Annotated in this window: 102 protein-coding genes (2 of these 102 cut by a window edge); 41 read left to right on the top strand and 61 right to left on the bottom strand. The window is 69.6% G+C overall.

Annotated features, from left to right (window positions below):
• Positions 1 to 625: the 3' portion of a serine hydrolase domain-containing protein gene (locus HPO96_RS29420; RefSeq protein ID WP_171677615.1), read on the top strand. 422 nt of this gene lie to the left of the window's left edge; 625 of the gene's 1047 nt are visible here — the last part of the coding sequence; its start codon lies beyond the left edge, outside the window; its stop codon occupies positions 623 to 625.
• A 3-nt stretch (positions 626 to 628) separates the two neighbouring features.
• Here HPO96_RS29420 and HPO96_RS29425 read toward each other — a convergent pair whose 3' ends face one another.
• Positions 629 to 1429 carry a tetratricopeptide repeat protein gene (locus tag HPO96_RS29425; RefSeq protein WP_171677616.1) on the bottom strand — a complete coding sequence of 267 codons (801 nt, stop codon included), beginning with the start codon at positions 1427 to 1429 and terminating at the stop codon, positions 629 to 631.
• Between the two features lie 367 nt (positions 1430 to 1796).
• Here HPO96_RS29425 and HPO96_RS29430 point away from each other — a divergent pair, with 367 nt between their 5' ends.
• Positions 1797 to 5297, top strand: coding sequence for a S8 family serine peptidase (locus HPO96_RS29430; protein WP_171677617.1), 3501 nt, complete (start codon positions 1797 to 1799; stop codon positions 5295 to 5297).
• A 34-nt stretch (positions 5298 to 5331) separates the two neighbouring features.
• On the opposite strand, the gene HPO96_RS29435 is transcribed toward HPO96_RS29430, so the two are convergent.
• Positions 5332 to 6369, bottom strand: coding sequence for a hypothetical protein (locus HPO96_RS29435; RefSeq protein ID WP_171677618.1), 1038 nt, complete (start codon positions 6367 to 6369; stop codon positions 5332 to 5334).
• Positions 6370 to 6525: 156 nt separating this feature from the next.
• Here HPO96_RS29435 and HPO96_RS29440 point away from each other — a divergent pair, with 156 nt between their 5' ends.
• From HPO96_RS29440 to HPO96_RS29455, 4 genes are all read left to right on the top strand, one after another.
• Positions 6526 to 7248, top strand: coding sequence for an LmeA family phospholipid-binding protein (locus HPO96_RS29440; RefSeq protein ID WP_171677619.1), 723 nt, complete (start codon positions 6526 to 6528; stop codon positions 7246 to 7248).
• Between the two features lie 127 nt (positions 7249 to 7375).
• The gene (locus tag HPO96_RS29445) at positions 7376 to 8044 is read left to right on the top strand and encodes a PadR family transcriptional regulator (RefSeq protein WP_171677620.1); all 669 of its coding nucleotides are present in this window, start codon (positions 7376 to 7378) and stop codon (positions 8042 to 8044) included.
• Positions 8041 to 8496: a DUF1707 SHOCT-like domain-containing protein gene (locus tag HPO96_RS39295; protein ID WP_171677621.1), complete on the top strand. Its 456-nt coding sequence runs from the start codon at positions 8041 to 8043 to the stop codon at positions 8494 to 8496. Before HPO96_RS29445 ends, HPO96_RS39295 begins: the two co-directional genes overlap by 4 nt.
• 63 nt (positions 8497 to 8559) lie before the next feature.
• On the top strand, positions 8560 to 9180 hold the full coding sequence (locus tag HPO96_RS29455) for a dihydrofolate reductase family protein (protein WP_171677622.1): 621 nt from the start codon (positions 8560 to 8562) through the stop codon (positions 9178 to 9180).
• Positions 9181 to 9265: 85 nt separating this feature from the next.
• On the opposite strand, the gene HPO96_RS29460 is transcribed toward HPO96_RS29455, so the two are convergent.
• From HPO96_RS29460 to HPO96_RS29480, 5 genes are all read right to left on the bottom strand, one after another.
• Positions 9266 to 10315, bottom strand: a complete 1050-nt coding sequence (locus tag HPO96_RS29460) for a lipoate-protein ligase LplAB (protein ID WP_171677761.1) — start codon at positions 10313 to 10315, stop codon at positions 9266 to 9268.
• 42 nt (positions 10316 to 10357) lie between these two features.
• Positions 10358 to 10939: an adenylate kinase gene (locus HPO96_RS29465; RefSeq protein WP_337796860.1), complete on the bottom strand. Its 582-nt coding sequence runs from the start codon at positions 10937 to 10939 to the stop codon at positions 10358 to 10360.
• Between the two features lie 111 nt (positions 10940 to 11050).
• On the bottom strand, positions 11051 to 11422 hold the full coding sequence (locus HPO96_RS29470; protein WP_171677623.1) for a YciI family protein: 372 nt from the start codon (positions 11420 to 11422) through the stop codon (positions 11051 to 11053).
• A 24-nt stretch (positions 11423 to 11446) separates the two neighbouring features.
• A complete protein-coding gene (locus HPO96_RS29475; protein WP_171677624.1) occupies positions 11447 to 12274 on the bottom strand; it encodes a hypothetical protein in 828 nt (275 codons plus the stop codon).
• 59 nt (positions 12275 to 12333) lie between these two features.
• Positions 12334 to 13161: an SAM-dependent methyltransferase gene (locus tag HPO96_RS29480; protein WP_171677625.1), complete on the bottom strand. Its 828-nt coding sequence runs from the start codon at positions 13159 to 13161 to the stop codon at positions 12334 to 12336.
• A 231-nt stretch (positions 13162 to 13392) separates the two neighbouring features.
• On the opposite strand from HPO96_RS29480, the gene HPO96_RS29485 reads away from it, so the two are divergent.
• The 3 genes from HPO96_RS29485 (at position 13393) to HPO96_RS29495 (ending at position 16032) form a co-directional block, all read left to right on the top strand.
• Complete coding sequence (locus HPO96_RS29485) at positions 13393 to 14814, top strand: polysaccharide lyase 6 family protein (protein ID WP_171677626.1); 1422 nt, start codon at positions 13393 to 13395, stop codon at positions 14812 to 14814.
• Between the two features lie 144 nt (positions 14815 to 14958).
• A complete protein-coding gene (locus HPO96_RS29490; protein ID WP_171677627.1) occupies positions 14959 to 15492 on the top strand; it encodes a dihydrofolate reductase family protein in 534 nt (177 codons plus the stop codon).
• A gap of 12 nt (positions 15493 to 15504) precedes the next feature.
• Positions 15505 to 16032, top strand: coding sequence for a GNAT family N-acetyltransferase (locus tag HPO96_RS29495; RefSeq protein WP_171677628.1), 528 nt, complete (start codon positions 15505 to 15507; stop codon positions 16030 to 16032).
• Here the strand turns inward: HPO96_RS29495 and HPO96_RS29500 are convergent.
• Positions 16025 to 16954: an SDR family oxidoreductase gene (locus HPO96_RS29500; protein WP_171677629.1), complete on the bottom strand. Its 930-nt coding sequence runs from the start codon at positions 16952 to 16954 to the stop codon at positions 16025 to 16027. The two genes, HPO96_RS29495 and HPO96_RS29500, sit on opposite strands and share 8 nt — an antisense overlap.
• 96 nt (positions 16955 to 17050) lie before the next feature.
• On the opposite strand from HPO96_RS29500, the gene HPO96_RS29505 reads away from it, so the two are divergent.
• The gene (locus HPO96_RS29505) at positions 17051 to 17713 is read left to right on the top strand and encodes a TetR family transcriptional regulator (RefSeq protein WP_171677630.1); all 663 of its coding nucleotides are present in this window, start codon (positions 17051 to 17053) and stop codon (positions 17711 to 17713) included.
• Here HPO96_RS29505 and HPO96_RS29510 read toward each other — a convergent pair.
• Entirely contained in the window at positions 17710 to 18066 is a 357-nt protein-coding gene (locus HPO96_RS29510; RefSeq protein WP_171677631.1) for a nuclear transport factor 2 family protein, read from the bottom strand. The genes HPO96_RS29505 and HPO96_RS29510 overlap by 4 nt on opposite strands.
• An 86-nt stretch (positions 18067 to 18152) precedes the next feature.
• Between HPO96_RS29510 and HPO96_RS39755 the strand changes: the two genes are divergently transcribed.
• Positions 18153 to 19190: a LuxR C-terminal-related transcriptional regulator gene (locus HPO96_RS39755; RefSeq protein ID WP_171677632.1), complete on the top strand. Its 1038-nt coding sequence runs from the start codon at positions 18153 to 18155 to the stop codon at positions 19188 to 19190.
• On the opposite strand, the gene HPO96_RS29520 is transcribed toward HPO96_RS39755, so the two are convergent.
• The 6 genes from HPO96_RS29520 to HPO96_RS29545 form a co-directional block, all read right to left on the bottom strand.
• Positions 19178 to 20005, bottom strand: coding sequence for an HAD family acid phosphatase (locus HPO96_RS29520; protein ID WP_171677633.1), 828 nt, complete (start codon positions 20003 to 20005; stop codon positions 19178 to 19180). The two genes, HPO96_RS39755 and HPO96_RS29520, sit on opposite strands and share 13 nt — an antisense overlap.
• Positions 20006 to 20109: 104 nt before the next feature.
• A complete protein-coding gene (metH, locus tag HPO96_RS29525; RefSeq protein ID WP_171677634.1) occupies positions 20110 to 23712 on the bottom strand; it encodes a methionine synthase in 3603 nt (1200 codons plus the stop codon).
• Positions 23713 to 23925: 213 nt separating this feature from the next.
• Complete coding sequence (locus HPO96_RS29530; protein ID WP_171677635.1) at positions 23926 to 24459, bottom strand: TetR/AcrR family transcriptional regulator; 534 nt, start codon at positions 24457 to 24459, stop codon at positions 23926 to 23928.
• Positions 24456 to 25829 carry an MFS transporter gene (locus HPO96_RS29535; protein WP_171677636.1) on the bottom strand — a complete coding sequence of 458 codons (1374 nt, stop codon included), beginning with the start codon at positions 25827 to 25829 and terminating at the stop codon, positions 24456 to 24458. The genes HPO96_RS29530 and HPO96_RS29535 overlap by 4 nt, the downstream gene beginning before the upstream one ends.
• A gap of 278 nt (positions 25830 to 26107) precedes the next feature.
• Positions 26108 to 28012, bottom strand: coding sequence for a S1C family serine protease (locus HPO96_RS29540; protein ID WP_171677637.1), 1905 nt, complete (start codon positions 28010 to 28012; stop codon positions 26108 to 26110).
• Positions 28013 to 28095: 83 nt separating this feature from the next.
• The gene (locus tag HPO96_RS29545) at positions 28096 to 28653 is read right to left on the bottom strand and encodes a TetR/AcrR family transcriptional regulator (protein WP_171677638.1); all 558 of its coding nucleotides are present in this window, start codon (positions 28651 to 28653) and stop codon (positions 28096 to 28098) included.
• A 92-nt stretch (positions 28654 to 28745) separates the two neighbouring features.
• On the opposite strand from HPO96_RS29545, the gene HPO96_RS29550 reads away from it, so the two are divergent.
• Positions 28746 to 29576: an oxidoreductase gene (locus HPO96_RS29550; RefSeq protein ID WP_171677639.1), complete on the top strand. Its 831-nt coding sequence runs from the start codon at positions 28746 to 28748 to the stop codon at positions 29574 to 29576.
• Here the strand turns inward: HPO96_RS29550 and HPO96_RS29555 are convergent.
• On the bottom strand, positions 29573 to 30724 hold the full coding sequence (locus HPO96_RS29555; RefSeq protein ID WP_171677640.1) for an epoxide hydrolase family protein: 1152 nt from the start codon (positions 30722 to 30724) through the stop codon (positions 29573 to 29575). The two genes, HPO96_RS29550 and HPO96_RS29555, sit on opposite strands and share 4 nt — an antisense overlap.
• Before the next feature lie 63 nt (positions 30725 to 30787).
• Between HPO96_RS29555 and HPO96_RS29560 the strand changes: the two genes are divergently transcribed.
• Together HPO96_RS29560 and HPO96_RS29565 are read left to right on the top strand one after the other, a co-directional pair.
• Positions 30788 to 31726, top strand: coding sequence for a helix-turn-helix transcriptional regulator (locus tag HPO96_RS29560; RefSeq protein ID WP_171677641.1), 939 nt, complete (start codon positions 30788 to 30790; stop codon positions 31724 to 31726).
• A 47-nt stretch (positions 31727 to 31773) separates the two neighbouring features.
• Positions 31774 to 32604 carry an alpha/beta fold hydrolase gene (locus tag HPO96_RS29565; RefSeq protein ID WP_171677642.1) on the top strand — a complete coding sequence of 277 codons (831 nt, stop codon included), beginning with the start codon at positions 31774 to 31776 and terminating at the stop codon, positions 32602 to 32604.
• Here the strand turns inward: HPO96_RS29565 and HPO96_RS29570 are convergent.
• Positions 32601 to 33515 carry a ribonuclease Z gene (locus HPO96_RS29570; RefSeq protein ID WP_171677643.1) on the bottom strand — a complete coding sequence of 305 codons (915 nt, stop codon included), beginning with the start codon at positions 33513 to 33515 and terminating at the stop codon, positions 32601 to 32603. The genes HPO96_RS29565 and HPO96_RS29570 overlap by 4 nt on opposite strands.
• A gap of 1 nt (position 33516) precedes the next feature.
• Positions 33517 to 34473 carry a threonine/serine dehydratase gene (locus HPO96_RS29575; RefSeq protein WP_337796861.1) on the bottom strand — a complete coding sequence of 319 codons (957 nt, stop codon included), beginning with the start codon at positions 34471 to 34473 and terminating at the stop codon, positions 33517 to 33519.
• Between the two features lie 56 nt (positions 34474 to 34529).
• Between HPO96_RS29575 and HPO96_RS29580 the strand changes: the two genes are divergently transcribed.
• A complete protein-coding gene (locus HPO96_RS29580; protein ID WP_171677644.1) occupies positions 34530 to 35507 on the top strand; it encodes a GDSL-type esterase/lipase family protein in 978 nt (325 codons plus the stop codon).
• On the opposite strand, the gene HPO96_RS29585 is transcribed toward HPO96_RS29580, so the two are convergent.
• Positions 35491 to 38478 carry a glycine--tRNA ligase gene (locus tag HPO96_RS29585; RefSeq protein WP_171677764.1) on the bottom strand — a complete coding sequence of 996 codons (2988 nt, stop codon included), beginning with the start codon at positions 38476 to 38478 and terminating at the stop codon, positions 35491 to 35493. The two genes, HPO96_RS29580 and HPO96_RS29585, sit on opposite strands and share 17 nt — an antisense overlap.
• Positions 38479 to 38570: 92 nt before the next feature.
• A complete protein-coding gene (locus HPO96_RS29590) occupies positions 38571 to 38930 on the bottom strand; it encodes a winged helix-turn-helix transcriptional regulator (protein ID WP_171677645.1) in 360 nt (119 codons plus the stop codon).
• A gap of 63 nt (positions 38931 to 38993) precedes the next feature.
• Between HPO96_RS29590 and HPO96_RS29595 the strand changes: the two genes are divergently transcribed.
• A complete protein-coding gene (locus HPO96_RS29595; protein ID WP_171677646.1) occupies positions 38994 to 39941 on the top strand; it encodes an NADP-dependent oxidoreductase in 948 nt (315 codons plus the stop codon).
• Here HPO96_RS29595 and HPO96_RS29600 read toward each other — a convergent pair.
• Entirely contained in the window at positions 39930 to 40844 is a 915-nt protein-coding gene (locus HPO96_RS29600; protein ID WP_171677647.1) for a LysR family transcriptional regulator, read from the bottom strand. The two genes, HPO96_RS29595 and HPO96_RS29600, sit on opposite strands and share 12 nt — an antisense overlap.
• 84 nt (positions 40845 to 40928) lie before the next feature.
• On the opposite strand from HPO96_RS29600, the gene HPO96_RS29605 reads away from it, so the two are divergent.
• Both HPO96_RS29605 and HPO96_RS29610 read left to right on the top strand, forming a co-directional pair.
• The gene (locus HPO96_RS29605) at positions 40929 to 41735 is read left to right on the top strand and encodes an alpha/beta fold hydrolase (RefSeq protein ID WP_171677648.1); all 807 of its coding nucleotides are present in this window, start codon (positions 40929 to 40931) and stop codon (positions 41733 to 41735) included.
• Between the two features lie 219 nt (positions 41736 to 41954).
• Entirely contained in the window at positions 41955 to 42578 is a 624-nt protein-coding gene (locus HPO96_RS29610; protein ID WP_171677649.1) for a superoxide dismutase, read from the top strand.
• A 78-nt stretch (positions 42579 to 42656) separates the two neighbouring features.
• Here the strand turns inward: HPO96_RS29610 and HPO96_RS29615 are convergent, their stop codons facing one another.
• On the bottom strand, positions 42657 to 43463 hold the full coding sequence (locus HPO96_RS29615) for an alpha/beta fold hydrolase (RefSeq protein WP_171677650.1): 807 nt from the start codon (positions 43461 to 43463) through the stop codon (positions 42657 to 42659).
• Between the two features lie 289 nt (positions 43464 to 43752).
• Between HPO96_RS29615 and HPO96_RS29620 the strand changes: the two genes are divergently transcribed.
• The 4 genes from HPO96_RS29620 to snpA all read left to right on the top strand — a co-directional run bounded on the left by HPO96_RS29620 (position 43753) and on the right by snpA (position 47822).
• Positions 43753 to 46059: a M4 family metallopeptidase gene (locus tag HPO96_RS29620; protein ID WP_171677651.1), complete on the top strand. Its 2307-nt coding sequence runs from the start codon at positions 43753 to 43755 to the stop codon at positions 46057 to 46059.
• Between the two features lie 109 nt (positions 46060 to 46168).
• Complete coding sequence (locus tag HPO96_RS29625; RefSeq protein WP_171677652.1) at positions 46169 to 46591, top strand: phage holin family protein; 423 nt, start codon at positions 46169 to 46171, stop codon at positions 46589 to 46591.
• Positions 46588 to 46974: a DUF3618 domain-containing protein gene (locus HPO96_RS29630; RefSeq protein WP_171677653.1), complete on the top strand. Its 387-nt coding sequence runs from the start codon at positions 46588 to 46590 to the stop codon at positions 46972 to 46974. Before HPO96_RS29625 ends, HPO96_RS29630 begins: the two co-directional genes overlap by 4 nt.
• Before the next feature lie 230 nt (positions 46975 to 47204).
• Entirely contained in the window at positions 47205 to 47822 is a 618-nt protein-coding gene (gene snpA, locus HPO96_RS29635; RefSeq protein ID WP_171677654.1) for a snapalysin, read from the top strand.
• A gap of 59 nt (positions 47823 to 47881) precedes the next feature.
• Here the strand turns inward: snpA and HPO96_RS29640 are convergent, their stop codons facing one another.
• From HPO96_RS29640 to HPO96_RS29650, 3 genes are all read right to left on the bottom strand, one after another.
• Positions 47882 to 49132, bottom strand: a complete 1251-nt coding sequence (locus tag HPO96_RS29640; protein ID WP_171677655.1) for an RNA polymerase sigma factor — start codon at positions 49130 to 49132, stop codon at positions 47882 to 47884.
• A gap of 121 nt (positions 49133 to 49253) precedes the next feature.
• Entirely contained in the window at positions 49254 to 49643 is a 390-nt protein-coding gene (locus tag HPO96_RS29645) for a YciI family protein (protein ID WP_171677656.1), read from the bottom strand.
• Between the two features lie 69 nt (positions 49644 to 49712).
• Positions 49713 to 50540, bottom strand: coding sequence for an SDR family NAD(P)-dependent oxidoreductase (locus tag HPO96_RS29650; RefSeq protein WP_171677657.1), 828 nt, complete (start codon positions 50538 to 50540; stop codon positions 49713 to 49715).
• 98 nt (positions 50541 to 50638) lie between these two features.
• Here HPO96_RS29650 and HPO96_RS29655 point away from each other — a divergent pair, with 98 nt between their 5' ends.
• Positions 50639 to 51271: a TetR/AcrR family transcriptional regulator gene (locus tag HPO96_RS29655; protein WP_171677658.1), complete on the top strand. Its 633-nt coding sequence runs from the start codon at positions 50639 to 50641 to the stop codon at positions 51269 to 51271.
• A 52-nt stretch (positions 51272 to 51323) separates the two neighbouring features.
• Here HPO96_RS29655 and HPO96_RS29660 read toward each other — a convergent pair whose 3' ends face one another.
• Positions 51324 to 52823: an LCP family glycopolymer transferase gene (locus tag HPO96_RS29660; protein ID WP_238355631.1), complete on the bottom strand. Its 1500-nt coding sequence runs from the start codon at positions 52821 to 52823 to the stop codon at positions 51324 to 51326.
• A 106-nt stretch (positions 52824 to 52929) separates the two neighbouring features.
• Positions 52930 to 53604, bottom strand: a complete 675-nt coding sequence (locus HPO96_RS29665) for an SDR family NAD(P)-dependent oxidoreductase (RefSeq protein ID WP_171677659.1) — start codon at positions 53602 to 53604, stop codon at positions 52930 to 52932.
• A 53-nt stretch (positions 53605 to 53657) separates the two neighbouring features.
• Between HPO96_RS29665 and HPO96_RS29670 the strand changes: the two genes are divergently transcribed.
• The gene (locus HPO96_RS29670; RefSeq protein ID WP_202886558.1) at positions 53658 to 54554 is read left to right on the top strand and encodes an NAD-dependent epimerase/dehydratase family protein; all 897 of its coding nucleotides are present in this window, start codon (positions 53658 to 53660) and stop codon (positions 54552 to 54554) included.
• A gap of 235 nt (positions 54555 to 54789) precedes the next feature.
• On the opposite strand, the gene HPO96_RS29675 is transcribed toward HPO96_RS29670, so the two are convergent.
• Positions 54790 to 55686 (bottom strand): hypothetical protein, encoded by an 897-nt coding sequence (locus HPO96_RS29675; protein ID WP_202886559.1) that lies wholly within the window; start codon positions 55684 to 55686, stop codon positions 54790 to 54792.
• 93 nt (positions 55687 to 55779) lie between these two features.
• Here HPO96_RS29675 and HPO96_RS29680 point away from each other — a divergent pair, with 93 nt between their 5' ends.
• From HPO96_RS29680 to HPO96_RS29695, 4 genes are read left to right on the top strand one after another with little or no spacing between them, the layout of a single operon-like run.
• On the top strand, positions 55780 to 56595 hold the full coding sequence (locus HPO96_RS29680; RefSeq protein ID WP_171677660.1) for an ABC transporter ATP-binding protein: 816 nt from the start codon (positions 55780 to 55782) through the stop codon (positions 56593 to 56595).
• A gap of 10 nt (positions 56596 to 56605) precedes the next feature.
• Positions 56606 to 57586: an ABC transporter substrate-binding protein gene (locus tag HPO96_RS29685; protein ID WP_171677661.1), complete on the top strand. Its 981-nt coding sequence runs from the start codon at positions 56606 to 56608 to the stop codon at positions 57584 to 57586.
• On the top strand, positions 57583 to 59685 hold the full coding sequence (locus HPO96_RS29690; protein ID WP_171677662.1) for an iron ABC transporter permease: 2103 nt from the start codon (positions 57583 to 57585) through the stop codon (positions 59683 to 59685). Before HPO96_RS29685 ends, HPO96_RS29690 begins: the two co-directional genes overlap by 4 nt.
• Before the next feature lie 4 nt (positions 59686 to 59689).
• Entirely contained in the window at positions 59690 to 60277 is a 588-nt protein-coding gene (locus HPO96_RS29695) for an HhH-GPD-type base excision DNA repair protein (RefSeq protein ID WP_171677663.1), read from the top strand.
• Here HPO96_RS29695 and HPO96_RS29700 read toward each other — a convergent pair.
• From HPO96_RS29700 to HPO96_RS29720, 5 genes are all read right to left on the bottom strand, one after another.
• A complete protein-coding gene (locus HPO96_RS29700) occupies positions 60267 to 61184 on the bottom strand; it encodes a GntR family transcriptional regulator (protein ID WP_171677664.1) in 918 nt (305 codons plus the stop codon). The genes HPO96_RS29695 and HPO96_RS29700 overlap by 11 nt on opposite strands.
• Positions 61185 to 61209: 25 nt before the next feature.
• Positions 61210 to 61359, bottom strand: a complete 150-nt coding sequence (locus HPO96_RS29705; RefSeq protein WP_171677665.1) for a hypothetical protein — start codon at positions 61357 to 61359, stop codon at positions 61210 to 61212.
• Positions 61360 to 61383: 24 nt separating this feature from the next.
• Complete coding sequence (locus HPO96_RS29710; protein ID WP_171677666.1) at positions 61384 to 62589, bottom strand: FAD-dependent monooxygenase; 1206 nt, start codon at positions 62587 to 62589, stop codon at positions 61384 to 61386.
• 99 nt (positions 62590 to 62688) lie between these two features.
• Positions 62689 to 64704, bottom strand: a complete 2016-nt coding sequence (locus HPO96_RS29715) for an NADPH-dependent 2,4-dienoyl-CoA reductase (RefSeq protein WP_171677667.1) — start codon at positions 64702 to 64704, stop codon at positions 62689 to 62691.
• The gene (locus tag HPO96_RS29720) at positions 64701 to 65243 is read right to left on the bottom strand and encodes a PadR family transcriptional regulator (protein WP_171677668.1); all 543 of its coding nucleotides are present in this window, start codon (positions 65241 to 65243) and stop codon (positions 64701 to 64703) included. The genes HPO96_RS29715 and HPO96_RS29720 overlap by 4 nt, the downstream gene beginning before the upstream one ends.
• 141 nt (positions 65244 to 65384) lie before the next feature.
• Here HPO96_RS29720 and HPO96_RS29725 point away from each other — a divergent pair, with 141 nt between their 5' ends.
• From HPO96_RS29725 to HPO96_RS29735, 3 genes are all read left to right on the top strand, one after another.
• Complete coding sequence (locus tag HPO96_RS29725; protein ID WP_171677669.1) at positions 65385 to 65870, top strand: cation:proton antiporter regulatory subunit; 486 nt, start codon at positions 65385 to 65387, stop codon at positions 65868 to 65870.
• A 1-nt stretch (position 65871) separates the two neighbouring features.
• Positions 65872 to 67092: a cation:proton antiporter gene (locus HPO96_RS29730; protein WP_171677670.1), complete on the top strand. Its 1221-nt coding sequence runs from the start codon at positions 65872 to 65874 to the stop codon at positions 67090 to 67092.
• 99 nt (positions 67093 to 67191) lie between these two features.
• Complete coding sequence (locus HPO96_RS29735; RefSeq protein WP_171677671.1) at positions 67192 to 68349, top strand: acyltransferase family protein; 1158 nt, start codon at positions 67192 to 67194, stop codon at positions 68347 to 68349.
• Here the strand turns inward: HPO96_RS29735 and HPO96_RS29740 are convergent.
• From HPO96_RS29740 to HPO96_RS29755, 4 genes are all read right to left on the bottom strand, one after another.
• Entirely contained in the window at positions 68346 to 68831 is a 486-nt protein-coding gene (locus HPO96_RS29740; RefSeq protein ID WP_171677672.1) for a methylated-DNA--[protein]-cysteine S-methyltransferase, read from the bottom strand. The two genes, HPO96_RS29735 and HPO96_RS29740, sit on opposite strands and share 4 nt — an antisense overlap.
• Entirely contained in the window at positions 68828 to 69361 is a 534-nt protein-coding gene (locus tag HPO96_RS29745; protein ID WP_171677673.1) for a GNAT family N-acetyltransferase, read from the bottom strand. The genes HPO96_RS29740 and HPO96_RS29745 overlap by 4 nt, the downstream gene beginning before the upstream one ends.
• A 2-nt stretch (positions 69362 to 69363) precedes the next feature.
• Positions 69364 to 70824 (bottom strand): AlkA N-terminal domain-containing protein, encoded by a 1461-nt coding sequence (locus HPO96_RS29750; protein ID WP_171677674.1) that lies wholly within the window; start codon positions 70822 to 70824, stop codon positions 69364 to 69366.
• 99 nt (positions 70825 to 70923) lie between these two features.
• Entirely contained in the window at positions 70924 to 76917 is a 5994-nt protein-coding gene (locus tag HPO96_RS29755; RefSeq protein ID WP_171677675.1) for a DNRLRE domain-containing protein, read from the bottom strand.
• A 208-nt stretch (positions 76918 to 77125) separates the two neighbouring features.
• Between HPO96_RS29755 and HPO96_RS29760 the strand changes: the two genes are divergently transcribed.
• From HPO96_RS29760 to HPO96_RS29770, 3 genes are all read left to right on the top strand, one after another.
• Positions 77126 to 77902 carry an LLM class flavin-dependent oxidoreductase gene (locus HPO96_RS29760; protein ID WP_171677676.1) on the top strand — a complete coding sequence of 259 codons (777 nt, stop codon included), beginning with the start codon at positions 77126 to 77128 and terminating at the stop codon, positions 77900 to 77902.
• Between the two features lie 68 nt (positions 77903 to 77970).
• Entirely contained in the window at positions 77971 to 78972 is a 1002-nt protein-coding gene (locus HPO96_RS29765) for a LacI family DNA-binding transcriptional regulator (RefSeq protein ID WP_171677677.1), read from the top strand.
• Between the two features lie 19 nt (positions 78973 to 78991).
• Positions 78992 to 81823 (top strand): glucosidase family protein, encoded by a 2832-nt coding sequence (locus tag HPO96_RS29770; protein ID WP_272954723.1) that lies wholly within the window; start codon positions 78992 to 78994, stop codon positions 81821 to 81823.
• A gap of 378 nt (positions 81824 to 82201) precedes the next feature.
• On the opposite strand, the gene HPO96_RS29775 is transcribed toward HPO96_RS29770, so the two are convergent.
• From HPO96_RS29775 to HPO96_RS29800, 6 genes are all read right to left on the bottom strand, one after another.
• Positions 82202 to 82957, bottom strand: coding sequence for a hypothetical protein (locus HPO96_RS29775; RefSeq protein ID WP_171677678.1), 756 nt, complete (start codon positions 82955 to 82957; stop codon positions 82202 to 82204).
• Complete coding sequence (locus HPO96_RS29780) at positions 82954 to 83883, bottom strand: ATP-binding cassette domain-containing protein (RefSeq protein WP_171677679.1); 930 nt, start codon at positions 83881 to 83883, stop codon at positions 82954 to 82956. The genes HPO96_RS29775 and HPO96_RS29780 overlap by 4 nt, the downstream gene beginning before the upstream one ends.
• Positions 83883 to 84242: a GntR family transcriptional regulator gene (locus HPO96_RS29785; RefSeq protein ID WP_171677680.1), complete on the bottom strand. Its 360-nt coding sequence runs from the start codon at positions 84240 to 84242 to the stop codon at positions 83883 to 83885. The genes HPO96_RS29780 and HPO96_RS29785 overlap by 1 nt, the downstream gene beginning before the upstream one ends.
• Before the next feature lie 98 nt (positions 84243 to 84340).
• Positions 84341 to 85039 (bottom strand): GOLPH3/VPS74 family protein, encoded by a 699-nt coding sequence (locus tag HPO96_RS29790; RefSeq protein ID WP_171677681.1) that lies wholly within the window; start codon positions 85037 to 85039, stop codon positions 84341 to 84343.
• Positions 85032 to 85241: a type II toxin-antitoxin system antitoxin gene (locus HPO96_RS29795; protein ID WP_171677682.1), complete on the bottom strand. Its 210-nt coding sequence runs from the start codon at positions 85239 to 85241 to the stop codon at positions 85032 to 85034. Before HPO96_RS29795 ends, HPO96_RS29790 begins: the two co-directional genes overlap by 8 nt.
• A gap of 9 nt (positions 85242 to 85250) precedes the next feature.
• Positions 85251 to 86159, bottom strand: a complete 909-nt coding sequence (locus tag HPO96_RS29800; RefSeq protein WP_171677683.1) for an SPFH domain-containing protein — start codon at positions 86157 to 86159, stop codon at positions 85251 to 85253.
• A gap of 162 nt (positions 86160 to 86321) precedes the next feature.
• Between HPO96_RS29800 and HPO96_RS29805 the strand changes: the two genes are divergently transcribed.
• On the top strand, positions 86322 to 90311 hold the full coding sequence (locus HPO96_RS29805; protein WP_337796862.1) for a family 78 glycoside hydrolase catalytic domain: 3990 nt from the start codon (positions 86322 to 86324) through the stop codon (positions 90309 to 90311).
• A 109-nt stretch (positions 90312 to 90420) separates the two neighbouring features.
• On the opposite strand, the gene HPO96_RS29810 is transcribed toward HPO96_RS29805, so the two are convergent.
• The 4 genes from HPO96_RS29810 to HPO96_RS29825 all read right to left on the bottom strand — a co-directional run bounded on the left by HPO96_RS29810 (position 90421) and on the right by HPO96_RS29825 (position 94065).
• Positions 90421 to 91113 (bottom strand): aminotransferase class IV, encoded by a 693-nt coding sequence (locus HPO96_RS29810; protein WP_171677685.1) that lies wholly within the window; start codon positions 91111 to 91113, stop codon positions 90421 to 90423.
• Entirely contained in the window at positions 91110 to 92441 is a 1332-nt protein-coding gene (gene pabB / locus HPO96_RS29815) for an aminodeoxychorismate synthase component I (RefSeq protein ID WP_171677686.1), read from the bottom strand. The genes HPO96_RS29810 and pabB overlap by 4 nt, the downstream gene beginning before the upstream one ends.
• A gap of 58 nt (positions 92442 to 92499) precedes the next feature.
• Positions 92500 to 93276, bottom strand: a complete 777-nt coding sequence (locus HPO96_RS29820) for a class I SAM-dependent methyltransferase (RefSeq protein ID WP_171677687.1) — start codon at positions 93274 to 93276, stop codon at positions 92500 to 92502.
• A gap of 75 nt (positions 93277 to 93351) precedes the next feature.
• Positions 93352 to 94065 (bottom strand): iron-dependent transcriptional repressor DtxR, encoded by a 714-nt coding sequence (locus HPO96_RS29825; RefSeq protein ID WP_171677688.1) that lies wholly within the window; start codon positions 94063 to 94065, stop codon positions 93352 to 93354.
• 52 nt (positions 94066 to 94117) lie between these two features.
• On the opposite strand from HPO96_RS29825, the gene HPO96_RS29830 reads away from it, so the two are divergent.
• On the top strand, positions 94118 to 95434 hold the full coding sequence (locus HPO96_RS29830; protein WP_171677689.1) for a cryptochrome/photolyase family protein: 1317 nt from the start codon (positions 94118 to 94120) through the stop codon (positions 95432 to 95434).
• Between the two features lie 109 nt (positions 95435 to 95543).
• Here HPO96_RS29830 and HPO96_RS29835 read toward each other — a convergent pair whose 3' ends face one another.
• Genes HPO96_RS29835 through HPO96_RS29855 form a run of 5 tightly spaced genes read right to left on the bottom strand, consistent with a single transcriptional unit; the run spans position 95544 to position 100063 of the window.
• Positions 95544 to 96377, bottom strand: a complete 834-nt coding sequence (locus tag HPO96_RS29835) for a class II fructose-bisphosphate aldolase (protein ID WP_171677690.1) — start codon at positions 96375 to 96377, stop codon at positions 95544 to 95546.
• A gap of 10 nt (positions 96378 to 96387) precedes the next feature.
• Positions 96388 to 97299 (bottom strand): 1-phosphofructokinase family hexose kinase, encoded by a 912-nt coding sequence (locus tag HPO96_RS29840; RefSeq protein WP_238355632.1) that lies wholly within the window; start codon positions 97297 to 97299, stop codon positions 96388 to 96390.
• The gene (nagA, locus tag HPO96_RS29845; RefSeq protein WP_171677691.1) at positions 97290 to 98417 is read right to left on the bottom strand and encodes an N-acetylglucosamine-6-phosphate deacetylase; all 1128 of its coding nucleotides are present in this window, start codon (positions 98415 to 98417) and stop codon (positions 97290 to 97292) included. Before nagA ends, HPO96_RS29840 begins: the two co-directional genes overlap by 10 nt.
• Positions 98414 to 99370 carry an ROK family protein gene (locus HPO96_RS29850; protein WP_337796864.1) on the bottom strand — a complete coding sequence of 319 codons (957 nt, stop codon included), beginning with the start codon at positions 99368 to 99370 and terminating at the stop codon, positions 98414 to 98416. The genes nagA and HPO96_RS29850 overlap by 4 nt, the downstream gene beginning before the upstream one ends.
• 60 nt (positions 99371 to 99430) lie before the next feature.
• Positions 99431 to 100063 carry a TetR family transcriptional regulator gene (locus HPO96_RS29855; protein WP_171677692.1) on the bottom strand — a complete coding sequence of 211 codons (633 nt, stop codon included), beginning with the start codon at positions 100061 to 100063 and terminating at the stop codon, positions 99431 to 99433.
• 276 nt (positions 100064 to 100339) lie between these two features.
• Here HPO96_RS29855 and HPO96_RS29860 point away from each other — a divergent pair, with 276 nt between their 5' ends.
• Positions 100340 to 101059: a hotdog family protein gene (locus HPO96_RS29860; RefSeq protein WP_171677693.1), complete on the top strand. Its 720-nt coding sequence runs from the start codon at positions 100340 to 100342 to the stop codon at positions 101057 to 101059.
• Here HPO96_RS29860 and HPO96_RS29865 read toward each other — a convergent pair.
• The 4 genes from HPO96_RS29865 to HPO96_RS29880 form a co-directional block, all read right to left on the bottom strand.
• The gene (locus HPO96_RS29865; protein WP_171677694.1) at positions 101056 to 101664 is read right to left on the bottom strand and encodes a CGNR zinc finger domain-containing protein; all 609 of its coding nucleotides are present in this window, start codon (positions 101662 to 101664) and stop codon (positions 101056 to 101058) included. The two genes, HPO96_RS29860 and HPO96_RS29865, sit on opposite strands and share 4 nt — an antisense overlap.
• Positions 101665 to 101668: 4 nt before the next feature.
• Positions 101669 to 102619: an SPFH domain-containing protein gene (locus HPO96_RS29870; RefSeq protein ID WP_171677695.1), complete on the bottom strand. Its 951-nt coding sequence runs from the start codon at positions 102617 to 102619 to the stop codon at positions 101669 to 101671.
• Complete coding sequence (locus HPO96_RS29875; RefSeq protein WP_202886561.1) at positions 102619 to 102912, bottom strand: hypothetical protein; 294 nt, start codon at positions 102910 to 102912, stop codon at positions 102619 to 102621. Before HPO96_RS29875 ends, HPO96_RS29870 begins: the two co-directional genes overlap by 1 nt.
• A gap of 291 nt (positions 102913 to 103203) precedes the next feature.
• Complete coding sequence (locus HPO96_RS29880) at positions 103204 to 103908, bottom strand: TetR/AcrR family transcriptional regulator (RefSeq protein WP_171677696.1); 705 nt, start codon at positions 103906 to 103908, stop codon at positions 103204 to 103206.
• A gap of 103 nt (positions 103909 to 104011) precedes the next feature.
• On the opposite strand from HPO96_RS29880, the gene HPO96_RS29885 reads away from it, so the two are divergent.
• Complete coding sequence (locus HPO96_RS29885; RefSeq protein ID WP_171677697.1) at positions 104012 to 106216, top strand: MMPL family transporter; 2205 nt, start codon at positions 104012 to 104014, stop codon at positions 106214 to 106216.
• Here the strand turns inward: HPO96_RS29885 and pdxH are convergent.
• Together pdxH and HPO96_RS29895 are read right to left on the bottom strand one after the other, a co-directional pair.
• Positions 106162 to 106806, bottom strand: coding sequence for a pyridoxamine 5'-phosphate oxidase (gene pdxH / locus HPO96_RS29890; RefSeq protein WP_337796865.1), 645 nt, complete (start codon positions 106804 to 106806; stop codon positions 106162 to 106164). The genes HPO96_RS29885 and pdxH overlap by 55 nt on opposite strands.
• Positions 106807 to 106816: 10 nt before the next feature.
• Positions 106817 to 107701 carry a hypothetical protein gene (locus HPO96_RS29895; protein ID WP_171677349.1) on the bottom strand — a complete coding sequence of 295 codons (885 nt, stop codon included), beginning with the start codon at positions 107699 to 107701 and terminating at the stop codon, positions 106817 to 106819.
• A gap of 96 nt (positions 107702 to 107797) precedes the next feature.
• On the opposite strand from HPO96_RS29895, the gene HPO96_RS29900 reads away from it, so the two are divergent.
• Entirely contained in the window at positions 107798 to 108910 is a 1113-nt protein-coding gene (locus HPO96_RS29900) for a citrate synthase 2 (RefSeq protein WP_171677698.1), read from the top strand.
• A 161-nt stretch (positions 108911 to 109071) separates the two neighbouring features.
• On the opposite strand, the gene HPO96_RS29905 is transcribed toward HPO96_RS29900, so the two are convergent.
• Positions 109072 to 109830 (bottom strand): AraC family transcriptional regulator, encoded by a 759-nt coding sequence (locus HPO96_RS29905; RefSeq protein ID WP_171677699.1) that lies wholly within the window; start codon positions 109828 to 109830, stop codon positions 109072 to 109074.
• 90 nt (positions 109831 to 109920) lie between these two features.
• Between HPO96_RS29905 and HPO96_RS29910 the strand changes: the two genes are divergently transcribed.
• Together HPO96_RS29910 and serC are read left to right on the top strand one after the other, a co-directional pair.
• The gene (locus tag HPO96_RS29910) at positions 109921 to 110763 is read left to right on the top strand and encodes a phytanoyl-CoA dioxygenase family protein (RefSeq protein WP_171677700.1); all 843 of its coding nucleotides are present in this window, start codon (positions 109921 to 109923) and stop codon (positions 110761 to 110763) included.
• Between the two features lie 122 nt (positions 110764 to 110885).
• The gene (serC, locus tag HPO96_RS29915) at positions 110886 to 112010 is read left to right on the top strand and encodes a phosphoserine transaminase (protein ID WP_171677701.1); all 1125 of its coding nucleotides are present in this window, start codon (positions 110886 to 110888) and stop codon (positions 112008 to 112010) included.
• Between the two features lie 248 nt (positions 112011 to 112258).
• Here the strand turns inward: serC and HPO96_RS29920 are convergent, their stop codons facing one another.
• Both HPO96_RS29920 and HPO96_RS29925 read right to left on the bottom strand, forming a co-directional pair.
• Positions 112259 to 113386 (bottom strand): hypothetical protein, encoded by a 1128-nt coding sequence (locus HPO96_RS29920; protein ID WP_171677702.1) that lies wholly within the window; start codon positions 113384 to 113386, stop codon positions 112259 to 112261.
• Positions 113383 to 113539, bottom strand: the final stretch of a protein-coding gene (locus tag HPO96_RS29925) for a class I SAM-dependent methyltransferase (protein ID WP_171677703.1). The gene runs 1109 nt beyond the window's last position; 157 of the gene's 1266 nt are visible here — the last part of the coding sequence; its start codon lies beyond the right edge, outside the window — the gene reads right to left on this strand; its stop codon occupies positions 113383 to 113385. The genes HPO96_RS29920 and HPO96_RS29925 overlap by 4 nt, the downstream gene beginning before the upstream one ends.

Genomic DNA, 113539 nt, shown 5'->3' on the forward strand with positions numbered 1-113539 from the left:
GCAGCTGATCAAGCAGGCGCTCGCCTCCAAGCTCACCCAGGGACCGGACTTCCAGTACTCGAACCTGGGCTACGGCCTGCTCGCCGCCATCATCGAGAAGGTCTCCGGCCTGGGCTACGAGGAGTTCCTCGCCAAACACCTCTTCGAGCCGGCCGGCATGACCGACACCGGCTACCTCCTCCCCCGCTGGCCGACCGACCGCGTTGCCGTCGAGTACGACGCCGCCGGCCGCTCGCAAGGCCGCCCGATGGACCACCCCTGGGCCGACGACGGCCCGCACTGGAACCTTCGCGGCAGCGGTGGCCTCCTCTCCACCGCCCGCGACCTGTTCCGCTGGCACCGGGCCCTCCTCGACGACACCGTCCTCCCAGCCAGCACCCGCACCAAGCTCTTCACCCCGCACACCGCTGAGTCCTACGCCTACGGCTGGAACGTCCGCACCGCCCCCGACGGCGACCGCCTCGCCTGGCACGACGGCGGCAACGACTGGTCCCTGGCCAACTACGCCCGCTCCCTCACCGACCAAACCATGTCCTTCTGGGTCACCAACCAGGTAACCGGCCCCACCTGGAACTTCGAAGCGCTGGAACCCGACCTGACCCTCGGCGTCCTCGACCGAGTCTGAGATTCAGCAGGCGTGCTGGGCGGAGAGCTTCGTCAGCAGGGTGCGGGCGGTGGCGGCGTGGTGGGTGAAGCCGGCGGTGGTGGCGGTGTGGAGGGCAGTCGTGCAGAGGTTGGCGGCTTGGTCGGCGTGGTTGGTGGCGGCGTGGGTGGCGGCCAGGCCGAGGAGGGCGGCGACCTCCAGGTAGGTGATGCGGTGGGTGCGGGCGGACTGGAGGCCCAGCTCGTAGTAGTGCTCCGCTTGGGGGTGGTCGCCGGTACGGAGGTGGACGGTGGCGAGCATGGTGAGAGTGGCGGTTTCGGCGCGTGGGTTGGCGATGTCCTGGGCGATGGCGAGGGCGGCCTGGGCTTCGGTCAGAGCGGTGATGAGGTCGCCGCGGTCCAGGTCGGCGGCAGCCAGGTTCTCCAGGGCGAAGGCTTCCCCAGCGCGGTTGCCGGTGGCGCGGTGCAGCTCCAGGCCCTCGGCTGCGCAGGTGCGAGCCTGGCTGAGGCGGCCAGCATGGCGGTGCACTGCGCTCAGTGAGGTGAGGCAGAAGGCCTTCTCGGGCGCAGTGACGTCAGCGAACTCGAGAACCGACGTGTACTCGTGGCCGGCCGTTTCGAAGCAGCCCATCTCTTCGTAAATGGCGCCGAGGTTGCCACGGATCGCAGTGGTGGGGAAGTCGTTGCTCTGGGCAATGTGCAGCGCGGACTGCAGGCAGCTGCGCGCCTGAGCCAGGTTTCCGAGCTCTCGATGGACGGCGCCGAGGTTGATCGACACACCGACCTGTCGGCGAGCCAGACCGACCTGATCGCAGGCTGCGACCACCTGCTCGTACTGCGCGATTGCAGGCTCTTACTGGCCACCACCTTCTCCTCCTGCAGCGGCGGCTGTTTCGAAACCGCCGCCGCCTCCGGAGTCCCCGCACCGACCAACAGACCGGCAGCAAGCGCCACCGCCGTACCAATTGCCACCACGCGCATGAAAACCCCCAGGCTGAGCGCATCGGACCGACCGCCAACGCCCCGCCCGCCAGCTGGCGGTAAACGTCCCCCAGCCGTTCATACGCGGGATACACGACCTCGTATGGCCACGCTCAGCGGGCTGGGAGGGCTTCGAGCGGGGTCGAAAGGTCATCGGTTCGGTGGGGGTGTTCGTCCTGGGGCCACGAGTTTCCGAGGTGAGGAGTGGGTTCGTGGGTCTGGGACGAAGAGCGTCGGCTGTGGTGGTGGCCGGGCTGCTGGTGGTGGCGGGTGCCGGGCCTGGGGGTGCTGAGGCCAAGAAGCCCCCTGCGCCGGGGGCTGAGCAGGTGGTCACGTTGGTGACCGGGGACAAGGTGCGGGTGCGGCCGGTCGGGAAGAGTTGGGATGTCACGGTCGAGGCGCGGGCTGGGCGTCGGGTCGGGTTTCTGCAGAGCGTCGGTCCGAAGGGGGTGACGGTGATTCCGGCTGATGTGGCCGGGTTGGTTAAGGCCGGGAAGCTCGACAGGGCGCTGTTCGACGTCACTGGTCTGATCAGACAGGGCTATGCAGATGCCAAGACCAGCACCATGCCGCTGTTGGTCCAGACAGATGGACGCCGGTCGGTCAGCACGCTCGGCAAGGTGATCCGGCAGCTGCCCAAGGGGAATCTGACCGCGGTCGCCACCGCCAAGGCGACCGCTGCGCTCACCGAGCTGCCGGCTGGAGTCAAGAAGGTCTGGCTGAACGCGAAGGCGAAGCCCACGCTGGACGCGAGCGTCGCCCAGGTCGGTGCCCCGGCCGCGTGGCAAGCGGGTCACACCGGCCAGGGCGCGAAGCTCGCCGTCCTGGACACCGGGTACGACACCGGGCATCCCGATCTGGCCGGGGTCGTCACCGGCAGCAAGGACTTCACCGGGGAAGGTATCCAGGACCAGGTCGGGCACGGTACCCATGTCGCGTCGACCGCGGCCGGTCGCGGGACGGCGTCCGGCGGCAAGTACACCGGGGTCGCGAAAGGCGCGGATCTGCTGATCGGCAAGGTCTGCGTCTGGGACGGCTGCTCGTACGACGCGATCATCGCGGGCATGCAGTGGGCCGCGGACAGCGGCGCCAAGGTGGTCAATCTGAGTCTCGGCGGTGAGCCGTCGGACGGCACCGACCCACTGTCCCAGGAGCTGAACCGGATCTCGGCCGCCTCCGGCACGCTGTTCGTCGTTGCGGCCGGCAACAACGGCGGCGATCGAACCGTCACCAGCCCGGCCGCGGCCGATCGCGCACTGGCCGTCGGCAGTGTGACCAAGCAGGACGAGCTGAGCGACTTCTCCTCCCGCGGCCCGCGGTACGGCGATTTCGGCCTCAAACCCGATCTCGCGGCGCCCGGCTCGGATATCGTCGCGGCCCGGGCCAAGGATACCCTGGACGGGGACGCCGTCGACGCGTCGTATGCCCGGATGTCCGGTACGTCGATGGCATCGCCGCACGTCGCCGGCGCCGCCGCGATCCTGGCCGCGCAACACCCGGACTGGACCGGCGACCGGATCAAGGACGTGCTGATGAGCAGCGCGAAACCACTGGACGGGATCGCCGTCAGCGCGCAGGGCGCCGGTCGGCTCGACGTCGCGCGCGCCGACCGGCAACAGGTCGTCGCGGATGCGGCCGCACTACAGTTCGGCCTGCTCAGCTGGCCGCATGCCGACCGGCCCGCCGTCCAGCGCAAGGTCAGCTTCCGGAATCTGAGCAACAAATCTGTTGCCCTGCGCACCCAATTGACCGTGAAGGACGCCGAGGGCAACGAAGCGCCGGCCGGATTCGCAGCTGTGGACCAGGCCGAGCTGACCGTGCCGGCCGGCGGGCAAGCGGTCGCGACCGTGACTGTCGACCCCAAGGTCGGCCCGGTCGGCACGTACGAGGGCCGGCTCATCGCGCGCTCGGCCGACGGCACGACGGTGGTTCAGGCGCCGTTCGGCGTCCACAAGGAGCCGGAGAGCTTCGACCTCGACGTACAGGTCACCGACCGGCACGGCGCCGCCCTGCCGAACAGCGGCGCGGACGCCAGCCTGCTGCTCACCGACCTCGACAGCCCCGACGGCCAGTTCAGGTTCGCCGAACCGGGCCGAAAGAACCGCCTGCCGAAGGGCCGCTACCGGTTCAACGGCTACATCTACACCGCCGACAAGGGATATGTGACGCCGTCGGTGACCGTCTTCAACCAGCCCGACTTCGTTCTGGACGCCGATCGCCGGATCACCGTCGACGCGCGCGCCGGGCGGCCGCTGCGGCACCGGACCGACGCACCCGGCCGGCCCGAAGGCACAGTCCTGGTGTCGTCGCTGGTCGGTGAGACCCGGATCGGGTACTCGTCCTGGTTCGCCGAGCGGGCGTTTGCCGTCCCGTCGACGCAGCCGGCCGAAGGGTTCAGCTTCGTGGACGCGTCGAAGAGCAAAGCCGACGAGGTCCGGCTGACGGGCGCGGACGGCTCCGTGGTCCCGGTCGACTGGGCCTGGGAAGGCCCGCGGTTCACCGGTAGCAAGCGGCTGCGGACGGTCGACGTCGGTCATGCCACCGAGGCCGAGCTGGCCAAGGCGGACGTGAAGGGCAAGCTGGCAATGTTCACTCTGAGCGGGGACGAGGTTGGGGACTACGTCGACCGGGTCCGGCGGCTGGGTGAGCTCGGCGCCGTCGCAACACTGAACTACGTGACCGACGTCGATGCCTGGCCGGGGAGGGCCCCCGAGCTGCCGAGTGTGATCGGCGAAGGGCCTGCCGTACGCCGGCTGGTCGCGCAGGCCGGCTCCTGGGTCACGCTGACCGGGCTTCCGCAGAGCACGTACCGCTACGAACTGCTCTTCGCGACCGAGGGCGGCATCCCGGCCACCCTCGACCGGCGGGTTCGCGATCGCGACCTGATCGCGGCCGATACGACGTACTACGGGCCGGCCGGCGCCAAGGCGCGGACCTTCGCCAGCGGCAGCCTGAACGGGTTGCGGGCGGGGCTCATCTTCGCCGAGCCGATCAGTTTGCCGTTGCGGCGCACGGTGCTGCGCTCACCGGCGCCGGTCCACTGGGAGGAGATGCTGTTCTCGCCGGTCGGCATTCACCACGGTGAGATGCAGCGAGCGGCCGGCCAGGTGCGAACGAGCTGGGCCGCCCCGGCGATCGGGCCGTCCCAGCCGAACGCGACCCGGGACGGCGACCAAGTGACGATCCAGCTGCCGCTGGTGTCGGACAGCGCCGGACACCCGGCGACCGCGCTGAAGGAGGCGTACGAGGGCTCGATCACCCTTTGGGACGGCGACCGCCAGGTGGCCCACAACGACAACCCCGAGGATCCGCTGACAGCCGAGTTGCCGGCCGAGCGTTCGACGTACCGGCTGAGCGCGACTGCCGAACGCACAGGCGGCGAGCTCGAGGTCAAGGCCGACTGGACGTTCGTGTCCGCGCGGTCCGAGCCCCTTCAGCTGCTGACGGTTGCATTGAAGCCACCGGTTGCCCCGGACAACAGCGCGCCGGGCGGACGGGCCTTCCAGATCCCCGTCAGCACCCAGCCGAACGCCCAGGTCAAGTCGGTCGAGTACGCCACCGACGGCAAGACCTGGATCAAGGCGAGCCTGAAGGACGGCGTGGCGACGGTCAACCATCCCGCGGCCGGTTCGATCTCGCTGCGCAGCACCGCAGTAGATGCTAATGGCAACAAAGTTGCGCAGACCACGCTGAACGCGTACCAAGTGCGCTGATCCCCTTCGGGCCCGGGCGACCGGGCCCGAAGGCTCAGCTGCTCGAGGGTTTGGGGCCGGTGGAGCGCAGGGTGTTGAGACGGGAGAGCGTGTCGAACCAGAAGCGGGCGCCGGGCAACGTGGACAGCGCCATCAGCGCCCAGCCGAGCAGCACCAGCGCGAACGTCGTCAGGTCACCGACCAGGCCGCGGTTCGGGTCGGTGAGGGCGTGCCGGTCGAGCCAGCTGCAGTTGCCGCTCTCACAACCTGGCGCTTGTGACCAGCCGAGCGGGAGCGCGGTAGGGACCTGGTCACGCAGTTCGGCCAGGCAGGCGTCCGGGGTCTTGCTCGCACAGTCGGATGTGGTGACGGCCTGCGCGACGACGGCGTCCCGGAGGGCCTCGTCGGTGTAGAGAGCACGCGCCATGCCGACGACGTTCACGTTGAAGACGACGACCACGACGGCGGCGAAGGCCAGCGAGATCCAGCGGACGTGGCGTTTGTACCAGCCCGACACCCGGGCCATGTGGTCGTCGTACCACTGCTCGACGTTGTCGCGGAACGCGGCCAGATCGTCACCGGCCTCGGCCAGCAGGCCCAGCAGCGGTTGCCGAAGCGGGTTCTTCGGCTCGAGCCGCTCGATCTCGGCGCGGACGTCGTCGAGCGTCGTCCGGCCGGTGCCCTCGGGGACGAGGACGCCGATCAGCGCCCGCGCGAACGAACGCCCCGACACGTACGACGGGATCGCCCGCCGGTCCTTCGCGCTGAGTTTCGCGTTCCCCGCGTTCGCCGGGAGCGTGCCCTTGTCGGCCGAGCGGGAGACCATCGGCTGCTCGACGATCCGCGTCACCATCGGCAGCGCCGGCTCGCCCTCGGCCACGGCGGGCGCGCGTGACGTCCGCCGGAGCAGGTCGGGCAGCCGCAGCTCGAAACGGCTCTCGCCGTCGACCAGCGAGCGGATGCCGCGGAGCAGGTACTCGCCGCGCAAGCCGATGTAGCGGGCGGCGGCTTCGGTCAGTACCGAGACCAGCACGGAGAAGGCGGCGAAGGCGAAGACCAGACCGATGACGGTCTGCAGGATCGAGCTGTCCATGACTTCCTCACAGCAGGCGGAGCACCATTGACGCATGGTGATCGCCGGGGCGACAAGTCCGGCTGAACCGATCGCCGATGCCGGGCGTCGTACTTGGGACGCACGACCTATGCTGTGCGGGGTTCGACGGGGACGCCGACGCCGGAAGGGCTTGTAATGACTGCGAGGAAACCACGTCGCTGGGGACGTCGGTTGCTGGTGACGCTGATCGTGCTCGGGGTGATCCTGGTCGCGGCCGACCGGGCCGCCGCGTGGGCCGCGGAGAAGCAGCTGGCCAAGATGGCCGTGACCCAGGCCGCGCGGTACGACCTGACCGCGGAGAGCACGTCGGTCGACATCGGCGGGTTCGGCTTCCTGCCGCAGGTCGTGCGCGAGGACTTCTCGTCGGTGACGCTGAACATGATCAAGCCGACGTTCTCCGAGGTCCCGGCCGAGGATCTGCAGGTGACGATGAAGGGCGTCCATGTGCCGCGCGCCGTCATCCAGCAGCAGTCCGGCGCCGCGGTCACCGTCGAGACGACCGACATCCGGTTGCAGCTGGCGCCGCCGGAGATCGCGAAACTGGCCGCGCGGGCGACCGGGCTGGACGGCCTGACCATGCGCGTCGTGGACGGCAAGCTGATGGCGAAGCTGTCCCTGCAGGGCGTCTCGGTCGACACCGAGGTGACGCCGACCGCGCGGAACGGCCGCGTCTCGCTGGCCGTCGGCGAGCTGGCCGGCAACGTGCCGAGCGTCGTCCGCGAGGTGCTGGAGGCGCGGCTGAAGCGCGGGATCGCGCTGCCGAAACTGCCGTACGACGCGACGCTGAAAGAGGTCGCCGTCGAGGGCTCCTCGGTGGTGCTGATCGCCAGCGCGGCGAATCTGTCGATGACCACCTGATCGATCGCGCCCCGGAACCCGTCGTCCCTGAGAGGGACGGCGGGTTTTCTTAGCTTCGGATCCTTGGGCGCCGAACGATCGCGATATATCGTCGACGTATCGCAAACGTGAAGGAACGGTGGTCGGGATGACGGGATCGGCGTACGCCGCCGGCTGGCCTTGGGCCGGTGCGGAACGGAACTGTGACGACTTCTTCGAGAGTCTCAAACGAGAGCTGCAGACCGCGCTGAACGGGCGCCGCCGCGGGCCCGGCGGGCCGCACGGGTTCGGCGGTCAGTGGGGCATGTTCGGCGGGCCGATGTTCGGGCCGCCGTGGGCGCAGGGGCCGCGGAGCCGGGGGCCGAAGGCGCGCCGCGGCGACGTCCGGGCCGCGATCCTCGCCGTCCTGGCCGAGCAGCCGATGAACGGCTATCAGCTGATCCAGGAGATCGCGGAGCGCAGCGGCGGCGCGTGGAAGCCGAGCCCCGGCTCGATCTACCCGACACTGCAGCAACTCGAGGACGAAGGCCTGGTGACGGCGGACGCCGAGGTCGGCCGGCGGACGTTCACGCTGACCGACGACGGCCGGGCGTACGTCGCCGAGCACGCGGACGAGGTCGCCGCGCCGTGGGAGGCGATGAGCGCGCCGGCCGACGACGACAACGGCTTCAAGCCGGTGCTCGGTCAGGTCGCCGCCGCCCTGTGGCAGATCATGTCGACCGGCACACCCGAGCAGCAGGAGCGCGCCCGCGAAGCCGTCGCCGACCTGCGCCGCAAGCTCTACGGCATCCTCGCCGACGACGAGCCCCGCTCATGAGCCCGCACCCACGGCGAGACCGCTACCGGTACGACGCCGGGCCGGAGTGGCCGAAACTCGTCCGGCCGGAACCGAAGCGGCGGGTGCGGATCGGGGATGTGGAGCGGGATCGGGCTGTTGAGGCGCTGAGTGAGCATTTCGTGGCTGGGCGGCTGACGCAGGAGGAGTTCGAGGAGCGCAGTGGGCAGGCGACTCGGGCGCGGTGGTCGGACGAGTTGAACGGGTTGTTCGACGACTTGCCGACGGCGGGCGAGGTGCAGCTGGCGCGGCGCGAGACGTCGATGCAGAAGCTGGTGGCGCCGTCGCCGCTGTTCTTCCTGGCGCCGGTGCTGATGGTCGGCCTGGTCGTCACCGCGGTCACGCTGACCGCGCCGTGGCTGCTCTGGGGCATCTTCTGGATCGCCCTGTTCAGCGGCGTCAACCGCCGCCGCTACCACCACTATCGACAGTGATGTCAAAGCTCGCGATCCGGCTCCGACCAAGGGGTGACAGCAACCCTTTGGAAGGAGACGGACATGAGCAAGGTGATCGTGGCGAACTACACCGTCAGCCTGGACGGTTACGGCGCCGGCCCGAACCAGCGGCTGGACCAGCCCTTCGGCGATGACGCCGAGGTCCTGCACGACTGGATGCTGATCGCGATGGCGGCCCGCGACCGCGGCGAGACCGGCCCCGGCGTCGACCAGCTGGACCGCTTCCGGGACGGCGTCGGCGCGACCATCATGGGCCGGAACATGTTCAGCCCGCTGCGCGGCGCCTGGGCCGACGAGTCGTGGCGCGGCTACTGGGGCGAGAACCCGCCCTACCACCACGCGACCTTCGTGCACACCCACCACCTCCGCCCCGACCTGGTGATGGACGGCGGCACCACCTTCCACTTCACCGACCAGCCCGCCGCGGCCGTCCTCGACCGCGCCCGGGAGGCGGCCGGCGATCAGGACATCGTGGTCGCCGGCGGCGCCGCGACCATCCGCCAGTACCTCGACGCCGATCTGATCGACGAGATCGACCTGATGGTCGCGCCGATCTTCCTCGGCGCCGGCGAGTCCCCGTTCGGCGGTGACGCGCTGAAGAAGTTCGACGTCACCGACACGGTCGTCCTGCCCAGGGCCACCCTGTACCGGCTGCGTCGGTAAGGACAGGAGGTAGTCCCCGAATCAGGGCTTCGCGAGGAGGACTCAGGCGCGGGCCGGGCTATACGTAGACAGCTACGTCCTGTCCCTACGGGACGCGTCTCAGCCAGTCCTCCGTGCCGAACTTGGTCTCGACCAGTTCTTCGGCGCGCGCGACGGTGTCCGCGTCGATCGACCCCTCGGTCAGGCCGTAGCGGTTGCCGAACGAGGCCACCATCCGGTCGATGACGTCGGGCCGCGCGAGACCGGTCTGACTGCGCAGCGGATCGACGCGTTTGTTGGCGCTGGTGGTGCCCTTGCCGGAGAGCTTCTCGCGCCCGATCCGCAGCACCTGCAGCATTTTCGCGGCGTCCATGTCGTAGGCCATCGTGACGTGATGCAGGACGGCGCCACCCGCGAAGCGCTTCTGCGCGGCGCCCGCGATCTTGCCCGCGGGCGAGGTGATGTCGTTGATCGGCTGGTACGTCGCCGCGATCCCCAGCTCGTTCAGCGCGCCGATCACCCAGTCGTCGAGAAAGGCGTACGACTCGACGAACGACAGCCCGGAGACCAGCGATTCGGGGACGTAGAGCGAGTAGGTGATGGTGTTCCCGGGCTCGACGAACATGGCCCCGCCGCCGCTGATCCGGCGGACGACGGTGACATCGTGCTGCTTGGCGCCGTCCAGATCGACCTCGTTGGCGAGGGACTGGAAACTGCCGATGATGACCGCGTTCGAAGCCCACTCCCAGACCCGCAGCGTCGGCGGCCGCACGCCCGAGCCGACCTCCTCGGTCAGCACCTCGTCGAGCGCCATCTGCAGCGCGGGCTCGCGCGGTACGTCGTGCACGAACTGCCAGTCGTGGTCTTGCCATCCGGTCGCGCCGGTCAGCGCCCGCCGGACCGCCACCGCGACGGCCTCCGGGGAGAAACCGACCATCTCGACACCGTCGCCGAGCACTCCGCGCACCCGGGCCGCCACCTGCGCGGCCGGCGTCACGATCGGCAGACCGGCCAGCGCGCCGTTGATCCGCTCCAAGGCGTCGTCGGGCTCCAGGAAGAAGTCTCCGCTGATCTGCGCCGACCGCACGTGGTCGCCCACCACGTCGAGATCGGCGACCACCAACTTCCCGCCGGGGACCTTGTACTCACCATGCATACCCGTCACAACCCCTTACCGCGCTGGGTTGTTCCGCCGCCGTCAGCGCGCGGGGGTGAGCTGGTAGGTGATCTCGAGCAGCCGCTCGCGCACCTCGGTGATGTCGCCGTTGCCGTCGATCTCGTGCAGCAGGCCGCGCTCGCCGTACAGGCTGAGCAACGGGACGGTCTGGTTGCTGTAGACCTCGAGCCGGTGCCGGACGACGTCCTCGGAGTCGTCGGAGCGGCCCTGCACCTGGGCGCGGTTCAGCAGCCGCGCGACCAGGGACTCACGATCGACGTGCAGGACGACGACGGCCGTCAGCTCGCGGCCCTGCGCGACCAGCAACTCGTCCAGAACGCCTGCCTGGTCGAGGGTGCGCGGGTAGCCGTCGAGCAGGAACCCGGAGCGGGCGTCCGCTGCGGCCAGCCGCTCCCGGATCATCGCGTTCGTCACCTCGTCGGGGACGTACGCGCCGGAATCGACGTACTGCTGGGCGGTCCGGCCCAGCTCGGAACCCGCGGCGACATGCGCGCGGAAGATGTCACCGGTGGCGATCGCCGGCACGGCGATCTGCTCGGCCAGCGTGCCGGCGTGGGTGCCCTTGCCGGCTCCGGGCGGGCCCATCAGGACGACGGTCGTCACTACAGCGCCTCCTGACTCACGGTAAGTTCGGATTCAGGTTAGAGGCTGGTGGCGGCGTTGCGATACGGCGTACGTCACGTCCGGACCTGTGATGTACGCCGTATCCCTTGTTCACATAGTGGGACGCAGCTCCACGGTGTCCCCCGGGCCGGCGAACTGCTCGGCCAATTCAACGGCCCGCTCGTGCGACGCGACGTCGATCAGGAAGAACCCGGCCAGGTGTTCCTTGGCCTCCGCATAGGGCCCGTCGGTGGCGACCCGGCCGTCGAGGCCGACCCGGTAGAGCTTGGCGTCCTGCGGGTCGCCGAGCGCCTGCGCCTCGACCAGCTCGCCGGACGCCGAGATCTCGGTCAGCATCCGCTCGAAATCGACGTCCATCGCCGCCCGCTCGGCGGCCGGGATCGCCCGGCCGACCTCGGTGAAGTCGATCGTCGGGTGGCCCCACGGCTGCGGGTTGGAGTGGATCAGGATCACGTACTTCACAACATCCTCCTCGGTGAGCTCTGCTTACGGCCGGAACGTCGGAGCCGTCGAGCGGTCCTCGACATCGTGGTCGCCGCGGCGGGCGATCCCGGCCAGCAGGTCGGCCACCTGGACCCGCGGATCCTGCCGGGAGTCGACCTGTTCGAAGCCTGCCAGGTCGACGTCCGCGAACTCGGCCAGGTACGCGCGGAGCCGGGCGACCCGGCGCCGGGTCAGCGCGCTCTGCTCGTCGTGGACGACCCCGACCGAGCGGCCGCCCGCACCCCAGAACAACACGGTCTCGGCCAGCGCCGGGACCAACGGCTCGAGCGGCGGCGGGATCGCGGGATCGTCGTCGATCAGCCGCAGCAGGGTCTGCTCGACATGCGCTCGGGACACCCCGGACAGCTCGGGCGGGCCATGCGCGAAGAACTGGTCGATCGCGTCGTGGTCGAGCAGGCGGAGCCGCTTCGTCCGGGTGAGGATCAGGAACGCGTCCAGGAACGCCGTCCGCTCCCGCAGCTCGCGGACGTCGAACGCGCGGCCGAGGCGGGTGCCGTCGCCGTACGACGGCTCGCCGGTGAACAGCTCCAGGACGCGACGGGCGACGTACGTCCGCTTGTCGATGCGGTGCACATGCGCGCGGCCGTCGAGCTGCCGCAGGAACCATTCGAGCGCCGGCCGCTCCTCGGGCCGCAGCAGCCGGTTGGACTTGTACTCCGCACCCCGGCCGGTCCGCACGGCCGCGATCAGCCCGGCCGCCTCCGGCACGGTCAGATCGACGCTCGCATGGACGATCTCGGGCCACTCGGGATCGAGCAGATTACTGCCGGAGAACCCGGACTCGTCACAGGCGATCACCAGGTCAGGCATGTCCGCCCGCCTGATCACCCATACCGCCCATCATCGGCGCGATGCCGACACGGCACCACCTATTTGCGGGCCAGGACGCCGAGGATCAGCCGGGCCGCGCCGGTGGGGCTGAGCTGCTGCTGGCCGGCGGGCCACCAGTGAGTCAGATCGCTGATACCGGGATCGAGGATCTCGAGGCCGGCCAGCGCTTCGGCGAGCTCGCCGCGGGAGCGGAACCGCAGCCGCGGGAAGGACTCCTGGAAACGCTCTTCGATCGCGGTGGCGAACTCGGCCAGCCGGCTGCCGTCGCGCGGGTTCATCGGGTGGGTGATGGCGATCTGCGAGCCGGCGGGGAGCCCGGCGAGGTACTCGTCGAGCAAACGGCGCAGCTGGTCCTCGTCGATGACGGTGTGCAGCACCAGGCCGAAGACCAGCCCGACCGGGCGCTGGAAGTCGATCACCTCGGTAACCGCCGGATGCCCGAGCACACTCGCCGGATCGAGCAGATCGGCGGGTACGAAGAACGACGTCTGCTCGTCGGCCAGCAGGGCCTGCCCGTGCGAAATCGCGGTCACGTCGTTGTCGACGTACACCGTTCGGGACGCCGGGCCGGCCGCCTCGTGCAGGTTCGGGGCGGCGGGCAGGCCGCAGCCGAGATCGAGGAACTGCCGGACGCCGGCCCCGGCCATCCGGCTCACGGCGGCGCCCAGCCAGCGCCGGTTCTCCGCGGCCAGCTGCGGGATCTCGGGGGCGATCTTGAGCAGCTCGGCGAAGAACTGGCGGTCGATCTCGAAGTTGTTCTTACCGCCCAGCATCAGATCGTAGATCCGGGCGTCGGAGGGCCGATTCAGGTCGAGCTCGGGGCCGATCCGGCGCGCCACATCTCCGGCCGTATCACCCGTTGGCATCGCCCCGACCACCCCGCTCCGGCATCCGAAAAGATCGCTTGCCCGGAAGGCTATCGCGCACGTGGCCCGGGTCACCAAACGGGCTGTGTCGCGGAACATGCGGAGCGTGAGCTCCCACCCCACGGGAGTTTCCGGCGAGCTCGCGGTAAGCGCTTGCCCTCAGTCGGCAGGGCCCCCAGACTTACGCCAGATTTTTCGTGCTCCACCCCGCCCCGAACTACCGGAGACCCGATGACCGAGTTACGTCGCCGTACCTTCCTGGCCGCCAGCGCGCTGGCGTCCACCGCCCTCGTCCTGCCGCCCGCCGCCGCCCGGGCGCTCGCCGTCCAGGTCCGCTCGGTCGACGAGCTCCGGCGCGCGATCGCCGCGGCGGGCGCGGGCACCGAGATCGTGCTGGCCGACGGCACGTACGCCGTCACCGGCAGCCAGGGCATCCCGGTTCAGAGCCGCCGCGGGACGGTGTCCGCGCCGATCGTGATCCGGGCCGCGACGGTCGGCGGGGTGACGCTGACCGGCGACCGCGGATTCGTGCTGAGCGATTCGGCGCACGTGGTGATTCAGGGGTTCAAGCTGCGACAGCGGACGACGTTCGACATCCCGACCAGTTGCAAGAACATCCGGATCAGCCGGAACGACCTGCAGTTCGCCGATGTCGAAGGGCTGAACTGGCTGCTGGTGCGGGGTGACTCGACGGTGGTCGAGCGCAACCACTTCCACGGCAAGTCGACGCTCGGGGTGTTCCTGGGCGTCGAGGGGCCGGGGAGCGCAGGGATGGCGGTCGGCGTCCGGATCGCGCGGAACCACTTCTCCGATCACACCTTCGCCGGGGACAACGGCGGCGAGCCGATCCGGCTCGGGCTCAGCGGGCGGTCGCTCAGCGATGCGGGCGCGATCGTCGAGGAGAACCTGTTCGAGCGCGCGAACGGCGACCCGGAGGCGGTCTCGGTGAAGTCGTCGGGGAACACGATCCGGCACAACACCGTCCGGTCGAGTCTCGGCGGGATCGTGCTGCGGCACGGGAACCGGAGCCGCGTCGAGGGCAACTTCGTGCTGAACGGCAGCAACGGTATCCGGATCTACGGTAACGACCACCTGATCGTGAACAACTACGTCGAGCAGGTGAGCGGGGTCGGGATCGTGCTGGGCAGCGGGAACGTCCGCGACCACAAACCCGAGGACTCCCCCGAGAGCCGCCGCGGCAACGACGCTCCCGACCGCGTGACGATCGCCCTCAACACCGTGCTCTCCTCCGGGACGGCGATCGGCGGCGAGAGTCAGCGCACCCTCGCGCCGGCCGGCTGCACGATCTCCGACAACCTCCTGATCGGCGACGCCGGCAAGACCCTCGTCTCGATGCCCTTCCAGCAGGGCATCACCTGGGCCGGCAACCTGCTGTGGGGCGCCGCCGCCAACGGCAACATCCCGGCCGCCGGCTTCACCCGCCAAGACCCCCGGCTCACCACCACCGGCATCCGCCACCTGACCGCCGCCAGCCCCGCGATCAACGCCGCCGCCCGCACCTACTCCAACGTCACCCAAGACCTCGACGGCCACCCCCGCACCGGCCGCGCCGACATCGGCGCCGACGAATACAGCACCGCCGCTCCGCTGCGGCGCCCGCTCACCGCCGCCGACGTCGGCCCGCGGTCGTAGCCCCGGACCCCAGACACTCACCAACTACCTCCGGAGCCTGTTCCGGCAGGCCGCCCAGGCGTGGCGGTACTCCGCAGAGTTGGTGAGTGGGGGCGATTCGTCCTTCACCGATCAGTTTTCCGAAGCTCGCTCGTCTCAACCGTCATGGCAAAATTCTTGTACTCGGTGACGATGTCGGCGGACGGGTTCATCGCGGGCCCGGGCGGTGACATGCAGTGGATGCGGCCCTATCTGGGGGCCAATGCGGAACTCGACGCATTGGTCCCCCAGATCGGGGCGATCCTGGCCGGGCGGCGTTCGCACGACGGCGACGACCCACACAAGGGCCAACCCGGCGAGGGCGAGGCCTTCGGCGGCGGGTGGGACGGGCCGGAGTTCGTGCTGACCCATCGCATCCCGGCAAACCCGAACCCCTGGGTGACCTTCGTCGATCAGTTGCCCACGGCAATCACAGCAGCCGCGGAGGCGGCCGGGGACAAGTATGTGAACGTGATCGGGGCCGACGTGGCCCGGCAGTGTTTGGAGGCCGGCGCGCTGGACGAGGTGCTGCTGATCGTGGCGCCGGTGTTCCTCGGCGCGGGGACGCGGGTGTTCGCAGGCGCCGGGCCGGTTCGGCTCGCGCGGCGGCGGGTGACCGAGGCGGCGTCCGGGACCAACCTGTGGTTCGACGTGCTTTGAGATGATGAGCGCATGTTCGTGCGCACCGAGCGGCTGACGATCCGCCGTTTCGAACCGGCCGACGCGACGGCGTTCGCGGCGTACCGCTCAGATCCCGAGGTCGCCCGCTACCAGTCCTGGGAGACGCCGCTCACCGCGGCCGACGCCCTCGCGACCGTCACCGACTACGGCGCGGGCGACCCGGATGCCCCCGGCTGGTTCCAGTACGCCGTGGCCCTGGACGGCGCGCTGATCGGCGACCTCGGCCTCAACCTCGACCCCAATCTGATGCAGGCCGAACTCGGCTTCACCCTGGCGCCGGCCTACCAGGGCCGCGGCTACGCGACCGAAGCCGTCCACGGCCTGCTCAGCCACCTCTTCACCACGAAGAACCTGCACCGCGTCTCCGCCGAATGCGACGCCCGCAACACGTCCTCCGCCCGCCTGCTCGAACGCGTCGGCTTCCAGCGCGAAGGCCTCCGCCGTTCCCACACCTGGATCAAAGGCGAGTGGACCGACGACCTCCTCTTCGGCCTCCTGAGCTCCGACTACGTCAGCTGACCTGGGCGGCCAGAGTGACGCCGGTGAGGTCTTCGGCGACGGACCAGAGGCGGGTGTTGTCTGCCTCGATGCGGGAGCGCTTGGGAGCGTTGGCGAGCTTGGTGGGGCCGATCAGACCGAAGCCTTTTGAGGGGCCGTAATAGGCGCCGTGCCGGGCGTCCGGGCTGGTGGCGGCGTAGAGGAGCGGTTCGGTGCCCTCAGCAACTTCCTGGGACGGGAGCAGGCGGCCGAGGATGCGGTTGGCCAGCGGCTCTTTGGGGGCGCCGGCGCCGAGGGTGGCGCCGGCGGTCTGCAGGTTGGTGCGGGTGAAGCCGGGGTGGGCTGCGACGCTGAGCAGGTTCCAGCCGCGGTCGGTGGCGATCCGGGCGAGCTCGTTACTCATCATCAGGTCGGCGAGTTTGGACTGCGCGTAGGCCAAACCGGCGCTGTAGCGCTTGTCCCAGTTCAGGTCGTCGAACTGGATCCGGCCGTAGTTCGCCGTCCCGCTGCTCATCGTGACGACCCGCGGCGCGGGGGCGGCGAGGAGGAGCGGCAGCAGCCGCAGGGTGAGCGCGAACGGGCCGAGGAAGTTCGAGCCGAACTGGAGCTCGAAGCCGTCGGCGGTACTGAAGCGTTTCGGCGGGTTCATCACGCCGGCGTTGTTGATCAGCAGGTCGAGCCGCGACTCATCGGCGATCAGACCGGTGGCGAACTCCTGGACCGAGGCCAGGTCGGCGAGGTCGATCCGGCGGACTTCGAGCTGGGCGCCGGGGACCTCGGCGAGGATCTCGGCCCGGGCCGCCTCGCCCTTGGCGACCGTCCGGACGGCCATGATCACCCGCGCCCCGGCGGCGGCCAGCCGCTTGGCGGCCTCCTTGCCGGTCCCACTGTTGGCGCCGGTGACGACGGCAAGTTTGCCGCGCTGATCGGGGACGACATACATGATCTCCTCCATAAAAGACTGATGGTCTGTTATGACTGAGACGTTATCAGACCGCCGGTTCGATAACAACAGACCGACGGTCTGTAGGATGTGACCGTGACGACATTCCAGCGCGCCCGCAACGAGGAGCAGCGCGCGGTCCGGCGCCAGGCGATCCTGGCCACGGCCGCGGCGATGCTGGCCGAGATGCCGGTCAGCGAGGTCAGCCTGAACGAGCTCAGCCGCCGGGCCGGCCTGGCCAAGTCGAACGTGCTCAAGTACTTCGACTCCCGCGAGGCGATCCTGCTCGAGCTGTCCGGCTCCGAGCTGACCGACTGGGTCACCGACCTGGCCGCGGGGACGGCGGCGCTCCCGGCGTCCGCCGCACTGCGCGAGCGGGCCGGGCTGCTGGTCGAGATCGTGGTCGAGACGCTGAGCGCACGTCCGGTGCTCTGCGATCTGATCAGCAGTCAAGCGCCGGTGCTGGAGCGCAACATCTCCGCCGAGACCGCACTCACCTTCAAACGCTCGGCCGCGGCGAACTACCAGCGAATGATCGACGCCGTCGTCGTCGCACTACCGGAGATCGGCGCGGACGGCGCAGCCCGCTTCATCCCACCCGCAAGCATGCTGGCCGGCGCCATCTGGACCCACGCCCACCCCACCCCGGCCATGCTCGCCGCCTACGACGCCGACCCCGCCCTCGCCCCACTCCGGATGGAGTTCGCCCCCACCCTGCGCCAACACCTGACGACCTTGATGGACGGCGTACTCCCCTAAGCCGCGTAAACCGGGCCGAGGTCGGCGTACACCTGGTAGCTGGTGATCAGCCCCGCGGCATCGACGTCCCAGATGCTGACGGTCGGCAGCGTGACCTCCTTACCGTCCAGGCGGGTGTAGGTGACATCGGTTTCGGCGATCGTGGTCGCGTCGACGGTGAAGACGCGGTTGATCCGGTGCGCGACGCCCTGGACGGTGGCGAAGAAAGCGGCGTTCCCGCCGAGGATCGCCTCGATCCCGACCAGCGGCTCCTGGTTACCGAAGATGAATCGGCCGTCGGCCGCGAACAAGGCTGTCATCGTGTCAAGATCCTGCGCATCGACGGCGCGGAAGACGATCTGTGCTTCAGGCATGGATCGAAACTAAGCACCGCGACAGTTGCGAGCCATCCCATCTTTTTGGGATGCCGTGCGGCGAACACCTGTGTGACCATCGAAGGGTGAACCATGCCGCGCAGTTCCGCGCCTACGATCGGGTGGTGTCGCTGACGGATGCGAAGCTGCCGTTGGCGGAGCTGTTCGACGAGGCGCAGCAGGTCCTGCGGCGGGCGATCTCGCGGGACAGCAGCTGCTGGCACGCGATGGATCCGGCGACGCTGATCGAGACCCGGTACTCGGCCGAGCGGATGCCGGCGCCGACCGCGCAGATCGCCGAGATCGCTTACCTGTATGACGATTTCAACTCGTTCGGAACGTTGTTCAAGGCGCCCCGGCACAGCGGCGTCCTCAGCGAGGCGACCGGTGGCGACCTGCGGAAGAGCCGCCGCTACCGCGAGCTGCTCGAGCCAGTCGGGATGACCGGCGAGCTGCGGACGGCGTTCGTCGTGGACGGCGTCGCCTGGGGTTGCGTCTCGTTCTTCCGGCAGGGCGACTTCACTCCCGAGGAGCGCGACTTCGCGAATGTGATCGCGCCGCTGCTCGGGCTGTGCTTCCGATCGGCCGGAATTCATGCCCGATCGGGCGGACCTGGCGCGAACCTGTGGCCCGGCGTCCTGGTCTTCGACGAACGGCGGCAGCTGGAGTCGCACACGCCGTCCACCGCCGGTTGGCTGGCCGAGCTCGGCTTCGAGGGCTCGATCACCCGGGACCGGCTGCCGTACAAGGTGGTCTCGATCGTCGAACGCGTCCGGATCACCGGGCGGGAGGCGACCGCGCGGATGCTCGGCGAATCCGGCCGATGGATCCAGATCCACGCCGCGCCGGCCAGCACCGGCGACACCTGGGATCATCGGGTGGCGGTGGTCCTGCAGACGGCCGCCGTCCCGTCAGTGGCTCCGCTCGTCTCGGCGGCGTACGGGTTGACGCCGCGCGAGCGCGAGCTGACCGAGTTGGTTCTCCAAGGCAACGACACCCGGGAGATCGCCGGCCGGCTGCACCTGTCGCCGCACACCGTGCAGAGCCATCTGAAATCGATCTTCGCGAAGGTCGGCGTCCGCAGCCGCCGCGAGCTGGTCGGGCGGATCGCTCAGGGCAGGTAGTAGTTCGGGTTCGGCAACTTGAACGTGCGATCGGCGTACCCGCCCCTGAGGTCGGAGTACTGGTCGCCGAAGTTCGCCACGATGTCGTAGCCCAGCGATTCGATGTGCGCGCGGGTCGCCGACTTGTAGTGGATCGTCGTACAGGCACCGTTCGGGTCGGCCGCACAGGCCTGCTTCAGGTACGTCGGGTAGTCCGCCGGCGCGGGCTTCGTGAACAGACCGTCCTCGCCGTTCGGCAGGCTGGTCGGCTTCGGATACCCGGCGTCGATCCCGACCCCGTCCGCCGTGAGGTTGCCCAACGTCGCCTGCTCCTGCGCGGCACCCCGCCCAGTCAGGAAGAAGACCGCATACCCCTCCCGCTCAGCCGTCTTCACCAGATCCACCATCCCCGGTACGGCGGGGAACTTCTGCCCCAGCACGTAGTCCGCGTTGGTCGCCGGGTTGAACGCCCAGTTGCTCGCGATCTCGTAGTTCCACGTGACCAGCGAGGTGTCGTCGACGTCCAGCAGGATCGCCTTGGTCTTGCGCGTGTGGTGCTGAGCCGCGATCCACCGCTGCCCGGCCTTGGCCACCGACCTGGCCTCGCGCGCATAGTTGCTGTCGGCACCGAATGTCCCCGAGCCGAGCGGATCGCCGTAGTAGTTCCGCAGTTGCTGACGCAGCACATCGATATTCGTCACATCCCGCTCGCTGCGCGGTGTCGACGTCCGAATCGCCGCCGTCCCCGCCGAATACGCGACCCCGCCGACCACCGACGTCAGCGCCACCACCGCGGCGCCGATCCCAACCACCCGCCGCGAAACGCGGATACCCATCATGACCTTCTCCCGGACCGAGTTCGGTGTGCGTCAGCAACCTAACTCCGTCCGGGCCCGCGACCCGCTGACAGATGTCATGGGTCGCGGGCGGGCGGTGCGTTTCAGTCCGGGTCGTAGGCCAGGTTCGGGCGGAGCCAGCGCTCGATCTCCTCGACGGTCTCGCCGCGGCGGGCGGCGTAATCGGTGATCTGATCCTTGCCGAGGCGGCCGACGCTGAAGTAGCGGGACGCCGGGTGCTGGAAGATCAAGCCGGAGACCGCCGCGGCCGGCGTCATCGCGAAGGACTCGGTCAGGGCCAGGCCGAGTTTGTCCGCTTCGAGCAGCTGGAACAGCTCCTGCTTCTCGCTGTGGTCGGGGCTGGCCGGGTAGCCGAGCGCCGGGCGGATGCCGCGGAAGCGTTCGGCGTGCAGGTCGGACAGCTCCGGCTCGGCGTCCGGCTCGAACCAGGCCTTGCGGGCCTCCAGGTGGATCCACTCGGCGAACGCCTCGGCGAGCCGGTCGGCCAGGGCCTTCACCATGATCGCGCGGTAGTCGTCGTTCTTCGCCTCGTAGACCGCGGCCAGCTTCTCGGCGCCGTGGATCGCGACGCCGAAGCCGCCGAGGTAGTCGCCGGCCGGGGCGACGTAGTCCGCCAGGCAGCGGTTGTGCCGACCGGCCGGCTTCTCGGTCTGCTGCCGCAGCATCGGGAACGAGATCTCCGTGCCGTCGAGCAGGATGTCGTCCCCCTCGCTGTGCGCGGGCCAGAAACCGTAGGCGCCCTCGGCCGTGAAGGAGCCGTTGGCAATGATCTCGTCGAGCAGCGTCTGCGCGTCGTCGAAGAGCTCGCGGGCCACCGGCTGCTCCAGGATCGCCGGGTACTTGCCCTTCAGCTCCCAAGCCAGGAAGAGGAACTGCCAGTCGACCATCGCCCGCAGCGTCTCCAGACTCGGCGACACCCGCCGCAATCCGGTGAACGCGGGCACCGGCGGGGTGCCGTGCTCGACCGGCTCGGCGTTCGCGCGTGCCTGCTCGACCGTCAGCAACGGCGCACGCTGCTTGTTGGCGTGCTGCTCGCGCAGCCGCTCCTGGTCGGCGGCGTTGCTGATGGCAAGCGCTTCGGCGCGGTCGTCGTCCAACAGGTCCGAGACGACGCCGACGACACGGGACGCATCCAGCACGTGGACGATCGTCTTGTCGTACGCCGGGGCGATCCGGACCGCCGTGTGCTGTTTCGAGGTGGTGGCGCCGCCGATCAGCAGCGGCAGCTTGAGCCCGCGGCGCTGCATCTCGCTCGCCACCGCGACCATCTCGTCGAGGGACGGCGTGATCAGCCCGGACAGCCCGACCGCATCGGCGCCCTCGGCAACAGCCGTGTCGAGAATCTTTGCCGCCGGCACCATCACGCCGAGGTCGATCACCTCGTAGTTGTTACAGCCGAGGACGACGCCGACGATGTTCTTGCCGATGTCGTGCACATCGCCCTTGACGGTGGCCAGCACGACCTTGCCCTGCCCGCGGACGGCCTCGGCGCGGCCCTCGCGGCGGGCCTGCTCCTTCTCCTCCTCCATGTACGGCTCGAGGTAGGCGACCGAGCGCTTCATCACCCGGGCGCTCTTCACGACCTGCGGCAGGAACATCTTGCCCGCGCCGAACAGGTCGCCGACCACCTTCATCCCGTCCATCAACGGGCCCTCGATCACCTCGAGCGGCCGCGGCAGCTTCTGCCGGGCCTCCTCGGTGTCGTCCTCGATGTAGTCGACGATGCCGTGCACCAGCGCATGCGACAACCGCGCCTCGACAGTGCCCTCGCGCCAGCTCAGGTCGACCTCGCGCTTGGTGCCCTTGCCCTTCACGGTTTCGGCGAATTCGACCAACCGGTCGGTCGCGTCCTCGCGGCGGTCGAAGATGACATCCTCGACCAGCTCCAGCAGGTCCTTCGGGATGTCCTCGTAGACGGCCAGCTGACCGGCGTTCACGATGCCCATGTCCAGGCCGACCTGGCCCGCGTGGTACAGGAACGACGAGTGCATCGCCTCCCGGACGACGTCGTTCCCGCGGAACGAGAACGACAGGTTCGAGATACCGCCGCTGATGTGGACGCCGGGACACCGCTGTTTGATCAGCGGCAGCGCGTCGATGAAGTTCTTCGCGTAACCGTTGTGCTCGGACATACCGGTCGCGACGGCCAGCACGTTCGGGTCGAAGATGATGTCCTCGGCCGGGAAGCCGATCCCGGTCAGCAGGTCGTACGCGCGGCCGCAGATCTCCACCTTGCGCTCGGCGGTGTCGGCCTGGCCCTGCTCGTCGAAGGCCATCACGACCGCGCCGGCGCCGTACGACATGATCCGGCGGGCCCGGTCGAGGAACTCCTCCTCACCCTCCTTCAGGCTGATCGAGTTGACCACGCCCTTGCCCTGCACGCATTTCAGGCCGGCCTCGAGGACGGTCCACTTCGAGCTGTCGATCATGATCGGGATCCGGGCCACCTCGGGCTCGGTCGCGATCAGGTTCAGGAAGGTGGTCATCGCCTGCTCGGAGTCGAGCAGGTCGGCGTCCATGTTGACGTCCAGCAGGTTCGCTCCGCCGCGGACCTGCTCCAGCGCGACGTCGACGGCGGCCTGGTGGTCGTCACCCTCGATCAGCCGGCGGAAGCGGGCCGAGCCGGTCACGTTGGTGCGCTCGCCGATCATCACGAAGCCGGTGTCGGCGCCGATCTTGAACGGCTCCAGGCCGGAGAAGCGGGTGGTGTGGTCGGTCGGGGTGACCGGACGCGGCGGCATCCCCTTGACCGCGGTCGCGATCCGGTTGATGTGCGCGGGCGTCGTACCGCAACAGCCGCCGACGATGTTGACCAGGCCGGACTCGGCGAACTCCTGCAGCATCCCGGCCGTCTCGTCCGGGGTCTCGTCGTACCCGCCGAAGGCGTTCGGGAGGCCGGCGTTCGGGTGCGAGGCGACGAAGGTGTCGGAGAACCGGGAGAGGTCGGCCACGTGCGGGCGCATCTCGGCCGCGCCGAGTGAGCAGTTCACGCCGACGACGAGCGGTTTCGCGTGCTCGATCGAGCTCCAGAACGCCTCGACGGTCTGCCCGGACAGCGTCCGTCCGCTCAGGTCGACGATCGTCACCGAGATCCACAGCGGTAGCTGCGGCGCGACCTCCTGGGCGGCGGCGATGGCGGCCTTGCAGTTCAGGGTGTCGAAGATCGTCTCGATCAGCAGCAGATCGACGCCGCCCTCGGCCAGGGCCGCGATCTGCTCGGCGTACGACGCCTTCACCTGCTCGAAGGTCACCGCCCGGTACGACGGGTCCTCGACCTTGGGGGACAGCGAGAGCGTGACGTTCAGCGGGCCGATGGAGCCGGCCACGAACCGGCCGCCGAACTCGTCGGCGGCCTGGCGGGCCAGCTGGGCGCCGCGCACGTTCATCTCCCGGACGTGCGCCTCCATGCCGTAGTCGGCCTGGCCGATGCTGGTCGCGGTGAAGGTGTTCGTGGTGGTGATGTCGGCGCCGGCCGCGAGGTACTGCCGGTGGACGTCGAGGATGACGTCTTCCCGGGTCAGGTTCAGCAGGTCGGGATCGCCGGTCACGTCGTGGGTGTGGTTCTGGAACCGATCACCCTGATAGTCCGCGGTCGTGAGTTTCGCGCCTTGCAGCATGGTGCCCCAGGCGCCGTCGAGAACCGCCACCCGCTCCGCGAGCAGTTGCCGCAGATCAGCTTCACTCATCCGTCGCGTCACCTCCAGATTCGCTCCGGAGGCGCCCTTGCAACAGTGCCTCCCCACGAGGCCCCACCCGAGCGTGGCGGACCGTGACGATCCGTTGCAGCGCCTCTCGAGCTGGTCACACCATGTTAGCGGCGTCACAGCCCTGGGTCAGGCCCGCGATCCATTCTATGAGACGGGTGTTCACATTTCGAATGGCCGGGGCTTTCTCGGCGGTCAGTGGATCAGCTGCTGGATCCCCGGCGCGTAGAGCTCGACGATGCGCTCGACGTCCGCGGTCGCGGCGAGGCCGGTCCGGTCGATCGCCATCGCGGCGCTCAGGCCGAGCAGCTGGGCGGTGATCAGCTCGGCGCGCAGGTGCGCGTCGGTGCCGGTCAGCCGGGCGGCGAAGGCGTGGGTCACCTGGTCGCGGAAATGCTCGCGGATCAGCGCCCGCTCGTCCCCGCCGCCGGCGGCGAAGACCACCCGGAGCAGCAGGTCGAGGCCGTTCTCCCGGCGGTGGGTGATCAGCGTCCGGACGACGTGCGCGCCGAGCTCGGCGTCGGGCGCGGCCAGCAGGAACTCGGCGGCCTCGCTGAAGTCGGCGACCCGCTCGAAGAGCGCCTCCTTGCTGCCGAAGTGCTTCACGATCAGGGCGGCGCTGACATTGGCGTCCTTGGCGATCCCGCGCAGCGTGACCGCGGCGTACGGCTGCAGGGCGAAGGCACGGCGGGCCGCCCGCAGGATGGCTGTCCGGCTGGGATCGATCACGGCGTACCCGCCTCGGTCTTCGGGATCAGCAGGACCAGCGCGGCCGCGACGGCCGCCGCGAGCCCCGCGACCACGAACACGGACAGGTACGCCGACAGCGCGGGCGCGACCCGACCGGCGTCCGCGATCGTCAGATTGGCCAGGACGGTGGCGACGATCGCGCTGCAGACCGCCGTGCCGATCGTGCGCATCAGGGCGTTGATTCCGTTGGCCGCCGCGGTCTCGGTCACTGGCACAGCATGCATGATCAGAGCCGGGAGTGCCGAATAGGCGATCGCCGTCCCGGCGGAGACGACGGTCGCGCCGGCGACGATCCCGGCGAGGTTGTGACTGGTGAACAGGCGGACGACGTACCCGACGGCCATCAGCACCGCCGCGATCCCGAGGGTGAAGCGGGCGCCGCGGGCGGCGGAGATCCGGGCGGAGAGCGGGGAGAGCAGGACCATCGCGATCCCGCCGGGGAGCAGGCACAGACCGCTGACCACGATCGATTTACCCAGGCCGTAGCCGGTCCAGCTCGGCTCCTGGACGAGTTGCGCAGTGGACAGCGAGTTCGCGTAGAAGGCGAAACCGATCAGCAGCGCGGTCAGGTTGGTGTAGAGGACCGCGGGTCGGACCGACACCCGGAGATCGACGAGCGGGCCGATCGTCCGCAGCTCGTACCGGACCCAGATCGGCACGACGGCCAATGCCACGGCGACCAGCCCGATCGTCGGCCCCGCGCCCCACGCGCCGCCCTTCGAGATCGCGAGCAGCAGGCAGACCAGGAACACCGTCAACCCGACTGCCCCGAGGACGTCGAACCGCCCACTGCTGCGGACAGTGGACTCCGGGATGATCAGCAACACCAGCACGATGTCGATCAGCCCGAGCACGGCGCACGCCCAGAACATCGCCTGCCAGTTCCAGTACTCGACCACCAGCGTCGCCGCCGGCACCCCGAACGCCGCCCCGACCCCCAGCGTCGAACTCATCAACGCGATCGCCGGCAACACCCGTCGCGGCGGCAACTCGTCCCGCAAGATGCCGATCCCCAACGGCACCACCGCCACCGCCGCCCCCTGAAACCCCCGCCCCACCACCAACACCGCCAGCGCACTACTACTCGCGCACAGCACCGACCCGACCACCATCAACCCCAGCACCAGCACCAACACCCGGCGCTTCCCGTACATATCCCCCGCCCGCCCCAGCAACGGCGTAAAAACCGCCCCCGCCAGCAACGTCACCGTCACCACCCAACTCACATCACTCCCCGACCGCCCCGTAATCCCCACCAACGCCGGCAACAGCGGCACCACAATCGTCTGCCCCACCGAAACCAGCACCCCACAAAACCCCAACACCCCCAGCACTCCCCGCTCCCTCACCCACCCATAGTAAACACCCGTTCACCATCCCGGCCCCGAACCCCAGCCACCCACCAACTCCCCCAACATGCGACGACACGCCGCAACACACGGCGTGTCGCGGCGTCAATCAGCAGTTGGTGAGTCGTGGCGTCCGCCCGGGGTTGTTGCGGGCTGCTGCCGTCGGCGGGACGAGACCTGGGGAAGGTGAAACGGGCCCGGGCGCCTGGGGAGGGTAGGCGCGCCGGGCCCGGTGGGGGCGTCGGCGAGGGGGTGGCGCCGACGGCCCGGATTGGGGGTTAGCGGACTGGGCCGGGGACCAGTTCGATGGTGGCTTTGTGGGAGGCGCCTTGCTGGTCGGTCCAGGTGACGTCGACCTTGTCGCCGGGGTGGTGGGAGTCGAGGAGGTTGCTGAGGGTTTCGGGGGAGGTGACAGGTTTGCCGGCGAAGGAGCTGATGACGTCGCCGGGCTGGATGCCGGCGTCGTCGGCCTTGCCCTGGGGGATGACGTCCTGGACGGCGGCGCCCTGGACGCCGGCGTTCGGGGCGATCGAGATGCCGAGCAGTGGGTCGGCGCCCAGGTGGATACCTGCGGACTCCTGGCCGGAGCGGATCTTGTTGGCGATATCCATGGCCTGGTTGATGGGGATCGCGTAACCCTGGGCGCCGGAGCTGTTGCCCTGACCACCATTACCTTGGCCGCCGTTCGGGTCGCCTTGGCCGTAGCCGCCGGAGCCGTCACCGAATCCGGGGCCGCCCTGGCCGAACGCGTTACCGGAGCCGTCGCCCGGCCCGGCGCCGAAGCCGTTGCCCGACCCGTCGCCAGTACCGTCCGGAATGCCGGTGCCGTCCGGGATGCCCGTGCCGTCGGGGTTGCCGTTGCCGTCGGCGGTGAGGGTGTTACCCGGCTTCGCGCCGCCGGACTTCGTCTGGCCGGGGAAGTTGTTACCGCCGCCGCTGCCGCCGTTGTTCCCGGCGGTGTCGACGCCGATCACCTCGCCGTTGGTGTTGACCAGCGGCCCGCCCGACTGGCCGGACTTGATCGGCGCGTCGGTCTGGATCAGGTTGCTCAGGTTCTCCGGGTCCTGCCCGTTCTGGTCGGTCGCGGTGATCGACTGGTTGAGCCCGGTGATCTTGCCCGACGCGTAGCTCGGCGTACCGCCCTTGCCGCCAGCATTCCCGATCCCGACCACCTGGTCGCCGACCTTGACCTTCCCGGAGTCGCCGATCTTCGCGGTCTCCAGCCCGGACGCGTTTTTCAGTTTGAGGACGGCGATGTCGTGGTCCTCGTCGTACCCGACCACACTCGCCTCGTACGTCTTCCCGTTCCCCACGTTCGTCACGGTGATCGACGTCGCGCCCTCGATCACGTGGTGGTTGGTCAGGACGACGCCGTCCGACGTCAGCACGATGCCCGTCCCGGCCGCCTTCGCGTTCTCCAGCCCCAGAACCGTGTTGATGTTCACCAGCCCGGGCGAGACCTTGGCCGCGACCGACGCCGGATCGAACTGCTGCTGCGACAACTGCGAGCCGTGCGTCCCGCCGACCTGCTGATCGATGCCCCAGGCAACCGACCCGGCGACGAGCAGCGCGGCGATACTCATCGCCCCGGCCGCCAGCAGCCGCCGCTTCTTCCGCCGCGGCCCCTGCGCCGGCCCAACCCCGACCACCTGCCCGGGAACCGGCGGATACCCACCCGACCCACCCGGCTGCCACGCATACTGCGCCGGCACCTGAGCCTGCTGTGCATGCTGCCGCTCCGGGTTCTGCACGCCACCAGGAGCCCCCGGCAACTGCCACCCCGGATTCTGGAACGGCGCCTGCGGCGCCACATTCTGCACAAACCCTTGCTGCACAGGCTGACCCGGCGCCTGGTACTGCGGACCCGGCGGGAGCGGGATCGCCGGACGAGACTCCTGCACTCCACCAGCCAGCGACTGCGCACCCGATCCAGCAGCACCGGCCGCCTGCGAACCTTCGACCGGCGCACCCAGCTGCGCACCTCCGGCCGCCCCGCTCACCTGCGAACCCTCGACGCGAGCCCTCGGCTTCGAGCCCTCGTCAAGGTGGACGCCGGGCTGCGCCTTCGGGGCGTGTGTCTCGGGCGTCTGGCCCGGAGCCTGCTGGCCTGGAATCGCCTGCTGCTGTGGGGATTGCGGGCTCTGGGCCTGCTGGTCGTCCTGTTGTCCCGTACCGTCGTTCATCGCCGTTGCCCTCCGTCAGCCAGTTCGCTCTGCCTTCGAGTAGAGCTCGCCAGACTGAGAACTCCATCGGGCCAACCAATGAATCAGCTGAGAATCTTCTCCACGGCCGCGACGACGGCGCGGCGGCGGACGATCCGGCTCGGCGCGGCGGCGCCGTACTCGGGGGTCATCGACGACCAACTGGTGGCGATCGCCTGGATGAGCGACAGCAGGGTGACCGCGCTGAACTGCTTCGGGACGGTACGGCGGCGCTGTGCGCGCTCCAGCTCCTCCAGCCGGTCGTGGTTGACCGCGAGGACCGCCTCCAGCGGTTTGCCGTCGGGTCGCTCCAGGCGGTACCAGCTGGTCAGCCGGAGCCGGGCCGGGTTGTCCTCGAAGTAGTCGAACAGCCGGCCCGCGTAGGCCGGGAGATCGCTGGTGTCGAAGCCGACCACGGTGAGGTACTCCTCGACGCTGGCGCTGAAGACGGCGTCGAAGAGCCCGTCCTTGCTGCCGAAGTACGCGTAGAGCATGGCTTTGTTGCAGTCGGCCACTTCCGCGATCCGCTGCACGCGGGCGCCGGCGATCCCGCGCTCGGCGAACTCCTCGGTGGCGGCGGCCAGGATGCGGGCCCGGGTCCGGTCGGCGTTGCGCTGCTGCATGCCATCAGCATAACCAACCGGTTGGTTGATTCCTCGGAGGGCGCGAGTTACCGTGGTCAAGTATCCAACCGTTTGGTTAGTTAGGACTGAGCATGAGCAAGGTGTGGTTGATCACCGGGAGTTCCCGTGGGCTGGGGCGGGCGCTGGCCGAGGCCGCGCTGGCAGCCGGCGACCGGGTCGTCGCGACGGCGCGGACGCCGGAGCAGTTGAGCGATCTGGTGACGAAGTACGGCGATCAGGTGCGTGCGGTGGCGCTCGACGTCACCGATCCGGAGGCTGCGCGGGGCGCCGTCCGTACGGCGGTTGCCGAGTTCGGCGGGCTCGATGTCGTGGCGAACAACGCGGGCTACGCGAACAGCGCGCCGATCGAGGAGATGGCGGACGACGACTTCCGGGCGCAGGTCGAGACGAACCTGTTCGGCGTGGTGAACGTGACGAAGGCCGCGCTGCCTGTCTTCCGGGAGCAGCGCGGCGGGCATTTCCTGCAGTTCTCGTCGATCGGCGGCCGCGTCGGCGGGACACCGGGGATGGGCGCCTACCAGACCGCGAAGTTCGCCGTCGAAGGGTTCTCCGAGGTGCTGAGCAACGAAGTCCAGCCCTTCGGCGTCAAGGTCACCATCGTCGAGCCCGGCGGCTTCCGGACCGACTGGGGCGGCTCGTCGATGAGCATCGCCTCTGTCGGCCCCGACTACGAACAGTCCGTCGGCGCGATGCACACCTACCGCCGCGAATCCGACGGCGCCCAACCCGGCGACCCCGCCAAAGCCGCCCAAGCCCTCCTCCACATCGTCGACCACCCCACTCCCCCACTCCGCCTCCTCCTCGGCTCCGACGCCCTCACCCGAGCCGAACAAGGCGCCCAGTCCCGCGCCACCGAAACCCAAACCTGGGCGCACGTGTCCACCTCGACAGATTTCGACTAACGCAGATCGCGGAAGAAGGTGCGGAGGTCGGTCAGGAGGAGGGTGGGGGTTTCGAGGGCGGCGAAGTGGCCGCCTTGGGGGATGTCGGTCCAGCGGGTGATGGTGTTCTCGCGTTCGGTGTAGGAGCGGATGGGGACGTCGTGGGCGAAGGCGAGGACGGCGGTGGGGATGCCGGAGTTCTGTTTGCCGGCGCCCCAGGCTTGGGCTTGGGCGTAGCCGACGTAGGCGGCTGAGTTGGCGGTGCCGGTGAGCCAGTAGAGCATGACGTTGGTGAGGAGGCGGTCCTTGGGGATGAGCTGGTCGGGGAGGGTGCGGGCGGGGTGGGTCCAGGCGTGGAACTTGTCCATGATCCAGGCGAGCTGGCCGGCCGGGGAGTCGACGAGGGCGTAGCCGATGGTCTGGGGGCGGGTGGACTGGATGGAGATGTAGCCGAACTCGGTCTGCAGGAAGGTTTGGATGCGGGCGATCCGGTCCTGCTCCAGGGGCGTCATGGTCTCCAGCTCGCCGGGCGGCAGCGGGAGGGTCGGCATCGGGCCGGGGCCGCCGTTGGTGTGGACGCCGACGACGTGCTCGCGGTCCGCGCGGGCGACCTCGGGTGAGACTGCGCCGCCGATGTCACCGCCCTGGACGCCGTACCGGGTGTAGCCGAGGCGGCGCATCAGCTCGGCCCAGACGCGGCCGATCCGGTCCGCCGTCCAGCCGCCTTCGGAGACCGGGCCGGAGAAGCCGAAGCCGGGCAGGGACGGGATGACCACGTGGAACGCGTCGGCCGCGTCGCCGCCGTGCGCGACCGGGTCGGTGAGCGGGCCGATCAGGTCCAGGAACTCGACGATCGAGCCCGGCCAGCCGTGCGTCAGCAGCAGCGGCAGCGCGCCGGGCTCGGCGGAGGTGACGTGCAGGAAGTGGATCTGCTGCCCCTCGATCTCGGTCGTGTACTGCGGGAACGCGTTCAGCTCGGCCTCCGCCGCCCGCCAGTCGTACTCCGTCCGCCAGTACTCGATCAGCGAGGACAAGTACCCGACCGGTACGCCGGTGTCCCAGTCGTCCCCCGGCAGCGGAGTGGGCAGCCGGGTCGCGGCCAGCTTCGCCGCCAGGTCGTCCAGAGCGCTCTGCGGAATCTCGATGCGGAAGGGCTTGATCGTCGTCATGTCTTGTACTCTTCCACCCAGTTAGGTCAGTTTCTGTCCTAAGCGACCGGAAGACTTCTGAACATGCTGGAAACCTCCGCACGGCTGCTGAAACTCCTGTCCCTGCTGCAATCCCCGCGCGATTGGAGCGGCGCTGCCCTGGCCGCCGAGCTCGGCGTCGGCGTCCGGACCGTACGGCGTGACGTCGACAAGCTCCGCAACCTCGGCTACCCGGTCGACGCCCTGCCTGGCGTGGCCGGCTACCGGCTCGGCGCGGGCGCCTCGCTGCCGCCGCTGCTGTTGGACGACGAAGAGGCCGTCGCGGTTGTGGTCGGGCTGCGGGCTGCCGCCGGTGGTCCGATCGCCGGGATAGAGGAGTCGTCGGTCCGGGCGCTGACCAAGCTCGAGCAGGTCCTGCCGTCGCGGCTGCGGCATCGGGTCAAGCTGCTCCAGACGGTCGCCGTCACCCCGTCCGGCGCGGCCGCCGTGCAGACCGACGTACTGCTTGCTGTCGCCGAGGCATGCCGCGACCATCAGCAACTGCGGTTCGACTACCGCGACCATCACGGCGCGACGGCCCGACGTACGACGCAGCCGCACCGGCTGGTCAACAACGGACGCCGCTGGTATCTCGTCGCCTGGGATCTCGACCGCGACGACTGGCGCACCTTCCGCCTCGACCGGCTGGAGCCGGTGATCCCGACCGGCCCGCGGTTCACCCCGCGCGAGATCCCCGAGCTGAAGTCCACCGCGACCGGCGTCGCCTCCGGCGGATACCGCTACCAGGCAACTTTCCGCGTCTCCGCCCCCGCCGGCGTCGTCGCCGACCAGCTCCCGCCGACCGTCGCCACCGTCAGCCCCCTCGACCCCCACACCACCCGCGTCACCACCGGCGCCAACTCCCTCGACGAACTCACCCTGTACGTCGGCCTCCTCGGCCACCCCTTCGAAGTCGAGTCCCCACCCGAACTCATCACCCACATCCGCACCCTCGCCGCCCGCCTCACCGCCGCCACCAACTGAGCCCGACTGCAGTAGCTGGGCAGCGGGGTGGGCGGTACGGTTTGGGGATGACGATCGGCGGGGTTGAGGATCGGTTTGTCGAGACGGTGTTGGGGCGGATTCGGCTGCGGGTGGGGGGATCGGGGCCGGGGATGTTGTTCTGGCCCAGTTTGTTGATGGATGGGACGTTGTGGGCGGGGCAGGTCGAGCACTTCGTCGATCGGTTTCGGGTGGTGCTGGTGGATCCGCCGGGGCATGGCGGGAGTTCGCCGCTGACGGGGCCGTTCACGTTCGAGCAGTGTGCTGAGGTCGTGTTGACGATCCTGGACGAGTTGGGGATCGAGCAGGTTCATCTGGTCGGCAACAGCTGGGGCGGGATGATCGGCGGCACGTTCGCGGCGCTGCACCCCGACCGGATCGGCGTTGCGGTGTTGATGAATGCGACCGCGTCCCCGGCCGGGCGGGCGCAGAAATTCGAGTACGGCGTCCTGGATCGGGCGACGCGGATCGTCGGCGGGATCCGGGGGCCGCTGGTCGGGCCGGTGGTGAATGCGTTTCTGGGGCCGACGGCAAAGAAGGAGAAACCCGAGGTCGTTGCCACGGTCAAGCAATTGGCGCAGCAGGTGAAGGTGGCCTCGGGGCGGCATGCGGTTGCGAGTGTGGTGCCGCGGCGGCCGGATCAGCGCGAGTTGTTCGGCCGGATCCGGACGCCGGTGCTGGTGGTGGCGGGCGCGGAGGACGCGACGTTCCCAGTCGCCGAGACCGAGGTGATGGCGGATTCGATCCCGGGCGCGCGCTTCGTCGTCCTCGAACAGTCGGCGCATCTGGCCGCGCTGGAGTCCCCGGCCGAGGTGAACGCGCTGATCGACGACTTCATCGAAGACAACTGCACAAGCTAGGACGGACTACGGGCCGGAACCGCCGTCCGCGTGAGGTCGGCGGCGACGACGATCTCACCGTCGAACTCGGCCGCCGCTTCCTCGTGGAAACGCTCAGGCTCCAAGTACCGTTGGGAAAAGTGCGTCAGCACGAGCTTGCGGACGCCGCACTCGGCGGCCACCCGAGCGGCCTGCTGCGCGGTGAGATGACCGAACCGATGCGCCAACTCGCGCCCGGCCGACAAGTACGTCGACTCGATCACCAGCAGGTCAGCCCGATCGGCGAGCTTCAAGACGTTCGCACACAACCGCGTGTCCATCACGAACGCGAACCGCTGCCCCGGCCGCGGCGCACTCACCTCGTCGATATGCACGGTCCGGCCGTCGACGTCGATCGAGCCGGCTCGTTGCAGGCGGGCGATATCCGGCCCGGCAACGCCGTACGCACGCAGCTTCTCCGGGAGCATCCGGCGTCCGTCGGGCTCGATCAGCTGATAACCGAACGACTCCACCGAATGCTCCAGCCGCCGCGCCCACAACTGTCCGAACGACCCGACGGCGAGCAGCCCGTCCTCCTCGACAGGCTCCTCCAACAGCTCGGTCCGCTCGTAGAAGGACGCCGCGTAGTGCAGGCGATCGAAGTACTCCTGCCCCGAGGCCGGGTAATGCACGCGGACGGCGTGCGGCACGTCGTCCAGTGACATCCGTTGAATGACGCCCGGTACGCCGAGGCAATGGTCACCGTGGAAATGCGTGATGCACAGCCGGGTGATCGCGCCGGCCGGGACCCCGGCGTACAGCATCTGCCGTTGCGTCCCCTCCCCCGGATCGAAGAGGAAGCCCTCGTCGTCCCAGCGCAGGAAGTAGCCGTTCTGCGTCCGCTCTCGCGACGGCACCTGACTCCCGGTGCCGAGCACCACCAGCTCACGCATCTCAGGCCAGCACCTCGGCCAGCGTCGCCGACGAGATGTTGGCACCGCAGGACACCACCGCGACCCGGCCGCCAGTCACCCGGCGCGCCGCGGCGAACGCCATCGCGGCCGCGCCCTCGATCAGGTGGTGTTCGGTGTCGATAACCGTCTTGAGTGCGGAGCGGATCTCGGCCTCGTCGACGAGGATCCACTCGTCGACCAGCTCACGACACAGGTCGAAGGTGATCGCGCCCGGCTCGACGCTGCCCGCCGTCCCGTCGGAGAGGGTCGGCGCGGCGTCGACCTGGATGATCTGCCCGGCGCGGACCGATTCGGCCATCGCGGCATCGGCAGCCGGGGAGGCGCCGTACACCTTGATCTCCGGGCGTTGCTGTTCGAGGACGGCGGCGATCCCGCTGATGAGCCCACCGCCACCGACCGCGACGACGACCGCGTCGAGGGGTTCGCCGTCGAGCTGGCGGAGGAGCTCGACGGCGATCGTGCCCTGACCGGCGATCACGTCGGCGTCGTTGTACGGCGAGACGTAGGTGAGCCCGTGCTCCTCGGCGTACGCGCGGGCCTTCAGCTCCTGGGCACCGGTGTCGGCGCCCTCGGCGCGCAGCTCGGCGCCGAGGCGGCGGAGGGCGGCGACCTTACTCGCGGCGGCGTTCTCGGGGAGGTAGACGATCGCCCGGCCGCCGAGCAGGTTGAGTGCGTTGGCGACGCCGAGGCCGTGGTTTCCGGAGGACGCCGTGACGACGCCGGCCGCGCGTTCGGCGTCGGTCAGCGTGAGGATCTTCGCGAGCGCGCCGCGAGCCTTGAACGAGCCGGTCAGCTGCAGGTGCTCGCATTTCGCCAGCACGTCGATGCCGAGGTCGGCGCCGAACCCGCGGAACGGGAGCAGCGGGGTCGGCGGGAGGTACTCGTGCAGCGACGGCGCGATCCCTCGGGACCGGGCGGCGATGTCGGCGGCGTCCACGTGCGCTCCTCGTATTCTGTCGTCGTCGAATGCAGGCTATCCGGAGGGTGCGCGCGATGACGGAAGCGCTGTGGAGCGGCTACCAGTACGCCGAGACCGACGCCGGCGGCTGGACGACGTTCTGGCGCCTCGACCCGCGCGGCCGTGACTTCGCCCTGAACGACTGGACGGCGGACCCCACCCGCCCCGAACACCGGCTCTGGGAACGCGCGGCGACCCCCGCCGGTGTGCGCGGGGTGTGGACGACGGCCGCAACCTCACTCCGCCTGGAGGTCCGGGCCGCGTTCGGTATCTCGAAGAAGATCGCACCCATCGATGTGCTGGTAGATGGGCAGTTGAACGCACGCTGCCCGCTGCAGGAAGGCGAGCAAGAGGTTGTCGTCGAATTGCCCGGAAGGCCTGCAACTGTTGAGATCTGGTTGCCGCAGGCGGGGCGAATTGCGGTGCGGGGGCTGGCACTCGACGGTGCGGCGGTAGCTTCCGAGGGTCCGCGGTGGGTTACCTATGGGAGTTCCATTACGCAGGCGGCGGGGGCGGCGGGGCCTTCGGAGACTTGGCCGGCTTTGGTGGCTCGGGCTCGGGGGTGGGAGTTGCGGTGTCTCGGGTTGTCCGGTGAGTGTCACCTGGACCCGGTGGTGGCGCGCACGATTCGGGACACTCCGGCGCGGCTGATCTCGCTGTGTCTGGGGGTCAACATCTACGGCGGCGCCACGTTCGGCGGGCGGACGTTGCCGGGGCAGGTCGAGCAGTTCATCCGGACCGTGCGGGACGGGCACCCGACGACGCCGATCGTGGTGATCACCGCTTTGACCGTCCCCGATCGGGATCGGACGCCGAACGCGGCCGGGCTGACCCTGGACGACATCCGCACGTGTGTCGAGCTGGGCGCCCGGCAGGATCCCGGCGTCCGGATCATCGACGGGCGGACGATTCTGTCGGCGGACGAAGCTCGGGCCCTGTACACAGATGGTCTGCATCCAGGGCCCGAGGGTTATCGCGTGATTGCGGAGCGACTGCTCACTCTGCTGGGGTGAGGGAGGTGCCGAGGGCCTGCCAATCGAGGACCGGGGCGGCCTGTGCGCCGATCGTGGCGAGCAGGCCGAGGCGCGCGGCGCGGACGTCGGCGTCCTCGGCCATCACCAGGATCTCGTCGAAGAACGTGGTGACCGGCTCGACCAGGACGGAGGCCGCGGTGGCGAAGTCGCCCAGCGCGGTCGGCGCCTGACCGACCTTCTGGACGGCCTCGTGCAGCACGACCTCGGCCGGCTCGGTGAGCTTGCCGGCGTCGTACTCGGCCGCGGTGCCCTCCGGGACGATCCGGCGGACGCGCTGCAGGACGGCGACCAGCTGCGCGAACTCGGCGCTGCCGACCAGCGACTGCAGGCCGGCCAGCGTCTCGTCTGCAATCGCCGGAGCCGTTGCCAACGGCAACACCGCCGCGACCTGCAGGTGGTCGTCGCCGCGGTCGAGCAACTGCTGCTCGTACCGCCGGACGGTGAACTCGACGACGTCCGCGATCGACTCCTCGGTGACCTCGATGCCCTGGGCGCCGATCTCGGCCGCGGCGGCCTGCAGGCCCGTGGCCAGCGTGATCGCGCGCAGCGCCGGGTGCTCGCGCAGGATCGCGACCACACCACCGGCCGCGCGCCGCAGGGCGAACGGGTCCGAGCTGCCGGTCGGCTTGGCGCCGATGCCGAACAGACCGGCCAGCAGGTCGAAGCGGTCCGCGAGCGCAAGCAGCGCGCCCGGGATCGTGGCCGGCGCCGGGTCGCCCGCCGAACGCGGCAGCTCCATGTCGTAGAGCGCCTGCGCGACGGCTTCGGTCTCACCGGCCCGGCGCGCGTACTCGCGGGCCATCGTGCCGGCCAGGCTGGTCAGCTCGACCACCATCTGCGAGCCGAGGTCGAACTTGGCCAGCTCGGCGGCCCGCCGCAGGGTGTCCAGGTCGTCGCCCTCGACCCCGGCGACCGGGGCCAGCGCGAGCGCGATCCGGCCGATCCGGCCGGCCCGATCGGCCATCGAGCCGAGCTTCTCCTCGAAGGCCAGTTTGTCGAGCTCGGCCTTCATCGACTCCAGCGGGGTGTCGAGATCCGCGCGCCAGAAGAACGCGGCGTCCTCGTAGCGGGCCCGGAGCACGCCCTCGTTACCGTTCCGGACGATCGCCTCGTTGACCGAACCGTTGGCGACGGCAACGAAGTGCGGCAGCAGCTCGCCGTCCGCGCCGCGGACCGGCAGGTAACGCTGGTGCTTGCGCATCACCGTGGTCAGGATCTCGCTCGGCAGGTCGAGGTAGTCGGCCGCGAAGTTGCCGAGAATCGGCGTCGGCTCCTCGACCAGGTTGACGATCTGGTCCAGCAGCGCGGACTCCGCGGCGAAGTCGATCGACCCGGTGACCTCGGCGGCCAGCCGCTCGGAGGTCTCGACGATCTGCTGGCGACGACGGGCCGGATCGGCCTCGATACCATGGATGCGGAGCAGATCCAGGTAGCCCTCGGCGGAAGCGATCTCCACCTTCGGCTGGGCGGCGGTGCGGTGCACGCGCGTCGTCCGGCCGGCGGCCAGCGAGGACACCGAGACCGGGACGATCTCGTCACCGAGCAGCGCGACCAGCCAGCGGACCGGCCGGGTGAACGACAGCTTCGCGTCGTTCCAGCGCATGTTCTTGTCGGAGCGCAGCCCGGCGACGATCTCGCTCAGCACGCCGCTCAGCACCTCGGCCGCGCCCCGGCCCGGGTCGGGTTTGGTGACCGCGACGTACTCGACGCCGCCGACCTCGATCGTGTGCAGCTCACCGGCGTCGACGCCCTGACCGCGGGCGAATCCGGCCGCGGCCTTGGTGACGTTGCCGTCGGCGTCGTACGCGGCGGCCTTCTTCGGGCCGCGGGCGACGCGCTCGGCGTCCGGCTCCCCGGCCTGGACCTCGGCGACGAAGGCGACCACGCGGCGCGGCGTCGCGTACGTCGTGATCGCGCCGTGCCCGAGGCGGGTCGCGGCCAGCTTCTCGGTCAGCGCCGCCTGTACCGCGGCCGCGGTCTTGGTGACCTCGGACGGCGGCATCTCCTCGGTGCCGATCTCGAACGTCAGCTGCCGCGTGCCCGCGCTGACCGGGTACGACGTCGGCTCGGGCGCCGCGGCCGGCAGCTCGGCCAGGCCCAGCGGGTGTTCGAGCTCGGTACGCCGCTCGGCCCAGAGCTGCGCGACCTCACGAGCCAGCGTCCGCATCCGGGCGAAGGCCTTGGCGCGCTCGGTCGTGCTGACGGCGCCGCGGGCGTCGAGGACGTTGAACGTGTGCGAGCAGCGCAGCACCTGGATGTGCGCCGGGACGGGCAGCCGGGCGTCGAGCATCCGCCGGGCCTCGCTCGCGTACTCCTCGAAGAGCCGCTTCTGCGACTCGACGTCCGCGTCGTCGAGGTAGTACCGGCTCATCTCGTACTCGGCCTGGCCGAACGCCTCGCCGTACGAGATACCCGGCGCGTAGGCGATGTCCTTGAAGTGCGAGACGCCCTGCAGCGCCATCATGATCCGCTCGATGCCGTAGGTGATCTCGACCGACACCGGGTCCAGCGTCATACCGCCGGCCTGCTGGAAGTAGGTGAACTGGGTGATCTCCAGGCCGTCCAGCCAGACCTCCCAGCCCAGGCCCCAGGAGCCGGTCGCCGGGTTCGCCCAGTTGTCCTCGACGAAGCGCACGTCGTGGGCGTGGATGTCGATCCCGAGCGCGGTCAGGCTCTCCAGGAACAGCTCCTGCGGGTTACCCGGATCCGGTTTGAGCACCACCTGGAACTGGGTGTGCGTCTGCAGGCGGTTCGGGTTCTCGCCGTAGCGCGCGTCGTCGGGCCGGACACTCGGCTCGACGTACGCGACCCGCCACGGCTCGGGACCGAGCACGCGCAGGATGGTCGCCGGGTTCAGCGTCCCGGCCCCGACCTCGGTGTTGAACGGCTGCACGACCATGCAGCCCCGGTCGGTCCAGTACTTCGTCAGCGCGATCAGCGCGTCCTGCATGGTGAGCACAACTAACCTCAAGCCGTCTTCCGGAGGATCTACAAAGCGGAAGTCTAGGGGGCGTACGCGGGGGCCTTCGACCGGTCCGCGACCTAGACGCCCAGCTGGTCCAGGTTGGTTTCGACCCACGTCCGGAGCGCGGACAGCGGGACGGCGACGCTGCGGCCGAGGTCGGTCAGCGAGTACTCGACATGCAGCGGCACGGCCGGGTAGACCTCGCGGTGCAGGAAGCCGTGCTCCTCCAGCCGGCGCAGGGTCTGCGTGAGCACCTTCGGGCTGATGCCCTGGAGCCGGCGCTGCAGCTCGCCGAAGCGCAGCGGACCGCCTTCAAGGGCGCCGATGGCGAGCGCGGCCCACTTGTTCGCGAGCAGATCGAGGACGTCGCGGCAGGGGCACTGCGCGGCGTACACATCGTGTTTGTCGTGGGCTCCGGAGGAGCAGGTGGTGCTCATACTTCCCAAAGGATAGCAATACTCCTTGCGGGAAACTACGGTCCTGGGGATAGCTTCGCGGCCATGAGAGCAATCAGCCAGGAAGAGTTCGGCGGGCCCGAGGTCCTGCAGGTGATCGAGACCGCGCGGCCGGAGCCGCTGCCGACGGAGGTGCTGGTCCGCGTGCACGCGGCCGGGATCAACCCGGTGGATGCGAAGACGCGCGCCGGCGGCGGGGTTGCCGGGGTGCTCGGGGCGCCGCCGTTCGTGCTCGGATGGGACGTGTCGGGTGTCGTCGAGGCGGTCGGGCACGGCGTGCACACGGTCGCGGTCGGCGACGAGGTGTACGGGATGCCGTGGTTCCCGCGCGCGGCTTCGGCGTACGCCGACTACGTCACCGCGCCGTCGCGGCACTTCGCCCGCAAACCGGCGAACCTGAGCCACATCGATGCGGCCGCGGTGCCGCTGGCTGGGCTCACGGCGTACCAGATCTTGACGGCGCTCGCGGATGTGCAGGCTGGTCAGCGGGTGCTCGTACATGCGGCGGCCGGTGGAGTTGGGCATTTGGCGGTGCAGTTCGCCAAGCAGCTGGGCGCGTTTGTGGTTGGGACGGCGAGCGCGGCGAAGCACGAGTGGTTGCGTGAGCTCGGTGTCGACGAGGTGATCGATTACCACTCGACGTCGGTGGCCGATGCGACTGGGGACCTTGATCTGGTGGTGGATCTGATCGGGAGCGAGCAGACGCTGGCCGAGTCGGTTGCCGTTCTGAAACCCGGTGGGTTGCTGGTCGCCGTACCGTCGGGAACCTCGCCCGAGTTGCTGGCGACGGCCGCGGCGGCCGGTGTTCGGGTCGCGGGGTATTTGGTGGAGCCCGATGGGCACGCATTGGGCGAGATCACGCGGTTGATCGAGAGCGGGCAGGTTCGGGTCGAGGTCGAGCAGGTCTTCGCGCTGGAGAAGGTCGCCGAGGCCCATCGGCAGCTGGAGGAAGGGCGGACTCGGGGCAAGCTCGTGCTGGATCTAGTCGGGTAGCCACGCACCCTCGGGGACGTCCAACCAGTCGTCCAGCTCGTCGATCGCGGCGTGCAGGGCGGTCAGGCCGGGGTGGGTGAAGTTGGCGCGCCAGATCATCGACCAGGGGTAGAGGGCGACGGGGTCGACAAGGGGGCGCAGAACGGCGCCGGGAACGGCGGGCTGGGTGGTCATCGTGAGGATCGGGGCGTTCCGGTCCCGGATGTGCTGCGCCAGCTCGTCGGTCCCCTGGACATGCGGGTGCGCTTTGGCGGCGTCCACTCCGAAGGGCGCGAGCAGCTGATTGACGGCGTGCTCCCAGCCGGGGGTCGCGTGATTCCCGGCCCGGGAGCAGACGCCGGTATCCCGCAGCTGTTCGAACCGTACGGCGTCCAGCTCGGCCAGTGGATGCGCCTCGGGGAGGAGGACCGCGATCGGCTCCCGGCGGACGACGCGCTGCTGCAGACCGTCCATCGAGCCGGGATGCCGACCGAAGGTGACGTCGATCCGTTCGGCGAGCAGCAGTGGGACGGCGGCCTCGGCGCCGGTCTGATAGCGGGCGAAGTACTCGATGTCCGGCGTCCGCTGCCGCGCGGCCGCGAGCACCAGCGTCGGCGTCAGCCCCGGGCCGACCACGTCGACAGTCAGCGACGGCGTCGCGCCGCGCAGCTCCTGGACGGCCAGATCGTGCAGCGCGATCAGCTCCCGTGCCCGTCCGAGCAGCTGCTGCCCGGACGGCGTCAGGTCGACCCGCCGCGTCGTCCGATCGAGCAGGCGGACGCCGAGCCGCTCCTCGAGCCGGCGGATATCGCGGCTCAGCGCCTGCTGCGCGACGAACAGCCGCTGGGCCGCGCGGCTGAAATGCAGCTCCTCGGCGACGACGACGAAGTACCGCAGCAGTCTGATCTCCAAGTCGTCGGCCACAGCTCCTTATTAACACGCCAGGTGCGTCAATCGGGTGTCAACAGGTGTTGGAGTCCGGGCCGGGATCTCCCGCATGGTCGAGACATGGAAACCACAGCGAAGACTCTCGACACCGCCGATGGCATCGTCTACTACGAACTGCGCGGCGCCGGCCCGCTCGTCGTCCTGGTCGGCTCCCCGATGGACGCCGACTCGTTCGCGCCACTGGCCGACCTCCTCGCCTCCGACTACACGGTCCTGACCACCGACCCGCGCGGGCACCGTCGCAGCCCGCTCGACGACCCGAACCACGACTCGCGCCCCGAGCACCGGGCCGGCGACCTCGCCGCCTTGATCAAGGCGGTCGGCGGGCCCGCGATCGTGTTCGGATCGAGTGGCGGCGCGGTCAGCGCGCTCGCGCTGGCCCAGGAGTACCCCGAGCTGGTCCGGGCCGTGATCGCTCATGAGCCGCCGCTGCTGAACCTGCTCGACGACTCCGCCGAGCAGCTCGCGATCTCGGCGGACCTGTGCGCGACGTACCTGTCCGGTGACGTCCTGGGCGGCTGGCGCAAGTTCTTCGCGCAGGCGAATCTGGAGCTGCCCGACGGGATGCTCGAGCTGATGTTCGGCGGCGAGCGGGATCCGCAGGCGGTCGCGGACGAGGAGTACTGGTTCGCTCACGAGTTCGCCTGGACGGTCGGCTGGCAGCCCGATCTCGGCGTACTGCGGAACACCCGGATCGTGCCCGGGATCGGGGTCGAGTCGGCCGGTCAGCTGTGCGAGCGGACGACGTCCGCGCTGGCTGCCGGGCTGGGCGTGGCGCCGGTCCGCTTCCCCGGGGACCACACCGGATTCGCGGAGGACCCGAACGGTTTCCTCCCCGCGCTGCGGGCGGTGCTAGCCGACATCTGACACCCGGAGTCGCTCGTGTGGCGGCATGTGTGAAGCTGGGGTGGTCCGGTGGGTGCACTCGGCGGTTCGGAGCGGTCGCATCGGGCACCGGTCGAGTGCCGGGCGGATCGTCCCACCGCGTGGCGTCTTGACCTCAACCGTGGTTGAAGTTTCAAGCTGGTGCCGACACCAGGACACGGCGATATCCGGCCCCCGCGGGGCCCCGACGAAGGAGCAGAGTTGACCACGTACACGCTTCCCGATCTTTCCTACGACTACGGCGCCCTCGCTCCGAGCATCGCCGGCGAGATCATGGAGCTGCACCACTCCAAGCACCACGCCACCTACGTGAAGGGTCTGAACGACACCCTCGACAAGCTGGCCGAGGCCCGCGACAAGGGCGACTTCGGCGCGATCGTCGGGCTGGAGAAGACGCTCGCCTTCAACCTGGGCGGTCACGTCAACCACTCGATCTTCTGGAAGAACCTCTCGCCGGAGGGCGGCGACAAGCCGACCGGCGAGCTGGCCGCCGCGATCGACGAGTTCTTCGGCTCGTTCGACGGCTTCCAGTCGCACTTCACCGCCGCCGCGACCACGATCCAGGGCTCCGGCTGGGCCATCCTGGGCTGGGACGCGCTGGCCGGCCGCCTGCTGGTGCACCAGCTGTACGACCAGCAGGGCAACCTGCCGGCCGGGCAGATCCCGATCGCGATGCTGGACATGTGGGAGCACGCCTTCTACCTGCAGTACAAGAACGTGAAGCCGGACTACGTCAAGGCCTGGTGGAACGTCGTCAACTGGGGTGACGCGCAGGCGCGTTTCGACGCGGCGCGCGGCGCGAGCGGGCTCATCACCGGAGCCTGATCGCCCAGGCCATCGCCATCGGCCGCGCCCGCCCGTTGCCCGCTCATGCGGGCCGGGCGGGCGCAGTTGTGATGGCCCTCAGGAACAGAACCCCGCGATCACCGGCGCGATCGCCTTCGCCGCGATCATGTGGTTCTGCCCCGGCACCTCGCGGCACTCCGCCCCCGGGACGGCGGCCGTCACGGCGGCGACCGCGTTCTTCATCCACGCCGGGCTCTTGCCGCCGATCACGGTCAGCACCGGGACGCCGACCGCCGACCACTGCCCGGCGTCCAACGAGCGACCCAACCCGTTGTGAGCGACGAACCGGCCGTCGTACGGCAGGGTGTGCGCCACCGCGGTCATCTGCTTCCAGGCCGGCATCAGCCGCATCAAGGTGACCATCGGGCCGGGCAGCCCGACGCCCTTGGTCAGGAAGTACTTCACCGCGTCGGCCGGGCCGCGCGCTTCGAGATCCGCGACGAAGGTCTCCGGCATCGGCTTGCGGCTGCCGTCGACGACGAAGGGCGTCTCGAAAGCGACCACTCGCTCGATCGGCAGGCCCGCGTTGGCAGCGGCCAGCGCGAGCGCCGCACCGGACGACGTCCCGTAGACGTACGCCGAACCGCCGGCGACCTCGATCACCGCCGCCAGATCCTCGAGCTCCCGGTCGATCGAGGCCTCGCCTGCACGCCCGGATCCGCCCGGGCTCGCGTCGCCGGAGTCTCCCCTGCCTCGCCGGTCGTAGTTGTAGACGGTGAATCGGTCGGCCAGCAATTCGGCGAGCTCGGGCATCGGGCCCTGAGCGCGGCTGCAGAGTGCGCCGTCCACCAGGACGAGCGCCGGGCCCGATCCGCGCCGGTCGTACGCGATCGTCGTGCCGTCCTTGGAAACCGTCGTGTTCATCGCACTGCTCCTTCATCGGTGGTCTTGCCAGTGCGTCGAACATCTTGCCGCGAGATCGACACAGCGTGCGGAAATTACCCGGAGTGCGGAGGAAAACCCGTGTACTTCGGAGACCAATGTGACTTGAATCACGGTCGGTCGCGATTCGCAGTCGGCGGATGACAGGGTGCGGTCAACAAGCGCCCGCCCCGCTTGTCATCACAGGTGGGGGCTGGGCGTTTCCGGCCAGGAGCGAGCTTGGGGGCTCGTCACCGTTCCTGGCGCCAGACGGAAACCTGGGAGGAACCCTGTGAAAGCCCGTACCTGGCTCGCCGGCCTTGCCGCCGGCGCAGTCGCACTGACGCTGGCGGCGCCCAACGCCGCCATCGGCGCCCCGACGGCGGACCCGGCTCCGAAGAGCCCCGAGGTCCGCACGCTCAGCGCCCCGAAGGGTGGCGGCGGCGACTACGTGAAGAAGCGGGACGCGCTCGGCCGTGCGCACTCGATCCGTCCCGCGACGCCGATCAAGGCGCCCGCGGCCGTCAGCGGCAAGGCGGCCAAGTCCGCCACCAGCAAGCCCGACTCGCAGGCCGTCGCCAAGGCGCAGGTCGCCGCGGTCGCGCCGTACTTCGGCGCCCGCCCGGCCGACCTGGTCGCCAAGACCACCGAGCTGTCGGAGTACGGCTCGCAGACGCGTTTCCAGCAGACCATCGACGGCGTCCAGGTGTACGGCGGCGAGATCGTCACCAACCTGGACAAGACCGGCGCGCTGGAGTCCGCGAACGGCGAGGTCGCGCTCGCGACGTACGGCGCCTTCCCGGCCGCCGACCAGGCCGACGCGGCGAAGTCCAAGGCCCAGGGCTCGGCCGTGCAGGCCGTCGCCACCCGCGGCAAGCTCGACGCCTCGAAGCTGGACGCCGAGCTGATCGGCCCGCGCTGGTTCGACATGGGTCTGGTGACCCGGCAGCCCGGCTCGGTCGCGATCCCGGTCTACATGTACGAGGTGCACGGCCCGGGCGACGTCCGCTGGCAGGCCATGGTGCACGCGTCCGGCCAGGCGCTGCTGGCCTGGGACCTGCAGGAGAAGATCAACCGCGTCGTCTGCGACGCGGATCGCGCGATCATCCAGACCGGCGGTGAGGACGTCCGCTGCGGTGGCGGCGTGTTCGCGCCGACTCGCGTCGAGGGCGGCCCGACCTCGACGGTCGGCGACGTGAACCAGGTCTTCGAGTTCTTCGGCGACACCTCTGACACGTACGAGTCGCTCGGCACCGACCTGACCCAGCTGATCGGCGTCGACTACGGCGACGGTCTCGGCAAGGCGATCCGCGGCACCGTCCGGATCTGCGTCGACGGCGGCTGCCCGTTCGCCAACGCGTTCTGGAACGGCGAGCAGATGGCCTTCGGCGAGGGCGTCTCCACCGATGACGTGACCGGCCACGAGCTGACCCACGGCGTCACCCAGCACACCGCGGGCCTGGCCTACCTGTGGGAGGCCGGCGCGATCAACGAGGCGCTGTCCGACATCATGGGCGAGTTCGTCGACCTGACCAACGGCTCCGCGGACGACACCGCCGAGAACCGCTGGCAGATCGGCGAGGGCTCCAGCCTCGGCGTGATCCGGTCGATGTCCGACCCGACGAAGTTCAACGACCCGGACAAGATGACCAGCCCGAAGTGGTTCGACGACGACTTCTTCCAGGACAACGGCGGCGTCCACTTCAACTCCGGCGTCGGTAACAAGACGGCGTACCTGATCGCGGACGGCGGCTCGTTCAACGGCCAGAAGATGCTCGGCATCGGCCTGGCCCGCTCCGAGGTGTTGTGGCACGAGACCCAGAAGATCCTCACCACCGGCGCCGACTACGGCGACCTGGCCGAGGGCCTGCGGTCGAGCTGCGACAAGCTGGCCAAGAAGAAGAAGTCCGGTATGACGAAGAAGGACTGCGTCCAGGTCGGCCTCGCGATCAAGGCTACTGAGCTCGACCTCGAGCCGGCCGGCGGCCTGCCGGCCCAGGCCCCGGTCTGCGACACCGCCGGCGCCAAGGCGAAGAACCTGTTCAAGACCAGCTTCGCCGAGTACCCCGACGGCAAGGTCGTCCGGGACCAGGGCTGGGTCCTCGGCAAGGCCGAGGGTGTCGAGGGCTCGCTCGTCGACACGTCGTACAGCAAGGACGGTGACGACTCCATGCTCGGCGTCGTGACCGCCCCGGACCAGTCGATCGGCATCCAGACCGCCAACGGCACCAAGATCAAGAACCCGAAGACGTACCTGCGCTTCCAGCACGCGTACAACTTCTACAACGTGTTCATCATCTTCGGCGTCCGCACCGGTACCGGCACGCTGGAGTACTCCGACAACGGCGGCGCGACCTGGAAGGACAGCGCCGCGCTCACCGGCTGGACGAACGGCCCGACCGTCGACCCGAACTTCGACGACGAGCCCGCCGCCTGGCACGGCAACTCCGGCGGCTGGGAGACCAGCCGGCTCGACCTGACCGAGCTCCAGGGCAAGCAGGTCAAGTTCCGCTGGACCGAGCACGGCAAGGACTTCGCCGACCTGCTCCCGGCGAACTGGTGGCTCGACAACGCGTCGATCTACACCTGCTCCAAGTAGTACGAGCGTTCCCGAAGGCCCGGTGGACTTCCACCGGGCCTTCGGCCTGTTTGCGTAGCCTCCGGCGAGGTGGGTACCGGTCGGTCGAGCCGATCACGGGAGGCCGAAGATGACTGTGACACGTCCGGTGGTGGAGAACGAGCGCGTCGGGGCGCTGGTGAGTCAGGTGACCAGCGATGTGAGCCGGCTGGTTCGGGACGAGCTGCAGCTGGCGAAGGCCGAGCTGAAGGACAAGGGCAAAGAGGCCGGGCTCGGGATCGGATTGTTCGGTGGGGCCGGGACCGTCGCGTTGTACGGGCTCGGAGCGCTGATCGCGGCGGCCATTTGTGGACTTGCCGTCGTACTGCCGGCTTGGCTGGCGGCGTTGATCGTCGCGGTGCTGCTGTTCGCGGTTGCCGCGGTGGCGGCGCTGCTGGGTAAGAAACATGTCAGCCAGGCCACTCCGCCCGTTCCGCAGCGTGCCGTCGAAGGCGTGCACGAGGACCTCGAAGCTCTGAAGGGGCATCAGCCGGAAGGGAAGATCACCGCATGACCACCTCGAAACATCGCGAGCCGATGTCCGAGACCGAGGCGCTGCGTCTCGAACTCGAAATGACGCGTCAGCACCTGGCCGACACCGTGCAGGAGCTGACCCGCCAGCTGAACGTCCCGCGCCGGATCAAGGAGTCCGCGGGCCAGGCCGGGCACCGGGTTCGGGAGAGCGCCGGGCAGGCCGGGAGCCGTGTTCGCCAGAGTGCTGGGCACGCCGGTCAGCTGATGAAGGAGAACGCCGGCGTCGCGGGGCAACGGATGAAGGAAGGCGCCGGGCAGCTACCGGCGACGACCAAGCAGCACCCGAAGGCGGCTGCGGCGGTGGGCGGCGCCGTCCTGCTGGGCGCGGGCGCGGTCGCCTGGATGGCGACGCGGAACAGATAGACCGGTTCGGCCTTCGGGCTGGACCTCTCAGCCGTCGGTGGGTGCCTGGTTCTTCGGGGGCCCACCGGCGGTTTTCCGCGTGGTTATGGGCATTCTTCGCGGGTTATCCCCTGCGTTGGGGCTGAGGGGGTGCGCCGGGGTGGTGCGTTTGGCACTGTCTACCGCAGTAGCGAAACGTAGTCCCCGCATCGCTCTTCGTATCCGCCCCAGTTTCGGAGTGAGGCCCGCCCATGTCACACCGTCATGCCCTGACAGCCCTCGCCGTACTCGCCACCGCCGGTGCGCTCGCCGCGCCGACCGCCACCGCGGCACCCGCCCCCGAAGCCGCCCCGACGACGATTTCGGCCTACACCGGATCGCCGGAGGACGCGGCTGCCACCAAGGCCTTCTACGAGGCCGTCCGCAAGTCCGTCCTCGCCAAGCGCGCGGCGGCGGCCAAGAACGGCCAGAAGCTGGCCGCCGTCACCGTCACCTACCGCGTCAACGCCCCGACCTTCCGGACCCAGATCAACCGCAGTACGCAGATCTGGAACTCCTCGGTCAACGACGTCCGGCTGGCCGAGGTGAGCAGCGGCGCCGACTTCAGCTACCGGGAGGGCAATGACTCCCGCGGCTCGTATGCTTCGACCGACGGACGCGGTCACGGCTACATCTTCATCGACTACCGGCAGGCCCAGCAGTACAACTCGACCCGGATCACCGCGCACGAGACGGGCCACGTCCTCGGGCTGCCGGATCACTACTCCGGGCCCTGCTCGGAGCTGATGTCCGGTGGGGGCCCTGGCACGTCCTGCACGAACGCGACCCCGAACGCCGCTGAGCGCCGCCGGGTCGACCAGATCTGGTGACGTAACAGGTCCCGGCCCGGGAGCCTCCGCTGCAAGGGGCTCCCGGGCCGCACGTTTTCTCAGCAAGCGGCAGCGCGGTCGAGCAGGAGGGCGCGCTCGCGTTCGTTGCGGGTCAGGCCGGCCGCTTTCTCGAACTCCTTGCGGGCCTCGTCGAGCCGGCCGAGTTTGAAGAGCAGATCGCCGCGGACGCTCGGGAGCAGGTGGTAGTCCTTCAAGGACGGCTCGTCGGCCAGCGCGTCGACGGCGTCCAGACCTTGCTCCGGGCCGAACGCCATCGAGATCGCGACCGCGCGGTTGAGCTCCACGACCGGTGACGGCACGAGCTGTGCGAGGACGGCGTACAGACCGGCGATCCGCTCCCAGTCGGTGTCATCGGGGTCGGCGGCGCGGGCGTGGCAGGCGGCGATCGCGGCCTGCAGGAGGTACGGGCCGGGCGGTTTCTCCAGGGCCCAGGCGCGGTCGAGGCCGGCCAGGCCGCGGCCGATCAGCAGGCGGTCCCAGCGGCGGCGGTCCTGGTCGAGGAGCAGGACGGGCTCGCCGGTCGGGCCGACGCGGGCGTTCGCGCGGGAGGACTGCAGCTCCATCAGCGCCAGCAGGCCATGGACTTCGGGCTCTTCCGGCATCAGCTCGGCGAGCAGCCGGCCGAGCCGCATCGCCTCGTTGCACAGGGCCGGGCGCATCCAGTCGTCGCCGGCGGTCGCCGAGTAACCCTCGTTGTAGATCAGGTAGACGACCTCCAGCACGCTGGCCAACCGGTCGAGCAGCTCCTCACCCGCGGGGACCTCGAACTCGACCCCGGCCTTGGCCAGGTTGCGTTTGGCGCGGACGACGCGCTGCGCGATCGTCGACTCGGGCGCCAGGAACGCGCGCGCGATCTCGTCGGTCTTCAGGCCGCCGAGCAGTTTCAGGGTCAGCGTCACCCGGGCGTCCATCGTCAGCACCGGGTGGCAGGCGGTGAAGACGAGCCGGAGCAGGTCGTCCTCGATGTGATCCTCGAGAATCGCCTCGACGTCGTCCTCGACGCTCTCGCCGTCGATCTCCAGCTCGTGACCCAGTTCGGCGAGTTTGCGCTGGTAGGTCTCCTTGCGGCGGATCAGGTCGACCGCCCGCCGTTTCGCGATCGCCATCAGCCAGGCGCCCGGGTTCTGCGGGACGCCGGACTCGGGCCACTGCTCCAGCGCCGCCACCAGCGCGTCACCGGCCAGCTCCTCCGCGAGCCCGACATCCCGCACGATCCGCGCCACCCCGGCCACGATCCGCGCCGACTCAATCCGCCACACCGCGTCAATCGCCCCGTGTACATCGCTCACCCCGCCGATACAACCCCACGACCGCGACGAACGGCAACTGCCGTGCGGCGTACCGAGCAACGGGTAGAGGTGGCTGTTTCGAGGCCGAAGCAGCGCCTGCCGCCGCTTGGCGGCCGGAGTACTACCCGTTCGTCGGTTCGCCGTACAGCTCGGAGTCCGGGGCGAAGTCGGCTTCTTCGACGACCCGGCGGACCTCGACCTCGGAGCCGAGCGCCTCGGCCAGGCGGGCGGCCCACTCGACGGCCTCGTCACGGGAGCGGACCTCGACGACCATCACGCCGCCGATCAGCTCCTTGGTCTCCGCGAACGGGCCGTCGGTGACGGTCCGGCGTCCGGCGTCGACCTTGACCCGGGCGCCGAGGGCGCTGCGGTGCACCCCTTCGGCGAACAGCAGGACGCCGGCCTTGGACAGGTCCTCGACGACCTTGCCGACCCCCTCGACGACCTCCGGCCCGGGGAACTTCCCGGCCTCGCTGTCGGCGTCCGCCTTGTTGATGATCATGTAACGCATGGCGCTCGGCTCCTCTGTCTCGGTCGATCTCTTACTCTCACGTCGAGCGGCGATCGACCGGATCGACACTCAGCGGCGCACAGATTCCAGCATCGGGGCGGTCAGCTCGTACAGCCGCCGCGCGTTGGCCGGATCAAAGGTGGGCAGGCCCGGGTCGACCGGCTTCCCGACCGCGCGCAGGATCAACCGCTCGGCGGGCTGATCGTCCATGACCGCGAGGGTGTCGCGGGCGCCGTCCGCGGGGGATTTCGCGAACGCGGCGGCGGTGAGGCGGCTGAGCGCCCGGAGCGGTTGCGGGAGGTGGTTGCCGGGAGTGTTCGTGTACGGCGGCTGGATGCCGAAGTACTTCGTCCGGCCGTCGGGGTGGTTCTGCAGGTAGTGGATCGGCAGCAGGTCGTTGGCCCGGCCGTTCGCGATCGTCGTGTGGACGAGGCTGTATTTGCGCGCACTGTGCAGGTCGTCCCAGGCGACGGCGCCCTTGGTGATGCCGGTCGCGCCGATGTTGGCGATGATCGGCGTCGCGCCACGTTCGAGCAGGTCGGTCAGGCCGTAGCTGAGCAGGAACCGGCTCAGGTAGTAGAGGACGAACCCGGCCTCGAACCCGTCGACCGTCACCTTGCGCTTCACGAACGGGACCATCGCCGTCAGCACCAACGCATCCAGCGCCTGGTGGCGGCTGCGGGCCTCCTCGATCACCCGGCGGTTCTCCGCGAGCGAGGTCAGATCCGCCGCCACGAACGCAGCCTCCCCGGGCAACGCGGCGACGTCGTCCAGAAACGCGCGCCCCCGCTCCGGCGTACTCCCCACCACCGTCACCCGCGCCCCGCGCCGCAGGTAGTGCACCGCGATCTCCCGCCCCAACCCCGTCGTCCCACCGGCGACCAGCACGTTCCGCATCACTCGCTCCCCTCAAGTCATCGATCGATGACTTATCTGAGAACGAGGCTAGGCGGCCCGCGAGTACGATGTCAACACTCGATGACTTGGAGGGCGGGATGCCGGAGCGGAGCGAGGCGGCCGAGGGCGCCGCGGAGCGACCGGCCGCGGGCGCGCGGAAGCGGGATCGCGAGGCGACGCGGGCGCGGCTGCTGGAGTGCGCCCGGCTGCGCTTCGCCCGGGACGGCTACGACGGCACGTCGGTCCGCGACGTGGCCGGGGACGTCGGCGTCGACCCGGCCCTCGTCTTCCGCTACTTCGGCTCCAAGTCAGGCCTCTTCACCGAAGCCATGACGACCTCCCACGAAGCCGTCCCGCTCCCCGACGGCCCCCTCGAGGACCTCCCCGCCAAACTCATGCACCAGCTCGTCTTCCAGGACTGGTCCGAGTACGCCGGCGAACACCCCCTGATCGCCATGCTCCGCTCCGCCTCCCACGAAGACACCCGCGACCGCCTCCGCCAGCAAGTCTGCGACGGCTACCTCGGCGCCCTCGCCGAACTTGCCCAAGGCAACGACAAGGCTCTCCGCGCCGAACTCTTCGGCGCCTTCCTCCTCGGCGTAGGCATCCTCCGCACCGCCGTAGGCACCCCCCACCTCACCGTCGCCACCGAATCCGACCTGACCCCCCACCTGACCGCCATAGCCCAAGCCCTCTTCGGCCCGACCCCGCCCCCTGCTCCTTCTGCTTAAGCGTATCCGTCGGGGACGTGGTCGCCCGCCGGTTATCCACAAGCGGGTGGGGTTAGCTGGGTTGGGTGCCTTCGGGTTGGTAGGCGCAGGCGTCGACGAGGTTTTGGGTGGGGGGTTTGGGGGTGTTGGCGGGGGTGGATTTGGGGCTGGACTTCGCGGGGGTTTTGGGGGTGGTTTTGGCGGGTGGGGTAGGGGCTTCGAGGGCGGCGGCGATGGCTTCGCGCATGCCTTCGTAGTCGGGGTGGAGGTATTTCATGCGGAGCTTCGACACGTCCAGGTTGATGTTGGAGACAGTGCCGGACTTGACCTTGAGGGCCAGGGTGACGAGAGCGGGGAGGATCTCCTGGGGGATGTCGGTGCGGAGGAGGTGCTGGCCGGCTTTGGCGATCGCCTTGTACTTGGTGACCAGGGTGGCCGGGTCGGCGGCGTCCACCATGGCTTTGATCGTGCAGCGCTGGCGGATCTGGCGCTGGTCGTCGTCGGCGTTGTAGCGGCCGCGGGCGAACCAGAGGGCGTGCCGGCCGTCGAGGTGTTGCTTGGGGCCGGGCTCGATCCACTCCTTGGGCGGGATGTGGGCGCTGCTGACGCCGCCCATCGCGACCCGCTCGTTGACGTTGACGGTGATCCCGCCGAGCGCGTTCACCAGCTCGGGGAAACCGGTCAGGTTCACCTGCAGGTAGTAGTCGATCTTCAGGCCGGTGGCCTCACCGACGGACTGTTTGAGGACGTCGGCGCCCTCGTTGTCCGACGGGCCGAGGATGCCGGGGTGCGCGGCCGGGACGTTCTCGTACATCGCGGTCAGCATCCACTCCAGCCGGCCCTCCAGGCTGAGGCCTTCCTTGCCGAAGCCGTTCGGGTACTTGCGGTAGAGCGGCGAATCCTTCGGGAACGGCATGAAGGTGAGCTGGCGCGGCATCGAGATCAGCGCGGTGTTACCGGTCCTGGTGTCGATACTCGCGACGATGACGGTGTCGGTCCGGACGCCGACGCGGCTCGGCGCGTCGTCACCGCCGAGCAGCAGCAGGTTCAGCCGCGGCCGGTCCTCCCACGGGTCCTTGATGTTGACCGTCTTCGGCCGGGTCGCGCTCTTGCTCTCGCCCTGGGCGACGAACACGTCCTGGACCAGGTCCCGCTGGGCCATCACGTTCTGGACGGCGATCGCCGCCGGGGCCGCGATCGCGAAACACAGCACCCCGACGAAGGCCGCGCCGAGCGCCCGGCGGCCGGCCCCGCCCGTTGCCGGACGCAACGACCGGTGCGAGGCGACGATCACCACGATCCAGAGCAGCGCGAGCGCGCCGATCGTCACCGAGGTGATCAGCAGCCGGCTCGGCACGACGGCGGCCGCGAGGACCTCCTGGCGCCGGGTCAGCCCGACGTACACGCCGAGGCCGACCAGGCCGAGAGTGACCGTGAGGACGAACGCACCGATCCGCCGCCGACCGCCGGCGATCAGCCCGACACCGGGCACGAGGGCGCCGAGCAGCGTCCAGCCCAGCAGCTTCGGCACCGAGCGTGGCCGGTCGACTGCCGTGTGCGAGTGTCTCCCCATTGACTCCCCTGTCGCCGTCCGGGTGTGTCTCGGGACACGCCCTCCCAAGTGTGCATCGTTGCAGCACGCTCTACAGCTTCAGACGTGTTACAGGGCCATTCGGTTGTCACACGGGCAGATGACCGGCGGCGAATCCCTCGGTCTCGACCAGGGTCCGGACCACTCGGGCGATCTGCTCCGGCGGGGTCCAGCCGCTGGTGTCGGCGCCCGGGCGGGCCGCGCGGTTGGCCGCGGTGTCGATGGTCGCGGGCAGGATCGTGTTCACCCGGATTCCGTCCCCGGCGTACTCCGCGTGCAGCGCGTCGGCGAACGCGATCACGCCGGCCTTGGCCGCGATGTACCCGGCCGCGCCCGCGAACGGCCGGATCGCCGACCGGCTCGCCGTACAGACGATCGCCCCGGCGCCCGCGGCGAGCAGGTGCGGCAGGACGGCCTGCGTGATCAGGTACGTCGGTCGCAGGTTGATCCGCAGTTGGTCCTCGAACTCCTCGATCGGCGTCTCGTGCACACGTCCGCCGGAGGCGAACCCGCCGACCAGGTTGACCAGCGCGACCAGCGGCGCGCTCTCGTCGGACGCCGCCAGCGCGACGACGTCCGCGACACCGGCGGGGTCGAACGGGTCGGCGACGATCGGATTCAGCGCGGGATGCGCGCCGAGCCGCTCAACCGTCTGCTCACTCCGGCCGGGCGCGACGACCCGCCACCCGGCCTCCAGGAACTCGGCCACCACCGCGCGGCCGAGGCCTCCGGTGCCTCCGGCAACAACCACCGTCTGCGTCATGGTCGGAGCTTAATCTGGTCGCGGTGGATGTGGGCCGGGGTTAGCGTCGGCGGATGCGGATGCTGGCGTTGGGTGGGAACGGGTTTCTGGGGCGCGCGATCGTACTGGACGCGCTGGCGCACGGTGCGGCGGTGACGTCGTTCAGCCGTGGGGTGAGCGGGGAGGGTTTGCCGGGGGCGGTGGTGCAGCTCGTCGGGGATCGATCGCGTGCGGACTACGCCGCCCTCGCGTCCGGTGAGTGGGACGTCGTCGTCGATCTGAGCGGGTATCAGAGCCGGGAGGTCGACGAGGCGATGGACGCGCTCGGGGATCGGGTCGGGCGGTACGTGTTCATGTCGAGTCATGCGGTGTACGCGCCGGAACTGCCGACCGGCGCGACCGAGGACGGTGCTCGCCGGGAGCCGTTGCGGGCGGCCGACGTCCTCACGAACGAGACGTACGGGCGATGCAAGGTCGCGTGCGAGGACGACGTCCTGGCGCGGTACGGCGACCGGGCGACGATCGTCCGCCCGGGCCGGGTCACTGGGCCGGGTGAGTCTTCGGACACCGTCCTCTACTGGGTACGCCGAGGCGCACGCGGCGGCCGGGTCGCCGTCCCCACCAGCCCCGACCAACCGCTCCAGCTCGTCGACAGCCGCGACGTCGCCCGCCTCGTCGTCCAACTGGCCGCCGACGACCGCCCCGGCGCCTACAACGCCATCGGCCCCGACTCCACCCTCGGCGAACTCATCACCACCGCCGCCACCCTCACCAACACCACAGTCGACCTCATCCAAATCCCCACCACCTCCGTCCCACCCCGCTTCCCCCTCGTCGAACCACCCGCCCTCTGGCCCACCCGCCGCCGCAACCCCGCCAAAGCCCGCGCCGCCGGCCTCCCCGTAACCCCCTCCCCCAAACCCTCGAAGCCCTCCACACCTGGGACCACCACCGCGGCCTCCCACCCCTGACCGCCGGCCTCACCCCCGAAGCCGAAACTGCCCTCCTCGCAAGCCTCTAGTCCCTCCACAACCGGCGACCACCCCGGCGGCGCTCACCTCCCCACCGCCGGACATGGAGTTGGTCGAAGGGCGCCTCCCCGAGCTCAGGTTGGGTGGGCTGGTGTGTTCGTGGGCAACTTCTCCGGCGCTGGCAGCTGGAGCACCGGCGAAGTTGCCGCCGGTTGTAGCTGACGTGCGGCGGGGGTTACTCGGGGAGGGTGAGGGTTTTGCCGGCGGAGCGGGCGGCGGTGATGGAGCGGGTGAAGGTTTCGCGGAGGGCGGTGGCTTCGTCGGTGAAGTTTTCGAGGAGGGTGTTGTTGTGGAGGGGTTCGGTGCGGGCGAGGAGGTCCAGGTAGCGGTCGGAGTCGGCCAGGGCGGCTTCGGCGCGGAGGGCGGCGTCGGCGGCTTGGACTCGGGTGGCGTACTGCTCGAGGAGGGCTACTTTGCGGTCGATGGCGGCTACCGAGAGGGCCAGGGCGCGGCGCTGGGGGCCGAGGACGGTGTCGAGTTCGGCGGTGGCCATGCCGCGGGCGATGTCGCGCTGGCGGGCGCGGAGGACGGTTTGCTCGCGGAGGACCTGGGCGACGTCCCAGAGCTGTTCGGGCAGGACGAGCTCGTTCTGCATGTCGTCGAGCAGGCCGCGCCGGGTGACTGTTGCCTCTAGCACCGATTTGACGGCGCGCTGGGCACGGGTGAGGAGGCGGGCGGCGGGTTCGTCGAAGTCGGCGGGCAGCAGGTACTGCCCGTGCTGCAGCCGGACGGACTTGTGACCGCGGTCCTCGACCACCGACTTGACCAGGATGCCGGCGGTGGACAGGACGGCGAGCGCGGCCAGCGCGGTCGCCACCCAGATCGTCACCGTCGTCGGCAGCACCGCGCCCATCACGATGGTCGCGAGGATCCACCCGCCGACGCAGACCGTCACCCAGACCAGCAACTGGCCGAGGGTGTTCGCGGGCGTCCCCGACCAGGAGGTCTGGCGTTTCGGCCGTGCCGCGTCCGCCGGGACGAACAACTCCGGCCGGTCGGCGTACAACCGCCGGACCGCCACCGGCACACCAGGCGCGAACACCGGATCCATCGCCACCTCCGCAGGCTTCATCAGCACACAGCGTAGCTGGGCCGCTGCAGGTTCAAGGGCAGGTGAGATCTGAACGATATTGCTGACAGGTTAGGTAAGGCTATGCTCTCGTTCATGCGCGATCAGGCAGGGTTATCCGGTGACGATCTGCGCCTGGGCTATCACGGAAAGCGCGTGGTCGACGGCGCGTCGTTGCGGATCGAGGCGGCGAGTGTGACCGCGCTCGTCGGGCCCAACGGCAGCGGCAAATCCACGCTGTTGCGCGCCCTCGCCCGCCTGCACCAGCCCGAGTCCGGCAGCATCACCTTCCCGGACGGCGGCAACGCGCTCGCCTTGTCGGCCAAGGAGTTCGCCCGCAAGGTCACCCTGCTCTCGCAGTCCCGCCCGACGCCGAACGGCGTCAGCGTGCACGACGTCGTCGGGTACGGGCGGCACCCGCACCGCGGCCGCTGGCGCGGCGACGACCCCGACGGCCACCGCGCGATCGAGCACGCCATGGCGGTGACCGGGGTGACCGCCATGGCCGGGCGCTCGGTCGACGAGCTCTCCGGCGGTGAGCTGCAGCGCGTCTGGCTCGCGACCTGCCTGGCCCAGGACACCGGCGTCCTGCTGCTCGACGAGCCGACCACCTTCCTCGATCTGCGCTACCAGATCGAAATCCTCGACCTGATGCGTGACCTGGCCGACGACCACGGGGTCGCGGTGGGCGTCGTCCTGCACGACCTCAACCAGGCCGCCGCGGTCGCGGACCGGATCGCACTACTCGATCAGGGGCGAGTACGTGCGACCGGCGCCCCCGCCGAAGTCCTGGACGCCGCTGCGCTGTCCGAGACCTACGGCATCCCGATCGAGGTGGGCACCGACCCGGCCACCGGCCTGGTCAGCACCCGCCCGATCGGCAAGCACCTGAGCCGTATCCCAACCAGCTGAGAGAACTGTCATGAAGCGAACCGCTGCCCTCGTCGTCTCCGCACTGCTCGCCTTGACGGCGTGCGGCACGAGTGAACCCGCCGCGAGCGAAGACTCCGGCGGGACGGCGACCGCGACACCGGTGCCGATCTCGATCACCGACGCGCGGAACAAGAAGATCGATCTGAAGGCGCCGGCCACCCGCGTCGTCGGCCTGGAGTGGGGCGTCGTCGAGAACCTGATCTCGGTCGGCGTGATGCCGGTCGGCGTCGCCGACGTGAAGGGCTACACCGCCTGGGTGACGGCGGCGAAGCTCGACCCCTCGGTGAAGGACGTCGGCACCCGCGGCGAGTCCAGCGTGGACGCGATCGTTGCCCTCAACCCCGATCTGGTGATCACCACCAGCGACGAGTCGAAGAGCGCGATCGAGCAGATCGAGAAGGCCGTCCCGGTCCTGGTGGTCCGGGCCGCGGACGCGAAGAACGCCATCCCGCAGATGAAGTCGAACCTGGAGCTGACCGCGAGCGCCGTCGGCCGGACGCCGGAGGCCCAGCAGATCAACGCCGACTTCGACAAGGCAGTTGCTGAGGGCAAGCAGAAGATCACCGACGCGGGTAAGGCCGGGACGGCGTTCACGATGGCCGACGGCTGGAAGGACGGCAGCTCGATCTCGATCCGGATGTACACCTCCGGCTCGCTGCTCGGGGCCGTCGGCAACGAGCTCGGCCTGAAGAACGCCTGGCCGGGCGAGGGCGACAAGGACTACGGCCTGGCCCAGAGCGACCTCGAGGGCATGACGAAACTGAAGGACGGCGAGTTCCTCTACATCGCGAACAAGTCCGACGGCGGCGACGTGTTCGGCGACGACCTGGCCAAGAACGCGATCTGGAAGAACCTGCCGTTCGTGAAGAACGACAACGTGCACCGCCTCGAGGACGGGATCTGGATGTTCGGCGGCCCGAAGTCCACCGAGCAGTTCATCGACGCGGCCGTGCAGGCAGTCACCTCTTGACCCAGCTCGACACCGCGCGGGCAGCTGACGAGGCTGCCGCGGCGCTGCGCCGGCCGGTCCGACGGATTCGCGTCGCCGGGGTCTTCGTGCTGACCCTGGCCGCGGTCGTCGTGCTGGCCGGCGTCCACCTCACCCAGGGGACGTCGACCGTCGGCGCCGGCGACCTGGTCAAGCTGGTCTTCGGCCAGGGCACCGACAACACCGCGAACGTGCTGATCGCGTCCCGGCTGCCCCGCCTGCTGGCCGGCGTCCTGGTCGGGATCGCCCTCGGGTTCGCCGGCGCGGGCCTGCAATCGCTGGCCCGCAACCCACTCGCTTCCCCCGACACGCTGGGCGTCAACGCCGGCGCCTACCTGGCCGTCGTGACCGTCGCCGCCCTCGGCATCCAACTGCCCGTACTCCCCGCGGGCGGTGTCGCGTTCACCGGCGGCCTGGCGGCCGCCGTCCTCGTCCTCGCCTTGTCGGCAGGCGGAACCACCGGCCCGACCCGGCTGATCCTGGCCGGATCGGCGGTGGCGATGGCGCTCGGCGGCGTCACAACCACGCTGATGTTGTTGTACCGCGAGGAAACCGTCGGCACGTTCGCGTGGAGCGCGGGCACACTCGTCCAAACCGATCTGAACGCCGTCAGCCAGATGGCCCCACTCGTTGCCATCGGCATCATCGGATCGCTGATCCTGGCCGGCAAACTCGACATCCTTGCCCTCGGCGACGACACGGCGTCCGTCCTCGGCGTGCACGTCCGCCGAGTGCGCGTGATCATCACTCTGCTCACCGTGCTGCTGTCCGCCGCGGCCGTGACGGTGACCGGCCCGGTCGGCTTCGTCGGGCTGGTCGCGCCGGTGCTCGTCCGGCTGATCGCACCGTTGGTCCCCGGCTTGCTGCGGCACCGCGTGCTGCTTCCGCTGTCCGGGTTGGCCGGCATCCTCGTCGTCCTGCTGTCGGACGTCGTACTCCGCGCGGCCCTCGGAGGTCAGGCCGGGGTCGAGATCCCGACCGGCATCATGACGATGATGGTCGGCGCGATCGTGCTGGTCTGGCTGGCCCGGCGCTACCGCGACTCCGGGCCGAGCCGCTCCCCCGGCGGTGCGGGCGGTGGACTGCGCAGCCGCCGGACGTTCCTGCTGGCGACCGCCGTCCTGCTGGTGCTGCTGGTCACGTTCGCGGTCTTCGCGATGCTCGCCGGTGATGCCTTCCTGCGGACGGGCGACATCGTCAACTGGGCGAACAACCGCTCCGGCCGCGTCATCACCTATGTGCTCGATGCGCGGTTCCCACGGGTGCTGGCCGCGATCCTGTCCGGCGCGGCGCTCGCGATCGCCGGCGCCGTCGTCCAGGCGGTCTGCCGGAACCCGCTGGCCGAGCCCGGCATTCTCGGGATCACCGGCGGCGCGGGCGTCGGTGCCGTGGCCACGCTGGTCCTGGCGCCGGCGGCCGGTATCTGGCTGCTCTCCGGGGTCGCCGCAGTGGGTGCGCTGGCGACGTTCGCTCTGGTCTATCTGGTGTCGTGGCGGGGCGGGCTGAGCTCGGACCGGCTGGTGCTGATCGGTGTCGGCGTCTCGTCGGCCGCGACGGCGGTGATCACGCTGATGATCGTCGCGACCGACCCCTGGAACATCAGCCTCGCAATGACGTGGCTGTCCGGGAGCACCTACGGCCGGACGCTTCCGCAGGTCCTTCCGGTCACGCTGGCGTTGCTGGTGCTGACGCCGGTGATGCTGCACGCGCGCCGCGAGCTCGACCTGCTCGCGCTGGACGACGACGTCCCGCGCGTGCTCGGCGTCCGCCTGGAGCGGACCAGGCTCGTCATGCTGCTCTGCGCGGCCCTGATGACCGCGGCCGCGGTGTCGGCGATCGGCGTCGTCGGCTTTGTCGGGCTGGTCGCACCGCACGCCGCTCGCGCTCTGGTCGGCGGGAGCCACGCCCGGATCCTGCCGGTCGCCGCGCTGCTCGGCGCCGTTCTGGTCAGCATCTCGGACAGCCTCGGCCGCACGCTGATCGCACCGGCGCAGATCCCGGCCGGTCTGCTCACGGCGATGATCGGCGCTCCCTACTTCGTCTACCTGCTCTGGCGAACCAGACTGCCCGTGTCAAGATGAGTCCATGCTGCGCGAACTGCACCTGACCGGGGACCCGGCCGCGGACAAACTGCTCAACGACGACCCGTTCGCCCTGCTCGTCGGGATGCTGCTCGACCAGCAGTACCCGATGGAGCACGCCTTCGCCGGCCCGCGGAAGATCGCGGACCGGATGGACGGCTTCGACCTGGTCAAGATCGCGAACTCGGATATCGAGACGTTCGTCGAGCTGTGCGTGACGCCGCCGGCCATCCACCGCTACGGCGGCTCGATGGGACGCCGGGTGCACGCGCTGGCCCAGCACATCATCGAGAACTACGACGGCGACACGACGAACATCTGGACGGCCGGCAAGCCCAAGCCGGACGGCGCCGAGGTGCTGAAGCGGCTCAAGGCGCTGCCCGGGTTCGGCGAGCAGAAGGCGAAGATCTTCCTCGCGATGCTCGGCAAGCAGCGCGGCGTCGAGCCCAAGGGCTGGCGCGACGCGGCCGGCTCGTACGGCGATCGCGGCTCGCGACGCTCGATCGCGGACGTCGTCGACGCCAAGACGCTCGGCGAGGTCCGCGCGTTCAAGAAAGAGGCGAAGGCCGCCGCCAAGGCAGCTACGGCCTGAGGCGGGCTGCCAGCCCGTCGAGCAGCAGCTCCAGCCCGAACGCGAACAGCTGGTCGAGGTCGTAGTCGAAATCGAAGTTGTCGGCCAGTAGCTCGGCGAAGGCCGTCAGCCCACCGGCGGCGACCAGCGCGGCCAGCTGCTCGCCTTGGCGCTCAGCCCAGTCGTCGCCGGTCATGCCGGTGTCCTGCTCGGCCTGCGCCTCCCCCTCCATCGACTGGGCCAGTCCGCGCACATAACCGACCACGCTGATCGCGGCGTACAGCGCAGCGCTCTTTTCCAGCGGTTTGAACGCGGCCAGTAGCGCATCGGTGTACGGCAACAGCTTGGGCAGCAACTGCGGCCTGCCGACCGACAGCGCACCCGCCAGCCACAGATGCTGCCGGTACGCCGCCCACTGCGTCCGCGCGACCGCTGTGACCTGGGCGCGCCAGTCTCCAGTCAGCTCGGGTAGCGGGTACTCACCAAAGGCCGCGTCGATCATCTGCAGCACCAGCGCGTCCTTACCGCCGATGTGCCGATAGAGCGCCATCGTCGAGACCCCGAGCTCGGCCGCGATCCGTCGCATGGACACCGCGGCGAGGCCCTCGGCGTCCGCAATGGCGATCCCCATCCGAAGGACCTCACCCTGCTGCAACGTCAGCCCGCTGGGCGGCGGAGTCGGCCGTGGTGTCGGTCGCACCGTGCGAGCCCGCGGCGGCGGGCCGACCACTGTCCCGACGCCCGGGCTGGCGTGTACCAGCCGTTCCTGCTGGAGCGCCTGCAACGCCTTGGTCGCCGTCGCCATCGCGACGCCGTACTCCCGCATCAGCGCACGCGTCGACGGCACCCGATCACCCGGCCGCAGCGCACCCGACTCGATCCGGTGCCGCAGCTCCGCCGCAATCGCCTGGTACGGCGCGACCGTCATCAGCCGCGTCTCCTCGACCGGTTGCTCAGATGCCGATGCCCTTGATCAGATCCTGCTCGGCGTTGCGGCCCTCGTCGGGGTCCGCCGGCTCGCTCGCGGGATGCGTGGCGATCGTGTCCTCCAGCCGCACGGGCTCGGGCAACGTACGGAACCGCTCGTCCGGGGACTCGCTCATCAGGCCTCCAAAACTCGGGTCGAATCACCAGTGTGCCTGATCGCGGGCGTACGCCGGCAGCTCGATCGCATCCGGTTTCCCGACCACCAGCTTGGCCATCAGCCCGACGAACGGCCGCGACGTCATCAGTCGCGTGGTGAAGTTCCGGTAGCCGATTCCGGCCGACGACATCGGCATCGCCATTCTGATCCCACCGGGCGGCAGCTCCATCCGCTGATCGACGTACGCCTGCATGCGGCATTGGTACGCCGGGAACGCGCGCAGGTGATCGCCGTCGGCCGTGGCCAGCTCTCCGGCCAGCACGTACGCACCGACGAGGGCCAGCGCGGTCCCGTGTCCGGCGAGTGGTGAGCCGCAGTAGCCGGCGTCCCCGACGAGTGCGATCCGGCCCTGCGACCATTCCGGGACGACGACGCGGCTCGTGCTGTCGAAGTAGAAGTCGTCCGCCCGGTCCAGCTCGGACAGAAGGTGGCGCGTGTGCCAGCCGAGCCCGGTGAACCGCTCCCGAATCAACTGCCGCTGCTGAGCCGCATCGCGGTAGTCGTAGTCGAGCACCGGCGACCGGAAGCCCAGTAGGGCCTTGGCGAACTGTGGATCGTGATCCGGCCGCAGCCCGACCCACAGGCCGCCCGGCGCGCTGTAGACCTTCATCCAGTGCTGCAAGTCTTCCGGCGCTTCGACGGTGAAGTACGACGAGTAGCCACCGAGGTGCTGGACGAATCGGTCGTGCGGCCCGAACGCCAGCCGCCGGACCCGCGAGTGCACACCATCGGCCCCGACGACCAGATCGAACCGGCGCCGCAGTCCACTCGCGAACGTCACCAGGACGCCGCTCGCGTCCTGCTCCAACTCGGTGACCGAGTAGCCGTACAGGTACTCGGCGTCGCCGGTCGCGGCGGCCAGGATGCCGGCCAGGTCACCACGCAGGATCTCGAGCTCGGCGACCGGCCCGGCGCCGTCGAACAGCTCGGCCGGCATCGCCGCCTGCCGCCGGCCACGGGCATCGACGTACTCGAAACCACGCTCGTGCAGCTGCCGCTCGGCGATCGCCGGCAGCAGGCCCATCCGCTCGGCCACGACCCGCGAGATACCCCGCAGGTCGACGGTCTGCCCGCCGGGTCGCGGCCCGGCCGCGACCTCCACGATCGTCGGCGTGAACCCGTGCCGCCGCAGCCAGAACGCCAGCGCGGGCCCGGCGATCCCGCCGCCGCTGATCAGTACCGTCGTCATTGCAACCACCTCTTGTCGACTAGTGCGCGTACGCCGTACACGTTCCACCAGCCGCACCGAACAACGCCAGCGCGCCCTAGTGCACCGGCGGGTGGTGCACTAGAGCGTCAGCGCGAGCCGGGTGGCCTGGTCGATGGCTCGCTTGGCATCCAGCTCGGCCGCCACGTCGGCGCCGCCGATGATGTGCACCGGTTTCCCGGCCAGCGCGTCCGCCAGCTCGCGGACCGACTCCTGCCCGGCGCAGATCACCACGGTGTCGACCGCGAGGACGCGCGGCTTCTCCCGCTGCGGCCCGAAGGTCAGATGCAGCCCCTCGTCGTCGATCCGCTCGTAGTTCACCCCGCGCAACTGCTCGACCTGCTTGTTCTTCAGCGCCGCCCGATGCACCCAACCGGTCGTCTTCCCCAGCCCCGCGCCGATCCGCCCGGGTTTGCGCTGCAGCAGATAGACCTGCCGCGGCGAAGCCTCCGGAGCCGGTACGCCGAGCGCCCCGGGCGCGACCGTGGGATCAGCAACACCCCACTCCGCCTTCCAAGCGGCCAGATCGAGCGTCGGCGACTCCGCGGTGGTCAGGAACTCACTGACATCGACCCCGATCCCGCCCGCGCCGATCACCGCGACCGAGTCGCCGACCGGCTTCCCGTCCCGGACGACGTCGACGTACGAGAGCACCTTCGGGTGGTCGATCCCCGGGATGGCCGGCACCCGCGGGACGACGCCGGTCGCGAGCACGATCTCGTCGAATCCGGCCAGATCCTCGGCACCGGCACGGCGGCCAAGGTGCAGTTTGACGCCGGTGAGCTCCAGCCGGCGCCGGTAGTACCGGATCGTCTCGGCGAACTCCTCCTTCCCGGGGATCCGCTGCGCGATCCCGAACTGGCCGCCGACCTCGGCCTCGGCCTCGAACAGCTCGACCCGGTGCCCGCGCTCAGCCGCCGTGACGGCCGCGGCCAGCCCGGCCGGGCCCGCACCGACGACCGCGACGTGCTTGACCTTCCGGGTCGGCAGCAGCCGCAGTTCGGTCTCCCGCGCGGCCCGCGGATTGACCATGCAGCTCGCCTTCTTCTTCGCGAAGACATGGTCCAGACAGGCTTGATTACAAGCGATACAGACGTTGATCTCGTCGGCCCGCTCGGTCATCGCCTTGCGCACCCAGTCCGGATCGGCGAGGAACGGGCGGGCCATGCTGACCAGATCGGCGTCCCCACGCGCCAGCACCTCTTCGGCGACCTGCGGCAGGTTGATCCGGTTCGAGGTGACGACCGGGATGTTCACATGCGGTTTGAAGGCCGCGGTCACACTCGTGAACGCCGCGCGCGGCACCGAGGTGACGATGGTCGGCACCCGCGCCTCGTGCCAGCCGATCCCGGTGTTGATGATCGACGCCCCGGCCGCCTCGATCTCCTTGCCCAGCGCAACGACCTCGTCCCAGCTCTGGCCACCCTCGACCAGATCGGCCATCGACAGCCGGTAGATGATCAGGAAGTTCGGGCCGACCCGCTCCCGGGTCCGGCGGACGATCTCGACCGCGAGCCGACGGCGATTCTCGGCACTGCCGCCCCATCGATCGGTGCGCTTGTTGGTCCGCTCGGCCAGGAACTGGTTGATGAAGTACCCCTCGGAGCCCATGATCTCGACGCCGTCGTACCCGGCCTCCTGGGCGAGCGCCGCACAATCGACGTACGCCTTGATCTGCCGCAGCACGCCGCGATCGGACAACGCGCGTGGCTTGAACGGGTTGATCGGCGCCTTCCGCGCGGACGCCGAGACGCTGAACGGGTGGTACGCGTAGCGGCCGGCATGCAGGATCTGCAACGCGATCTTGCCGCCCGCGGCATGCACGGTCGCGGTCAGATCGCGATGCTTGCGCGCTTGCCGGCGGGTCCGCAGCGTCGACCCGAACGGCGTCAGCCAGCCGGTCCGGTTCGGGGCGTAGCCGCCGGTGACGATCAGGCCGACGCCGCCGCGCGCCCGCTCGGCGAAGTACGCCGCGAGCTTGGGCAGATCGCTCAGCCGGTCCTCGAGACCGGTGTGCATCGAGCCCATGATGACGCGGTTCGGCAGCACCACATGACCGAGGTCGAGCGGCTCCAGCAGGTGCGGGTACTCCGTCATGAGATCTCCTTCTGCAGGGCTTCGGTCACTTCGTCACACCAGGCCACGAACGACTCCTCGGCCCGGATCCCGCCGCGCAGCACGAGGTACTGATGCAGCTCGCGGCCGTTCAGCGTGTCCGGTTTCGGGAAGTCGCGCGCCTGGAACCCGCGGTACACCTCGAGGCGGGTGGCGTGCTCGGCGCGGTGCCGCGCGACCTCGCTCAGGACGGCGCCGACCCCGCCGATCGAGGCGCCGCGCAACTTGACGCCGAGGGCGTCGCGGAGGATGACGGCGTCACTGGGCTCGGCGATCCAGCGGGCCAGCTCGGCCCGGCCGGCGGCGGCGATCCGGTAGACCTTCTTGTCCGGCCGGCCCTCCTGGGCGACGTCGGTGTGGGTCACCCAACCGGCCTCGTCCATCCGGCGCAGCACCCGGTAGATCTGCTGATGGGTGGCCGGCCAGAAGTAGCCGATCGACCGGTCGAACCGCCGGGCCAGCTCGTACCCGGACCCGGCCCGCTCGGTCAGTGAGACCAGGATCGCGTGCTCCAGCGCCATCTCCTGACCATACCTATGCAACTCGGTGCACTGCACCTGGTTGCAGCACAAGTCACATCCAGGCAGCGGACACAGTTGTCAGGACTTGAGATAATGGTTGCAGACGCCAGCTATCCGGCGCCGGACGATCGAGGGAGCATCATGGACCAGCAGGCCCACCCGACCAAGACGACGCTGCCCGGGATCGGCACCCGGTACGACCTGGTCACCGAAGGCGGGAAACACGTCTCGGTCGTGGTCCGCAACGACGGGCGGCGCTTCCTCGGCTTCCACGATCCGGACGACGACGACACCTGCACCAACTCGGTCCCGCTCGATCCGGGTGAAGCGACGGCGCTGGCGAATCTGCTGATCCCCGAACAGCTCGACCCGGTCCGGAACGAGATCGAGATCGATCTGGTCACCGAGCACATCCCGATCACCAGCAAATCGCCGTACGCCGGGCGCACCCTCGGCGACACCCAGGCGCGCAGCCGCACCGGCGCCTCGATCGTGGCCGTGCTGCGCCGGACCGGCGCGACCCCGTCGCCGACGCCGGACTTCCGGTTCGCGACCGGCGACACCCTGGTCGTCGTGGGGACGCGCGAAGGTGTGGACGCGGTGGCCGATCTGATTCTGGGAGGGTGACATGCACGAGAACATCACGATGCTGCTGATCGAGCTCGGCGCGGTCATCCTCGCGCTCGGCATCCTCGGCCGGATCGCCGGCCGGGTCGGGTTCTCCCCGATCCCGCTCTACCTGCTGGCCGGTCTCGCCTTCGGGCACGGCGGCCTGCTGCCGCTGGCCGCCAGCGAGGAGTTCGTCGCCACCGGCGCCGAGATCGGCGTCATCCTGCTCCTGCTGCTGCTCGGCCTGGAGTACACCGCGTCCGACCTGGTCGGCACGCTCAAGACGCAGTACTTGTCGGGTGTCGTCGACTTCGTGCTGAACGCGCTGCCCGGTGCGGCGGTCGCGCTGATGCTGGGCTGGGGCCCGGTGGCCGCGGTCGCGCTGGGCGGCGTCACCTGGATCTCGTCCTCCGGTGTGATCGCCAAGGTGGTCGGCGATCTGGGGCGTCTGGGTAACCGCGAGACGCCGGTGATCCTCGGCATCCTCGTCCTCGAAGACCTGTCGATGGCGGTCTACCTGCCGATCCTGACCGCGCTGCTCGCCGGTGTCGGTCTGGCCGGCGGCAGCGTGACGCTGCTGATCTCGCTCGGCACGGTCAGCATTGTGCTGTTCCTCGCGCTCCGGTACGGGCGCGTGATCAGCCGGGCCGTCTCGTCGGACAACCCGGAGATGCTGCTGCTCGTCGTCCTGGGCCTGACGCTGCTGGTCGCGGGTATCGCGCAGCAACTGCAGGTGTCGGCCGCGGTCGGCGCCTTCCTGGTCGGCATCGCGCTGTCCGGTGAGGTCGCGCACGGCGCGCGGAATCTGCTCAGCCCGCTCCGCGACCTGTTCGCCGCGGTCTTCTTCGTGTTCTTCGGGCTGAGCACCGACCCGCGGGAGATCCCGCCGGTGCTGGCGATCGCGTTCGCGCTCGCGGTCTTCACCGCGCTGACCAAGATCGCCACCGGTTGGTACGCCGCGCGTCGTGCGGGCGTGAAGTCGGCCGGTCGCTGGCGGGCCGGCGGCACGCTCGTGGCCCGTGGCGAGTTCTCGATCGTGATCGCGGGCCTGGCCGTCGGCGTGGAGCCGCGGCTCGGCCCGCTGGCGACGGCCTACGTGCTGATCCTGGTCATCCTCGGCCCGATCGCGGCCCGCTACACCGAGCCGATCGCGCGCCGCTTCAGCAAGCAGCCGCCGGTCGCGCCCATCGAGGCGCCGGCCGCCGAGCGGATCGACGACACGGCCAACACCGCCCGATAGTTCCCATCCGGAGGTTCCCGGATCACTTCGGCGATCCGGGAAACCCAACAGCAGCTCCCAGACATTCATGGGGGGAAACCTGCTGAAGGGCGACCTCCGATGGCTGTACTGACCAGACCGAACACCGCCGGCCGTACGGGCAGGCCGGCGGTGTCACCCGCTCGATCGCCGCTGAACCACGCCGAGTATCTGGCGCTGCGGCGGTTCCCGGCCCTTGACGGACTCCGCGCGATCGCCGCGCTGATGGTGGTCTTCTCGCACAACAACGGCCCCGACTGGCTGCAGGGCTGGATCGGCGTCCAGATCTTCTTCGTGATCTCGGGCTACCTGATCACCTCGCTGATGCTGCGCGAGGAGGACCGGGCCGGCCGGATCTCGTTCCGGAACTTCTACCTGCGCAGGGTTTTCCGCATCCTGCCGGTGTACTTCGTCGTACTGCTGGCGACCCTGATCGGACAGCTCGCCGTGGGCACGCTGACCAGTAGCGCGCCAGGATCGGAGCTGCCGCTCTACTTGTTCTTTCTCACCGAGTTCGGCAACGGCGGCCTGTACGGCCAGGCGTGGTCGCTCGGGATCGAGCAGAAGTTCTACCTGCTCTGGCCGTTGCTCGCGTTCGCGACGATCGTCGCGCAGCGACGCGCGAGGTCCGGCCTCCGGATCGGGCTGACGCTCGCGCTGATGACACTGTCGCTGATCGCCGTGCCGATCTCGATGGGCGGCAACCCGCAGGGCTGGCCGGCGCACTACTTCGGGATCCTGATCGGCTGTCTGGTCGGTATTCTGCTCCATCACCCGAAGGGTTTCGCGCTGCTGCGGCCGTTGACTCGGCCGTGGGTAGCCGCCGTTGCCGCAGGCGCGTTCCTGATCGCTCACCTGTTCGTGCTGCCGGCAACGAAACTGATCGACCGCCACGACCTGGTCGGCGACATCCCCGGCTTCGTCGCGATCACGCCGCCGTACGTCGTCCTGGTCGCCTTTCTGTTGCTCCCGGCACTGATCGCGAACGCGCTGCCGCAGCGGCTGCTGTCGCTGAAGCCGATGGTGTGGCTGGGTGAACGGTCGTACTCGATCTACCTGGTGCAGAATCTGGCACACGAGCTCGGCGACTGGCTGTGCGGTCTGGCCGGGCTGGAGTTGTCGAGGAGCCCGCTGATGTTCCTGGTCGCGGGCGGGCTGTCGATCGGGATCGCGCACTTCACCTACCGGTGGGTGGAGCTGCCGATGATCGGGGCCGGGCGCCGGCTGATCAGCCGTTAGAACAAGGCGTCACCACGTTCGTGGTCGAGGAGGGCCTGCTTGTTGTGCAGGCCGCCGCCGTACCCGGTGAGGCTGCCGCTGGAGCCGATCACCCGATGACAGGGGACGATGATGGAGACCGGGTTCTTCCCGTTGGCCAGGCCGACGGCACGGGACGCGCCCGGGACCATCCCGAGCTCGCGCGCCAGCTCGCCGTACGTCCGGATCTCGCCGTACGGGATGTCCTGCAGGGCGGCCCAGACGCGTTGCTGGAACGGCGTCCCCGGCAGGTGCAGCGGGAGGTCGAAGGTGGTGCGGTCGTGGGCGAAGTACTCGGTGAGCTGCTCGACGGCCGCGGGCAGGACGCTGTCGTCGCGAGCGCCGAAGGTCTCGAACGGCGGCTGGTGCCGATGCTCGGTCATGTAGACGCCGGCCAGCTCGCCGGCGTCGGTCGCGACCAGGGTGAGCGGGCCGACCGGGCTGTCCATCACCGCGTACGTCATCGGCTGATCCGGTAGAGGACGTGCCGCTGCAGGCGGTGGCCGGGCGGGATCCGCGGATGGTCGAAGTCGCCGGCCTCGTCGCGGGTCATACCGATCTTCTGCATCACCCGCTGGGACGGCAGGTTGGTGGTCGCGGTGAACGACAGGATCTCGGTCATCCCGGCCGGGCCGAATCCGTAGCCGAGCGCCGCCCGGGCCGCCTCGGTCGCATACCCGTTGCCCCAGGCAGCTTTTGCCAACCGCCAGCCGATCTCGACGCCGGGCAGGAACGGCGCGTCGAACCGCGGGACGGCCAGGCCGGTGAAGCCGATGAACTCCCCGGTTTCGCGAACCTCCACCGCCCACAGCCCCCAGCCCTGGTCGGCGATCTTGGCGGCCGTGTAGTCGACCAGGGCGTCACTGTCCTCCCGGCTGACCGGTTTGAGGAAGTGCTCCATCACGACCGGGTCCGCATTGAGGGCCGCGAACGGCTCCTTGTCGGACTCGCGCCACTGCCGCAGCAGCAACCGGTCGGTGGTCAGGTCGGCCATGGTCACTCCGGAATCTTGTTGATGGCATGGTCTCCGGTCGCCCAGAGGTACTGCACGGCGTACGCCCGCCAGGGCCGCCAGGCGGCCGCGTGGCCGGTCAGCGGTTTGGCCGCCTCGGGCAACCCTAGGTCGCGGGCGGCGTACCGGATGCCGAGATCGCTGGCGACGAACGCATCCGGGTCGCCGAGCGCGCGCATCGCGATCGACTCGACCGTCCAGGGGCCGACGCCGGGCAAGGCGGCGAGCTGCGCGCGAGCCCGCTCCCAGTCGGCGCCTGCGCCGAGATCGATCTCCCCGGCGGCCAGCGTCTCGATCAGCGTGACGAGCGTCCGCCGCCGGGACTTCGGGAAGGCGAGCGTCTCCGGGTCGAGACCGGCGAGCGCCTGCATGGTCGGGAAGAGATGGGTGAGGCCGCCGGACGGATCAGCGATCGGCTCGCCGTGCTGAAGCACGAGCCGCTGCGCGTGGGTCCGCGCGGCGGCGGTCGAGACCTGCTGGCCGAGGACCGCGCGGACGGCGAACTCCTCGCCGTCCACCGTGTGCGGGACGCGCCGGCCGGGCGCCTTCGCGACCAGCGGCGCGAGCACCGGGTCTGTGGTGAGCAGCTCGTCCACGGCGACCGGATCGGCGTCCAGGTCGAGCATTCGGCGGCAGCGGCTGATCGCGATCGCGAGGTCGCGCTGGTCGGTGAGGGACAGCTGACAGGCGATGTGATCGGGCATCGGCTTCAGCGCGACGACGCCATGACCGTGCGGGAGCCGCAGCGTCCGCCGGTAGTGGCCGTCGCGCCACTCCTCGACGCCGGGGACGCCGGTCGCGATCAGATGGCCGAAGAGGTTGTCCGGAGTGAGGGGAGCCCGGAAGGGCAGGCGGAGCGCGATGGTGCCGGCAGCGGCGATCGGCGTACCGCGGCGGCGTAGCTCACGGGGCGAGAGCGCGAAGACCTGTTGGACGGTCTCGTTGAAGGTCCGCACACTCGAGAAGCCGGCCGCGAAGGCGACGTCGGCCAGCTGCAGGTCGCTGGTCTCGATCAGCAGCCGCGCGGTCTGCGCCCGCTGCGCCCGCGCGAGCGCCAGCGGGCCGGCGCCCAGCTCAGCCAGCAGATGCCGCTGGACCTGGCGGACGCTGTACCCGAGCCGGTTGGCCAGCCCGGGGACCCCCTCCCGGTCGACGACGCCGTCCGCGATCAGGCGCATCGCGCGGGCGACGACGTCCGCCCGGTCGTTCCACTCCGGGGAGCCGGGGCTGGCATCGGGGCGGCAGCGCTTGCAGGCCCGGAAACCGGCCTGTTGCGCGGCCGCGGCGCTCGGGTAGAACACCATGTTCTCGACCTTCGGCGGTGCCACCGGGCAGCTCGGCCGGCAGTAGATCCGAGTCGTCAGGACAGCCGTGAAGAACCAGCCGTCGAACCGTGCGTCCTTGGACTGCACTGCCCGGACACACCGCTCCCTGGATTCGTACACGACCCCAGCATCCCTGGCCGCGCCGACAGAAACTAGCGAGTTTGCGACATCGAGGCGCCGGCCCCCGGTCCGTCGCGGACCGGGGGCCGGTGGGCCTGGCTACAAGACCCGGATCGGTCCGGGCGTCATGTACTCCTTGAACTTCTTCTTGACGTAGGTCTTGACGATGCCGAAGGCACAGCCCTGGGCGCCCCAGCGGCCGAGCTTGTACGGCAGCCGCTTGTACTTGGCCCAGAACGCCTTCCGCGCCATCGACAGCCCGGCGCCCTTGACGCAGGCGACGACGTACTTGTTCTTGACCACCTTGCGCCAGACCCAGCGCACGTACTTGTTCTTGCGGACCTTCTTCTTCAGGGCCTTCCATTTCTTCGCAGCGGCCTTGAGCATGCACTTCTTGGTCCAGCACGGCCACTTGCCGTTCAGGTCGGTCTTGTCGACCGGATCGGCGCAGGTGTACTCGTAGGCGTTGCAGCCGGCGCCGTAGATCGGGTCCACCTGCAGGAAGCGGCCGGTCGTCGGGTTGTAGAGCCGGACGCCCATCAGCATGATTCCGGACGGCGCATCGGCCGCTCGCTGCTGGGAGCCGAGCCAGCCGTACCGCTGCTTGCCGACGGACTCCGAGTCGCTCGGCCGGCCGTACTCGTCGGCGACGTTGGTGCTGGACAGGCCTTCGTCACCGCTGTGGACGGTAGCGACGACGTCACCGGACAGATCGACGATCTGCCAGTCTGCGACGGCGCTGTCGCTGTCCAGGATCGCTGTCATCCCGGACAGGCCGGCGATGACCCGGGTGTACCGGCCCTCCCCTTCCTGCGTCCAGGCGGGCGAGTCGCCGTCCTCGTCGTAGTGGTTGATGTTGCGGACCACTTCACCTGTGGAGTTGTCGGTCCAGGAACGGACGCGTTCGCCGGTGACGTCGATCGTGTAGTCCGTCGTACGGCCGTTCTGAGTAACCGTGTCGACCAGGTCGTCCGCGTGGTAGGTCGCCGTGACAGGGCCGGCGCCGGGGGCCCCGGTGTCGACTGCGGGGACGGTAGTGGTTCGGCCGAGTTCGTCGTACGTGTAGCCGGCCGTGGTGACGCGGTTGGCGGTGTCGTACGTCCACGTACGTGACGACGCCGGTGTGCTGGTTTGGCAGCTACCGTCGGCGGCGGGCGCGTAGACGGCGCTGCTCGTCCGGTCGGACGCCGGGCTGAAGCCATACGTCCGGGTCACGCACTTCTCGCCGATGGTCTCGGCGACCGAGGTGACTCGACCGGCGGCGTCCTGACGGTAGACCTGGCTGGACAGCGTGGACACGCGTTTGGCCGTTTGGCCGTGCGCAGTCCCCGTCAGGGACTCGCTGAACAGCTGGCAGTCACCAGATGCGCACCCGGGCTTGGAGTAGGTGATTCCGGTCGCTTCGCCGGCTTCGTCGTACCGGGTGTCGACCTTGATGCCGTTCGGCCAGGTCTCGCTGACCAACTGGCCGTCGGCGTTGTACGTGCCGGTGTAGGTGCCGGCCTGGGTGTCGTTGACCGAGGTGAGCAGACCGCGGAAGTCATACCCGTACGTGCGATCGGCCTTGCCGTCCGAGCTGGTCGCCGGCCGGTCCAGCAGGTCGTACGTCGTCTTCGACAGGTTGCCGTCGGCATCCTGGTACGACGTCATCCGGCCGAGGGTGTCGAAGGTGCGGACGATCTCGGCGGTCACTGTGCCGGTTGCGGAGACGGACTGGGACCGGACGAGGTTGCCGCTCACCGGGTCGTAGATGCTGCGCTGGGTCGGGGTCGCCGTCCCCAGACCGGCTGCCGCCACGGTGGAGATCTCCAGGACCCGGCCGGCTCCGTCGAACTTGGTTGTGGTGGTCCGGAGCGTGCCGGCGCTCGTCTTCTCGATCTGCAACCGCTGGTGGTTGAAGATGTCGTACGTCTGCACCTTGACCGGCAGCTCCGGTCCGGTGGCGGCCTGCCCACCTGGCTGGGTTCGGCAGGGCAGGTTGGCCCACTCCGGGCGCAGATCGCATTCTGCGTAACCGGATCCGGAGGTGGCCCGGTAGTAGATCGTCTTCTGCGTGGCGGGGGTATTGGTCGTCGCGCCGCCCGCTACCTGGGTGGTCGACGTTTCGAGGCCGGTGACCGGGTCGAGCGCCGTCCGGACGGTTTGCCCCAGGCCACCTGGGTCGGTGGTGGTGACAGTCGGCGTCCGGAGCGACCAGTTGTAGCCGGTGGTGCTGACTCGACGGTCTGCTTCGACCGTCGTACCGCCTGCGCCCCAGATCCGAACCTGCGATTCGGTAGTGGTGACCAGGTTGTAGGGACCACCTGTGGTCGGTGCGCCCTGGTCGTAGGTGTTGCGGACCAGCTGACGACCCCGGACCGTGGCGCCGCTGTTGAGCCGGACCTCGGTCTCCGGCTCGAGAGTGCTCTCCAGACGCTCGCCGTCCAGGGAGTAGTTGTTCACGGTGGAGTAGGCCTGCGCGAGAGTCTGCTCCGCCGCGTCGTTGTCGGACTGGGACTGGTTGAGCGCGCGGATGCGGTTCTCGGCGGTCAGGCTGCGGGTGGTGTTGCTGAAACCGTCGTACCAGGTTGCGTTGAGGCTGCCGCCCGGTGCGGCCTTGTTGACCTCCCGGCCGTTCGCATCGAGGTAGGTGACGGTTGCGCGCTCCCAGCTGCTCGGCTGCGCACTGGCGGGCACCTGGTCGGCTGGGAACACCGCACTGGCGTCAGTCGGCGCTTCTGGCTGACCCCAGCGCTTGGTCTGGCCCGGGGACAGGTCGTTCGGTGCGCCTGATCCGGACAGCGGGACCTTGTAGACGACGGTCTCGACTGCAGTGCCTGCGGCGAGCGCGGAACGCGACACCTTGTGCAGACGCCCAATGGCCGGGTCGTTCGACAGCGTGGTGTAGGTCAGCTGCCAGGGCTCCTGCCCAGCGGGCTTCACCGTCGAGAGGACGCCGTCCGCCTGGTAGGTGTAGCTGTCGCCGACACGCGTCGTGCCGGTGTCGAGCCGCGGGTCCCAGGCCGAGCGCAGTCGGCCGGCGCTGTCGTAGGTGTAGCGGGAGACCGGGACGGTCCGCAGCGCGGGGGTGCTCAGGTCCGGATCCCAGGCGGTGAAGGAGATCTCCTTCACCCTGCCGAGGTAGTCGCCCTCGGTGGTTCCGGTGGCGGTAGTCGTGGTGGCGTAGACGAAGTTCAGCGCGCGGCAGCCGCGGGCCATGGTCGCGCAACTGACGCCGTCCGGCACGGGAGCCAGCATGCGGGTCGGGCGGACCACCTCAGCGCCGCCGATGGTCACCTTCTCCCAGTTGTACGCAGTGATCTGGTTGCTGCCCGGCAGGGCCGTCGTCGTCGGGTAGTACTGACCGGCTGCGGTACCGGTGACTCGGCCGAACGTGACTGCCGAGCCCTCCTCGTCGGTGAGCTTGTACGAGTCCGTCGTACTGGCGTAGGTCAGTTTGAGCGTCTCCTGGCCGACCTCTGGGTCGAAGTTGACGCCGTCGCGGGCGGTGAAGCCGACGGTGTCGCCGTCCGGCGTACCGACCTGGATGAGGGTGCCGAAGACGTCGAGGGAGGTGTACGGCGTCTGCGCCTCGTCGACCACGGCGCCGGAGATCCAGCCCGGGCCGAACATGCCGGAGTCGTCGACCTTGGCGGACTGGCGGCTGTTGTACGTGCGGCTGACGGTCAGGTCGCTGCCGTAGGAGTCGACCGAGACGTCGGTGTCGGAGAGGGTGATGTTGCCGGTCAGCAGGTTGACCTCACCCGGACCGATCTCTTCGGTGGCTGCGGTGGCCAGGTTGCGGTCGAAGGTCATCTTGACCGCACCTGAGGACGCAGCGGTGCCGCCGGTGAAGCTGCCGCGAATCTGAACCGGGCCGTCCCGTGGGATCGACTTGGCGTCTATTGCGGCCAGTGTGGTCTCCAGATCCCAGTTCAGCTTGGGGAACTGGCCGTTGCCGCTGGTAGGCAGCGGCCAGGTCACTGCGCCGCCACCGGCGGCCACCTTGACGTGTGCGGCCGGAATCGTCACCCACGCGTCGGTGTCGCCGCGACGCCATTGGTAGGTGACGCCGGTCGCAGTACCGCGTCCGACGCCGACGATCGCGGTCTTGGCCGCGCTGATGTCACCGGTCTTCGGTGCGATCACTGCGCCACCACCGACGGCGAATTCGTACGCTGTCAGCGGGGAGCGGTTGCCGGCCCGGTCCCGGGTCCGAACCCACAGGGTGTGCGGGCCGTCTGCGGTCGGGGTGATGCCGATGCTGGTAGTGGCTCCTGGGGTTGCAGCGTTGACCACCTCGTCCGGCGGGTTGCTGTCGACGCCGTACTCGTACGCCGCGACGTCCGCGACTCCTGCGGCGCCGAAGGTGAAGGTGCCCGCGGTGCCGGCTCCACCGGACCATTGGCCGACCGGGTACGTCGTCGACGACACGGTCGGCGCGGACGCCGGTGAAATGGTGTCTACGGTGAATTCGCACCAGTCCGACCAGGCGCCCGGCGTCGTACCGTCAGAACCGCGTACGCGCCAGGCGTAGGTACCGCCTTCGACGAATGCGTCGTCGGGGATGGTGGTGCCCAGCCAGCTACCGGAGGCACCTGGGCCTTCGGTCTTCGTGGTGCTGGTGCCGCCGATCGGCTGCCACTCGAACTCGCCGTACACGGCTGCGCCCAGCCCGTCGCTGATCTGCGCGCGCAACTGCGGAGTGAGGGTGGAGATGTACGGACGAGCCGCACCGGTGCCACAAGCCGTTTCCGGAGCCGTCGTGCGGGCGTTGACCGCAGTCTTGGTCTGGTAGGTGATGGTGACCGACGGCGGGTTCGCTGCGGCTTCGCGGGAGGCGAACCGCTTCCACCCGGTGCTGTTGGTCTCACTGGCGGCCTTGATGCCGATGTTGGTCTTGGTGGCGTGGTTGGTCGCCGTGTGCTGGAACGCGGCCGTCACCGGGATGGTGACCCAGCCGTCGCCGCAGGCGGTCGAGAAACCCTTGGTCTGCGTCGACGTACCGACGCGCTCGAGCTCGGCGGGCTGGGCGGTCCAGCGGGCCGCGTTGGTGATGTTGCCGACGCGCCAGGCCTCCCAGCCGGCCGCCGTACAGGAGTAGGAGTGGCTCTCCCACAGGTTCAGCGTGGCCGCCTGGATCTGCTTGTCCCACAGCCATTCCTGGTTGTCGAACCGCAGATACGACTTGGCCTTGTTGGTGCCGCCGTCGTACGTGCCAAGCTTCAGCTCCGTCGCCGCGGACTGGTCGCTGGTGTAGGTGTTCTGCACGAACGCGTCGAAGCTCGCGCCGTTGCTCTGCGACGGATCGATCGTCACCGGGTAGACCGTTTTCGGGTCGTTCAGAAAGGCGGCGTCCGGCGTCAGCAGCAGCGCATCCTTCGCGAGGCCCAGCCCGACCAGTGCCCTGCGGGTGTGCTCACCGGACGCCTCGTCAACGGTCGCATCCCACATCAGCGGCGCCGGGACGTCACGGGTCTCAGTTGCGGACCGAACAGTGAGACCGCCCTTGCCGTCCAGTTTGGTGGTCAGACCGTCGGACTTCCACGGCATCCGCAGCTGCTTGACCTGTGCGGCAGCAGCCTTGTTCCTCACCAGCAGGTGTTGTTGGTAACCCGTTCTGGTCACCTCGACGACCAGGTCGATACCCGGCTTCACGTCGCGATACGTCGCCGTACTGCCATCCAACTCCGGCGTCGGCAGCGGACCGGACCACCCGAGGCTCGACCGACGCCCCTTCTCCCCCAAAGCCACCAACTCGTGGTCGCCCCTACCTGCAGTGGCTCCAGCGAGCTTGACGCCGTACGGGTGCACCCGAGGCGCCACGGACCCGTCAGTCTGATGCTGCAGCGTCACATCGACGTCGACCCAGTCGCCGTCCGCATCACGTACCCGAACCGGAGCACCGGCGACAGTCGCCTCGATCCGGCCCGAAGGCAACGCCCGATGCTCCGTCGTCTCCGTCGTCCGGTCGCCGATCAGCACCGGCTTTCCAGTCAGCTTCGCCGTCACGAGCGCCGCGGCCTCATCGGGCCGCTCCAACGGCAGCTCAGCAGCCACGTCCTCCGCAGCCACCGCAACCGCCTCCGCCGGCAACTGCAGAACCGCAGCCACCAACGAGATCCCCACACCAACCCCGACCCACCTCACCAACCGGGGCCCCGGCCACACCCGACTTCGATAACTCCAAGAACCAGACACGCAGCACCTCCTGGGGCGGAAACTCGCCAACAGCCTGAGCCCCCACCTCTCACGCCAACAGGTCAATACAGGACAACTTCCACAACTGGCCATGTCGGTGGGGGCGTCTAGGGTCCTGGACATGCGCTACTCGGTGACAGTCGGAGCAGTTGGCGAAGGGCGGGACCCGCGGGGGTTGGCGGAGCTGGCTCGGGCGGCCGAGGAGGCCGGGTGGGACGGCGTGTTCCTGGAGGACTACCTCGCCTACCAAGGCGATGTGTCGCGGCCTACGTACGAGCCTTGGGTCTGCTTGGCGGCCATGGGGGCGGCGACGTCGCGCGTGCGGATCGGGACGACGGTGACGCCGTTGCCGCGGCGGAGTCCGTGGCAGGTGGCGGCGGAGGCGGTGGCGCTGGATCACCTGACGGCGGGGCGGTTCGTGTTCGGGGTCGGGACGGGGGATCCGAATGATCCGTTCTTGCCGCGGCGGCCGGCTCGGGTGCTGGCGGAGATGCTCGACGAAGGGCTGACGCTGATCGACCGGCTGTGGTCGGGCGCGCCGGTGGATTTTGCGGGAAAGCACTACCGGCTGGAGGGTGCGCAGCTGACAGCGCGACCGGTGCAGCGGCCGCGGATTCCGGTGTGGGTGGGTGGAAACCTGCTAGTGCCGGCGGTGCGGCGGCGGATTCTGCGGTGGGACGGGAGCTGCGCGTACAAGGGCGGGACAGATGCTCCACAGCAGATGACGCCGGACGACGTCCGCGGGCTGCTCGCGGAGCGGCCGGGGCTCGAGGTGAAGGTGAGCGGTGGGGATCCGGCGGCGTTCGCCGCGGCGGGGGCGGCGTGGTGGGGGCGGTGGATCGCTCCGGGGTCGTGGGCAGAGACGCTGGCGGTCGTGCGGAGCGGCCCACCGGTGTGAGGCGTTGACAGGCGGGTGGGGGCGGGGGAGGATGCGAAGGGTTTTAACGTTCAAAAGGCCTGGGGGCGATGGTTGTGGCGACGTTGAAGCAGGTTGCTGCGCACGCGGAGGTGTCGGTGCAGACGGTGTCGAACGCGTTGAACGCGCCGCATCGACTGCGGCCGGACACCCTGGCTCGGGTGAACGCCTCGATCGAACTGCTCAACTACCGGCCCAATCGTAATGCGCGGAGTCTGCGGACGAGCGCGGTCGAGCTGATCGGGTACTGCGTGCCGAGCTGGCCGAATCAGACGCACCTGGTGATGGACCAGTTCTTACACGCGTTGTGCGCGGCGGCGGAGCGGACCGGGCGGCACATCTTGTTGTTCACAGCGCCGCCTGGGGTCGAGGGGATGCCGGTGTACGACGATCTGCACGCGCGGCGGCTCGTCGACGGGTTCGTGCTGTCGCAGACGGAGACGCGGGATCCGCGGCACGGGTGGCTGAAGGAGAAGAAGATCCCGTTCGTGTCGTTCGGGCGGGTGTGGAAGGAGAGCACGCAGCCCGGCGCATGGGTGGACGTCGACGGCGCGGCCGGCTCGGCGCTCGCCGTCCGCCACTTGTACGAGACCGGACGGCGGCGGATCGCGTTCCTCAGCTGGCCGAAGACCTCGGGTCTCGCCGAGGACCGCCTGGACGGGTGGCGCAGCACCTGCGCCGAGCTCGGCCTACCGACCGCCGGCCTCGCCGTCCGCTGCCGCGAGGACACCTTCGCCGAAGGCGCCCGCGCCACCGCCCACCTCCTCGATTCCCCCGAACCCCCGGACGGCATCGTCGCCCTCTCCGACATCCTCGCCCTCGGCGCCCTCCGCGAGCTCACCCGCCGCAACCTCACCCCCGGCCGCGACCTCGGCGTCACCGGCTTCGACGACTCCCCCCTCGCCGACGTCGCCGCCCCCGGCCTCACCACCCTCCGCCAGCCCATGGACGAGATCGCCACCCACCTCATCACCACCCTCACCACCCAATCCCACGCCGCCCACCTCCTCCACCCCACCTTGGTCGTCCGAGGCAGCACCGCCCCTGGCTAACCCCCGAAGGAGACCCGCCATGACTCCCCCCACCCCCGCCACCCCGCCCCGCGGCGAGAGCACCTCCCCCACAAGCCGCACCTCCGCACCCAGCGCCCCGCCCCGCTCCCTCGCCAGCGAGCCGAGCACGAGCCTGGCCAACAGGCCGAAACTGCTGCGGGAGAAGGCGCAGGTACGCCGCAGCCGCCGCGTGCAGGACGACGGAGCGCCGGGGGCGAGAGTTGCGCGGATTGTGGGGGTTGGGTTGTTGGGGGTGGCTGTGGTGTTGGCGGGGACGGCGTCGGCTCGGGCGGAGGGTGAGCCGGGTGGAGGCGTGGGTTCGGCAGGTGGTGGTGGGGTGCTGGCTGGAGGGGCGGGCGAACAGGTGGGGGCGGCTGGTGGGCGGGAACTGTCGGAGGTGGGGCGGTTGGGGGATCGGCGGGCTTTGGTGGTGGGGGATCGGGCTTATGTGATGGGGGACGAGAACGGGGGGTATCCGGCTGCTGGGTGGCATGTTCGCGGGGAGATGGGTGGGGTTTGGGCGCAGCCGTTGAAGTTGTTGGACGGGTTGTGGTTCGGGGTGGACGGGAAGTGGTTGGAGACGGCGGACAGGTACACGAGCGGGTGGGGGTACAGCCGGGTCGAGTACGGCGGCGACGTACGGGTTCGGCGGACGGATTTCGTGCCGGACGGCGTGCGGGGCGCCGTGGTCGGGTTGACGCTGCGGGCCGGGACGACGAAGCGCGTCAAGCTCGACGTGGATGCGCATTCGGAGTTGATGTCGTCGTATCCGTGGGGCTGGACGACGCCGAGTGCGGGCGACGCCAACTTGCCCGACACCGGTGATTTCCAGGGCAAGGCGTTGCGGTTCCGGGAGCAGGGGACGCCGAGCTACCCGAATGCGAGCAAGCACGACTACGCGGCGTACGTCGGCTCGTCGCTCCCGCCGACCGCGCACACCCTCGGCCCGGATCATCGCGGCCCGCAGAGCCCGGCGGTGATCTGCCCGGCGGACGGGACGACGCCGGCCCGGTGCGATGACTCGTTGATCGGGAAGGGCACCGGCGGGCGACTCACGTACGAGATCGACCTGCAGGCGAACCAGGAGCGGACGATCTGGTTCGCAGCGGCGGGCTCGGACGAAGGTAGTGCCGCAGCGAAACGGGAGTACGACAAAGCGCTCCGAAACCCCGAGAAGTTGCTCCAGGCAAAGATCAGGCAGCGCGCGGAGATCGACGGGCGCTCGAAGGTAGAACTGCCGGGCGACCAACTGCTGCAACAGAGCATTGCCTGGAGCAAGCAGAATCTGGCCGACTCGGTCCAGGAGGCGCGCGACCTCCAGGTCCGCGATGTCAACGAGGGCAAGGACTACCCCACCCCGGCCGGCAAGATCGATACCGCGCGCTGGTTCGGCGCCGGCTTCCCCGACTACCCCTGGCTGTTCGCGACCGACGGCGAGTACACGTCGTACGCCGCCGTCGCCGCCGGTCAGTTCGACACCGTCAAGACGCACCTGCGCGCGCTCCGCGACATCAGCGATCTGCTCAACCAGCGCAGCGGCAAGGTCGCGCACGAGATCATCCCGACCGGCGACGTGTACTTCGGCTCCAACCAGAGCGCCGGTAACACCGACGAGACGGTGAAGTTCCCGAGTATCGTCGCGCTGCTCTGGCGCTGGACCGGCGACGACCGGTTCCGCGACGAGATGTACGACTTCAGCGTCCGCAACCTGCGCTACGTCTACCGCGAGCTCGACCGGGACCAGGACGGCTGGCCCGAGGGTCTCGCGAATGTCGAACGCAGCGGCATGGGCGCCGAGAAACTCGACAGCACGGTCTATCTCGCCCGCGGCCTGCGCGACCTCGCCGACCTGGCCGCGGCCCGCAAGGACCGCCCGACCGCGCAGTGGGCAACCGCCCGCGCCACCGAGCTCGAACAACGCTTCGAGGCCCAGTGGTGGGTGCCGAAGGCCCTCGGGTACGCCGATTCCATCGACGACCCGGCCGATCCCGGCAACGACAACACCCCGATCTTCCAGCGGCACTGGACCGGCGTCACCCCGATGGAGGCCGAGCTCGTCCGTCCCGATAAACCGACGTCCCCGCTCGCCTCCCCAGAGCACGCGGCCGCCGCACTCGATCAGCGCGAAAAGCCCTGCTACACCGGCGAATTCGGCCTGTTCCACACCGGCACCGGCCCGACCTCCGACGCAGCCGGCAATCCTGGCCCGAGCTGCGACCCAGTGGTCTCCCAGGTGAAGAGCGAGCGCAGCATCTTCTCCCTCAACACCTCGATCATGGCAGTTGCCGAAGGCAACTATGGTCGCCTGGGCAAGACCCAGCAGCAGGTCTACACGACCGGGAACGCGCGGATCCAGCTCGATCCCAAGGTCTGGGAGACCCCCGGCGCGATGCCGGAGATCGCCCCCTCCCCCGACTCCCCCGCCAATATCGGCCGCCCGTTCTACGACCGTTCGATGAACCTCCAGGCCTGGGGAACGTACGGCGTCCTCTGGCCGGTCGTCCATCAGCAGCTCGGCGTCGACCCCGATCTCGGCCACGGCCGGTTGACGATCGTCCCGCAGCTCCCTGAGGGGCAGCAGAAGGTGGCCGGTAGCAACATCCGGCTCGGTCGCGGAGCCGTCGACGTGACCGCACGCCTTACCGCCAAGGAGTTGCGTACGGACGTGACGTCGTACGGCGTCACCGCGAAGCTCACAGTCGGCGCGGTGCTCCCGGCGGGCGCGAACGTACAGCGCGTGACGCTCAACGGTCACACGGTCAACTACCAGCTGCAGAAGACGGCCCGCGGCACCGAGCTGCACGTCGCCGCCCGCGGCGCGCGGAACGAGCTGCGCATCACCCTGCGCTAACCGGCACCACCGAGTTCCGATAACCCGAGGGGCCCCGCGACGTGAAGCGGGGCCCCTCCGAGTATGAGTCGGAGGGGCCCCTCAGTAGCTGAAGGAAGGTGACGTCTCCAGCCTCCCGAGCAAGATCCGTGGGACCAGCAGACCCCGTCACCGGTCTACCTCGGTGGGGATCCCCACCGCTTGGGTCCTCGGTTTCTCGTCGACCCGCCGCTCCTCGAGAGAACGGCGTGTCGACATTTGTACCGCCGCCGATGGGGGCCGCACAACCCTTTCCAGACAACAGTTCTTGCGACTCGGCGACTATCTGCGTGTCGTCCACAGTGAGCACGCAACCGTCCACAGAACGCACCCGAGTTATGCACATCCCCTGTGCATAACTCAGCCCTTGGCGGGTTTCAGCGGCATCGGCCGCAGCACCCGATGACCGGCGTACAGGCCGAGCGCGGTGACAACCAGGACCGCTGGGACGGCGATCGCCAGCGGCGGCCGCTCGTACACGCCGGACAGCGGCCCGGCCAGCCACTGCGAGACCAGGAGGAACTCGGTCGCCGCGGCCGGTAACAGCGACAACGGTATGAGCACCAGCCCGCGCCAGAAACCGAAGCGGTAGAAGGTGACCCCCAGCAACCACCCGGTCGCCTCGTGCGAGACGATCAGCAGGAAGAACTCGACGAAGATCAGTCCGGCCTGTGACGTGCTGCTGAAAAGATGTGCGTTCTCCAGACTCTGCCCCCAGCCTTGCGCGTCGTAGACCACGCGCTCGACCTGGTAGCCCAGCACCCAGAGCAATGCCGTCGTCGTCGCGGCCAGGGCCAGGAAGATGCCGGCGGCAACCGAGAACATCCGCCGGGTCACGCCCTGGGCGACGAGCAGGTTCAGGTACGCCGGCGCGAGGCTGATCCCGGCCGCCATCGAGAAGTACTTCGGCGACTGGGTGCCGTAGTCCCAGATGCTGTTCCCGGTGCCGTCGTTCAGCGCCTGGACGACGAAACCGCCGGCCAGGAACAGGATCAGCATCACGCCCCAGTAGACGCTCAGCATCGGCATGGACCCGATCCGCATCGCCCGCAGCACCTGCCGGAGCCGATCGAGATTCGTGATGCCACGCGGCAGCGCGACGGTGGTGGCGGTCATCGGCGGTCCCCCTTCGGCGCCGGAGCGGTGAGATGGACGAACAGGTCCTGCAGGCCGACCAGACCGATCTCCAGCCCGGACGCCGCGGCCTCCGCGCGCAGCGCCGGATCGAGGTCGCCGAGCACCGTCACCGACTTCGTCCCGCCGAGCCGCTCCTCGGCCAGCACGGTGAAGTCGGCCGCGAACTTGTCGACCAGCGCCGCGGGCCCGACCATCGCCGCACCGCGGCCGCGCAGCGCGTCGACCGGCGACTGCGTGACGAGCCGGCCGTTGTCGAGGATGACCACCTCTTCGAGCAGCGTGCTGACCTCGCTGACCAGGTGGGTCGACAACACGATCGTCCGCGGCACTTCGGCGTAGTCGGCGAGCAGCGCGTCGTAGAACACGTTCCGGGACGGGACGTCCATCCCCAGGTAGGTCTCGTCGAAGATCGTCAGCGGCGCGCGGCTGGCCAGCCCGAGCACGACGCCGAGCGCGGACCGCTTTCCGCGGGAGAGCTTCGAGATCCGCTTCCCGGCCGGTACTTCGAAGCGGTCCAGCAGCTCGGCCGCCAGCTCGGCGTCCCAGTACGGGCGCAGGCTCGCCGCCAGCCCGAGCACCTGCCGGACCGGCGCGCTGTCGACGAGATCACCGGACTCCCGGATCAGGCAGACCCGGCTCGTCACGACGGCGTTCTCGTACGGCGGCATCGGCGTACCGAGCCCGGCGCCGTCGATCAGCACCCGCCCGTCGTCCGGCTGCCGGAACCCGGCCAGGACGGCGGCCAGCGTGCTCTTGCCGGAGCCGTTGCGGCCGAGCAGGCCGTGGATCTTGCCCGGCGCGAGCCGCAGATCCAGCCGGTCGAGGGCGGGGACGCCGCCGAAGCGGACGGTCAGGTTCTCGGCACGTACTCCGAGGGCGGTCTGGGCAACAGTGCTCGTGGTCATCACGCGTCTCCGTACTCGCGGATGTGCTGGACGACGTCCCGCAGCGGTACGCCGAGGGCCTTGGCCTCACGGATCATCGGGTCGACGACGTCGGCGAAGAACCCCTCGCGACGCCCGGTGCGGAGCAGATCGCGGGCATTCGGGCTGACGAACATCCCGATCCCGCGCTTCTTGTACAGCACGCCTTCGTCGACCAGCTGGGCGAAACCCTTGGCCGCGGTCGCCGGGTTGATCCGGTAGAACGCGGCGTACTGGTTCGTCGACATCACCTGCTCGTCCTCGGCGAGCGCGCCGCTGACGATGTCGTTCTTGATCTGGTCCGCGATCTGCAGATAGATCGGGCTGCGCTCGTCGAACACGACACCCTCCCTCTTCAGCGGACCCGCTAACTTCCATGGTTCATTACTTGAGTAACGAACCATAGCACCGCCGGGGCCTAACCGGTCAACCCGATCGGTCAAGCTGCGCCCGAGGACGCGTGCTGAGCGGCCTGCAGGGCCTTCTTGAGCGCCGGAGCCACCGGCCCGACCCGAACCGCCAACTGAGCCAGGCGGTTCTTGTGCTGCCGCTGCTGCTCCTTGGTCAGCACGACCCGCAGATCCGCGGTCGCCGCCAGCACGATCAGCGCCGCATCCCGCAGGTCGACCTGACTGACCGGGCGGGACGGACGCAGTACGTCGGTCGCCCGCTGCGCCAACTGCCGCCGCACGAGCGGATGCCGGACGGCGACCCGGTCGATCGGGATCAGGCCGAACAACCGGCCGCGCTCGACCTTGATCACCTGCTCCTGCTCGAGCCCGTCGCGGACCTGGCGCAGGATCGCGCCCTGCCGGCGATCGATCCAGGCCCGCCACTTCTTCGGCCGGGAGGCCTCGATATCGGCGAGAATGCCGATCAGCACCTCGTCGGTCGGGACCGCCGCCTTCGACTCGACCCGCGCCTTGCCGTTGTCATCGGCAAGGTTCCCCCGGAGCTGCAGATCGATCAGCGCGGCGGCCCGCAGCGTACGGCCGAGCTTGGCCTTCGCCGTCAGCCGCCCCTTGGCCGGATCGTAAGCCAGTAAGAACATCCGCGCCGCCAGCGCCGAAGGCACCGAAGGCGCCCCGACCCCCGCCGGCCGCCGCACTCGACTCATCATCATCATCGTCTCACTCATCCTCGTCCCCCTTGGCCGGACGGCCCGGACCGCGTTGTTTACCGACGCCCGACGGGAGCCGGCCGGCCTCGGCCAGCGCCCGCCGGAGCAGGAACTCGATCTGGGCATTGGTGCTGCGCAGGTCGTCGGCCGCCCAGCGCGCGAGCGCGTCGTGCACACCGGGATCCAGCCGGAGCAGGATCTTCTTGCGTTCCACGGCCATGACGGCCGCTTACTGGTAGAGCGAACCGGTGTTGACCACGGGCTGGGCGTCCCGGTCACCACACAGCACGACCAGCAGGTTGCTGACCATGGTCGCCTTGCGCTCCTCGTCGAGCTCGACCACGTTGTGCTCGGACAGCCGATCCAGCGCGAGCTCGACCATGCCGACCGCGCCTTCGACGATCCGCTGCCGGGCCGCGACGACGGCGCCCGCCTGCTGGCGGCGCAACATCGCCTGCGCGATCTCCGGCGCGTACGCCAGGTGGGTGATCCGGGACTCGATGATGCGGACGCCGGCCGCCTGGACCCGGACGCCGACCTCGGTCGACAGCGTCTCGGTGATCTCGTCGGTGCTGTCCCGCAACGACATCCCGCCCTCGTCGGTGTGCACGTCGTACGGGTAGCTGTTCGCGATGTGCCGGACGGCGGTCTCGGTCTGGATCGCGACGAACTCGACGAAGTCGTCCACCTCGAACATCGCCTGCGCGGTGTCCTCGACCTGCCAGACCACCACCGCCGCGATCTCGATCGGGTTGCCGTCGGCATCGTTGACCTTGGCAACGGCCGTCTCGTGGTTCCGGATCCGGGTCGAGACCTCGTGCCGGGAGCTGATCGGGTTCACCCAGCGCAGCCCGTCGGTGCGCAGCGTCCCGGCGTACCGCCCGAGGATCTGCAGCACCCGCGCCCGGCCCGGCGCGACCGGCGTCAGCCCCGCCGCCAGAAAGGCGCCGGCCAGGAAGGCCGCCACCCCCACCACGACGATCGGGACGGCCCCCTGTACCGCCCCGACGCTGAACAGCGCGCCACCGCCGACCACCAGCACGAAGGCCGCGCCGGCCATCGGCCAGCCGTTGACCTCGCGCGCCGCCCGCTCGCGCACCTTCGGCGCCGGCATCTCCACCACATCCACGTCGATCATGTCCCACTCCCTTCGATGTCTTGAAGGTAGCAAACTGATATCACATTTACAAGCCGTCCTTCGATGCTGCTGATAAGGGCGACCGGATCCGGTCACCGCGATGTACGGTCGCGGCCCGAACGCGGTGGGATGCGTGCACACACCACACCCCGGAGGTTTCCAGTGCGCACTCGAAGCTGGCTCTGTTTGGTCGCATTGCTCACCTCGCTGCTGGTCGCCGTCCCGATGACCGCCGCCGCGGCCGTCGCCCCGGCCGTCTCAGGGCTGCGGACCAACGGTCTGACCGACCCCCTCGCCGTCAGCCGGGAGAAGCCCCGGTTGAGCTGGCGGCTGGACGCTGCCCGGCGTGGACTGCTGCAGAGCCGGTACGAGATCCACGTCGCCTCCACACCGGCCAAACTGACCAGTCCGGACGTCTGGGACAGCGGTACGGTGACCTCCGATCGCTCGGTCGACGTCACGTACGGCGGGCCGGAGCTGACGCCGTACACGGCGTACTTCTGGTCGGTGCGGGTCTGGGACGAGCTGGGTACGGCGTCCGAGTGGAGCCCGACGGCGACGTTCGAGACGGGTGCGCTGCAACCGTCGGACTGGCATGGGGACTGGATCGGTGCGAACGAGGCGACCGGTGCGGACTGGACCGACTACACGATCGACACCGATGTCTCGGTCACCGACGGCGGGCTCGGGGTGTTCTTCCGCGGCGGCAACGGCGGCGCGTACATGTGGCAGCTGAGCCGTGCTCAAGGGCGGCTCCGCCCGCACGTGCGGTTCGCCGATGGCAAGTACCGCGTGGTGGCCGAGATCGGACTGCCTGGTATCGATCTGGGTCAGCGGCACAACCTGAAGATCTCTGTTGCGGGCGACCTGATCACGACCCACATCGACGGCCGGCAGGTGGACCAGCGACGGCTGGGCGACCACAACGGCGCCGGGACTGTCGGGTTCCGGGTAGCTGACCGGGAGCGCGGGGTTGTGCATCGGCTGAAGGTGGTGAACACGGCGGGCAAGGTTCTGATCGACACCGACTTCCGGCCGGGGGATGCGACGTTCCCGACCGGACAGGTCCGTGCCGAGGGCGGTCTGGACGTGACGTTCTCCGAGGCGTTCCCGAACACCGAGAACGTGGTCTGGTACCCGACCAATCGACTGCCGCTGTTCCGCAAGGAGGTGCAGCTCAACAAGACCGTAGCGCGGGCTCGGTTGCACGCCTCTGCTCAGGGCGTCTACGAGCTTCGGCTGAACGGCGCGAAGGTCGGCGACCACTATCTCGCGCCAGGCTGGACCGACTACCGGCTACGGATCCAGTCGCAGACCTACGACGTCACGTCCCTCCTGCGCAGCGGTGCGAACGTCATCGGTGCAGAAGTGGCGAAGGGCTGGTTCGCCGGTCGGCTGGCGCATGTGAGCGGCAACCGGTACGGCGCCAACACTGCAGTCTCCGCACAGCTGCGGGTGACCTATACCGACGGTAGTACCGAGGTGTTCGGCACCGACTCCAGCTGGCGGACGGCGCAGGGCGCTACCCGCGCAGCGGACCTGATCGACGGTGAGGCGTACGACGCGCGGCAGGCGCGGGCCGGCTGGGACCAGCCCGGATACGACGCATCCGGGTGGGGGCCCGTCGTACTGCGTCCGTCCGTGACCAGCAGGCTGGTGCCGCAGACGGACCAGCCGGTGCGGGTCACGCAGGAGCGCACCGCGACCAGTGTGCCGTCGTCGACCCCGGGGACGTACGTGTACGACCTCGGCCAGAACATGGTCGGGGTCAGCCGGATCACGTTGACCGGTACGCCGGGAACGTCGGTCCGGATTCGGTACGCCGAGGTGCTGCGGCACGGGAAGTTCTACACCGACAATCTGCGCACGGCCCGGTCGACCGACCACTACACGTTCGCGACCTCCGGACCGGAGACCTTCCAGGCCCGGTTCACGTTCCACGGGTTCCGGTACATCGAGATCAGCGGACTGCCGAGCGCGCCGCCGGCCAGTGCGGTCAAGGGCATCGTGCTCGGTACGGACGCGCCGTCGACCAGCCAGTTCAGCACGGACTCCGCGATGGTCAACCAACTGCACAGCAACATCACCTGGGGTCAGCGCGGCAACTTCCTGTCGATCCCGACCGACACCCCGGCGCGGGACGAGAAGCTCGGCTGGACGGGTGACATCAACGTCTTCGCGCGGACCGCCGTCTACAACCAGGACTCCCAGGCCTTCCTGACCAAGTGGCTGCGGGACCTGCGCACCGAACAGCAGTGGAACCCGGGCAACCCGAACCTGCACGGCGCCTATCCGAGCGTCGCCCCGACCGTGCCCGAGGCGATCGACGGCGGCCTCGGAAACGCGGGCTGGATGGACGCCGGCATCCACGTGCCGTGGACGCTGTGGCAGGCCTACGGGGACACCGCGATCATCGACGAGCACTACTGGTCGATGGCGTTGTACGCCGACTATCTGGAGCGGACCGACGACGGATTCATCCGGCACGGCGGCATGTACAACGACTGGCTCAACTTGGACGCCGCGCCGGGGACACCAGCCGAGCTGGTCGGGACGGCCTTCTACGCCAAGAGCATTCGTGAGCTGAGTCAAATGGCGACCGCGACCGGGCGGACTGCGGACGCGACCAGGTACCAGCAGCTGTACGAGAGCATCAAGGCCGCTTATATCGCGAAGTTCGTGAGGGCGGACGGACGCGTCGAGGGTGACACCCAGACCGGCTACATCCTGTCCATCACCAACGATCTGGTGCCGGCCGATCGGAGCGCCGCGCTGCACGGCCGGTTCGTCGACGCGATCCAGCGGGCCGGGACGTCGCTGACCGTCGGCTTCCTCGGGGTCGACGGGCTGTTGCCGGCGCTGACGAAGATCGGGCGCGCCGATCTCGCGTACGAGTTGTTGCTCAAGACAACGAAACCTTCGTGGGGGTTCGAGGTGGCGATGGGCGCCACCACGATCTGGGAGCGCTGGGACTCGATGGACGAGAACGGCGAGGTCGGCCCGGTCGGGATGAACTCCTTCAACCACTACGCGTACGGCGCGGTCGGCGAGTGGATGTACCGGACGCTGGCCGGGGTGTCCGCGGAGACGCCTGGATACCGGAAGGCGTTGATCGCACCGGTGCTGGGGACGGGGATCGGTGCGGCGGACCTGCGGCACGGGACGCCGTACGGGGAGATCCGTAGTCATTGGACTCGGTTGGCGTCGGGCGGGGTTCGGCTGGATGTGCGGGTGCCGGGGAACACGACCGCGACGGTGCGAATCCCGGCGTCCGCACCGGCGCTGGTGACCGAGGGCGGCGGGCCGCTGTCGTCGGCCGACCAGGTGCGCGACGTGGTCGACTCCGGGGACACGGTGACCGTGACCGTCGGGTCCGGGTCCTATTCGTTCGTGGCGTCGCCGGTGCCGGTAGCTGTTGAGTCGGGTACGGCGCAGCCGGCGTCCGGTGAGCCTGGTACGTCGACGTCGATCTCGGCTCTGGTGCGGAACACGTCGTCCGCTGCGATCTCGGGCCGGCTGAAGGTCGACGTACCGGATGGGTGGGCGACGCCGGCGCCGTCCCAGGAGGTGACCATTGCGGCCGGGGGCGAGACGCGCATCGCCGTACCGGTGGTCATTCCGCTGGCGGGTAACGCGACCGCGATGTCGTTCCGCGCGGGCTTCACGGACGCGCGCGGTGAACTGGCCTTCACCAACGTGCCCTTCACCATCACCCAATCCCTCACGCCCCCGAACGCCGTCGACTACATCGACCTGGGCGTCGCGTCCTCCGAAGCCGCCCACGAACTAACCCCAGGCCCCAACTCCGGCACCGGCATCGAAGCCGGCCGAACCCGCCGCTACTCAGGTATCGCCGTCCCCAACAGCTGGTTCGAGTACACCCTGACCTCGCGCCCCAACCAGCCCTACCTGCTCCGCTTCGTCGAAACCTACGACGGCCCCCAAACCAAGTCCTACGACATCCGCGTCAACAACACCCTCGTCCACCGCCGCACCCACACCCGCACCACCCCCGGCCTCGAAACCTTCCAACTCCACATCACCACCCCCGCCCTCCAAACCCCCACCCTCCGCCTCCGCATCCAACACAACCCCACCGCCACCGGCCACGACCCCTCCCTCGCCGACACCTGGCTCCTCCCCACCCCCTAACCAACCCCCTCACCCACCCACAGCCAACCACCCGGTTCGCAGGCCTGACGAACTACTTCTTCCGGCCGACGCGCGGGGTGGGTGCCGGGCGCGGGGTGGTGGGGGTGGGCTAGATGGGCTTGGTGAGGGAATGGAGGTGGGATTGCCAGTGGGGGGCGGTGGAGTTGGGGAGGGGGTCTATGGGGGAGTTGTTCCAGGCGTGGACGGGGCGGATGCCGTGGAGGGAGTTGAGGAGCCAGACTTCGGTGGATTGGAGGTCGGCGGGGGTGCGGGCGTGGTGGGCGGTGGGGGTGTTGTGGGTGGTGGCCAGGGATTGGAGGAGGGTGGCGGTTACGGAAGGGAGGAGGGGGCTGGTGGGGGGTGGGAAGCAGAGGGTTTCGCCTTCCCACCAGGCGATGGCGGCGTAGGCGGCTTCCAGGACGGTGCCGTCGGAGTCGAGGAGGACGAGTTCGTCGGCTCGGTGCGGGGCGGCGTCCTTGAGTTTGCCGAGGAGGGCCAGGTCGGGGCCTTTGACCCGGGGGCTGGTGCGCGGGTCGGGGCCTTCGTGCAGGGCTACCCGGACGCGGCCGCCGGTGGGCGGTGCGGGGCGGCGCTGGACGGCGAGCTCACCGGTGTCGCGGAGTTCGAAGCGGGGAAACCAGCGGCCGAAGCCGGGCAGGCGGTTGATCTGCTGCTCCCAGAAGGCCACCGCGTCGACACCGGCCGCGGCACACGACCCGACGAACCGCTCCCGGTGCAGATCGAGCCCCCGCACCCCGCCGTCCACCACCAGGAACGAATCCGCCACCAGCAAACCGCTCATTCCCCCACCTTTCGGCCCAGGGCAGCTGTTGCCTTGAGCACCATTTCGTCGTACTCCGCGTTCGCGTCGGAGTCGAGCACGATCGCTCCCCCGGCGCCGATCACCGTCTCGTCGGGTGTCAGCACCGCCGTCCGGATCACCACGCTGAGATCCGCCCGGCCGTCCAGCGTCAAATAGCCGAGCGCGCCCGAGTACACCCCGCGGGCGCTCGGCTCCAGCTCGTCGAGCAACTCCATCGTGCGAATCTTCGGCGCCCCCGTCATCGACCCCGGTGGGAAACAGGCGCGGACGGCGTCCACCGCACTCACGCCGGCCCGCAACCGGCCGCGGACCGTGGTGACCAGCTGATGCAGCGTCCGATAGCTCTCGACCTGCATCAGCTGCGGCACCTGAACCGTCCCCGGATCGCTGACCCGGCCGAGATCGTTCCGGATCAGATCGACGATCATCAGGTTCTCGGCGCGGGTCTTCTCGTCCTCGGCCAGCGCCTTCGCGGCGATCTGGTCCGCCTGCGGGTCGGCGTCCCGCGGCGCGGTGCCCTTGATCGGCCGGCACTCGGCCCAGCCCGCGCCGTCCACCGTCAGGAACCGCTCCGGCGACGAACTCGCCACCGCCAGCTCGCCGTATCGGAGGAAGGCCGCGTACGGCGCCGGGTTCGTGGCCCGCTGCCAGCAGAAGAAGCCGAACGGGTCGTTGACAGCCGGCAGCCGAACCCGGTTGGTCAGACAGACCTCGTACGTCTCCCCCGCCTCCAGCGCGGTCATGCAGCGCCCGATCGCCGCCAGGTACGCCGCTCGATCCAGCTCGAGATGCGCCTCGACGTCCAGCTCCGCGATCGCCGGCCGCTCAACCCCGGACATCCACCAGCCGGACGTCGTCGCGCGCTCCACCCAGCGCTCGTCCGCGGCAACCAGGAAGCTGATCTCCCGATCGTGGTCGATCACCACGAACCGATCGGCCCAGATCCACAACGCGTCCGGCGTCGCGGCGGTATGCGCGGCCGCGCCGCCGGTCAGCGCCTTCAGCTCGTACCCGAAATACCCGACGTACCCACCGCTGAAGTACCCCTCCAGCCCAGCAGGCGCCGGCGCAGCCCGCGCGGCGAGCAGCTCAGCCAGCTCAGCGAACACATCCCCGTCAGCCGCATCCCGAACCAGTACGTCGGACGCCGGCCCGGTCCCCAGTACGGAGACCCGCCGCTCGACCCGATCGGTCAGGCTGCCGTCGAGCCAGAACGCGACCGGCTCGTCGGCCAGCAGCTCGCGGTAGACCGTCTCACCGTCGAGCGCCCGATCCACCGTCCGCACGGACCAGCTCAGCGCACCCACAGGCACACGCTACTTCCCCGCGCGGGCCGTCCGGCCACTGACTCGTCAGGTGGTCAGCTCAGGACGTCAGGGCGACCTTCGTCCGCATCGCGGTGATCCGGCGGATCGGGATCGCGACCTCCAGCCCGTCCTTGGACTCCGCGCGATCGGCCAGCCACTCGGCGGCGGTGTCGCGGCGGGCGTCCGGCGTGCCGGGCAGGTAGACCGCGTTCACCAGCCGCTGCGCGTCGTCACGGCTGCGGATCGTGTAGACGTACCGCTCGCGCTGGCTCTCCATCACGTCGAAGCCCGCGGTCAGCAGCTTCTCCTTCAGCTCGGTGATCTCGCCACCGGCCGGGAACTGCGGTGTCGACCGCAGCCGCGTGGTCAGCCCGCTCAGCGTGCGGATGTCGCCGCGCCGCAGCGGCCGCACCGCCGGGACGATCGCCGCCAGGACGCCGCCCCGGCGCAGCACCCGCGCGGCCTCGGACAGGACGGCGGGCAGCGGCTGCAGCACCATCAGCCCCATCGAACAGGTGACGACGTCGAAGACCTCGTTCGCGAACGGCAGGTGCAGCGCGTCGGCCTGGACCTTCGGGCCAGGCGCACCGGCCAGCTGGGCCGGGTTGTTGTCGACGCCCACGACCCAGCGCCCGTACAACTCACGGGCGACCGGACCGTTTCCACAGGCGAGGTCGAGGACGCGCCTCGCCTCGCCGGAGACAGCGCGGACCAGCCACCGGTACGGCGTGTGATCGCCGGCGACAGCTCGGGACAGGAGGGCTTCGGTGCTGCCCGGGGCCGCGGTGTGGAACTCCCGCAGGTACTCGGGCCAGTCGATGACGTTTTCGGACATTTCAGCGAGACGGTACCCGCTGAGCACACGACGTACCGCATCGAGTGCTCAGCGTTAACAGAGCTTTGACCCGAGTCAGACGATGCTGACGAAGATGTGCCCGGCGGTCTCGTCGCTGATCACGCCGCCGGCCTCGCGGCTGCCGACCAGCACGCCCTCGGCGTCCAGCGCGGAGTCGACCTCGCGGCCCGGCAGGGCGCCGGCCTTGCGCAGGACGGCCATCGCGCTGTCGTCGGTCTGTACCGGCTCGGCGATCCGCCGGACCAGCACCCGGACGCTCTGCCCGGTGGCCTGGTCGAGGACCTTGTCCAGCGGCTCGACGCCGATCCGGAAGTCCTCCGTGGCGCTGGCCTGGCCGTCGCTGAGCAGCTCCTCCAGGCCCGGGATCGGGTTGCCGTACGGCGACTCGGTCGGGTTGTCCAGGATCTTCAGCAGCCGCAGCTCGACCGCGTCGCTCATCACGTGCTCCCAGCGGCAGGCCTCGGCGTGCACGTCCTCCCACTCGAGCCCGATCACGTCGACCAGCAGCCGCTCGGCCAGGCGGTGCTTGCGCATCACCCGGACCGCCTGCTTACGCCCGACGGGGGTGAGCTCGAGGTGCCGGTCGCCCTCGACCGTGACGAGACCGTCGCGCTCCATCCGCGCCACCGTCTGACTGACCGTCGGCCCGGACTGGTGCAACCGTTCGGCGATCCGCGCGCGCAGCGGCAGGATGCCCTCTTCTTCCAGCTCGTAGACGGTCCGCAGGTACATCTCGGTGGTATCGATCAGCTCGCTCACGACAACCATTCTCGCTTATGCGGGCAAGTCTGCCCGCATAAGGCACGGGTACTGGCGTTAGATGCCCGATGTGACAGCTCTGATGTGGTTCCGCCGCGACCTTCGACTGACCGACAATCCGGCCCTGCTGGACGCCGTGAGCGCCGGGGACGGCGACGTCCTGGGCGTCTTCGTCGTGGATCCCCTGCTCTGGGAGCGTTCCGGCGACCCGCGCCGCGACCACCTGACCGCCTCGTTGACAGCGTTGTCGGAAGCAATGGGCGGCCGCCTGGTGATCCGCCACGGCGATCCGGCGCAGGTGATTCCGGAGCTGGCGGACGAGATCGGCGCCGCGAGTGTCCACATCAGCGCGGACTACGCGCCGTACGGGCAACGCCGCGATCAAGAAGTTGAAGCCGCATTGAAGTGTCCGCTGGTCGCGACCGGTTCGCCGTACGCGATCGCCCCCGGCCGCATCCAGAACCAGCAAGGCCGGCCCTATCAGGTCTTCACGCCGTACTTCCGCGCCTGGCTGGAGCACGGCTGGCGCAAACCCGTCGACGCGCCGACGGACGTCAACTGGCTCGAAGCCAAGAGCGACCACCTCCCCAAGATCGACGACACCGCCGGCGAGAATGCCGCCCGCGAGCACTGGCAGACCTGGCTCGACGACGTCGCCCAGTACGACGACGAACGGGACCGCCCCGATCTCGACAGCACCTCCCGGATGTCGATCCCGCTGAAATGGGGTGAGATCCATCCACGCACAATGCTTTTCGACCTCTCCCACAAGCGCAGCCAGGGCGCCGAGGCCTACCGCCGCGAACTCGCCTGGCGCGAGTTCTGCGCCGACCTCCTGGCCCGCCATCCGCACGCCGCCTGGAAACCGCTCCGGCCCGAGTTCGACCGGATGGCGTACGACGAACCCGGCGACCAGCTCGAAGCCTGGCAACAGGGCCGGACTGGCTTCCCGATCGTGGACGCCGGGATGCGGCAGCTCAAGGACTCCGGTTTCATGCACAACCGGGTCCGGATGGTCGTCGCCTCCTTTCTGGTCAAAGACCTGCATGTGCACTGGAAGTACGGCGCCCGCTGGTTCATGCAGACGCTGCGCGACGGCGACCTGGCCTCGAACTCACTGAACTGGCAGTGGGTCGCCGGCTGCGGCGCCGACGCCTCGCCGTACTTCCGGATCTTCAACCCGATCACCCAGGGCCTCAAGTTCGACCCACAGGGCGAGTACGTCCGCCGCTGGATCCCCGAACTCCGTGACCTGCCCGGCAAACAGGCCCATGAACCCTGGAAACACGGCGGCGCCGACGGCTACCCCGCCCCGATCGTCGACCACGCCGAAGCCCGCCTCGAGGCCCTCCGGCGGTACGAGGCGATTCGCGCTTGAGGGGCGGACCTGCACCACTCACCAACCTCCCGCCGCGCCGGTCGGGCCGGGCCTGCTGAGCGTGGGGCCGGCGCTACTGCGCGATGCTGGTGAGTGGGGGCGGTTCGGCCTACGCCTTCAGGAGGGCGAGGAGGCGGGCGACTTCGGTGGCGACTGCGTCGCGGGCGGGGCCGAGATACTTGCGGGTGTCGACGAGGGCGGGGTTGTCGGTCAGGGTTTGGCGGACCGAGGCGGTGAAGACGTTGTTGAGGTGGGTGGCGATGTTGACCTTGGTCATGCCGGCTTCGACAGCGCGGGTGAGGTCGGGGTCGGCGACGCCGGAAGAGCCGTGCAGGACGAGCGGGACGGCGACGGCGGCGTGCAGGTCGGCGATCAGGTCGAAGTCGAGGCTCGCGGTGCGCTCGGTCATCGCGTGCGAGGAGCCGACGGCGACGGCGAGGGCGTCGACGCCGGTGGCCTCGGCGAACGCGACAGCCTCGTCGGGGCGGGTCCGGGCGCCGGGCGCGTGGACGCCGTCCTTACCGCCGACCTCGCCGATCTCGGCCTCGACGAAGACGCCGTGGTCGTGGCAGAACTTGGTCACCTCGGTGGTCGCGGCGACGTTGTCGGCGTACTCGAGTTTCGAGGCGTCGTACATGACCGAGGTGAAGCCGAGGCCGACGGCCTCGGTGACGAGGTCGCGGTCCATCGCGTGGTCGAGGTGCACGACGACCGGGACGGACGCCGCCGCCGCGGCGGCCAGGGTGGCGACGCCGATCGGCTTCAGCGCGCCGTGGTACTTGACCGCGTTCTCACTGATCTGCAGGACGACCGGCGTCCCGGCCTGCTCGGCGCCGGCGATCAGCGCGGTCGCGTGCTCGAGCTGGATCACGTTGAACGCGCCGACCCCCCGGCCGGCTTTCGCGGCGGCCAGAACGACCTCGGCACCAGATACCAACGGCATGTGATTCCCCTTATTTTACGGTGACCTGCGGCTGCCAGCGGCGGTACGCGGCCAGGTCGATGTCTCCGGCAACGGGTGTCAGCACAGCCGCGGCGGACGCGGCGACGGCCGACTTCAGGACGACGGACCAGTCGGGCTCGGGTGATTCGGCGACCGCGGCGGCGACGACCGCCGTACACGCATCGCCTGCCCCGGTGGGATTGCCGGACACCCGCTCGACCGGCAATGCGCGCCACACACCCTTGTTGCTTGCAGCAACCATTCCACGCGCGCCGTCCGTGATGACGGCGGCGGTCGCGCCCAGCCCGACCAGCTGCTGAGCGCCGTCCTCGACCTCCAGCTCGCCAAGGGCTTCGCGCAGTTCGGCGGCATTGGCGCGCACCACGGCCCCGGCCTTGGCGGCCGCGACCAGAGCCGCTCCCCCGGCGTCGATCACCGACAGCACGTCGTGATGACGGGCGCGGACGGCGAGCTCGGCGTACGCGTCGGCCGGCAGACCCGGCGGGATACTGCCCGAACAGGCGAGGACGCCGAGGCGGCCCCAGGGCATCCGCTCGCCGAAGGCGCGCCACTCGTCCGCAGAGACCGTTGGCCCGCCCTCGTTGAAGATCGTCGCGTCCCCGTCGACTCCGTTGACGATGGCAACCGTCCGGCGGGTCTCACCCTGGATCGGAGTCAGCAACGCGGTCAGCCCGGCGTCGAACAGTTCGGCGGCCACCGCTTCACCGGCGACCCCGCCGACGAACCCGAGGACGAGCACCTGATGCCCGAGCGTCGCCGCGACCCGGGCGACGTTCACGCCCTTACCGCCCGCGCGCTCGCGGATCGCGCCGACCCGATGGCTGCCGCCGACGGTGAGCTCGTCGACCTCGTAGGTGACGTCGAGCGCCAGGTTGAGGGTGACCGTGCCGATCAGAGCCATGCGCCGGCCCGCATCACCTTCTGTACGACGTAATCGTCGTCCAGGACGACCAGATCCGCCCGGCGGCCGGTCTCGATCGCGCCGACGTCGTACCAGCCGAAGGCGTGCGCCGGGGTGGTCGAGGCCATCCGGGCGGCGTCGACGAGCGACGTCCCGGCCTGGACTGCGTTCCGGAAGGCGACATCCATGGTCAGGGTGCTGCCGGCGATCGAGTGCGGCGGTTCGGCGAGGGTGGCCAGGCCGTCCTTGACGTCGACCTCGAGGTCGCCGATCTTGTAGCGGCCGTTCCCCATCCCGGTCGCCTCCATCGCGTCGGTGATGAGCGCGATCCGGTGCACGCCGGCCGCGGCCAGCGCGACCCGGACGACCTGCGGATCCAGATGCATACCGTCGTTGATCACCTCGAGCAGCAACCGCTCGTCGTTGATCGCGGCGCCGACCGGGCCGGGGTCGCGGTGATGGAACGGGCGCATCCCGTTGAACAGGTGCGTCGCGACGGTGGCGCCGGCGTCCGCACCGGCGATCATCTGCTCGTACGTCGCATCGGTGTGGCCGAGCGCGGCGACCGCACCGGCGTCCACGACCTGCCGGATCGCCTGCAGACCGTGCTCCAGCTCGGGAGCGATCGTGACCATCCGGACGACGTCGCTGAGCACCTTCGAGACGTCGTCGGCCACCGGGTCCCGCAGCAGCGTCGGCTCGTGCGCACCGCAGCGGGCCGCGGACAGGAACGGCCCCTCCAGGTGGACGCCGGCGATCACGCCGTCCTTGACCAGATCGGCCAGACAGGCCGTCTGGGACGCGAGGACGTCGAGCGGCCCGGTGACCAGGCTGGCCATGGTCGTCGTCGTACCGTGCTTGGCGTGGAAGGCCGCGACCTTGCGGGCCTCCTCCGGGTCGGTGGTCGAGTACGACGATCCGCCGCCGCCGTGGGTGTGGATGTCGACGAAACCGGGGACGAGGGTCACCTCACCGAGGTCGACCGGGCGCTGTCCGTCGGCCGGCATCCCCTCGGAGCGGCGTCCGTAGGCGAGGATGTCCTGGTCGACGACCTGGACCCAGGCGCCTTCCAGCACGTCGTCCGGGGTGACGAGTCGCCCCACCCGATAGGTCGTCATGCGGGCTGTTCCCCACTCTCTTCGTCGGCAGTGACTCGATCCCAGGCCATCAGCGCGGCGCCGAGGCAGCCGGCCTCCTCACCCAGCACGGCGGCCACGATCTCCGGCTCGCGCTGGAACGTCAGACGCGCGTGGACGCCGTCGCGCAGCGGCTGCAGCAGCGTCTCACCGGCGCCGACCAGCCCACCGCCGATGGCGATCCGGGTCGGCGCGACGAGTGTCGTGTAGAGGACCAGCGCATCGACCAGCACGGTCAGCGCCTCCTCCCAGACCGCTGCGGCGTCGGAGTCCCCGGCGGCCAGCAGTTCGAGCACCTCGCGGGCGCCGTCCACAGTCCGGCCCGTGCGGGCGGCGTACCGGCGGGCGATGGCCGCTGCGGAGGCGACTGTCTCCAGACAGCCCCACTGGCCGCAGGCGCACAGCTCAGCCGCGTCACCGTGGATGAAACGGGTATGGCCGAGCTCACCGGCGTAACCGTCTCCGCTGACCAGTGAGCCGTCGACAACCATCGCAGCGGCGATTCCGGTGCCGAGCGGCAGGAAGAGCGAGTTCGTCGTACCAGTCAGGGCCCCTTGGCGCAGCTCGGCGTACCCACCGCCGCGGACGTCGTGCGCGAGCACGATCGGTACGTCGGCGCCCACTGCGGCCACCAGGGCATCCCGGACCGGCAGGTCGGCCCAGGCCAGGTTCTCCGCGACGACTGTGCCGTTGTCGGCGTCGATGATGCCCGGGACGACGACACCGATCGCACGCACCCGGTGACCGTCCGCAGTAGCTTTCTGCCAGAGCTCGACCACGGTCTCCAGCAAAGCGTCCAGCACGGCGCGACCCCCAGCCTCCCGGGGTGTGGGCCTGGTCTCGCGGTGCACGACGGCACCGTCCGCGGCGACCAGGCCGCACTTCATCCGGGTTCCACCGAGATCGACGGCAACCACGACTTCACTGGGGTCCACGGAGCGCCATTATGCAGCGTTACCCACCGGTCCGAACATCCGTGAGCAATTTCTGGACAGTCACGACCGCAAACCGCGGTCGAAGGCCGCGACCAGGAACGCGATCAGGTTCTCCGCGAGCTTGCCCGTGTCGGCCACCTCCGCATCGGCGCCGCCGGGCGCCGGCGTCAGCGCCTGGGACTGGTGCAGGGCGAGCAGACCGAGCATGTTCACGTACCCGAACGCGACCGCCTCGGGCGCCGCATGCGGCAGCGCCGCCCGCAACGCGGCCAGGTACCGCGACTCGATCGGATCCGACTCGGCGGCGTACAGCTCGCGGATCCGCTGGCTCGGGTCGAACGCGATCCGCCCGATGAACCGGGCCACCACCGCGCCGCGCTCGCCGCGGCGCAGGACCAGATCCAGGCCGGGCTCGACGAACGCGCGGATCAGATCCTCCGCGGTCGGCGCGCCCCGGGCCTCCAGCTGGTCGAGCCGGCGGCGCCGTTCGGTGTTCACCGGCGCCATCGCGCGGGCGACCGCCGCGCGCAGCAGCGCCTCCTTCGAGCCGAAGTGATAGTTCACCGCGGCGATATTCGCTGCCGCCGCGACCGTGATGGCACGGAGCGACGTCCCTTCGTATCCCCCCTCGCCGAAACGCTGCTCGGCGATGTTCAGCAATCGTTCCCGGGTCGATTCGACCGGTGTCTCCACAGAGTTCTCCTTCCCCCCGGCTACTGCTTGCCCAGGCACCCCACCTGCTCACGCGCCGTAGCCTGCAGTCAGCATAGTTCAAACGGTCGTTTGAATCAGAGGGCTCAGCTCATCTCTTTCCGAGAAATCCTCAGATTTCCCTGAAATCCGTTTCCTTCCCTCCCTTCCCGCTACTCACACCTGTTCGGCCCTCACTCTGCGGAGGCGCGAGAGTGCGCTTTAAATACCTGTTGGGTTCCTGGTGAGTTCCGGAACCTCGTGGCTAGGGTCGGGGACATGAGTTCGGTGCGCGTCGAGCGGCGCTTCCAAGGTCCGGCCAAATCCGGGAACGGCGGGTATGTCGCCGGTCTGGTCGGGGTGGCGCTGGCCGCGCGGCTCGGCACCGGCGAGGTCCCCCAGGTGACGCTCCGAGTGCCCCCGCCACTCGAAACCGACCTCGAACTGGTGGCGGACGCCGTCGTTCGCCTGCTCGACGGGGAGCAGTTGGTAGCGACCGGCGCGCCGGTCCCGGCCGACTTGCTGGCCGACGCGACCGTCGAGCCTGTGTCCTTCGAGGAGGCCGCAGCTGCCGAGTCCGCCTACCGCGGCCTGGGCAAGCACCCGTTCCCCGGCTGCTTCGTCTGCGGGCCGGCCAATCCGACAGGTCTGCAACTGAAACCCGGGCCGCTCGGCGACGGGCGGACAGCATGCACCTGGGTGCCGGCTGCCGACCTCGCGCCGGGCGGCGTGGTCGACCCGGTGCACGTGTGGGCGGCGCTGGATTGCCCGAGCGGGTGGGCCATCGATCTGGAGGGCCGGCCCTCGGTGCTGGGTCAGCTGACCGTGGGTATCGACGCGCAGCCGCGGGCCGGCGAGGAGTGCGTCGTCCTCGGGCAGCTACTCAGCGAGGACGGGCGGAAGACGCTGACCGCGAGCACGCTCTACGACTCCGACGGGCGAGTGCTGGCCCGAGCCCGGGCAACCTGGATCCTGGTCGATCCAGCGTTGTTCAACTAACGCGTTCGGGCGGCGTGGGCGCGGACTTTGGCGCGGTTGCCGCAGGTGGCCATCGAGCACCAGCGGCGGCGGCCGCGGGCATCGAGGAAGAGCCAGCCGCAGCCGGGGCAGGTGCGGACGTGGGCGCGTTCGTGGCTGGTGAGCAGCTCGGCGGCCAGCAGGGCGAGATGGTCGAGCGGGCGGGCCAGATCCTCGGGGAGCTCCCAGCCGGCGCCGTCGTCCTCGGTCCGGACGAATCGGCGGCGGCCGGAGGCCTTCTCGATCACCCGCGCCACCGCCTCGAACGATCCTTCGGTCGCCTGCCCGGTCAGGACGTCGTACAGGTCGATCCGGAAGTCGAGCGTGCCGGTCAGCCGGCGGGCCGCCTCGGTGGGTTTCCCGCCGGCCTGCTCGATCAGCCGGAAGACCGCCGCCGGCGACAACAGGCCGACGGCGGAGTTCCAGATCAGGAAGGCTTCGTACGACGTCAGCCACTCGGTCCGGGCCGGGCCGCGGACGGTCCAGTCGGAGCGGGTGTTGACGAAATCGAGCACTGGGTGCGCGCCGACCGGCTTGGGCAGGACGACGCCCTGCACGAGCTCCAGGTGTGACGGCAGCGCACTCATGAAATCAGCGTTCCGCAGGCAGGGTCGCCGTACCGGTCGGGACGCTGACATTGGTGCCCTGCGGAATGACCATGAACTGGATCTTGCCCGATTCGATCGCGGTCTTCAGCAGGTAGCCCTGCGCGCCGAGCATCTGGACCTGCTTCTTCACCGACTCCAGCTCGACGTTGACCCGCTGGTTGGTCTGCTCCTGGGTGGCCTTGGCCAGCTCGGCGCGCTGCTTGGCCTCGAGGCCGTCGATGATGCCCTTGTCCAGCGGGGTCGGCTTCTGCACCGTGAAGGACAGCTCGCCACAGGCGTTACCGCCGTTGTAGCTCGGCCCGCAGAAGTAGTCGCCGCCGACGGCGGCCGGCAGCAGCCGGGTGAACTCCTTGGCCGCGGCCGTCTGGAACTCCGACTTCTTCGCCTCGTTGTTGTAGAGCTCGGCCCAGGCGTAGTTGGTCGCGACCGCGGACAGCGCCCGGTCGATCTGCGGCCGGAAGTACGACTGCAGCATCGAATTCCAGCCGCGCTCGGTGAAGGCGTCGGTCTTCAGGCCGATCCGCTCGTGGAACGACTTCAGCGTCTCCTCGGTCCGGTTCAGCGTGAAGTACACCTGCACGCGGACGCCGAGCCGGACGTTGTCCTTGCTGACCACGGTGACCTCGTCACCCGCGTCGGTGTCCGCGCCGGCGCCGCCGATGATGTACGAGCGCTGGTCGATCGGGTACGCGTAGACGGTGTCACCCGGGCCGATCAGGCTGTTCGTCGAGCCGGGCGGGATGACCGACTTGAACTTCTTGTCCTCGACCACGCCGCCGCCGTAGTGCAGGCCGATCTTGTTCGCGTCGGTGTCCGCGAAGTTGAAGATGTTGAACAGCGCGATGATCACGATGATCGCGACGACGACGAAACCGATCACCTTGCCGACGGCGCCGCCGTTCGACTTGACCGTGGTGGTCCCCAACTTGGCCATCAGTCTTCCAGCTCCTTGCGTTCCACCAGTCGCCGGACGTCGGCGAGGGTCAGGTCGGCGGTCACCGCGACATCGCGCGGCACCGACGGATGCGAGCTGAGCGTACGCAAGCCCTGCTCGGCAGCCGCGACCGCCCGCTCGAGCGCCCTGACCTCGTGCAGCAACGCCCGGTGTTCGGCGTTCATCTCGGCCAGGGCGCGCTCGGCCTGGGCGGCCCGGCGGTACGACGCCCAGGCGAACCACGCGGTTCCGACCAGCAGCAGGATGACGGGCAGACCCAGCCTCAAGACCATGGGCCCGATTCTCGGTCATAAACCGGTTGAACGGGGGCCATCTCCGACGTAGGTTTTCGGTACACGCGAAGGGAGGTGGTCCTAAGAATGAATTCTTACCGGACTCGTGAGGTGGCGGCGGGCTGACCGCCAACCACTAGCTATGTGGGCAAGTGGTCGGCCAATCCAACGCCGCCACCGGACCCGCGGGCAGCCAGGTAGTCCGCCTGGCCCTGGATCGTTGCCATCCGGCACCGGACAGGAAGCGCCCGCGGGTTTCTTCTGTTCCGGACCGATCGACTCAGGCCCGAGCTACTCAGGCGCCGGGCAGTCCAGGCCCATCGCCAGGCCGATCTCGTAGAGCTGGGCCTCGAAGTACGCGCCGGCTTCGGGCAGCACCCAGTGCAGCTGGCCGAAGACCTCCATACAGATCAGGCCGTAGAGCCGCGTCCAGTAGGTCAGGCCGAGGTAGATGGCGCCCGGCGGCATCCCGTGGAAATGCACGGCCTCGGCGCTGAGCTGGGCGATCAGCTGCGACCCGAGCACCTCGTCCGGCGGGTACGGGAACGGCTTCTCGTGCCAGATCGCCGCGACCAACTCCTTGAACAGGGCCCCGAAGCGCATCGCGGCCTGGTGGCCGGGGGTGTCGTTGTGATCCTCGGCGTCCGGGCTGGGCACCGTCGTACCGAACAGCAGGGCGAACTCGGCCGGGTGTGCGAGCGCCCAGTCCCGCAGGCCGTTGGCGAGCAGGTAGAGCTGGGCGCCGAGGTCGCCCTCGCTCTCACCGCCGAGCTCCACCAGCGCGGTCGTGAGCTCGTCGTACAGGTCGGCGACCAGCTGGGTGACCAGGGCCTCGTGGCTCGGGAAGTACCGGTAGAGCGCGGGGGCGGTGAGGTTCACCTCGCGGGCGACGGCCCGCAGGCCGATCGCCGCGACGCCGCCGCTGACCAGCAGCCGCCGCGCGGCCGCCAGGATCGCGGCCAGCGTCGCTGCGCGCGCCTCGTCACGCCGGTTCATCACCACACTCCTTGACACCGTCGAGCCTTGAGTGAACACTGTTAACAGTTAACGGTGTTCACTCAAATCTTTCCGCCTGACTTTACGCCCCTCGGGAGTGTTCGTGTTCGAGACGCTCGGCCGTTTCAGCTATCGGCGCCGCCGCCTGGTGCTCGCCCTCACCGCCGCGTTCGTCGCGCTCGGCCTGGCCTGGGGCCTCGGCGTCTTCGGTTCCCTCGCGAACGGCGGCTTCGACGCGCCCGACACCGAGGCCGCGAACGCCGTCGCCACGATCGAGGAGAGCGTCGGCCGGACCGGCACGGACGTGGTCGTGCTCTACCGCAGCACCGACCGCACCGTCGCCGACCCGGCGTTCCGCGCCGCCGTCGAGCAGGACCTCGCCGCGCTCCCGGGCGCCGACGTCGTTCAGAAGGCGACCTACTGGAGCAGCAAGTCCCCAGTCTTCGTCTCGAAGGACCAACGCAGCACGTACGCCGTCCTGACGCTGGCCGGCGCGACGTCCGAGGAGCGGCTGGCGACCTTCCACCGGATCGCCGACCAGCTCCGGTCCGGGCCGGCCGGGCTGGAGACCCAGGTCGGCGGTGAGGTCGCGGTCTTCGACGAGGTGAACACCCAGACCGAGCAGGACATCGTGCGGGCCGAGATGATCTCGATGCCGATCGTGCTGGTACTGCTGATCGTCGTGTTCGGCGGCCTGGTCGCGGCGTCGCTGCCGTTGTTCGTCGGCGCGCTGGCCATCCTCGGCGCGTTCGTGTTGCTGCGCGGGTTGTCGGCGATCACCGACGTCTCGATCTTCTCGATCAACATCGTCACGATGATCGGCCTTGGCCTGGCCATCGACTACGCCTTGTTCATCGTCACCCGGTTCCGCGAAGAACTTGCCAAGGGCAATGATGTCGAGACCGCGCTGGGCGTCACGATGGCGACGGCGGGCCGGACGGTCGCGTTCTCCGGTGTCACGGTCGGCGTCGCGATCAGCAGCCTGGCGCTGTTCCCGGTGATGTTCTTGCGCTCGATGGCGTACGGCGGGGTCGCGGCGGTCGTGGTCGCGATGGTGGCCGCGTTGACCGCACTGCCCGCCCTGCTCGCGGTGCTGGGTCACCGGGTGAACAACCTGCGGCTGCCGTTCCTGCGCCGCCGCCGGACGGCTCCGGTCGCCGAGGTGCACCACGGCGCCTGGTATCGCCTGGCGCACAGCGTGATGCGGCGGCCGCTGCGGTACGTCCTCGTCCTGGTCCCGGTGCTGCTGATCCTCGGCATTCCGTTCCTGCAGGCGCAATTGGGCGGTGTCGACCACCGAGCCCTGCCGTCCGGCGCGGAGTCCCGGACCGTGACCGAGACACTGCAACGCGACTTCGCGGGCGCGGGCGGGTCGGATGTGTTCGTCGCCGTCCGATTCGACCAGCCGCCGACGGACCCAGCGCCGGCGCTGCAGCCGTACCTGGCCGAGCTCGGCCGGGTCGCCGAGGTGGAGAACGTGCGGATCGGCGGCTACCAGAACGGCGTCGCCGAGGTCATCGTGCACACGCATTTCACGTCACAAGAGTTGCCCGCGCGGGACGTCGTCCAGGACGTGCGGTCCGTCGCACCGCCGAGTGGGACATCGACGCAGGTCGGCGGTGAGACAGCCGCGTTGGTCGATCTGCTCGACGTCCTGGCCGAGCGGGTGCCGTACATGGCCGGTTTCGTCGTACTGGTCACGTTTGCCCTGCTGTTCCTGGCCTTCGGATCGTTCGTCCTGCCGGCCAAGGCGCTGCTGATGAACGTGCTGTCGCTGTCGGCGGCGTTCGGCGCGATGGTCTGGATCTTCCAGGACGGGAATCTGTCCGGCCTGCTCGACTTCACCCCCGCCGGCTTCCTGGACGCGACCAACCCGGTGCTGCTGTTCGCGGTCCTGTTCGGATTGTCGATGGACTACGAGGTGTTCCTGCTCAGCCGGATCCGGGAGGAGTACGACCGGACCGGTGACAACACGCAGGCGGTCGCGCTCGGCCTGCAGCGGACCGGCGGGATCATCACCAGCGCCGCCCTGCTGCTGATCATCGTGGTCGGGGCGTTCTCGACGTCCGGCATCGTGTTCGTGAAGATGATCGGGGTCGGGCTGGTGATCGCGATCGCGCTGGATGCGACCGTCGTCCGGGCGCTGCTGGTGCCGGCGACGATGCGGCTGCTCGGCCGGGTCAACTGGTGGGCGCCGGCGCCGCTGGTGCGCTGGTGGGAGAAGTACGGGATCCGGGAGAGCTCAGAGGTGCCTCAAGGTTGGAGCCGGAGCAGCTCCCAGGAGGAGTCGGAGCTGGTCCGGCGGTAGGCCAGGCGGTCGTGCAGACGACCGACCCGGCCCTGCCAGAACTCGAACGCGTGCGGCTCGACCCGGTACCCGCCCCAGAAGTACGGCGTCGCGATCTCGGTCCCTTCGGGCCACTGGCGCTCGTACGAGGCGTACTGCAGATCGAGCTCCGCACGGGACTCGACGGGCTGGCTCTGCTGGGAGGCCCACGCTCCCAGCTGGGACTCGCGCGGCCGGGCGGCGAAGTACGCGTCGACCTCTTCGGTGGGCAGTTTCGCGACAGTGCCCTCGATGCGGACCTGACGCTCCATCGCGTGCCAGGGGAAGACAATCGCGCAGTGCGGGTTCGCTGCGAGCTCATCGGCCTTACGGGACTGCTGGTTGGTGTAGAAGACCAGACCACGCTCGTCGAGACCCTTGAGCAGTACGGTCCGCGCCGAAGGGCGGCCGTCGGCGTCCGCGGTCGCCAGCACCATCGCGTTCGGCTCGTGCAGACCGGCGTCGGTCGCCTGTGCAAGCCAGGTGCCGAACTGCTCGATCGGGTCCGGGTTCAGCTGCTCCTCGAGCAGTTCGCCGAGGCCGTACGTCTGCCGCATCTGCGCAAGGTCCACACCGCTGACCTTACTGCGCTGCCCTTTCTGGACTGAGGTGCCTGTTGACCTCGGCCAGGAACAGGTCGAACGTCGCACGCCGCAGCGCTTGTCGCAGCATCGCCTCAGCCGCAGCGGAGCTCGCACCGGCGACGGACGCGGCCCACAGCGTGCTCAGCGCTCGGTTGTCGAAACCGTCCACGTCTACGAGCAGGAACTCGATCCGGTCCCGGTCCGGCGCGTCGGCGAGCCGCTGCGGACGGCGTACCGGCGGAACGGCCTGGCGTACGTGTTCGACGTCGTAGAAGTGGTCAAGCAGTTGCGTGCCTTTGAGGCCGCTGCGGACGGCGTCGCGCAGAGTCCGCTCGATCTGGACCGCAACGGCGTATCTGGCCGCATCGGACGGCCCTGCGGCCGGAACGAGTGTGCTCAACAGGTGGCGAGCTACAGCAGGTAGCGAATCCAGCTCGGGCGGTGGAGCCGGGTAGTACTGGCCGTAGATGTCATGGACCGGGTTGATGCCTTCAGTACGGCGATGCCAACTCAGCACCTCGTCGATTCGGTCCGCTGGCACATCGGCCTCCTTGCCCTCGGCCACGATGTGACTTCGGCTGACCACACCGTCGTACGGCGTACTGTCGGCCAGGAACCAGCCGCAGGCGGCGGCGTACGTCCAGCCGCGCGGTGACGGCGCGGCGGGGATACCTGCGAACAGGAGCGCTGCGACCGGGCGGTTGCTCCACACCGGGCCGTCGGGCGACTGCACCTCGAACAGGTCGTCGCCGGCGAACAGCTCCGGCAGGGCAGCTGCGTCGGACGCCTTATGGCCGATTTCACGACCGTAGTACGCCTCGACGCGGGCGGCGCGCTCGGCCGAGTCGGGCCGGGGCGCAGCGTAGGCGACCAGAGTTTCCACGTTTTACCCGATGCGATTCAGCCCACGAAAGTTACACCCAGGTGTCGTGGGAGAACTATGCTCACTGAGCGCCGACCATGAGGACGAGGGAGTGGTATGTCAGATCCGAAGACCGAGGTGCAGCACGGGCTGGAAGGCGTGATCGCGTTCGACACGCAGATCGCCGAGCCGGACAAGGAAGGGTCGGCGCTGCGCTACCGCGGCGTGGACATCGAGGACCTGGTCGGTCGGGTGCCGTTCGAGAACGTCTGGGGCCTGCTGGTCGACGGAGCGTTCACCCCGGGTCTGCCGCCGGCCGAGCCGTTCCCGCTGCCGGTGCACACCGGTGACATCCGTGTCGACGTCCAGTCCGCGCTGGCGATGCTGGCGCCCGCCTGGGGCCTGCGGCCGCTGTACGACATCGACGACGTCCAAGCGCGCGAGGACCTGTCCCGCGCCGCCGTGATGGCGCTGTCGTACGTCGCGCAGGCCGCCCGCGGTATCGGGCAGCCGATGGTGCCGCAACGTGAGGTGGACAAGGCGAAGACGATCACCGAGCGGTTCATGATCCGCTGGCGCGGCGAGCCGGATCCGAAACACGTGAAGGCCGTCGACGCGTACTGGACGTCCGCCGCCGAGCACGGCATGAACGCCTCCACTTTCACCGCCCGGGTGATCGCTTCGACCGGTGCCGACGTCGCTGCGGCGCTGTCGGGTGCAGTGGGCGCGATGTCCGGCCCGCTGCACGGCGGTGCGCCGGCGCGGGTGCTGACCATGATCGAGGGGGTCGAGCGCTCTGGTGATGCGCGAGCCTATGTGAAGGGCCTGCTGGACGCCGGTGAGCGGCTGATGGGCTTCGGGCACCGGGTGTACCGCGCTGAGGATCCGCGAGCGCGTGTGCTTCGGCGTACGGCGCAGGAGTTGGCCGCCCCGCGGTACGAGGTGGCGCAGGCGCTGGAGCAGGCCGCGCTGGCCGAGCTGCGCGAACGCCGTCCGGACCGGGTGCTCGAGACCAACGTCGAGTTCTGGGCCGCGATCGTGCTCGACTTCGCTGAGGTCCCGCCGCCGATGTTCACCTCCATGTTCACCTGCGCGCGGACTGCGGGCTGGAGCGCGCATGTGCTGGAGCAGAAGCGGACCGGGCGGCTGATTCGGCCGTCCGCGATCTACTCCGGGCCCGGCACCCGGCCGGCGACGTCCATCGAGGGCTGGAACGACGCCTGGAGCTAGGGCGTGTCTGATAATTCCGCGCCGTAGCGAGGAGGTGCTCGGTGCGGTAGCTCGGTGTGCGGGGGCGGAGGGTTCGATGCGGAGCATCGTGCCCTTTGCACCCGTGCGGCGAGATGCTGTGCCGAGTGCCCCGCAGTAGGCGGGGGATTGTCAGACACGCCCTACTTCTTGTCCTGGCTGGGTGTGCGGCCGGTGCGTTGTTTGTACTGGCGGCTGAAGTACGGAACGTCTGTGTAGCCGAGGGCGGTGGCGGTCTGGCCGACCGTCATCCCGCTCTCGGTGAGCAGTTGGTGGGCGCGGTCGATACGCGCCTGGATGAGGTACTGCGCGGGTGACATCCCGAGCTGTGCAACGAACCTGCGCGTGAACTGCGCCCGCGACAGGGCTGCGCTGCCGGCCATCTCGGCCACGCTCCACTCCCGCCCCGGGTCCTGGCGGAGCTGGCGGGCGATCTCGTCCACGGCGGTGTCGGCGACGGCGCGGCCGGGGTTGTGGACGGCGTCCCAGATCAGGCCGATCAGCTGTTCGAGGCAGAGCTCGGCCTGGCGGCGGCCGAGTGCGTCACCGCGCCGGTACGCCGAATCGCTCGTCCTGGCGAGGACGCCGAGCAGCTCGCGATCCTGCACGTCACCCCAGCGCGGCTCAGGGACGGCGGCGTTCGGGGCCTCGAAGTGCATGCCGAAGACCAGCAACCGCCGGTGCGGGTCGTGAGTGGCGCGGGGCGCGTCGCCTGGCCGGAAGAGCGCGCAGACGCCGGGACTGAGCTCCTGGTGTGCGCCGTCCAGCTCTAGGTGGCCGCGGCCGTCCAGCACGCACCACAGCAGGTGGTCGGCCTGTACTGGCGACTCCCAGGACCAGCTCGGCTCACACCGCCAGAAGGTCGGGGGCGACAGGCGGGTGATCTGGAGTGGCTGCGTCAAAAGTGCAACTCCTCGCGTGAATCTTCTGTGGCTGCTGATGCTTGTGGACTGGAGACTTGTCGTATTGACGACAATACGCGGGAGACGGCGATGAGTGATTCGTTCAAGGCACAGCGGGAAGAGTTCGCGCAGGACGGGTACACGGTGGTGCGCGGGCTGTTCAGCGCCGGCGAGGCCGAGGCGTTGCGCGACCACTACATGGTGCTGCGCAAGCGCGGGTCGTACGAGAACGACGAAGTCGGCGTCCAGTCGGGCAGCCGGGACCCGCTGCGGCGGTACCCGCGGATGGCGCAGATGCACCGGTGGGACGAGGTCTCGTTGCGCTGGCTGATCGACGCCCGGCTCGATCAGGTTATGACGGCGCTGCTCGGCCGGTCGCCGTACGCGGTGCAGACGATGATCTACTTCAAACCGCCGGGATCCCGCGGCCAGGCGCTGCACCAGGACAACTTCTACCTGAAGGCCGAGCCCGGCACCTGTATCGCCGCCTGGATGGCCCTCGACCCCGTCGACCAGGCCAACGGCTGCCTCGAGGTCGTCCCCGGCAGCCACCGCTGGCCCATCCTGTGCACCGAGAAGGCCGACACCACGGTCAGCTTCACCGACGTCACCGTCCCGCTCCCCACCGCCGACCCCGCCACCCCGGTCCCGATGTCCCCCGGCGACGTCCTCTTCTTCCACGGCGCCCTCGTCCACGGCTCCGCCCCCAACACCACCCCCGACCGCTTCCGCCGCGCCCTCATCGGCCACTACATCCAAGGCGAAGCCCAAGCCGTCGCCTCCTACTACCACCCCGCCCTCCGCATGAACGGCGCCGAACTCCCCCTCGAAACCGCCGAAGGCGGCGGCGCCTGCGGCCAATGGACCGAAACCCCCACCGGCCCCGTAGCCCTCCTCACCGGCACCCAACACCTGACCCGCAAACACGAGTAGCCGGGCTCGCACACTCCCGCCGAGGTGAGACCCGGGGCGGGGGGATCGTGGGAGTGTGGGAGGATGTGGGTGCTGACAGCGTCGTCGGCGCTTGTATTGCCAGACGACGAAGGGACACGCTGGTGACCAGCGACATTGTCATTCCTGATGAGCTGAAGCCTGTTGACGGGCGGTTCGGGGCCGGGCCGTCGAAGGTGCGGCCGGAGGCGGTTGCCGCGCTGGCGACGGAGGGCGCGAAGCTGCTGGGGACGTCGCACCGGCAGGCGCCGGTGAAGAACCTGGTGGCGCGCGTGCAGCAGGGCGTCGCGGACCTGTTCAAGCTGCCGGACGGGTACCAGGTGGTGCTCGGCAACGGCGGCTCGACCGCGTTCTGGGACGTGGCGACGTTCGCGCTGATCCGGGAGAAGAGCCAGCACCTGAGCTTCGGCGAGTTCTCCTCGAAGTTCGCGAAGGCCGCGCAGCTCGCCCCGCACCTGGGCGACCCGACGGTGGTCAAGGCCGACCCGGGCAGCCGCCCGGCCGCCGTGGCCGAGGCCGGCGTCGACCTGTACGCCTGGCCGCACAACGAGACCTCCACCGGCGTGATGGCGCCGATCAAGCGCGTCGAGGGTGCGGACGCCGGCGCGCTGGTCGCGATCGACGCGACGTCCGGCGCGGGCGGCCTGCCGGTCGACATCGCCGAGACCGACGCCTACTACTTCGCCCCGCAGAAGTGCTTCGCCTCCGACGGCGGCCTGTGGATCGCGATCCTGTCCCCCGCCGCGCTGGCCCGGGTCGAGGAGATCACCGCCTCGGGCCGCTGGATCCCCGCGTTCCTGGACCTGGCGACCGCGGTCGACAACTCCAGCAAGAACCAGACCTACAACACCCCGTCGCTGTCCACGCTCTTCCTGATGGCCGAGCAGACCGACTGGATCAACAGCCAGGGCGGCCTGGACTGGAGCGTCGCCCGCACCACCGACTCCAGCAACCGCCTCTACACCTGGGCCGAGAAGTCCGACTACGCGACGCCGTACGTCACCGACCCCGACGCCCGCTCGCTGGTCATCGGCACCATCGACCTCGACGACTCCATCGACGCCGCCGCCGTCGCCAAGACCCTGCGCGCCAACGGCATCGTCGACACCGAGCCCTACCGCAAACTCGGCCGCAACCAGCTCCGCGTGGCCATGTTCCCCGCCGTGGACCCCGACGACGTCGAAAAACTCACCCAGTCGATCGACTACATCGTCGACAAACTCAAGTAACCCGCACCAAATCCCAACGACCGCCGGTCTCCACCGGCGGTCGTTTCGTTTTCGCGGCCACGATCCCGTGCGGCCTCAACACGAGCGCGACACGAACAACAGGACGTAGTCACCTACGTACACCTCACCGCCCACCTGACCCAGCTCACCGGCCACCCGATCCGGCAACTACCACCTGTCCTTGGTGCCATCCGCTACGCGGGGGATTGGGCGGAAGCCGCGTGGAGTCTGTGCAGGGCGGGTGGGGGTCAGGCGCTGTGGCGGCGGCGGGTGGGGGTGGGGGTGGGGGGCTGGCCGGTGAGGCGGGCGTTTTCGGCCATGCGGTCGAGGCGTTCGCGGCGGCCTGGGGGGAAGGTGAGGGCGGTGACGACGATGGCGAAGAGGGCGGCGCCGATGAGGATCCAGCGGAGCGAGTGGTTCTTCTCGGCGGGGGTGGCGCCGGAGTCGGGGGCGCCGCTGGTGGGTTTGGGGGTGGCGGTGGCGGGCGGGGAGCCGGTGCCTGCTTTGGCGGGGACGGGGACCTGGTAGACGATCGAGTTGGCGCCTTCGCTGCCGACCAGGAGGGTGTTGTCGGCGGCGCCGACGGCAACTGACTCACCTTGGGCCAGCGGGACGGGGCCGCGCGCGACCAGCGCGGGCGTCGTGCCCCAGGAGAGGGTGGAGACATCGGTGTAGGAGCGGAGGACGATGCGCTCGCCGTCCGGCAGGAAGGTGCCGTCGGTGTACTGGCCTTTGGGCGCCGACGCGTACTTGGTCAGCTCGTTGGTGCCCTGGCGGGACGGCGACCGCGGGGCCGCGTAGATGGCCGGTGTCTTCTTGGTCGTCTTGGTGACGATGAACAGCCGGTTGGTCTGCGGCTGGACGAGCAGCGTCTCGGCGTCGTGGGCGCCGTCGGGGTACTTGAAGTCGTACCGGTGGTAGCGGACGTTCTCGGCGTCCTTCAGGGTCTCCGGCTCCGGGATCGTGTAGATCTCGATCATGTCCCGGGTGGCGTTGTTGTCGCCGATATCGGCGACGTAGATCGTGCCGTCCGCATCGACCGCGATCGCCTCGACGTCCCGGACCTGGGCGTTGAACCTGAGCACCACCTGCACCTCACCGGTGGTGTCCACCCCGAACACCCGCGCCGAGTCGCCCGAGTCGTTGATCGTCCAGTACAGGCCGTCGTGTTTCGCGCTCTTCGCCAGCCCGGACGACTCCTCCAGCCGGTTGTCCTTGATCGTGAAGAGCTTCTTCGGCGCCGCCGGCGTCGGGTCGGCCGCGGTCGCGGTCTCCCCGGTCGCAGCCGTCTGCCCGGCGGTTGCCGGGAGCACCGCTCCGGCCCCCGCGAGACAGGTTGCCGCGGTCAGCAGGAGCGCGCGCCGGAGAACCTTCACGAGACCACCTCCGCCGGCGCCGGCCGGGCGGGCAGCAGCAGTTGCGCAAGCCGCGGATGCACCTGCCAGGTGGCGGCGAGGGCGTCGTAGTCCGCGACCAGGTCGGGGGTGACGGGTGCGTTCGTCCGGGCAGCTCGGAGCAGCAGGTTGCGA

Origin of the sequence: Kribbella sandramycini, from assembly GCF_013131805.1 — a bacterium.
GTDB lineage: Bacteria > Actinomycetota > Actinomycetes > Propionibacteriales > Kribbellaceae > Kribbella > Kribbella sandramycini.

What these genes read in the sequence shown, in the direction of transcription:
- HPO96_RS29565 (WP_171677642.1), top strand. Translation starts at nt 31,774, where the DNA reads ATGACGATCGGCGGGGTTGAGGATCGGTTTGTCGAGACGGTGTTGGGG.
- HPO96_RS29830 (WP_171677689.1), top strand. Translation starts at nt 94,118, where the DNA reads ATGCCCGATGTGACAGCTCTGATGTGGTTCCGCCGCGACCTTCGACTG.
- HPO96_RS29720 (WP_171677668.1), bottom strand. Translation starts at nt 65,243, where the DNA reads ATGGCGCTGGAGCACGCGATCCTGGTCTCACTGACCGAGCGGGCCGGG.
- HPO96_RS29540 (WP_171677637.1), bottom strand. Translation starts at nt 28,012, where the DNA reads ATGAACGACGGTACGGGACAACAGGACGACCAGCAGGCCCAGAGCCCG.
- HPO96_RS29770 (WP_272954723.1), top strand. Translation starts at nt 78,992, where the DNA reads ATGACTCCCCCCACCCCCGCCACCCCGCCCCGCGGCGAGAGCACCTCC.
- HPO96_RS29910 (WP_171677700.1), top strand. Translation starts at nt 109,921, where the DNA reads ATGAGTGATTCGTTCAAGGCACAGCGGGAAGAGTTCGCGCAGGACGGG.
- HPO96_RS29835 (WP_171677690.1), bottom strand. Translation starts at nt 96,377, where the DNA reads ATGCCGTTGGTATCTGGTGCCGAGGTCGTTCTGGCCGCCGCGAAAGCC.
- HPO96_RS29780 (WP_171677679.1), bottom strand. Translation starts at nt 83,883, where the DNA reads ATGACCACGAGCACTGTTGCCCAGACCGCCCTCGGAGTACGTGCCGAG.
- HPO96_RS29560 (WP_171677641.1), top strand. Translation starts at nt 30,788, where the DNA reads ATGCTGGAAACCTCCGCACGGCTGCTGAAACTCCTGTCCCTGCTGCAA.
- HPO96_RS29840 (WP_238355632.1), bottom strand. Translation starts at nt 97,299, where the DNA reads ATGGCTCTGATCGGCACGGTCACCCTCAACCTGGCGCTCGACGTCACC.
- HPO96_RS29475 (WP_171677624.1), bottom strand. Translation starts at nt 12,274, where the DNA reads ATGCCTGACCTGGTGATCGCCTGTGACGAGTCCGGGTTCTCCGGCAGT.
- HPO96_RS29765 (WP_171677677.1), top strand. Translation starts at nt 77,971, where the DNA reads ATGGTTGTGGCGACGTTGAAGCAGGTTGCTGCGCACGCGGAGGTGTCG.
- HPO96_RS29740 (WP_171677672.1), bottom strand. Translation starts at nt 68,831, where the DNA reads ATGACGTACGCGGTGATGGACAGCCCGGTCGGCCCGCTCACCCTGGTC.
- HPO96_RS29630 (WP_171677653.1), top strand. Translation starts at nt 46,588, where the DNA reads ATGACCACCTCGAAACATCGCGAGCCGATGTCCGAGACCGAGGCGCTG.
- HPO96_RS29725 (WP_171677669.1), top strand. Translation starts at nt 65,385, where the DNA reads ATGGACCAGCAGGCCCACCCGACCAAGACGACGCTGCCCGGGATCGGC.
- HPO96_RS29710 (WP_171677666.1), bottom strand. Translation starts at nt 62,589, where the DNA reads ATGACGACGGTACTGATCAGCGGCGGCGGGATCGCCGGGCCCGCGCTG.
- HPO96_RS29580 (WP_171677644.1), top strand. Translation starts at nt 34,530, where the DNA reads ATGACGGAAGCGCTGTGGAGCGGCTACCAGTACGCCGAGACCGACGCC.
- HPO96_RS29605 (WP_171677648.1), top strand. Translation starts at nt 40,929, where the DNA reads ATGGAAACCACAGCGAAGACTCTCGACACCGCCGATGGCATCGTCTAC.
- HPO96_RS39295 (WP_171677621.1), top strand. Translation starts at nt 8,041, where the DNA reads ATGAGCCCGCACCCACGGCGAGACCGCTACCGGTACGACGCCGGGCCG.
- HPO96_RS29480 (WP_171677625.1), bottom strand. Translation starts at nt 13,161, where the DNA reads ATGCCAACGGGTGATACGGCCGGAGATGTGGCGCGCCGGATCGGCCCC.
- HPO96_RS29680 (WP_171677660.1), top strand. Translation starts at nt 55,780, where the DNA reads ATGCGCGATCAGGCAGGGTTATCCGGTGACGATCTGCGCCTGGGCTAT.
- HPO96_RS29590 (WP_171677645.1), bottom strand. Translation starts at nt 38,930, where the DNA reads ATGAGCACCACCTGCTCCTCCGGAGCCCACGACAAACACGATGTGTAC.
- HPO96_RS29440 (WP_171677619.1), top strand. Translation starts at nt 6,526, where the DNA reads ATGACTGCGAGGAAACCACGTCGCTGGGGACGTCGGTTGCTGGTGACG.
- HPO96_RS29485 (WP_171677626.1), top strand. Translation starts at nt 13,393, where the DNA reads ATGACCGAGTTACGTCGCCGTACCTTCCTGGCCGCCAGCGCGCTGGCG.
- HPO96_RS29655 (WP_171677658.1), top strand. Translation starts at nt 50,639, where the DNA reads ATGCCGGAGCGGAGCGAGGCGGCCGAGGGCGCCGCGGAGCGACCGGCC.
- HPO96_RS29670 (WP_202886558.1), top strand. Translation starts at nt 53,658, where the DNA reads ATGCGGATGCTGGCGTTGGGTGGGAACGGGTTTCTGGGGCGCGCGATC.
- HPO96_RS29730 (WP_171677670.1), top strand. Translation starts at nt 65,872, where the DNA reads ATGCACGAGAACATCACGATGCTGCTGATCGAGCTCGGCGCGGTCATC.
- HPO96_RS29795 (WP_171677682.1), bottom strand. Translation starts at nt 85,241, where the DNA reads ATGGCCGTGGAACGCAAGAAGATCCTGCTCCGGCTGGATCCCGGTGTG.
- HPO96_RS29860 (WP_171677693.1), top strand. Translation starts at nt 100,340, where the DNA reads ATGAGTTCGGTGCGCGTCGAGCGGCGCTTCCAAGGTCCGGCCAAATCC.
- metH (WP_171677634.1), bottom strand. Translation starts at nt 23,712, where the DNA reads ATGAGTGAAGCTGATCTGCGGCAACTGCTCGCGGAGCGGGTGGCGGTT.
- nagA (WP_171677691.1), bottom strand. Translation starts at nt 98,417, where the DNA reads ATGACGACCTATCGGGTGGGGCGACTCGTCACCCCGGACGACGTGCTG.
- HPO96_RS29685 (WP_171677661.1), top strand. Translation starts at nt 56,606, where the DNA reads ATGAAGCGAACCGCTGCCCTCGTCGTCTCCGCACTGCTCGCCTTGACG.
- HPO96_RS29705 (WP_171677665.1), bottom strand. Translation starts at nt 61,359, where the DNA reads ATGAGCGAGTCCCCGGACGAGCGGTTCCGTACGTTGCCCGAGCCCGTG.
- HPO96_RS29825 (WP_171677688.1), bottom strand. Translation starts at nt 94,065, where the DNA reads ATGGTTGTCGTGAGCGAGCTGATCGATACCACCGAGATGTACCTGCGG.
- HPO96_RS29695 (WP_171677663.1), top strand. Translation starts at nt 59,690, where the DNA reads ATGCTGCGCGAACTGCACCTGACCGGGGACCCGGCCGCGGACAAACTG.
- HPO96_RS29715 (WP_171677667.1), bottom strand. Translation starts at nt 64,704, where the DNA reads ATGACGGAGTACCCGCACCTGCTGGAGCCGCTCGACCTCGGTCATGTG.
- HPO96_RS29810 (WP_171677685.1), bottom strand. Translation starts at nt 91,113, where the DNA reads ATGAGCGGTTTGCTGGTGGCGGATTCGTTCCTGGTGGTGGACGGCGGG.
- HPO96_RS29545 (WP_171677638.1), bottom strand. Translation starts at nt 28,653, where the DNA reads ATGCAGCAGCGCAACGCCGACCGGACCCGGGCCCGCATCCTGGCCGCC.
- HPO96_RS29550 (WP_171677639.1), top strand. Translation starts at nt 28,746, where the DNA reads ATGAGCAAGGTGTGGTTGATCACCGGGAGTTCCCGTGGGCTGGGGCGG.
- HPO96_RS29510 (WP_171677631.1), bottom strand. Translation starts at nt 18,066, where the DNA reads ATGCCTGAAGCACAGATCGTCTTCCGCGCCGTCGATGCGCAGGATCTT.
- HPO96_RS29875 (WP_202886561.1), bottom strand. Translation starts at nt 102,912, where the DNA reads ATGGTCTTGAGGCTGGGTCTGCCCGTCATCCTGCTGCTGGTCGGAACC.
- HPO96_RS29490 (WP_171677627.1), top strand. Translation starts at nt 14,959, where the DNA reads ATGGCAAAATTCTTGTACTCGGTGACGATGTCGGCGGACGGGTTCATC.
- HPO96_RS29820 (WP_171677687.1), bottom strand. Translation starts at nt 93,276, where the DNA reads ATGTCCGAAAACGTCATCGACTGGCCCGAGTACCTGCGGGAGTTCCAC.
- HPO96_RS29700 (WP_171677664.1), bottom strand. Translation starts at nt 61,184, where the DNA reads ATGACGGTCGCGCCGTACCAGGCGATTGCGGCGGAGCTGCGGCACCGG.
- HPO96_RS29800 (WP_171677683.1), bottom strand. Translation starts at nt 86,159, where the DNA reads ATGATCGACGTGGATGTGGTGGAGATGCCGGCGCCGAAGGTGCGCGAG.
- HPO96_RS29435 (WP_171677618.1), bottom strand. Translation starts at nt 6,369, where the DNA reads ATGGACAGCTCGATCCTGCAGACCGTCATCGGTCTGGTCTTCGCCTTC.
- HPO96_RS29865 (WP_171677694.1), bottom strand. Translation starts at nt 101,664, where the DNA reads ATGAGTGCGCTGCCGTCACACCTGGAGCTCGTGCAGGGCGTCGTCCTG.
- HPO96_RS29495 (WP_171677628.1), top strand. Translation starts at nt 15,505, where the DNA reads ATGTTCGTGCGCACCGAGCGGCTGACGATCCGCCGTTTCGAACCGGCC.
- HPO96_RS29455 (WP_171677622.1), top strand. Translation starts at nt 8,560, where the DNA reads ATGAGCAAGGTGATCGTGGCGAACTACACCGTCAGCCTGGACGGTTAC.
- HPO96_RS29665 (WP_171677659.1), bottom strand. Translation starts at nt 53,604, where the DNA reads ATGACGCAGACGGTGGTTGTTGCCGGAGGCACCGGAGGCCTCGGCCGC.
- HPO96_RS29615 (WP_171677650.1), bottom strand. Translation starts at nt 43,463, where the DNA reads ATGAACACGACGGTTTCCAAGGACGGCACGACGATCGCGTACGACCGG.
- HPO96_RS29870 (WP_171677695.1), bottom strand. Translation starts at nt 102,619, where the DNA reads ATGGCCAAGTTGGGGACCACCACGGTCAAGTCGAACGGCGGCGCCGTC.
- HPO96_RS29775 (WP_171677678.1), bottom strand. Translation starts at nt 82,957, where the DNA reads ATGACCGCCACCACCGTCGCGCTGCCGCGTGGCATCACGAATCTCGAT.
- HPO96_RS29735 (WP_171677671.1), top strand. Translation starts at nt 67,192, where the DNA reads ATGGCTGTACTGACCAGACCGAACACCGCCGGCCGTACGGGCAGGCCG.
- HPO96_RS29595 (WP_171677646.1), top strand. Translation starts at nt 38,994, where the DNA reads ATGAGAGCAATCAGCCAGGAAGAGTTCGGCGGGCCCGAGGTCCTGCAG.
- HPO96_RS29645 (WP_171677656.1), bottom strand. Translation starts at nt 49,643, where the DNA reads ATGCGTTACATGATCATCAACAAGGCGGACGCCGACAGCGAGGCCGGG.
- HPO96_RS29760 (WP_171677676.1), top strand. Translation starts at nt 77,126, where the DNA reads ATGCGCTACTCGGTGACAGTCGGAGCAGTTGGCGAAGGGCGGGACCCG.
- HPO96_RS29880 (WP_171677696.1), bottom strand. Translation starts at nt 103,908, where the DNA reads ATGAACCGGCGTGACGAGGCGCGCGCAGCGACGCTGGCCGCGATCCTG.
- HPO96_RS29555 (WP_171677640.1), bottom strand. Translation starts at nt 30,724, where the DNA reads ATGACGACGATCAAGCCCTTCCGCATCGAGATTCCGCAGAGCGCTCTG.
- HPO96_RS29460 (WP_171677761.1), bottom strand. Translation starts at nt 10,315, where the DNA reads ATGCATGGTGAGTACAAGGTCCCCGGCGGGAAGTTGGTGGTCGCCGAT.
- HPO96_RS29500 (WP_171677629.1), bottom strand. Translation starts at nt 16,954, where the DNA reads ATGTATGTCGTCCCCGATCAGCGCGGCAAACTTGCCGTCGTCACCGGC.
- HPO96_RS29625 (WP_171677652.1), top strand. Translation starts at nt 46,169, where the DNA reads ATGACTGTGACACGTCCGGTGGTGGAGAACGAGCGCGTCGGGGCGCTG.
- HPO96_RS29445 (WP_171677620.1), top strand. Translation starts at nt 7,376, where the DNA reads ATGACGGGATCGGCGTACGCCGCCGGCTGGCCTTGGGCCGGTGCGGAA.
- HPO96_RS29520 (WP_171677633.1), bottom strand. Translation starts at nt 20,005, where the DNA reads ATGGGTATCCGCGTTTCGCGGCGGGTGGTTGGGATCGGCGCCGCGGTG.
- HPO96_RS29650 (WP_171677657.1), bottom strand. Translation starts at nt 50,540, where the DNA reads ATGCGGAACGTGCTGGTCGCCGGTGGGACGACGGGGTTGGGGCGGGAG.
- HPO96_RS29570 (WP_171677643.1), bottom strand. Translation starts at nt 33,515, where the DNA reads ATGCGTGAGCTGGTGGTGCTCGGCACCGGGAGTCAGGTGCCGTCGCGA.
- HPO96_RS29790 (WP_171677681.1), bottom strand. Translation starts at nt 85,039, where the DNA reads ATGAGTGAGACGATGATGATGATGAGTCGAGTGCGGCGGCCGGCGGGG.
- HPO96_RS29675 (WP_202886559.1), bottom strand. Translation starts at nt 55,686, where the DNA reads ATGAAGCCTGCGGAGGTGGCGATGGATCCGGTGTTCGCGCCTGGTGTG.
- snpA (WP_171677654.1), top strand. Translation starts at nt 47,205, where the DNA reads ATGTCACACCGTCATGCCCTGACAGCCCTCGCCGTACTCGCCACCGCC.
- HPO96_RS29585 (WP_171677764.1), bottom strand. Translation starts at nt 38,478, where the DNA reads ATGCAGGACGCGCTGATCGCGCTGACGAAGTACTGGACCGACCGGGGC.
- HPO96_RS29900 (WP_171677698.1), top strand. Translation starts at nt 107,798, where the DNA reads ATGTCAGATCCGAAGACCGAGGTGCAGCACGGGCTGGAAGGCGTGATC.
- HPO96_RS29660 (WP_238355631.1), bottom strand. Translation starts at nt 52,823, where the DNA reads ATGGGGAGACACTCGCACACGGCAGTCGACCGGCCACGCTCGGTGCCG.
- HPO96_RS29745 (WP_171677673.1), bottom strand. Translation starts at nt 69,361, where the DNA reads ATGGCCGACCTGACCACCGACCGGTTGCTGCTGCGGCAGTGGCGCGAG.